113 protein-coding genes, 1 tRNA gene and 3 riboswitches (1 of these 117 cut by a window edge) are annotated in these 115343 nt (G+C 43.1%); of the genes, 102 read left to right on the top strand and 12 right to left on the bottom strand.

All coding sequences use genetic code 11. The features are described from left to right. On the top strand, positions 1 to 214 hold the end of the coding sequence (locus ACOSV2_RS15860) for a DUF6241 domain-containing protein (RefSeq protein ID WP_428975988.1). The gene continues 320 nt to the left of window position 1, outside the view; the window shows 214 of its 534 coding nt (coding positions 321-534); the start codon falls outside the window, past its left edge; the stop codon is at positions 212 to 214. 47 nt (positions 215 to 261) lie between these two features. On the opposite strand, the gene trhO is transcribed toward ACOSV2_RS15860, so the two are convergent. Next, positions 262 to 1227 carry an oxygen-dependent tRNA uridine(34) hydroxylase TrhO gene (gene trhO / locus ACOSV2_RS15865; RefSeq protein ID WP_428975989.1) on the bottom strand — a complete coding sequence of 322 codons (966 nt, stop codon included), beginning with the start codon at positions 1225 to 1227 and terminating at the stop codon, positions 262 to 264. Between the two features lie 423 nt (positions 1228 to 1650). Here trhO and ACOSV2_RS15870 point away from each other — a divergent pair, with 423 nt between their 5' ends. Then, on the top strand, positions 1651 to 3654 hold the full coding sequence (locus ACOSV2_RS15870) for a penicillin-binding transpeptidase domain-containing protein (protein WP_428975990.1): 2004 nt from the start codon (positions 1651 to 1653) through the stop codon (positions 3652 to 3654). A 204-nt stretch (positions 3655 to 3858) separates the two neighbouring features. Next, the gene (locus ACOSV2_RS15875) at positions 3859 to 4938 is read left to right on the top strand and encodes an SDR family oxidoreductase (protein WP_428975991.1); all 1080 of its coding nucleotides are present in this window, start codon (positions 3859 to 3861) and stop codon (positions 4936 to 4938) included. A gap of 50 nt (positions 4939 to 4988) precedes the next feature. Here the strand turns inward: ACOSV2_RS15875 and ACOSV2_RS15880 are convergent, their stop codons facing one another. The 6 genes from ACOSV2_RS15880 to ACOSV2_RS15905 all read right to left on the bottom strand — a co-directional run bounded on the left by ACOSV2_RS15880 (position 4989) and on the right by ACOSV2_RS15905 (position 11924). Further along, positions 4989 to 5780, bottom strand: a complete 792-nt coding sequence (locus ACOSV2_RS15880; RefSeq protein WP_428975992.1) for an SDR family oxidoreductase — start codon at positions 5778 to 5780, stop codon at positions 4989 to 4991. Between the two features lie 15 nt (positions 5781 to 5795). Continuing rightward, positions 5796 to 7961 carry a TRAP transporter permease gene (locus ACOSV2_RS15885; protein WP_428975993.1) on the bottom strand — a complete coding sequence of 722 codons (2166 nt, stop codon included), beginning with the start codon at positions 7959 to 7961 and terminating at the stop codon, positions 5796 to 5798. Positions 7962 to 7973: 12 nt separating this feature from the next. Continuing rightward, entirely contained in the window at positions 7974 to 8447 is a 474-nt protein-coding gene (locus ACOSV2_RS15890) for a DUF1850 domain-containing protein (protein ID WP_428975994.1), read from the bottom strand. Positions 8448 to 8489: 42 nt separating this feature from the next. Then, complete coding sequence (locus tag ACOSV2_RS15895) at positions 8490 to 9488, bottom strand: TAXI family TRAP transporter solute-binding subunit (protein WP_428975995.1); 999 nt, start codon at positions 9486 to 9488, stop codon at positions 8490 to 8492. Positions 9489 to 9640: 152 nt separating this feature from the next. Beyond that, complete coding sequence (locus ACOSV2_RS15900; protein WP_428975996.1) at positions 9641 to 10330, bottom strand: response regulator; 690 nt, start codon at positions 10328 to 10330, stop codon at positions 9641 to 9643. Next, positions 10314 to 11924 (bottom strand): ATP-binding protein, encoded by a 1611-nt coding sequence (locus tag ACOSV2_RS15905; RefSeq protein WP_428975997.1) that lies wholly within the window; start codon positions 11922 to 11924, stop codon positions 10314 to 10316. The genes ACOSV2_RS15900 and ACOSV2_RS15905 overlap by 17 nt, the downstream gene beginning before the upstream one ends. Before the next feature lie 75 nt (positions 11925 to 11999). Here ACOSV2_RS15905 and ACOSV2_RS15910 point away from each other — a divergent pair, with 75 nt between their 5' ends. The 7 genes from ACOSV2_RS15910 to ACOSV2_RS15940 all read left to right on the top strand — a co-directional run bounded on the left by ACOSV2_RS15910 (position 12000) and on the right by ACOSV2_RS15940 (position 17739). Next, positions 12000 to 13034, top strand: a complete 1035-nt coding sequence (locus ACOSV2_RS15910; RefSeq protein ID WP_428975998.1) for a DctP family TRAP transporter solute-binding subunit — start codon at positions 12000 to 12002, stop codon at positions 13032 to 13034. 256 nt (positions 13035 to 13290) lie between these two features. Then, positions 13291 to 14217, top strand: a complete 927-nt coding sequence (locus ACOSV2_RS15915) for a manganese-dependent inorganic pyrophosphatase (RefSeq protein WP_428975999.1) — start codon at positions 13291 to 13293, stop codon at positions 14215 to 14217. 78 nt (positions 14218 to 14295) lie between these two features. Continuing rightward, entirely contained in the window at positions 14296 to 14685 is a 390-nt protein-coding gene (gene gloA2, locus ACOSV2_RS15920; RefSeq protein WP_428976000.1) for an SMU1112c/YaeR family gloxylase I-like metalloprotein, read from the top strand. 467 nt (positions 14686 to 15152) lie between these two features. Continuing rightward, positions 15153 to 16058 carry a helix-turn-helix domain-containing protein gene (locus ACOSV2_RS15925; RefSeq protein ID WP_428976001.1) on the top strand — a complete coding sequence of 302 codons (906 nt, stop codon included), beginning with the start codon at positions 15153 to 15155 and terminating at the stop codon, positions 16056 to 16058. 41 nt (positions 16059 to 16099) lie between these two features. Further along, a complete protein-coding gene (locus ACOSV2_RS15930; protein ID WP_428976002.1) occupies positions 16100 to 16987 on the top strand; it encodes a helix-turn-helix domain-containing protein in 888 nt (295 codons plus the stop codon). A gap of 67 nt (positions 16988 to 17054) precedes the next feature. Then, positions 17055 to 17516 (top strand): hypothetical protein, encoded by a 462-nt coding sequence (locus ACOSV2_RS15935; protein WP_428976003.1) that lies wholly within the window; start codon positions 17055 to 17057, stop codon positions 17514 to 17516. Positions 17517 to 17613: 97 nt separating this feature from the next. Then, positions 17614 to 17739 (top strand): hypothetical protein, encoded by a 126-nt coding sequence (locus ACOSV2_RS15940; protein WP_258549747.1) that lies wholly within the window; start codon positions 17614 to 17616, stop codon positions 17737 to 17739. A gap of 117 nt (positions 17740 to 17856) precedes the next feature. On the opposite strand, the gene murB is transcribed toward ACOSV2_RS15940, so the two are convergent. Further along, positions 17857 to 18777 (bottom strand): UDP-N-acetylmuramate dehydrogenase, encoded by a 921-nt coding sequence (gene murB, locus ACOSV2_RS15945; RefSeq protein ID WP_428976004.1) that lies wholly within the window; start codon positions 18775 to 18777, stop codon positions 17857 to 17859. A gap of 280 nt (positions 18778 to 19057) precedes the next feature. Here murB and ACOSV2_RS15950 point away from each other — a divergent pair, with 280 nt between their 5' ends. The 48 genes from ACOSV2_RS15950 (at position 19058) to ACOSV2_RS16185 (ending at position 63649) form a co-directional block, all read left to right on the top strand. Continuing rightward, entirely contained in the window at positions 19058 to 19960 is a 903-nt protein-coding gene (locus ACOSV2_RS15950) for a DMT family transporter (protein WP_428976005.1), read from the top strand. Between the two features lie 214 nt (positions 19961 to 20174). Continuing rightward, positions 20175 to 21026, top strand: coding sequence for a DegV family protein (locus ACOSV2_RS15955; RefSeq protein ID WP_428976006.1), 852 nt, complete (start codon positions 20175 to 20177; stop codon positions 21024 to 21026). A gap of 166 nt (positions 21027 to 21192) precedes the next feature. Next, positions 21193 to 22680 (top strand): DEAD/DEAH box helicase, encoded by a 1488-nt coding sequence (locus tag ACOSV2_RS15960; RefSeq protein ID WP_428976007.1) that lies wholly within the window; start codon positions 21193 to 21195, stop codon positions 22678 to 22680. After that, the gene (locus ACOSV2_RS15965) at positions 22670 to 23371 is read left to right on the top strand and encodes a ComF family protein (protein ID WP_428976008.1); all 702 of its coding nucleotides are present in this window, start codon (positions 22670 to 22672) and stop codon (positions 23369 to 23371) included. Before ACOSV2_RS15960 ends, ACOSV2_RS15965 begins: the two co-directional genes overlap by 11 nt. Before the next feature lie 60 nt (positions 23372 to 23431). After that, positions 23432 to 23848, top strand: a complete 417-nt coding sequence (locus ACOSV2_RS15970) for a TIGR03826 family flagellar region protein (RefSeq protein WP_428976009.1) — start codon at positions 23432 to 23434, stop codon at positions 23846 to 23848. Between the two features lie 114 nt (positions 23849 to 23962). Continuing rightward, positions 23963 to 24229 (top strand): flagellar biosynthesis anti-sigma factor FlgM, encoded by a 267-nt coding sequence (flgM, locus tag ACOSV2_RS15975; RefSeq protein WP_428976010.1) that lies wholly within the window; start codon positions 23963 to 23965, stop codon positions 24227 to 24229. A gap of 17 nt (positions 24230 to 24246) precedes the next feature. Then, positions 24247 to 24741, top strand: a complete 495-nt coding sequence (locus ACOSV2_RS15980) for a flagellar protein FlgN (protein WP_428976011.1) — start codon at positions 24247 to 24249, stop codon at positions 24739 to 24741. A gap of 29 nt (positions 24742 to 24770) precedes the next feature. Then, on the top strand, positions 24771 to 26348 hold the full coding sequence (gene flgK / locus ACOSV2_RS15985; protein WP_428976012.1) for a flagellar hook-associated protein FlgK: 1578 nt from the start codon (positions 24771 to 24773) through the stop codon (positions 26346 to 26348). 14 nt (positions 26349 to 26362) lie between these two features. Then, positions 26363 to 27268: a flagellar hook-associated protein FlgL gene (gene flgL, locus ACOSV2_RS15990; RefSeq protein ID WP_428976013.1), complete on the top strand. Its 906-nt coding sequence runs from the start codon at positions 26363 to 26365 to the stop codon at positions 27266 to 27268. 74 nt (positions 27269 to 27342) lie between these two features. Next, positions 27343 to 27933, top strand: a complete 591-nt coding sequence (locus ACOSV2_RS15995; RefSeq protein ID WP_428976014.1) for a DUF6470 family protein — start codon at positions 27343 to 27345, stop codon at positions 27931 to 27933. 18 nt (positions 27934 to 27951) lie between these two features. Next, entirely contained in the window at positions 27952 to 28395 is a 444-nt protein-coding gene (fliW, locus tag ACOSV2_RS16000; protein ID WP_428976283.1) for a flagellar assembly protein FliW, read from the top strand. 4 nt (positions 28396 to 28399) lie between these two features. Further along, positions 28400 to 28621, top strand: coding sequence for a carbon storage regulator CsrA (csrA, locus tag ACOSV2_RS16005; RefSeq protein ID WP_282138611.1), 222 nt, complete (start codon positions 28400 to 28402; stop codon positions 28619 to 28621). A 156-nt stretch (positions 28622 to 28777) separates the two neighbouring features. Then, positions 28778 to 29566, top strand: a complete 789-nt coding sequence (locus tag ACOSV2_RS16010) for a flagellin N-terminal helical domain-containing protein (RefSeq protein WP_299743063.1) — start codon at positions 28778 to 28780, stop codon at positions 29564 to 29566. A gap of 355 nt (positions 29567 to 29921) precedes the next feature. Next, positions 29922 to 30023 carry a flagellin gene (locus ACOSV2_RS16015; RefSeq protein WP_374104079.1) on the top strand — a complete coding sequence of 34 codons (102 nt, stop codon included), beginning with the start codon at positions 29922 to 29924 and terminating at the stop codon, positions 30021 to 30023. 71 nt (positions 30024 to 30094) lie between these two features. After that, positions 30095 to 30487: a hypothetical protein gene (locus ACOSV2_RS16020; RefSeq protein WP_428976015.1), complete on the top strand. Its 393-nt coding sequence runs from the start codon at positions 30095 to 30097 to the stop codon at positions 30485 to 30487. After that, complete coding sequence (locus tag ACOSV2_RS16025) at positions 30447 to 31271, top strand: hypothetical protein (RefSeq protein WP_428976016.1); 825 nt, start codon at positions 30447 to 30449, stop codon at positions 31269 to 31271. The genes ACOSV2_RS16020 and ACOSV2_RS16025 overlap by 41 nt, the downstream gene beginning before the upstream one ends. Before the next feature lie 432 nt (positions 31272 to 31703). Further along, positions 31704 to 32063 (top strand): flagellar protein FlaG, encoded by a 360-nt coding sequence (gene flaG / locus ACOSV2_RS16030; RefSeq protein ID WP_428976284.1) that lies wholly within the window; start codon positions 31704 to 31706, stop codon positions 32061 to 32063. 15 nt (positions 32064 to 32078) lie between these two features. Continuing rightward, positions 32079 to 33602, top strand: a complete 1524-nt coding sequence (locus tag ACOSV2_RS16035; protein WP_428976017.1) for a flagellar hook-associated protein 2 — start codon at positions 32079 to 32081, stop codon at positions 33600 to 33602. A 22-nt stretch (positions 33603 to 33624) separates the two neighbouring features. Next, entirely contained in the window at positions 33625 to 34029 is a 405-nt protein-coding gene (gene fliS / locus ACOSV2_RS16040; RefSeq protein ID WP_428976018.1) for a flagellar export chaperone FliS, read from the top strand. Beyond that, positions 34029 to 34376 carry a flagellar protein FliT gene (locus ACOSV2_RS16045; protein ID WP_428976019.1) on the top strand — a complete coding sequence of 116 codons (348 nt, stop codon included), beginning with the start codon at positions 34029 to 34031 and terminating at the stop codon, positions 34374 to 34376. Before fliS ends, ACOSV2_RS16045 begins: the two co-directional genes overlap by 1 nt. An 8-nt stretch (positions 34377 to 34384) precedes the next feature. Next, positions 34385 to 34774: a hypothetical protein gene (locus tag ACOSV2_RS16050; protein WP_428976020.1), complete on the top strand. Its 390-nt coding sequence runs from the start codon at positions 34385 to 34387 to the stop codon at positions 34772 to 34774. Between the two features lie 79 nt (positions 34775 to 34853). After that, a complete protein-coding gene (locus ACOSV2_RS16055) occupies positions 34854 to 35213 on the top strand; it encodes an MmcQ/YjbR family DNA-binding protein (RefSeq protein WP_428976021.1) in 360 nt (119 codons plus the stop codon). Further along, positions 35210 to 35965, top strand: coding sequence for an ABC transporter permease (locus ACOSV2_RS16060; protein ID WP_428976022.1), 756 nt, complete (start codon positions 35210 to 35212; stop codon positions 35963 to 35965). Before ACOSV2_RS16055 ends, ACOSV2_RS16060 begins: the two co-directional genes overlap by 4 nt. A gap of 112 nt (positions 35966 to 36077) precedes the next feature. Continuing rightward, positions 36078 to 36641, top strand: coding sequence for an REP-associated tyrosine transposase (locus tag ACOSV2_RS16065; protein ID WP_428976023.1), 564 nt, complete (start codon positions 36078 to 36080; stop codon positions 36639 to 36641). A gap of 395 nt (positions 36642 to 37036) precedes the next feature. Continuing rightward, positions 37037 to 37615, top strand: coding sequence for a ribosome hibernation-promoting factor, HPF/YfiA family (gene hpf / locus ACOSV2_RS16070; RefSeq protein WP_113971339.1), 579 nt, complete (start codon positions 37037 to 37039; stop codon positions 37613 to 37615). A 111-nt stretch (positions 37616 to 37726) separates the two neighbouring features. After that, positions 37727 to 38836: an aminopeptidase gene (locus tag ACOSV2_RS16075; RefSeq protein ID WP_428976024.1), complete on the top strand. Its 1110-nt coding sequence runs from the start codon at positions 37727 to 37729 to the stop codon at positions 38834 to 38836. A 14-nt stretch (positions 38837 to 38850) separates the two neighbouring features. Continuing rightward, positions 38851 to 39687: a DUF1028 domain-containing protein gene (locus ACOSV2_RS16080; protein WP_324745461.1), complete on the top strand. Its 837-nt coding sequence runs from the start codon at positions 38851 to 38853 to the stop codon at positions 39685 to 39687. Positions 39688 to 39816: 129 nt separating this feature from the next. After that, positions 39817 to 40947 carry a YecA family protein gene (locus tag ACOSV2_RS16085; protein ID WP_428976025.1) on the top strand — a complete coding sequence of 377 codons (1131 nt, stop codon included), beginning with the start codon at positions 39817 to 39819 and terminating at the stop codon, positions 40945 to 40947. A gap of 492 nt (positions 40948 to 41439) precedes the next feature. Next, on the top strand, positions 41440 to 43950 hold the full coding sequence (gene secA, locus ACOSV2_RS16090) for a preprotein translocase subunit SecA (RefSeq protein WP_428976026.1): 2511 nt from the start codon (positions 41440 to 41442) through the stop codon (positions 43948 to 43950). 369 nt (positions 43951 to 44319) lie between these two features. After that, a protein-coding gene (prfB, locus tag ACOSV2_RS16095) for a peptide chain release factor 2 (RefSeq protein WP_156142358.1) occupies positions 44320 to 45421 on the top strand; the annotation gives its coding sequence in 2 pieces (ribosomal slippage) (positions 44320 to 44391 and positions 44393 to 45421; 1101 coding nt in all). Between the two features lie 556 nt (positions 45422 to 45977). Beyond that, a complete protein-coding gene (locus ACOSV2_RS16100) occupies positions 45978 to 46850 on the top strand; it encodes a YitT family protein (protein WP_428976027.1) in 873 nt (290 codons plus the stop codon). Between the two features lie 80 nt (positions 46851 to 46930). Further along, a complete protein-coding gene (gene cccB / locus ACOSV2_RS16105; protein WP_324745455.1) occupies positions 46931 to 47242 on the top strand; it encodes a cytochrome c551 in 312 nt (103 codons plus the stop codon). Between the two features lie 512 nt (positions 47243 to 47754). Beyond that, positions 47755 to 48441 carry a cell division ATP-binding protein FtsE gene (gene ftsE / locus ACOSV2_RS16110; protein WP_428976028.1) on the top strand — a complete coding sequence of 229 codons (687 nt, stop codon included), beginning with the start codon at positions 47755 to 47757 and terminating at the stop codon, positions 48439 to 48441. Further along, the gene (gene ftsX / locus ACOSV2_RS16115; RefSeq protein ID WP_397552716.1) at positions 48431 to 49315 is read left to right on the top strand and encodes a permease-like cell division protein FtsX; all 885 of its coding nucleotides are present in this window, start codon (positions 48431 to 48433) and stop codon (positions 49313 to 49315) included. The genes ftsE and ftsX overlap by 11 nt, the downstream gene beginning before the upstream one ends. A 39-nt stretch (positions 49316 to 49354) precedes the next feature. Then, positions 49355 to 50716, top strand: coding sequence for a murein hydrolase activator EnvC family protein (locus ACOSV2_RS16120; RefSeq protein ID WP_428976029.1), 1362 nt, complete (start codon positions 49355 to 49357; stop codon positions 50714 to 50716). Positions 50717 to 50895: 179 nt separating this feature from the next. Further along, positions 50896 to 50986: riboswitch (cyclic di-GMP riboswitch) on the top strand. 83 nt (positions 50987 to 51069) lie between these two features. Continuing rightward, positions 51070 to 51351: a hypothetical protein gene (locus ACOSV2_RS16125; RefSeq protein WP_397552718.1), complete on the top strand. Its 282-nt coding sequence runs from the start codon at positions 51070 to 51072 to the stop codon at positions 51349 to 51351. A gap of 260 nt (positions 51352 to 51611) precedes the next feature. Continuing rightward, positions 51612 to 52181, top strand: a complete 570-nt coding sequence (locus ACOSV2_RS16130) for a class I SAM-dependent methyltransferase (RefSeq protein ID WP_428976030.1) — start codon at positions 51612 to 51614, stop codon at positions 52179 to 52181. Between the two features lie 90 nt (positions 52182 to 52271). After that, a complete protein-coding gene (locus ACOSV2_RS16135) occupies positions 52272 to 52985 on the top strand; it encodes a cytochrome c biogenesis CcdA family protein (RefSeq protein ID WP_428976031.1) in 714 nt (237 codons plus the stop codon). 9 nt (positions 52986 to 52994) lie between these two features. Next, positions 52995 to 53681 (top strand): response regulator transcription factor, encoded by a 687-nt coding sequence (locus ACOSV2_RS16140; RefSeq protein ID WP_428976032.1) that lies wholly within the window; start codon positions 52995 to 52997, stop codon positions 53679 to 53681. Next, positions 53674 to 54663, top strand: coding sequence for a HAMP domain-containing sensor histidine kinase (locus ACOSV2_RS16145; RefSeq protein ID WP_428976033.1), 990 nt, complete (start codon positions 53674 to 53676; stop codon positions 54661 to 54663). The genes ACOSV2_RS16140 and ACOSV2_RS16145 overlap by 8 nt, the downstream gene beginning before the upstream one ends. Positions 54664 to 54754: 91 nt before the next feature. Next, entirely contained in the window at positions 54755 to 55372 is a 618-nt protein-coding gene (locus tag ACOSV2_RS16150; protein ID WP_428976034.1) for a hypothetical protein, read from the top strand. After that, a complete protein-coding gene (locus ACOSV2_RS16155) occupies positions 55365 to 55946 on the top strand; it encodes a peroxiredoxin family protein (protein WP_428976035.1) in 582 nt (193 codons plus the stop codon). The genes ACOSV2_RS16150 and ACOSV2_RS16155 overlap by 8 nt, the downstream gene beginning before the upstream one ends. A gap of 91 nt (positions 55947 to 56037) precedes the next feature. Beyond that, positions 56038 to 56421 (top strand): DUF302 domain-containing protein, encoded by a 384-nt coding sequence (locus ACOSV2_RS16160; protein ID WP_428976285.1) that lies wholly within the window; start codon positions 56038 to 56040, stop codon positions 56419 to 56421. A 125-nt stretch (positions 56422 to 56546) separates the two neighbouring features. Beyond that, entirely contained in the window at positions 56547 to 57686 is a 1140-nt protein-coding gene (locus ACOSV2_RS16165) for a trans-sulfuration enzyme family protein (RefSeq protein WP_428976036.1), read from the top strand. A gap of 95 nt (positions 57687 to 57781) precedes the next feature. Beyond that, positions 57782 to 57901: riboswitch (SAM riboswitch) on the top strand. Between the two features lie 245 nt (positions 57902 to 58146). Beyond that, complete coding sequence (locus ACOSV2_RS16170) at positions 58147 to 59442, top strand: homocysteine synthase (protein WP_428976037.1); 1296 nt, start codon at positions 58147 to 58149, stop codon at positions 59440 to 59442. Between the two features lie 83 nt (positions 59443 to 59525). Then, positions 59526 to 60599: a homoserine O-acetyltransferase MetX gene (gene metX, locus ACOSV2_RS16175; protein ID WP_428976038.1), complete on the top strand. Its 1074-nt coding sequence runs from the start codon at positions 59526 to 59528 to the stop codon at positions 60597 to 60599. Positions 60600 to 60772: 173 nt separating this feature from the next. Then, positions 60773 to 62218, top strand: coding sequence for a S41 family peptidase (locus ACOSV2_RS16180; protein WP_428976039.1), 1446 nt, complete (start codon positions 60773 to 60775; stop codon positions 62216 to 62218). 234 nt (positions 62219 to 62452) lie between these two features. Next, positions 62453 to 63649 (top strand): PDZ domain-containing protein, encoded by a 1197-nt coding sequence (locus tag ACOSV2_RS16185; RefSeq protein WP_428976040.1) that lies wholly within the window; start codon positions 62453 to 62455, stop codon positions 63647 to 63649. A 39-nt stretch (positions 63650 to 63688) separates the two neighbouring features. Here ACOSV2_RS16185 and ACOSV2_RS16190 read toward each other — a convergent pair whose 3' ends face one another. Beyond that, positions 63689 to 64924 (bottom strand): dicarboxylate/amino acid:cation symporter, encoded by a 1236-nt coding sequence (locus ACOSV2_RS16190; RefSeq protein WP_428976041.1) that lies wholly within the window; start codon positions 64922 to 64924, stop codon positions 63689 to 63691. A gap of 319 nt (positions 64925 to 65243) precedes the next feature. Further along, positions 65244 to 66098: a DUF1206 domain-containing protein gene (locus ACOSV2_RS16195; protein WP_428976042.1), complete on the bottom strand. Its 855-nt coding sequence runs from the start codon at positions 66096 to 66098 to the stop codon at positions 65244 to 65246. A 731-nt stretch (positions 66099 to 66829) separates the two neighbouring features. Beyond that, positions 66830 to 66966: riboswitch (cyclic di-AMP (ydaO/yuaA leader) on the top strand. A gap of 229 nt (positions 66967 to 67195) precedes the next feature. Between ACOSV2_RS16195 and ACOSV2_RS16200 the strand changes: the two genes are divergently transcribed. The 29 genes from ACOSV2_RS16200 (at position 67196) to trxB (ending at position 96437) form a co-directional block, all read left to right on the top strand. Next, positions 67196 to 67852: a potassium channel family protein gene (locus tag ACOSV2_RS16200; RefSeq protein WP_397552742.1), complete on the top strand. Its 657-nt coding sequence runs from the start codon at positions 67196 to 67198 to the stop codon at positions 67850 to 67852. 3 nt (positions 67853 to 67855) lie between these two features. After that, complete coding sequence (locus ACOSV2_RS16205; protein ID WP_428976043.1) at positions 67856 to 69178, top strand: TrkH family potassium uptake protein; 1323 nt, start codon at positions 67856 to 67858, stop codon at positions 69176 to 69178. Positions 69179 to 69779: 601 nt separating this feature from the next. Beyond that, the gene (gene serC, locus ACOSV2_RS16210; protein ID WP_428976044.1) at positions 69780 to 70859 is read left to right on the top strand and encodes a 3-phosphoserine/phosphohydroxythreonine transaminase; all 1080 of its coding nucleotides are present in this window, start codon (positions 69780 to 69782) and stop codon (positions 70857 to 70859) included. Positions 70860 to 70861: 2 nt separating this feature from the next. After that, on the top strand, positions 70862 to 72037 hold the full coding sequence (locus ACOSV2_RS16215; RefSeq protein WP_428976045.1) for a phosphoglycerate dehydrogenase: 1176 nt from the start codon (positions 70862 to 70864) through the stop codon (positions 72035 to 72037). A 70-nt stretch (positions 72038 to 72107) separates the two neighbouring features. Beyond that, a complete protein-coding gene (locus ACOSV2_RS16220) occupies positions 72108 to 72863 on the top strand; it encodes an alpha/beta fold hydrolase (protein WP_428976046.1) in 756 nt (251 codons plus the stop codon). Between the two features lie 73 nt (positions 72864 to 72936). After that, entirely contained in the window at positions 72937 to 73578 is a 642-nt protein-coding gene (locus tag ACOSV2_RS16225) for an HD domain-containing protein (RefSeq protein ID WP_428976047.1), read from the top strand. 72 nt (positions 73579 to 73650) lie between these two features. Beyond that, positions 73651 to 73881 (top strand): CsbA family protein, encoded by a 231-nt coding sequence (locus ACOSV2_RS16230; protein ID WP_113970831.1) that lies wholly within the window; start codon positions 73651 to 73653, stop codon positions 73879 to 73881. A 595-nt stretch (positions 73882 to 74476) separates the two neighbouring features. Then, positions 74477 to 76459: an excinuclease ABC subunit UvrB gene (uvrB, locus tag ACOSV2_RS16235; RefSeq protein WP_428976048.1), complete on the top strand. Its 1983-nt coding sequence runs from the start codon at positions 74477 to 74479 to the stop codon at positions 76457 to 76459. A 7-nt stretch (positions 76460 to 76466) separates the two neighbouring features. Beyond that, positions 76467 to 79340, top strand: a complete 2874-nt coding sequence (gene uvrA, locus ACOSV2_RS16240) for an excinuclease ABC subunit UvrA (RefSeq protein WP_428976049.1) — start codon at positions 76467 to 76469, stop codon at positions 79338 to 79340. Positions 79341 to 79920: 580 nt separating this feature from the next. Beyond that, positions 79921 to 80235, top strand: coding sequence for a DUF4870 domain-containing protein (locus ACOSV2_RS16245; RefSeq protein WP_428976050.1), 315 nt, complete (start codon positions 79921 to 79923; stop codon positions 80233 to 80235). 22 nt (positions 80236 to 80257) lie between these two features. Beyond that, on the top strand, positions 80258 to 81385 hold the full coding sequence (locus ACOSV2_RS16250; RefSeq protein WP_428976051.1) for a DUF4097 family beta strand repeat-containing protein: 1128 nt from the start codon (positions 80258 to 80260) through the stop codon (positions 81383 to 81385). Between the two features lie 21 nt (positions 81386 to 81406). Continuing rightward, positions 81407 to 81610, top strand: a complete 204-nt coding sequence (locus tag ACOSV2_RS16255; protein WP_397552752.1) for a PspC domain-containing protein — start codon at positions 81407 to 81409, stop codon at positions 81608 to 81610. Continuing rightward, the gene (locus ACOSV2_RS16260; protein ID WP_428976052.1) at positions 81610 to 81966 is read left to right on the top strand and encodes a phage holin family protein; all 357 of its coding nucleotides are present in this window, start codon (positions 81610 to 81612) and stop codon (positions 81964 to 81966) included. The genes ACOSV2_RS16255 and ACOSV2_RS16260 overlap by 1 nt, the downstream gene beginning before the upstream one ends. Positions 81967 to 82070: 104 nt before the next feature. Further along, positions 82071 to 82721, top strand: a complete 651-nt coding sequence (locus tag ACOSV2_RS16265) for an alpha/beta hydrolase (RefSeq protein WP_428976053.1) — start codon at positions 82071 to 82073, stop codon at positions 82719 to 82721. Between the two features lie 144 nt (positions 82722 to 82865). After that, positions 82866 to 83801 carry an HPr(Ser) kinase/phosphatase gene (gene hprK / locus ACOSV2_RS16270; RefSeq protein ID WP_397552755.1) on the top strand — a complete coding sequence of 312 codons (936 nt, stop codon included), beginning with the start codon at positions 82866 to 82868 and terminating at the stop codon, positions 83799 to 83801. 48 nt (positions 83802 to 83849) lie between these two features. Beyond that, positions 83850 to 84686, top strand: coding sequence for a prolipoprotein diacylglyceryl transferase (gene lgt, locus ACOSV2_RS16275; protein WP_428976054.1), 837 nt, complete (start codon positions 83850 to 83852; stop codon positions 84684 to 84686). A gap of 19 nt (positions 84687 to 84705) precedes the next feature. Next, positions 84706 to 85671: a nucleoside recognition domain-containing protein gene (locus ACOSV2_RS16280; RefSeq protein ID WP_428976055.1), complete on the top strand. Its 966-nt coding sequence runs from the start codon at positions 84706 to 84708 to the stop codon at positions 85669 to 85671. Next, positions 85643 to 86293: a pyrophosphatase PpaX gene (gene ppaX, locus ACOSV2_RS16285; RefSeq protein ID WP_428976056.1), complete on the top strand. Its 651-nt coding sequence runs from the start codon at positions 85643 to 85645 to the stop codon at positions 86291 to 86293. The genes ACOSV2_RS16280 and ppaX overlap by 29 nt, the downstream gene beginning before the upstream one ends. Next, positions 86290 to 86829, top strand: a complete 540-nt coding sequence (locus ACOSV2_RS16290; RefSeq protein WP_428976057.1) for an acyltransferase — start codon at positions 86290 to 86292, stop codon at positions 86827 to 86829. The genes ppaX and ACOSV2_RS16290 overlap by 4 nt, the downstream gene beginning before the upstream one ends. 222 nt (positions 86830 to 87051) lie before the next feature. Then, the gene (locus ACOSV2_RS16295; protein WP_428976058.1) at positions 87052 to 88239 is read left to right on the top strand and encodes an ATP phosphoribosyltransferase regulatory subunit; all 1188 of its coding nucleotides are present in this window, start codon (positions 87052 to 87054) and stop codon (positions 88237 to 88239) included. Then, on the top strand, positions 88236 to 88859 hold the full coding sequence (gene hisG, locus ACOSV2_RS16300; RefSeq protein WP_428976059.1) for an ATP phosphoribosyltransferase: 624 nt from the start codon (positions 88236 to 88238) through the stop codon (positions 88857 to 88859). The genes ACOSV2_RS16295 and hisG overlap by 4 nt, the downstream gene beginning before the upstream one ends. Positions 88860 to 89040: 181 nt before the next feature. Beyond that, positions 89041 to 90315: a histidinol dehydrogenase gene (gene hisD, locus ACOSV2_RS16305; RefSeq protein WP_428976060.1), complete on the top strand. Its 1275-nt coding sequence runs from the start codon at positions 89041 to 89043 to the stop codon at positions 90313 to 90315. Positions 90316 to 90370: 55 nt separating this feature from the next. Further along, the gene (gene hisB, locus ACOSV2_RS16310) at positions 90371 to 90955 is read left to right on the top strand and encodes an imidazoleglycerol-phosphate dehydratase HisB (protein ID WP_428976286.1); all 585 of its coding nucleotides are present in this window, start codon (positions 90371 to 90373) and stop codon (positions 90953 to 90955) included. 3 nt (positions 90956 to 90958) lie between these two features. After that, positions 90959 to 91594, top strand: a complete 636-nt coding sequence (hisH, locus tag ACOSV2_RS16315) for an imidazole glycerol phosphate synthase subunit HisH (RefSeq protein WP_428976061.1) — start codon at positions 90959 to 90961, stop codon at positions 91592 to 91594. Continuing rightward, positions 91591 to 92325, top strand: coding sequence for a 1-(5-phosphoribosyl)-5-[(5-phosphoribosylamino)methylideneamino]imidazole-4-carboxamide isomerase (gene hisA, locus ACOSV2_RS16320; protein WP_428976062.1), 735 nt, complete (start codon positions 91591 to 91593; stop codon positions 92323 to 92325). Before hisH ends, hisA begins: the two co-directional genes overlap by 4 nt. Then, positions 92319 to 93077 carry an imidazole glycerol phosphate synthase subunit HisF gene (hisF, locus tag ACOSV2_RS16325; protein WP_428976063.1) on the top strand — a complete coding sequence of 253 codons (759 nt, stop codon included), beginning with the start codon at positions 92319 to 92321 and terminating at the stop codon, positions 93075 to 93077. The genes hisA and hisF overlap by 7 nt, the downstream gene beginning before the upstream one ends. Next, positions 93074 to 93703 carry a bifunctional phosphoribosyl-AMP cyclohydrolase/phosphoribosyl-ATP diphosphatase HisIE gene (gene hisIE, locus ACOSV2_RS16330; RefSeq protein ID WP_428976064.1) on the top strand — a complete coding sequence of 210 codons (630 nt, stop codon included), beginning with the start codon at positions 93074 to 93076 and terminating at the stop codon, positions 93701 to 93703. The genes hisF and hisIE overlap by 4 nt, the downstream gene beginning before the upstream one ends. A 123-nt stretch (positions 93704 to 93826) precedes the next feature. Beyond that, positions 93827 to 95338 carry a tetratricopeptide repeat protein gene (locus tag ACOSV2_RS16335; protein WP_428976065.1) on the top strand — a complete coding sequence of 504 codons (1512 nt, stop codon included), beginning with the start codon at positions 93827 to 93829 and terminating at the stop codon, positions 95336 to 95338. A gap of 151 nt (positions 95339 to 95489) precedes the next feature. Next, positions 95490 to 96437, top strand: coding sequence for a thioredoxin-disulfide reductase (gene trxB, locus ACOSV2_RS16340; RefSeq protein ID WP_428976066.1), 948 nt, complete (start codon positions 95490 to 95492; stop codon positions 96435 to 96437). A 53-nt stretch (positions 96438 to 96490) separates the two neighbouring features. Here the strand turns inward: trxB and ACOSV2_RS16345 are convergent, their stop codons facing one another. After that, on the bottom strand, positions 96491 to 96643 hold the full coding sequence (locus ACOSV2_RS16345; RefSeq protein WP_374054897.1) for a Fur-regulated basic protein FbpA: 153 nt from the start codon (positions 96641 to 96643) through the stop codon (positions 96491 to 96493). A gap of 183 nt (positions 96644 to 96826) precedes the next feature. Between ACOSV2_RS16345 and ACOSV2_RS16350 the strand changes: the two genes are divergently transcribed. The 14 genes from ACOSV2_RS16350 to ACOSV2_RS16415 all read left to right on the top strand — a co-directional run bounded on the left by ACOSV2_RS16350 (position 96827) and on the right by ACOSV2_RS16415 (position 113747). Next, on the top strand, positions 96827 to 97141 hold the full coding sequence (locus tag ACOSV2_RS16350) for a MerR family transcriptional regulator (protein ID WP_428976067.1): 315 nt from the start codon (positions 96827 to 96829) through the stop codon (positions 97139 to 97141). A gap of 82 nt (positions 97142 to 97223) precedes the next feature. After that, positions 97224 to 97610, top strand: a complete 387-nt coding sequence (locus ACOSV2_RS16355; protein WP_428976068.1) for a hypothetical protein — start codon at positions 97224 to 97226, stop codon at positions 97608 to 97610. Between the two features lie 49 nt (positions 97611 to 97659). Beyond that, entirely contained in the window at positions 97660 to 98376 is a 717-nt protein-coding gene (locus ACOSV2_RS16360) for a GDSL-type esterase/lipase family protein (RefSeq protein WP_428976069.1), read from the top strand. A 422-nt stretch (positions 98377 to 98798) separates the two neighbouring features. Then, the gene (locus ACOSV2_RS16365) at positions 98799 to 99257 is read left to right on the top strand and encodes an 8-oxo-dGTP diphosphatase (protein WP_397552772.1); all 459 of its coding nucleotides are present in this window, start codon (positions 98799 to 98801) and stop codon (positions 99255 to 99257) included. A 47-nt stretch (positions 99258 to 99304) separates the two neighbouring features. Then, a complete protein-coding gene (gene rapZ, locus ACOSV2_RS16370) occupies positions 99305 to 100198 on the top strand; it encodes an RNase adapter RapZ (RefSeq protein ID WP_428976070.1) in 894 nt (297 codons plus the stop codon). Next, positions 100195 to 101157 (top strand): gluconeogenesis factor YvcK family protein, encoded by a 963-nt coding sequence (locus tag ACOSV2_RS16375; protein WP_428976071.1) that lies wholly within the window; start codon positions 100195 to 100197, stop codon positions 101155 to 101157. The genes rapZ and ACOSV2_RS16375 overlap by 4 nt, the downstream gene beginning before the upstream one ends. A gap of 57 nt (positions 101158 to 101214) precedes the next feature. Next, complete coding sequence (gene whiA, locus ACOSV2_RS16380; RefSeq protein ID WP_428976072.1) at positions 101215 to 102159, top strand: DNA-binding protein WhiA; 945 nt, start codon at positions 101215 to 101217, stop codon at positions 102157 to 102159. A 27-nt stretch (positions 102160 to 102186) separates the two neighbouring features. After that, positions 102187 to 102444, top strand: coding sequence for an HPr family phosphocarrier protein (locus ACOSV2_RS16385; protein ID WP_397552775.1), 258 nt, complete (start codon positions 102187 to 102189; stop codon positions 102442 to 102444). A gap of 783 nt (positions 102445 to 103227) precedes the next feature. Next, positions 103228 to 104829 carry a GGDEF domain-containing response regulator gene (locus ACOSV2_RS16390; RefSeq protein ID WP_428976073.1) on the top strand — a complete coding sequence of 534 codons (1602 nt, stop codon included), beginning with the start codon at positions 103228 to 103230 and terminating at the stop codon, positions 104827 to 104829. Between the two features lie 85 nt (positions 104830 to 104914). Further along, on the top strand, positions 104915 to 105877 hold the full coding sequence (locus tag ACOSV2_RS16395; RefSeq protein WP_428976074.1) for a HEAT repeat domain-containing protein: 963 nt from the start codon (positions 104915 to 104917) through the stop codon (positions 105875 to 105877). Positions 105878 to 105906: 29 nt separating this feature from the next. Continuing rightward, positions 105907 to 107286 carry a glycosyltransferase family 2 protein gene (locus ACOSV2_RS16400; protein ID WP_428976287.1) on the top strand — a complete coding sequence of 460 codons (1380 nt, stop codon included), beginning with the start codon at positions 105907 to 105909 and terminating at the stop codon, positions 107284 to 107286. Next, positions 107283 to 110516, top strand: coding sequence for a hypothetical protein (locus tag ACOSV2_RS16405; RefSeq protein WP_428976075.1), 3234 nt, complete (start codon positions 107283 to 107285; stop codon positions 110514 to 110516). Before ACOSV2_RS16400 ends, ACOSV2_RS16405 begins: the two co-directional genes overlap by 4 nt. A 2-nt stretch (positions 110517 to 110518) precedes the next feature. Further along, on the top strand, positions 110519 to 110890 hold the full coding sequence (locus ACOSV2_RS16410; RefSeq protein ID WP_428976076.1) for a response regulator transcription factor: 372 nt from the start codon (positions 110519 to 110521) through the stop codon (positions 110888 to 110890). After that, complete coding sequence (locus ACOSV2_RS16415) at positions 110877 to 113747, top strand: ATP-binding protein (RefSeq protein ID WP_428976077.1); 2871 nt, start codon at positions 110877 to 110879, stop codon at positions 113745 to 113747. Before ACOSV2_RS16410 ends, ACOSV2_RS16415 begins: the two co-directional genes overlap by 14 nt. A 51-nt stretch (positions 113748 to 113798) precedes the next feature. On the opposite strand, the gene clpP is transcribed toward ACOSV2_RS16415, so the two are convergent. Beyond that, positions 113799 to 114395 (bottom strand): ATP-dependent Clp endopeptidase proteolytic subunit ClpP, encoded by a 597-nt coding sequence (clpP, locus tag ACOSV2_RS16420; RefSeq protein ID WP_113969137.1) that lies wholly within the window; start codon positions 114393 to 114395, stop codon positions 113799 to 113801. Positions 114396 to 115100: 705 nt separating this feature from the next. On the opposite strand from clpP, the gene ACOSV2_RS16425 reads away from it, so the two are divergent. Next, a tRNA-Arg gene (locus tag ACOSV2_RS16425) sits at positions 115101 to 115172 on the top strand. Positions 115173 to 115343 lie beyond the last annotated feature (171 nt).

Raw genomic sequence — 115343 nt, forward strand, 5'->3', positions numbered from 1 at the left:
CTTGCTTTCACAATTAGAGATTAACAAATATAAGCATGAACATACCTACAACGAAATCTTAGTGAGCTGGAAAGAAGGAGACTTCTCAAATGCAGTCAGCGATCATAATGCTGTTTGGAAAATGAGAAACGGGAATATCGGAAGAGCAACAGGATTGTTGTCGACCAAGGAAGAGAAGAAGTATATGAAGAGTCAGAAGAGAGAGAGACGGTAAAACCAAAAAGAGAACTGGAATTAAAATCCAGTTCTCTTTTAAATCTATTAGGTTGTTGCCGTCTCTTTCTCACTTTCAATCACTGCCAAACGCTCTGCCACTTCTTCCTCCGTCAAACCATGCTCTTCAATGTAGCGGTTTTCAGGGCTCTTACGGCATTCATCCGAGCAGCTTCTCATATATTTATGCTCATTTTCTTCCGAGCAAAGGATTTTTTTGTTACAAGGCGGGTGCGCACAGTTTACGTAGCGCTCACAAGGTTCACCTGTGTAGTAGTCTTTCCCGACAATGACATGCTCTGTCTGATTGACAGGAACACCGATACGCTCATCGAATACATAAAGCTGACCGTCCCATAGCTGACCTTTCACTTCCGGGTCCTGGCCATAGGTGACGATTCCACCGTGCAATTGCGCTACATCCTCAAAGCCTTCTTTCACTAACCAGCCTGAGAATTTTTCACAACGGATACCACCTGTACAATACGTAATGATTTTCTTGCCTTCCAGCTTATCTTTATTATCGCGGACCCAGTTCGGAAGATCACGGAAGTTTTCGATATCGGGCTTCACGGCTCCTCTGAAGTGTCCCAGTTCATATTCATAGTCGTTACGTGCATCAAGAAGGATCGTATCCTCCTGCTGAATTTGTTCAAAGAAATCCTTTGGCTCAAGGTATTTACCAGTGAGTTCATTCGGATTCACATCATCTTCCAGACGAAGTGTCACTAACTCTGGACGGTGCTTCACTTTCAATTTCTTGAAGGCATGACCATCAGCTTCGTCAATTTTGAACACAGTGTCCGAGAAGTGAGAGTCCTGTCTCATCGCTTCCATATAAGCATCTGTCTGTTCGATCGTACCGGAACATGTTCCGTTGATTCCTTCAGAAGAAATCAGAATACGTCCCATTAGGCCTAGCTCCTTGCACAATTCCTTATGCTGGGCAGTAACCTCCTCAGGATTCTCAATAGCTACATAGTTGTAATACAGTAGTACTCGATAATTTTTCATGTTTATTTCCACCTATCGATTTATATTTGCAAGATATAATCTTAGGATTCTGTTCCTTATTACTCTTACGATGTACTATTATAACAAATTTTTAAAGAAATGCATTATGTATGGTGGAGAAAAGATGGGGATTGTGAGGAAAAGATGGTGGAAATTGGGTTTGGGTGGGGGAGTGGTTGACATTCCGGGCTTTTGGCGGTGGGATGTGCCGTATTTGAGATTTATCTGCAGTGTTTCGGATTTGGGTGCCATTTATGAGTTTATCTGCCACTATTCAAAATACGACAAATTTCGCTGCTCTTCTAGGATATCATCATAACCGAGAGGTAAAAGCATATAGATACATTAAATTTGAAAATATTTGTTATTTTTGAAAGAATTAGAAGTGAGATAAAAAGTCTAATTTAGGGGTTGTCGGTACATATGTTTAGAAAAGTCATGTTGGTTTGTCTCTTTGTCACTTTCAGTCTGTTGGTTGCCGGATGTCAAGAGAAGCCAAAGCCTGATGATCGCTTGCAGGAATACGTCGATCTTTGGAATAAAGAAAAATTTGAAAGCATGTTCAACGAGTATCTAAACTCGTCAACTAAAGAGTCGTTCAAGAAAGAAGATTTCGTCACGAGATACAAGGACATCTATGAAGATTTAGAAGTGAAGGATGTTAAGGTAACTTTTAAAAAGCCGGAAAAAGAAGTGGACTGGGACAAGGAAACAAAAGCGGTATTTCCATTGACTGTTTCATTCAATACTTTGGCTGGTGAGGTTTCGTACGAAAAAGAAATCACTTTAACGAAAGAAAAACAAGGTGAAGATGAAAATTGGTTTGTAGATTGGGAGCCTTCTTTCATCCTGCCGGAAATGGAAAAGGGAGATAAAGTAGGTGTGGAAAGTATATCTGCTAAACGTGGCGACATACTTGACCGGAATCAACAACCCCTTGCGATGAATGGAGAAGCATTTGAGCTGGGAATCGTACCGAAAGAGTTTAACGAGAGTGACCTAAAGAAGCTTTCATCGCTGCTTGATATGTCAGCGGAATCGATTCAGGGCAAGCTTGATCAGAGCTGGGTGAAACCGGAGTTTTTTGTGCCGATTAAAAAGATTGCCCTCAGCGCACGACCTTTAGCTCTGGAAGTTATTGAATTAGGAGGTCTGTACTCTAAACGAGTGCCTGCAAGAGAATACCCATATGGGGAAGCTGCCGCCCACCTGACCGGATATATAGGAAAGCTTACTGCAGAAAAGCTGGAGAAACTAAAAGGTGAAGGCTATACAGCTCAATCATTGATGGGGCTTAGTGGTGCTGAAGAAGTATATGAAGACCAATTAAGAGGAAAAGATGGTCAGCGGATTTATTTGAAAAAAGAAGACTCAGAAGAAGTAGTGACCGTTGCAGAACAACAAGTGGAAGATGGCAAAAACATCACCTTGACCATCGACGCCGAAATGCAAAAGAAGCTTTATGAACAAATGAAGAGTGAAGCAGGGACAGCGGCTGCCCTCAATCCTCAAACCGGTGAAGCATTGGCACTGGTCAGTACACCAGCCTATGATCCGAATGATTTTGTATTAGGCATGTCCTCTGAAAAATACAAAAAGTTGGCGGACGATCCGAAAAAGCCATTACGTAATCGTTTTCCCATTGCGTATTCACCTGGATCAACCATGAAGGGCATCACTGCTTCCGTTGGATTAAAATCTGGAAAGCTGGATCCAAATAAGGTCTATGATATTACGGGGAAGAAGTGGCAAAAGGATGATTCGTGGGGGAATTACAAGGTCGTCCGTGTCTTTGATAATGAGAGTAAGGTGGACTTGGAAAGTGCGTTGAAATTCTCGGATAACATCTATTTTGCCCGAGTGGGATTAGAGATGGGGGCAGATACCTTTATTGCCGGTTTGAAGGACTTTGGATTTGGAGAGGAAATTCCATCTTCCTATCCAATTTATAAATCACAAATTTCCAACGACGGAACCATCTCCAAAGAAGTCCAACTGGCTGATTCAGCCTTTGGTCAAGGGGAAGTTCTCATGGGCATCATTCACCTGGCCAGCGCCTATGGCGGAATCATCAACGATGGGACCATGATGAAGCCAAGACTCTTAGTGGACGAAGAACATGAAGTGTGGAAAGAAAAGTTACTGACGAAAGAGCAAGCAGATATGCTGAAAACCGATCTGCGAAAAGTAGTCACAGAAGGAATTGCAACGAAAGCCAATGTTAAAGGAAAAGCCATTGCCGGTAAAACAGGTACGGCAGAAATCAAAGCAGAACAGGGAACAACCGGGACGGAAAATGGATTATTTGTGTCCTATGATCAGAATGACCCGACGATGGTACTTGCCGTGCTTCTTGAAGACGTAGAAGAAGCGGGAGGCAGTACGCATACGGTAGAAGTGACAAAGAGATTTTATGATAGCTGGTAATCCAAAAACGGTGAGCAGGCATATGCTCACCGTTTTTTTATAAGGTCCGAAATAAGAGAGGGACGGACCTCCAGATTACGAATAGGAGGTCCGTCCCTCTGCTTCATTTTGACATCATGTTCCAACTCTCTCATTAACGACGATTCCGCTTTCAATATGTGCTATGATAGACAAAATAGCCCTAGAGGTTGAAAGTCAACAGGAGTGATCAATTTGAATTTGTTTTTAACGGGATCAACAGGTTTTCTTGGTGGGAGGCTCATCAAGAATCTTTTACAACATAAAGAGAACGAAGTCTATATTTTAGTGAGAAATGTAGAGAAGGCTGAAAGATTAAGAGATTCCTTTCAAGGGGATGAGCAAAAGAGGCTTCATATTTTTCAAGGGGATATTACCATTCCAAATGCCGGCTTGAGTAAGGATGATCTTGAATGGTTAACAGGGAAGATTGATGCGGTTTATCACCTCGCTGCTCTTGTTAAGTTTGATTTGGAATTGCGTGATGAGTTGTTTGCTGCTAATTACGATGGTACCAAGCATATCCTTGAATTAGCTTCACTCCTGCAAGTGAAGAAATTTTATTATGTGAGTACGGCTTACACAGTCGGGAAGCTTAACAAAGGGGTGGAGGAGCTCTATCCAACAGATGGAGAGTTCCATAATCCTTATGAAGAAAGTAAAGTGAAATCAGAACACCTTGTTTATTCATATAGAAACAAGATGGATGTGTCCATTTTCCGCCCGGCTATTATTGTAGGAGATTCTAAAACGGGGGAAGCGGACTCCCAATTCACACTGTATGGGTTTATGCGTGCTCTCGGGGTGTTTAAGCGTAAGACTGCAAGGCGCAAGGGAGAAGAGCGGACCTACAGACTGGTTGCAGCGAAGAACGGTACTTCCAATCTTGTTCCCGTGGATTATGTGGCGGACATTCTAAGCCTGGCTCCAGAAAAAGCCCAAGCGAACAAAATCTATCATATTACGAATCCGAATCCTCCTGAGAACATCGAGCTTTTGAAGATGTTAAAAGAAGCTCTTCAATTTGAGAACTTATCGGTCGTTGAAAACACGGGTGAGTACGAGTTAGATGAAGAGGAAGTAAAGCTTAATACCTTGATTGATGTGTTCAAGGTGTATCTGGCAGGGGCGTTGACGTTTGATGATCGCAATACTCAAGACCTGATGGAAGGTACCGGGGTGTCCCATTTGGATATGTCGAATGAGACGATTGAGATGATCATACGGACGGGTTGCGAGCCTAACGGTGGGAAAGTTACGGTATAAACAGAATAAGCAAAGCCCCAATGGTAATAGCCATTGGGGCTTTGCTTTTTTTATAGTGCGGTAACCAATCCGCCATCAACGACGAGGGATTGACCGGTTAAATAAGTGTTGGCGTCTGAAACTAAGAAGGTAATGGCCCGGGCAAATTCTTCAGGCTCGCCGTACCTTCCCATAGGAATCGCTTTTTCACTTTGCTTCTTAAATTCCTCAAGGGGAACATTTTGTTTATCTGCGTTTAATTGATCCAACTGAGCCACTCGTTCTGTTGCGATCCTACCAGGACCTACCGTGTTGATGAGAATATGATCCTGGGCCAGTTCCCTTGATAAGCTCTTCGATAAGCCGACAATTCCCGTTCTGAAGGTGTTGGATAGAATCAGACCATCAATTGCCTGCTTCGTGGAGGAAGAAGCGATATTGACGATCCGTCCGCCCTTATTCTTTTTCATATGGGGAATAACCTCTCTGATGGTACGGATATAGCTGAGCAGGTTAAGCTCAAAGGCATATTGCCAGTCTTCATCATCGAATTGCTGGAAGCCCCCTGCAGGTGGACCTCCTGTGTTGTTGACGAGAATGTCGACTCCTCCAAGTTTATTTACCGCTGTTTCAACGAGTGCTTGAATGTCTTCTGGTTTCGTCATGTCACATGTTGCAAAATAGACTTGGTGATTCCCGGACAGTTCAATGATTTCTTTTGCAGTAGATTGAAGCTCTTCTTCATTTCGGCTGGAAATAAGCACGTGAGCTCCTTCTTTTGCAAGCTCGAGTGCCGTTGCTTTTCCTAATCCTTTACTGGAAGCAGTGACAATCACTGCTTTATTTTTTAAACCAAAATCCATTAAAATCCACCTCGTTTAATTGGTAATATTGATCTCCTTATTCATCGGTTTACCCTTTCCTTGGTAATTCCAAAACAGAACAAAGACGAAGACGGTGAAGCCAATGATATCCGTCATCCAGCCAGGATAGATCAGGAGAAAAGCGGCTACTGCACTTATCAAGCGCATACTGACAGGGATTTTCTTCTTGAAAAAACCCTCGATGGAAACCGACAACAGAAACACTCCGATAACAGATGTAACGGTCAGGACAAGAATACTCGTAACAGATGCATCAACCATCAGCATTTCATGGGAAAACACAAACATAAACGGCACGATAAACCCTGCAATCGCAAGTCTCATCGCCTGGAATCCGGTCTTAGTCGGATCACCGCCACTGATGCCTGCTCCGGCAAAGGCTGCCAGGGCGACAGGCGGTGTGATATTTGCAAAGATTCCAAAGTAGAACACAAACATGTGAGCAACAAACACGGCCGTTTCCGTCGACCCGGCCAGTTCACGGAACAGTGGCAGCTGTAAAAGAATCGGTGCTGCCATGGTACTCGTAATGATATAGGTTGGGATACTTGGTAAGCCCATGCCCAGCACGATGGAAGTGATCATGGTCAGCAGTAAAGTAATAACGAGCTGAAGGAGCGGGCTGTCGATCATTTCACCAATACCGACAATACTGTTTGCGAGCTCAAGTGCAACTCCAGTCAGTGAGGCAACTCCTACGACAATTCCAACAGCACCACAGGCAACTGCAACCGGAATCGTCGTTTTCGCTCCTTCTTCCAATGCTTGTACGCAATCCTTTAAGCCAATTTCTTCTGCTTCCAGATTTTTTGTTTTTCTAACGAGATTAACCATTAATGGAAATACCACAATCAACAGGAGTTCCCACCATCCGCTTTTGAGGGGAGGGATGCCTTCTCCGGAAAGGAGGCCATTCACCTGTGGTTGGAAAATGAAAAATACTCCGAGTAGGGTAAATAGCGTTAGTACCTGCTTTGAACCGGAAATGATAATCGTTGCTAAAATCGACCAGAACGCAGCGTAGAAAGGTGTTTTTCCTGAGAATAATAGGTACAGGAGAATCACCATCGGGATGATTAAATGCCCTCTTTCGGCCAGTACCGCTTTCACGGATGGCAATTCTGACTTCGGTACTCCGTGCAATCCGCGCTTGGAAGCTCTAAAGTGCACCTGAAGCAGGATACCGATGTAGAATAGCAGGGCAGGGATGATGCCTGCCATAATCACTTTGGTATAAGGAATATTTAGATTCTCTGCCATAATGAAGGCGGCTGCCCCCATGATGGGAGGAAGGATCTGCCCGCCGACACTTGCCGCTGATTCGACCGCCCCTGCAAATTCTTTTTTATAGCCGATCTTTTTCATCAATGGAATGGTAAAAGCCCCGGTTGTCACGACATTGGCAACAGCCGAACCATTGATGGAACCAAGAAATCCACTGGCAATCACGGCAACTTTAGCAGGACCGCCTTTTGTGTGTCCTGCAACTGCCAGGGCCAGGTCATTAAATAATTTCCCCATGCCAGAGCGGCTAAGGAATGCTCCAAATAAGATAAAGAGAATGATGTAGCTTGCTGACACGCCGATCGCTGTACCAAGAATCCCCTCCGTAATATATACAAGCTGGGAAATCATTTTCTTTGTCACAGTCAATGTGATTTGAGAATTCAATTCCGGATAGATGGCCAGCTTTACATAGAGACCGTAGATTAAAAATCCAACGGCAAGAAGGGTCAGGCCCCAGCCGGTCACACGCCTTGTCAGTTCGAGAAGAAGGACAATGACGAGTATTCCGACGATGAAATCGGTATCGTTGATTTGTCCCCCCATTTTAATGATGCGCTCCGCACTGAATAACATATAAATGCCAACGAATAAGGACAAGCCGCTTAAGATATAGTCATAAAATGGAACAGGCAGGCCTTTCTTTTTACTGATAAAAGGGTAAAGGATAAATCCGATGGCCATCAATCCATATAAATGGATGCTTCGCTGCTTTACATCGACTAACGCCCCTGCATAAGACGTGTATAAATGGAAGAGAGCAATCCCGGCTGCCAATACTAAAATAAATAGACCAATCACTTTGGGAAACCCGCTTCTCGTATTTCCCTCCCGATCCAACTCTTCCACAAATGTGTTCTTTTGTTTTTTCATCATGAGTCACCTCGCTTAATCATTTACAATCATATAAATCAGTTCATACATAGGGACCGACCTGACGGATAATTGGTAGGACCGCTGAGAATCGAGTACTAGAGTTCGTTCGTTTAATGAAATACGATGATTCGTATTCTTACCTGTCTGGAAGCGCAATGTGTCTCCAATCGGTTGATGGATATTCGTCATATACACCCAGCCATCTTTAATATAGGTGTCCTCGCCTGCGTTATCCGGAACACCGGCACCAAATGTTTTAAAACGGGTGGAGGTCAAGTTGATGGTGTTATCTTTTATGTGGAAAAATTCTTCCCAATCTTCTTTTTCAACAGAATGTGTCCAGCGAATGGAAAATTCCATTTGGTTGAAAACAGGCTGCACTACTATATTTTTATTCTCATAGGATAAGACGATCGTGTTCATCGGGACAATGGCGAGAAGGGTAAGAAGGAGCAGGGCAGAGGAACCCAGGATTCTTTTTCTCATAGATAGAATGAAAAGGGCACCAGGATTGATGCCCTTTCTCTATTATTCCAGTAATCCTTTTTCTTCATAAAACTTCTTCGCTCCCGGGTGCAGGGGAGCGATGAGGCCCTTCGCCATTTCGTCCCGGTTGACTTCTTTAAGCGGTGCAACTGCAACTGCGTCTGTTCCTAAGTAGTCGTAATAACGTTTTGTTAAGTCGTACACTGTGTCTTCACTTACGTCCTTCGACACAATCAGCATATTCTGGATCCCGACGGTTTCAACTTTTGAATCCAGGTTATATTTTGCTTCGTCTCCTGACTCAATCGTAAATGTTTTATAGAATGGGTATTTCTCCATTAGCTTATCAGCAAGATCTCCTTTGATTTCAACAAACGATACATCATTTTGCTGCATAAGGTCAGTAATATTACTGTTCGGGACACCTGAAGTGAAGAATGCAGCATCAAGTGTGCCATTTTTCATTTCCTGAACTGAATCCGCGTACCCTGTGTGAGTGACTTTTTCAAGGTCATCATACGTTAAACCGGCCGCTTCCAATACTTTCTTCGCGCTTTGTTCGACGCCGGAACCAACCTGACCGACTCCTACTTTCTTACCCTTTAAATCTTCAATACTCTTAATTCCGCTATCAGACATAGCGACTACCTGTACAACGTTTTGGTACATGCCTGCAAGAGCTTGAACTTCTACTTTATTCCCTTCGAACTGCCCTTTTCCTTCAGCTGCATCATAAGCAACATCGCTCATGACGATCGCCATTTGATTTAATCCGTCCGTAATGTTCTGTATATTGGCAACAGAAGCTCCTGTCGATTCTACTGTTACATTCCCGATTGAATCACTTTCCTCGAAAATTGGTTTTAATGATCCGCCAATCGCATAATAAGCACCGGACGTTCCACCTGTCCCAAATACGATTGATTGGCTGGAAGAATCATCGCCACTGCTTGAATCGCCGCTGCTTGCGCCATCACTGCCACATGCCGCTAGTAGTAATGAAATGATGGCCACCATTGAAATCCATTTTAATTTTTTCATCTTTTCGTCCTCCTTTAAGTTACCTATTAAATATGGTAACGCTTACATATTAAAATGAGAATATTTAGAACTTAAAGGACGTTTTGGTCTTTTTGGTCCGGGAGTGCGGTTGAGGAGAATAAAAAAAGAATGAGGCGTATCCTCATTCATTCTTACTGCCATTGATATCGATTGATCGGGCGTCCAATACTGCCATACTCGATCATGATTTGAACCTGTCCTGATTTCTGTAAGTAGTCTAAATATCTTCGGGCTGTTACACGGGCAATACCGATTCCTTCAGCAGTTTCTTCTGCTGATAAGGGGCTTTTCTGGTCTTTTATAAATTGTATGATCTGCTGTAACGTTTGCTGGTTCAACCCCTTTGGTAATTCTTCCTTCACCGAGGGGGATTTAATGGTAGAGGGAACACCCTGAAGCTGATCTAAATCCTGCTGTCCCACCGATCCCTCTCCAGTCATTTGATGTTTAAACAGTCGGTATTTCTCAAGAGCTTGTTTCAATCGATCAAACTTGAAAGGCTTAATGATGTAATCGAATACCCCTAGTCTCATCATCGTCTTGATGGTTTCTTTATCTTGTGCAGCAGATATGACAATCACGTCCACGTCTGTATCCTGCTTCCGAAAGGCTTGTAAGGTTTCAAGACCATTTTGTTTAGGCATAAAGTTATCCAGAAGGACAAGGTCGGGTTGATAGGAAGCAACCTTTTCAGCTCCTTCCTGTCCATTTCCGGCAATGGCACACACTTTAAAGCCGGGTACACGTTCTATGAACATTCGATTGACTTCCTGAACCATGGGATCGTCTTCAATAAGTAATACGTTAATCGTTTCCTTCATAATCGTTCCCTCCATTCATTGGAAAAGTGAGTTGGAATAACGTCCCTTCACCCGGGGTTGACTCCACTTTAATATGACCGTCTGCTTTCTCTATAATGCTATGAATCAAGTAGAGACCGATCCCTGACCCATCGTTCCCTTTGGTGGTGTATCCTTTTTGAAATAAGTGGGGAAGCTGTTCGTCTGTCATGCCTGTTCCATTATCTTCTATTTCAATGTAAAAAGTGTCAGGGTCTTCTTTTAAATAGACAGTAATGACTTTGGAATCTTCTCCAGAAACTTTTAAGGCATAAAAGCTATTTTCAATAAGGTTACCTAAGATAATGACAAAATCATGTTCATCCAGAAGCGGGGGAAGGGTTGATAGGTAGCTATCGGGATCGATCTTTACTTCTATCCCCATTTCATTTCCTCTCCTGATCTTGCCCAATAGTAATCCTGTCAAACTATCAAGCTTGATTTGCCTCGTCAGGGAGGCGGTAAGATGTTCCTCTTCTTGAGAGGATTGAAAGATATAATCGAGAGCTTTCTCTCCTTCTTCTAATTGAATCAGACCGGCAACGGTATGTAATTTATTCTGGTGTTCGTGGTTTTGGACCCTCAATGCCTCAACGAATTCTTTCACTCCAGTCAGCTCTTCTGCCAGTTGAGTCATCTCCGTTCGATCCTGAAACACGGCGACGGCCCCGACAATGCTTCCGTTTACCAAGATGGGGACCCTGGAGCTTAGTACAATTTTGTTCTCTAATCTCATTTCTTCATGATAAATCGGTTCCTTCTTGTGTAACACGTCCGGTAATTTTGAAGAAGGAAGTACCTCTTGAATGGATTTTCCGGTTGGATCTCCATTTAACACCAATATGTCTTTGGCTTTCTCATTAAAGACGGTGATCCTATTTTGATTATCTATGGCAATGATGCCTTCATTCATGGCTTGAAAAGTAGCGGTCCTTTCCACCAGGAGTTTTCCAATTTGGTGTGGTTCCAGCTGAAAGGTATCTTTCTTTATTTGTCTTGCTAATAACCATGAACCCATGATGCCGAACAGGAGAGTGATAGCACCTATAATGATAAGTTCATTTTGAAGATTCCTTACTATATCGAGTGTAGAGGGGAGCAGGATACCTACAATGACCACACCGATTTGTTGGTGCTGTTCGTTCATGATAGGAACAAACCCCCTGACCGCCGTACCGATTTCACCCTTAGCAGTCGTCACATAACTATGCTCGGCAAAAGCAGGGCCTTCATCCTTTCCTGCAGAGATGGTTCCAAGCTGCTCATCGGACGGGTGTGAGTAACGGATCCGGTTCATATTGAGGACGACGATATAGTCAGAGCCATTTACCGTCCTGATATTTTCTACAATGGGCTGGATTTCACCCCATCCTCCGGAATCCTCGAGATGGCTTTGCACGGTTGGAAGATTAGCTACCGTCCTGGCTGTTATAAGTGCCTGGTTTCCCAACTCTTCTTTCTTCATTTCAATCGCTTTTCCTACAAATATAATAAATCCAATGATGAGCGCAAACAGGACTACACCAAAGGATAATATCGTCATTTTCCAACGAATGGGCATTTGTTTTCGATTCATTCTGAATATTCCTTCCTCTTCATTCAAAGTTATTGTACCATTTTTAGTAGAACGGAGAGAGGGGAGGTCCAATTATTGAGAACATTTTTCTTTATAGGGTTGTTCATTTTAACAGGAATTGCTACAGCCTATTTTGTTGGATTTCATTCTCAGGCCGGCTTTACCTCGGAATATGATGACGATCAAGAAAAGCTGAAAGATGCTATTGTCATTAAAGTCAGTCATGTTGTTTCCGAAAACACACCGAAAGGAAAAGCAATCAGGCGTTTTAAAGCACTGGTAGAAAAGAATACGAAGGGAAAAGTGAAGGTTGAGATCTACCCGAACGGCTCGCTCTATTCGGATATCAGTGAATGGGATGCTCTTAAAAATAATAATGTTCAAATGATTATCCCCGCCACGTCTAAAGTCTCTGCTTATGTTCCAGTGTATAGTGTGTTCGATTTACCTTTTGCGTTTGATAGCTATGAAGATGTTCAACGGGCATTTGAGGGGAACATAGGAGATATATTACTTAAAAAGGTAGAAAAACAAGAAAACGTGAAAGGTCTTACCTTTTGGTACAACGGATTTAAACAAATCACCAATAGTCAGCGACCCTTGATCAGGCCGGGTGATTTCAATCGGCTCCACTTCCGTACAATGCCGGGTGAAGTGATAAAAGATCAATATCAACGGATGGGGGCTGCCGTAAGTGACCTGCCTTTTAATAAAACCTACGAGAACTTAGAAGTAGGATTTATAGATGGACAGGAAAATACCATCTCGAATATTTACTCTAAGAAGCTTTATGACTATCAGTCTTATCTTACAGTCAGCAATCATTCTTATTTAGGTTATGTAGTTTTAATGAATGAAGATTTTTGGGGTGACTTGCCTGAAGAGTACCGGGTAAAGATTGAAGAAGCGATGAAGCAAACGACTGAGTGGATTCGCAGGCATTCAATTGAAATCAATGATGACCATATGCGCGAATTAAAGAGAAATACTGATTTGGATATTCACATTCTGTTGAATTCAGAAAAAGAAGAATGGATGAAAAAGCTGGATCCTTTGTATGAAGAATATGAAGATGAAATTGGGAAGGAATTAATGAGGGAGATTGAATGAAAGTTGGCAGGTATTTGGAAACCTTTGTTTATTTTTATATTTGGCGGATAATGATAAATGGCTTGTAAAATCTGATTCATGTTATTTGTCACCTCCTTGTCCCCATAGTTTAACACAGAATTTGGGAATGTTGCCTGCATAATCACTGGAAAAAATCTTTCCCAACGGATACGGTTTTGCTTTTAAATATGGTAATATAAGAAAATGTAAAGAGAGATATCAACGAACCCCATTACATAGAGTTAGGAGAATGAATATGAGTAAAACACTTATTTTCGGACACAAAAATCCAGATACAGATACGATCACGTCTGCACTTGTATACGCTGATTTGAAGACAAAGATCGGGATGGACGTCGAGCCTGTACGTTTAGGTGACGTGAACGGTGAAACACAATATGCCCTTGATTACTTTAACGTTGACGCACCACGATTGGTTGAGAAGGTTGCCGGTGAAACCGACACGGTTATCCTTGTGGACCATAACGAGCGCCAGCAAAGTGCGGAAGACATCGAAGAAGTACGCGTTCTTGAAGTCATCGACCACCACCGTATCGCGAACTTTGAAACGGCAGATCCTTTATACTACCGTGCAGAGCCGGTTGGTTGTACGGCAACGATCTTAAACAAGATCTACAAGGAAAAAGGAGTAGAGGTAACGAAGGAAATGGCTGGATTAATGCTTTCAGCGATCATCTCAGACTCTCTATTATTTAAATCCCCAACTTGCACGGACGAAGACGTAGCAGCAGCGAACGAACTGGCTGAAATCGCTGGTGTTGACGCAGAAGTTTACGGATTGGAAATGTTAAAAGCCGGTGCGAACATGAGCACGAAATCAGTGGCGGAGCTTGTAACCCTTGATGCGAAAGAATTCTCTATGGGTAACGCGAAGGTAGAAGTGGCTCAAATCAACGTTGTCGATGTGAATGACGTATTCGGACGTCAAGCGGAAGTTGAAGCCGCTATGGAAACGCTGATCAAAGAAAAAGGACTGGATCTTTTCCTATTAGTTGTTACAGACATCCTGGAAAACGACTCAACTGCGCTGGCACTTGGAAGCAAAGCTGCGGAAGTGGAAAAAGCATTCAATGTAACTCTTCAAAACAATACAGCGCTATTAAAAGGTGTTGTATCACGTAAGAAACAGATCGTACCTGTGTTGACGGATGCGATGAAATAATAAAGGCTTGGGAGGAGCAGTTTTGGGGGCTGCTTCTTTTTTTCGATTAATTACGGGAGGTGCCAGTGGCCCATGTCTTTGAACTTTAAAAAAATCCACCACATCGCAATCATCTGCTCAGATTATGATAAATCAAAAGACTTTTACGTTAACAAACTGGGTTTTGAAGTGAAACAGGAAATTTACAGGGAAGAAAGAGATTCATACAAACTGGATTTAGCGTTAAATGGCGAATACGTCATCGAATTATTTTCATTCCCAGACGCACCAGTCCGTTCCAGCTATCCTGAGGCACAAGGGTTACGCCATTTAGCTTTTGTTGTAGAGGACATTGAGGAGAGTGTAAGACTTCTAAATGAAAAAGGCATTGAAGCGGAAGAAATAAGAATAGACCCATATACTCATAAGCGTTTCACTTTCTTTGAGGATCCAGATGGACTTCCTTTAGAAATATATGAAAGCGAGTAGAGGTCCGTCCCTAAAAAAAGAGCACTTTCCATTAAGGAAAGTGCCGTCAAAAGGTATTGTAATTTGTCGTTAGGTATATTAAACCATAGATTGTGAGCTCATGTATTGTTAGTGTGGCACGATTTTGGTTGATATATATAGGCATTTCTTGTGAATATCTCTGTTATCTTATTATTTATTAAAATATTAATATTGTTAAATGAGGTGCCAGGCACAGAACCTCTTTTTTGTGCCTGGCACCATTTGTGTATAGTCGAGGTCCGTCCCTCAAAAAAAAGAGCACTTCCCACAAGGAGAAGTGCTATCAAAAGGTATTGTAATTTGTCGTTAATTTTATTAAAACATATATTTTAAATGGATGTATTGGCGGTTTGGCACCTTCAGAGAGGATATATGAGGATTTCCCTAAAAATTTTGCATGTTTCCTGTTAAAATATAAAAATATTAATATTTTGGGAGGTGGGTTTTTGGACTATTCTGTCATAGGTAAAAAGATCAAAGAGTTGAGAAAGGTCGTGGGTTTGACTCAGGGTGAACTGGCAGAAGGAATTTGTACTCAAGCCCTGATCAGTCGAATAGAAAAAGGGGATATTTACCCGAGTGCTACGTCTCTTTATCAAATTTCCAAGAAGCTTGGGGTTGATGTGAACTACTTTTTTGAGATTGGTACGACTCCCCGCCTGGATTATGTAAAAGAAGTTGAACGTCAACTAAAGAAGTTAAGAGTGAAATTAAAATATGATGAAATCATCGAGATTGTTCGGACAGAAGAGAAGAATCCTTTATTTCTAAAAGATGAAACAAATCTTCAGCTTCTATACTGGCATAAGGGAATATATGTGAATGAGGTCGAGCAAAACAAAGAGGAAGCATTGATCATTTTAGAGAAGGCACTCTCCCTGACCCATAATCAGAAAAAGGCCATGTCTGAACGTGAAATGAATATTTTCATCAGTATGGGGATACTGGAATTCAGTCGTCATAACTATGATCGGGCAATGGAAATTTATCAAGGTGTGAATGATGCTTTAACATATAACGACCAAATTCACGACAAGTCCATTAAAACCAGGCTCTTATATAATATCGCCAGGGTATTGACTAGGCTTGGAAACTATCATGAGTCTATCGAGTATTGCGAAGAAGGTATTCGATGGATTATTCAAGAAGAAACTTTATATGGATTCGCTCAATTAAATTATCATATTGGGTATAACCTGGAGTTGCAAGAGAGATATCAGGAAGCACTGCCTTATCTGGAGAAAGCAGCGATGCTTTTTGATATACAACACAACCCGAAATTATCCGATTTTATTAAAGGGAACATAGAAAAACTCAAAAAAATTATAGATGAAAGTGGCTTTCAAACTTAGTAATTTTCTTACTAACTATAAACCTCTAGGGAGGCAAAATCGTGGATTACTCCATCATTGGTAAAAAGATAAAGGAGCTACGTCAGATTGTTGGTATAACTCAAGGAGAATTAGGAGAAGGGATATGCACACAGGCACTTATCAGTCGAATTGAAAAGGGAGACATCTATCCCAATGCCACATCACTTTATCAAATCTCGAAAAAGCTTGGAGTGGATGTGAATTATTTCTTTGAGATCGGAACAACCCCCCGGCTGGACTACATAAAGGAAGTTGAGCGCCAATTACGTCACTTAAGAAAAAAACATAGATATAAAGAAATGATAGAAATGGTGAGAGCAGAAGAAAGCAATCCACTTTTTAAGGAAAGGGAAAACCTCCAACTCCTTTATTGGCACAAGGGAATCTATATATTTGAGATTGAAAATAATCAGGATGAAGCCTTTCAGCTGTTAAATGAAGCCTTTTCTCTTACGGGAGACAGTAAAAAAGCGCTTTCGGAAAGGGAAATGGAGATTCTCCTAACCATCGGAGGTTTTTATGTAGGGACAGAAGATTATGTCAAAGCTCTTCAATATTATGATCAAGTTAGGGAGGCTATCCATACTACTGGACAACTAAGCGATAAATCAATTAAAACCCGATTGCTTTATAATAAAGCAAGGGCGTTAACAAGATTAGGAAAATACAGAGAGTCGATTGATCATTGTATGGAAGCAATAAGGTGGTGCATCGAAGAGGAACACTTATATGGTTTAGCACAACTACATTATCATATAAGCTATAATTTCGAGCTGAAAGAGAACTACGAACAAGCATTATCGTATATAGAAAAATCCATATTGATGTTTGAGATGCTCGGAAATGATGAGCATAAGACCTTTCTAACTAATAAGAAAGAGCAATTATCCCTCAAGTTGCTGTCATAATATTTTCTGTTTCATACATTCAACATGTCCTTCATAAGAATGATTATAGATGAGGAGTGTTGGATGTATGAGAAGGAAAAGCCCGGTTCCTCTATTTATCGGAGCGGTTGTTGCCATTCTGCTTATTGTGGCTCTGTTTCTGTTAATCGGGAATACCCAGGAACCTGATACACCCGAAGAAGTGATCGAGGATTTTTATAACTTTGAAAAAGACGGTGATTTCGGTAACGCTTGGGAGCTGTTCCATTCAGAAATGCAAAATAAGTTCCCCAAATCCTCATATATCCAAACGAAAAACCATGTATTCATGGGACATATGGGGGTAGATGAATTTGAGGTGGAGGTCGGCAATATTGAAAAGGAGAATGAGTTTACGTTTAACGAAGAAGGGCTTCAATTTAAAAATGTCCGAAAAGCGGAAGTGAACTTGTATTTTGATAGTCAGTTTGGTGAATTAATGATCACCCAAACCTGTTTTGTAGCCATTGAAGAAGGAGAATGGAGGATACTATGGAACTATAACTTCTAAAGTGATGATTAAAAAGAAATTTTTCACTGAATTTGGTTTTATCTAGAATTTTTCGGGTAAAAAGAAACTAATATTTTTACAAAGGAGGGCATTAGCTGTGTCGCTACTCTATTTTAAGGCTCGTGAAGCCTATGAACTGGATGCGAAGGTATCTCAATCCCAAATCACAAGATTGAGAGAGTTTCGCAGAACCAAGCCCGCCCCTGTTGCCAAAAAGAGATAGCTAATGGTTCCTTGAAAATGGAAATTATGCCCCTGCTCAGTCTAAATTTATTTAGACTGTTTTTTTTATTTTAAATTAACGCATAAAAAAGTCAGGAATCAAATGATCCCTGACTTTTTATTCCAAATCTTCTCCGATGATGCGAACTTCCCGTTCAAGCTCCACATCAAATTTTTCTTTCACTGTTTTTTGAACGTGTTCAATGAGTGAAATATAATCCGTGGCTGTCGCATTGTCTTTATTCACGATGAAACCGGCGTGCTTGGTGGAGACTTCAGCACCACCAAAGTTCGTCCCCTGAAGCTCACTGTCCTGAATAAGTTTACCTGCGAAATATCCAGGCGGTCGTTTGAAGACACTTCCGCAAGATGGGTATTCTAGTGGCTGCTTCGATTCCCGTTTATCTGTCAGATCATCCATAACCGCCTTGATCTCTTCGTAGTCGCCAGGTTTTAAACTGAACGTTGCTTCCAATACAATATCGCCTTTTTCAGAAATATTGCTGTGACGGTAATCAAGCTCTAATTCAGCGGCTGTACGTTTTACCAGGTTTCCTTCCCGGTCGACGACATGGCAATAATCAAGCACATCTTTAACTTCTCCGCCGTAAGCCCCGGCATTCATGAATAGAGCACCACCAACGGTACCTGGAATCCCACAGGCGAATTCGAGTCCTGATAACTTTTCAGCTAACGCCCGTCTCGATACATCGATGATCGCTGCCCCACTTTGAGCGACAATCAGTTGATCCGTCGTTTTTATGTCTTTAAAGTTTTTCAGGTGAAGAACGATTCCACGTATTCCTCCATCTTTTACAATCAAATTCGAACCGTTTCCTAATAATGTGAAAGGAACATCCACTTCGTTTGACAGCTTCACGATGTTCTGAACTTCCTCATACGTGGTTGGCGTCAAGAAGAAATCTGCTCTTCCGCCTAACTTTGTATACAGATGCTCTCGTAACAATTCATCACGTTTGATATTGTCAGAGTGCATCACCTTTGATAATTCTTCAAACACTTTTTCCTTATTGTACATTCTATATCAGTCCTATAAAGTAATTTTCGTCTTCTCTAAGTTAAATCCTACTCCACCATTATATGACGAAAACCCATGAAAGTTAAATGGTTTCAGTTGGCAGAAGTGAATCCCCATCGAATGAACCTTATTAATTGGAAAAGAATGCTTTATAATAGGTCGAAAATATGAAAAAAGAATGTTCCCATCGCCAGCAAAGTAAGATAGGATAGAACTAACAAAATATGTTATAACGTCTATTTAACTATTAAATTATACAATCTAGGGAGGAGGAAGCCAATTGGCCAGATTATATGTAGCCTTAATTGGTTTAAGTCTCATTTGGGGGATGTCGTTCGTTTTTATTAAGTGGCTGGTAGATCCTGTCGGTGTGTGGGGAACGGTTTTCTTACGCTGTTTAGCCGGGGCGCTAGTGCTTCTTCCGATCTTTTTCATACAGAAGAGAAAAGGGGAGAGGAAATCGCTCCCTATGTGGAAGCTTTTTGTTGTCGGGATTGGAAATGCCGCGTTGCCCTGGACCCTGATCGCGTTAAGTGAAACACAGATTAATAGTAATACAGCCTCCATTTTGAACGCGACCACACCGATTTGGACGGGCCTGGCAGGATTTTTGTTTTTCTCTGTCATACTGACCGGGTTTCAATGGATTGGAATTGTCGTTGGGTTTATAGGGATTCTCGTCCTGATGAATTTTGAGGTGAGTGGGATCTTCACTTCTGATTTTGTAGGGGTCGGGACGATGGTGCTTGCGACAATGAGCTACGCGTTTGCTTCTCAGTTCACCAAAAAGTATCTGGCCGGAACGAGTGTGGTTGTCATTTCTACATTTCAATTATTGATTGGGGCAGCTGTAGGCTTTGTGGGTATGATGTTGACGAATCCGATCTCAATTGGAGATTTGTTTTCAGCAGAGGTGATCCTGGGGATAGTAGGGCTAGGCTGTTTAGGATCAGGAGTAGCAACCCTTCTTTATTTCTATATCATGACCAATGGAAGTCCGGAATTCGCTTCGACTGTGACGTACTTGATTCCGGGTACAGCGATGATTTGGGGATTCGTTCTTCTGAGGGAACCTGTCACGCATAATCTGATATTAGGATTACTCATTATTTTTGCAGGAGTATTCCTTTCATCAAGAAAATCGAAAAAACTGATCACCTCGCTGCCTGTTGGCACGAGGTAAGACCTTTAAACAAACGTTTGATTAGGACATGGAATCCCTTGTACCATATGGGCTCACGGTCTTAAACAAACGTTTGTTTAGTTTTGTGGAACCGAAACTCCCGAGAAATTAATGCAAACCAACTTGTTTTCATATAAAATGAAAAGGATAGATAAGGTAGACTAGACAAGCTCCAAGACGGGCTATAAAAATAAACAATAAGGATGGTAATTCTATGAAAACGGCAATTGTAACGGATAGTACCGCCTACATCCCGAAAGAATTGCGTGATCAACTGAACATACATATGATCCCTCTCAGCGTCATTTTCGGAGGAGAAACCTATCAAGAAGAAGTTGATATTACGGCAAGTGAATTTTATGAAGAGGTCAGCACCCAGGAAAAGCTTCCAACGACTTCACAGCCTCCAGTCGGGAAGTTCGTTGAGGTATTCGAAAAGCTTTCGCAGGACTACGATGCCGTCATTTCCATCCATTTATCCAGTGGAATCAGCGGAACGTATCAAGGCGCCGTTCAAGCGGGGGAAATGGTCGAGGGAATTAATGTATATCCCTATGATTCGGAAATCAGCTGCATGATCCAGGGCTTCTATGCCATCGAAGGGGCCAAGCTTGGCCGTGAAGGGAAAACGGCTGAAGAAATCGTTGCGTTATTAGATGAAATGAAACAGTCGGTACAGGCATACTTCATGGTAGATGATTTGGCTCACTTGCAGCGCGGAGGCAGGCTATCACAAGCTCAGGCGATCATCGGGAGCCTTTTGCAGGTGAAACCATTACTTCATTTTGTTGATAAAGTGATTGTTCCGTTTGAAAAAATCCGTACGAAGAAGAAAGCGTTGAAGCGGGTGGAATCTTTGCTTGAAGAAGCTGTGGCTTCCGGAGAAGAGTTTCAAGCTTCGATTATCCATGCGAATCGCGAGGAAGATGCGATTGAGTGGAAGAATGAGCTTCAGGCTAAATACCCGAACGTTGAATTCAATGTTAGTATTTTCGGTCCTGTGATCGGTACTCATTTAGGTGAGGGATCGATGGGGATGGGGTGGGCTCGGAAGATGAGTCGATAGTTTTAGTTGTACCAGGTACAATTTGGTCATCACGTACCAGGTATAATCCCGAACTCCCCGGTGCCAGGCACAAAACAACGTTTTGGTGCCTGGCACCTTTTTATTAGGCAGGATTTTCACATATTTGTGTAGAATACATCACTATCCCAAACTAGGAGTGATGTTTTTGCGTTTTGCTTTTGCAAATAATGAATTAATACCAGAACCCCTTATAGAACAGGGAACCGCCGTTCTGCAAAGAATCTCAGACTTCCCTTTCCTTTCACCTCAACCTCTCAACCCGTCATTTCGTTTTTCTCCAGAGCTTCAATCCTTTTTTAGCGGACGTTCGTTGCTACTGGACGAGATCCCATTTTCTATCGACACCCTTCAAGAGCACTATTTGAATGGCTATGTTTCTTACCAAAAAGGTGTGGAAAAATGCTGTTGCCATCGTTGCGGAAACAACAGACCTCATTTATTCGCTTCATTTTCCTGCGCCAGATGCCACTCAACTTGCACCTACTGCCGTAACTGCATCATGATGGGCAGGGTATCGGAGTGCACACCGCTCATAATCTGGAAAGGACCTGCGCCACCATTAGAAACGACGTCCACTTTCAAATGGTCGGGCACTTTATCAGAAGCGCAAAAGACAGCTTCAGAGCAGATGGTTATGGCCGTTAAAGAGAGGAATGACCTGCTCGTTTGGGCGGTATGCGGCGCTGGAAAGACCGAGGTTCTCTTTGAAGGAATCCATGAAGCTCTTAGGGAGAATAAACGGGTTTGCATTGCCGCACCTCGAACGGATGTAATCCTGGAACTATCTCCACGTATTAAAAAGGTATTCCCTGACACATCGGTGACCACTCTTTATGGGGGCTCAGAAGAACGGAACACCTATGGACAACTTGTTCTGTCCACTACACACCAGCTGTACCGATTCCAAGAAGCCTTTGATGTCATGATCATTGATGAAGTCGATGCCTTTCCATATTCCTACGATTCTTCCCTGCAATGGGCAGTGGAAAAAGCTCGTAAACCCCAGTCCTCGATGATCTACCTTACAGCTACCCCGGATAAAAAAACACAGAAGCAGTGTGCCAAGGGAAATAGAAGCTTTATTCAGATCCCGGCCCGTTTCCACCGTCATTCCATACCACTACCAAAGTTTGTGTGGTGTGGTCTATGGAAAAGAACCTTGAAGAAAAACCGAATCCCTCATCCTTTGAAAAAATGGACCATATCAAAACTCCGGAACTCCAAACAAGCCCTCCTATTCTTCCCGACCGTCGAACTTATGGAAAAAGCCCTGCCGTTATTTCAAGAAATGAATCCTCTCATTGAATCCGTCCATGCCGAAGATCCAAACCGAAAAGAGAAGGTAATGAAAATGCGAAATAATGAGATTCCCATTCTATTAACCACCACCATTTTAGAACGGGGGGTAACGATTCCGAACATCGATGTTGCCGTCCTGGGAGCAGAAGAAAAGATTTTCACGGAAAGCGCCCTCGTGCAAATTGCAGGGAGGGTAGGACGGAGTGCAGACTATCCAAAAGGAGACATTATCTATTTTCATTACGGCCGCACGGGTGAAATGATCAAGGCTCTTGTACATATCGATCACATGAATAAGGAAGCCAGAAAAAGAGGTTTGATAGATGAAAAATAATTGTTTAAATTGTGAAAGTGAATTGGTTGAGGTTATGTCCTGGAGAGAGTTCTTTTACAGGGAACCGCAATTTCTGTGTGATGAGTGCAATCAACAGCTGGAGAAAATCGAAGGGAAGCGTTGTTTGGGCTGCTCCCGGTCATTAGATGATCTGGCTACGCGATTAATTAAGGACGACGTGTGCCTGGACTGTCATCGATGGGATGTGGATCCTGAGTGGAAAGGGATTCTACATCAGAATTTCTCATTATATCATTATAATGATTCTCTTAAAGAGTATCTGGCAAAGTATAAGTATCGCGGGGACTACGTGTTGGCAAAAGTGTTCTCTCATCCTATTAAAACCTATCTCACTAAAGTGGAATATGACCTCATCATTCCCATCCCATTAAGTAATGAACGCCTCTATGAGAGAGGATTCAACCAATCTACCGCTCTACTGGAAGAAGCAGAGGTCCGTCCCTCCAATATCCTCACCCGTTCCCATTCTGAAAAACAGTCTAAGAAAACCCGTAGTGAGCGTCTTCGGCAGGAACAGGTTTTTCAGTTAGTGGAATCTGATCTGAGCGGTAAAACCATTCTGTTATTTGACGATATTTATACGACGGGAACGACCTTAAGGCAGGTGGCAAAGCTCTTGAAGGAAGCGGGGGCTGAAGAGGTATCTTCCTTAACTCTTGCCAGGGGTTAAAGCAATCTCTATTTCTGCCGATATAACGAATAAGAAAAGCTTTATCGGGAGGAACCAATTATGTCAGAAATCATCAACTGTCCACGCTGTAACTCTATTTTTATGAAAAATAAATTCCGTGATGTGTGCGATAAATGCTTTAAAGAAGAAGAAACGATGTACGAGACTGTCTATCAATTTTTAAAAAAGCGGGATAACCGAGCTGCGACAATGGAGCGAGTCATTGAAGTGACGGGTGTAGATGAGGAACTTCTATATAAATGGGTGAAAAAAGGCCGTATCCAGACGCGACAATTTCCGAATATGGGTTATCCTTGTGATAAATGCGGGAAGATTATAGGGACGGGTAGAATTTGCAGTGATTGTTCCTCTGAACTTTCCAGTGATCTGAAAAAGTTCGAATCGGAGCAGGAATGGAAGAATAAATCAAAGGAATCTGGTCAGAGAACGTATTACACTATGAGAGATAAGAACTAGAAGGCCAGCACATAAATCAGGAAAAACTAACCAGAATCTGAAACTAAACAAACCGCGTTTTTATCCGATATACTAGGTAGAAACAATGGACGTGATGAAAGCGAGGAGAAAATGATGAAGATTAACAATATCGGAAATCAGAACATCAATCCTTATAAACGCAATCTTAGCAAGATGGACCAGGTCGGCAAATCAGAGAAAACGACATCCGACAAAATCGAAATTTCTCCTGCTGCAAAAGAGATGCAGGAAGTTTCAAAACTCGGCAAAGAGCGTCAAGCCAGAGTGGAAGCTTTAAAAGATCAGGTTCAGAGCGGGAACTACACCATTGACCCGAAAGCCATTGCTATAGGATTGAAGAATTTCTATAACGGACAATAAAAAGGGAGCGAACAAACATGTCAGCAACCAATCTAACGACAACTCTTGAAAAACTATATAAGCTGCATAAAAGTTTGTTCGATCTTTCAATGGATAAAACGGACGTCATCAAAAAAGGTGATATGAGTGAACTCGATCGTGTCTTGAAGGATGAACAAAAGCACTTGGCTGCCATCAATACGGTGGAGGCTGAGCGGCAACGGGAATCCAGTCGCTATCTTCAATCCCGGGGAGTGCCTTTCAACGAGGCGCCAACAATATCTCTGTGTATCGAGCACAGTTCACCCCAAGAACAAGAAACGCTAGCCTATTGGCAACAAAAACTGGTCGGTATAATAGGAGAGTTGAAAGTTCGAAATGAGCTGAATCAAAAGCTTGTCTATCAATCTCTTCAATTCGTGAATATGAATCTATCCATGACGCAACCGCAGCCGGATCAATCAACCTATTCACGTCCTAACGGTGAGAAGAAATCACCAACTGGAAGATCAATGTTCGATTCGAAAGCATAGCACTCACTAATTGAAACGGAGGCAACACCATGCGATCCACTTTTATGGGCCTGGAAACGGCAAAACGAGGCATGTACACCCAGCAGGGCGCCCTTTATACAACCGGTCACAATATCTCCAACGCAAATACCCCTGGATATACCCGTCAACGAGTCAATTTTGAACAAACGACACCTTATCCTGCCCCCTCTATGAACCGTCCACAAATCCCAGGTCAAATCGGAACCGGAGTCGACACCGGTTCGATTCAACGCGTGCGTGATTCATTCCTGGACATGCAGTTTAGAAGTGAAAACCAAAAGCTTGGCTACTGGGAAACAAAAATGGAAGCTATGAAGAAGATGGAAGAGGTCATGAACGAACCATCGGATTCAGGCTTATCTAAAACGATGGATATGTTCTGGCAGTCCCTTCAGGATCTAGCCGTTAACCCGTCCAACTCAGGTGCACGGTCAGTCGTTGTCGAAAGAGGAAAGGCCGTTGCTGAAACATTCAACTACTTATCGTCATCCTTAACAAGTGTCCGGGGCGACCTGAAAAATGAGCTGTCTGTGAGTGAAAAGCAAATCAATTCCCTGTCGAGACAAATCGATAACATCAATAAACAAATAGCTGATGTCGAACCACATGGCTACCTCCCGAATGATCTATACGATGAACGTGACCGATTGATCGATGAACTTTCACAGCATGTTTCCATCCAAACGAGCTACCAGTCCAATGGAGGAGCGTCATCACCAATCGCAGAAGGTGCGGTCACGGTCACATTGGTCGGAAAAGACGGAAACCTGGCCGTCAACCTCGTAGGACAAGGTGGAGTCAATGAACTAAAGCTTACCTATGATGGTCCTCAAAATACAGTGGATTCCGTAACGATTGGTAACCAGACGCTCGACATTAAAGGCTTCCTATCACAAGGCGAAGGAAAACTGAGAGCCCTTGTCGATACATACGGCTTCAAAAATAAAGACGGTGAAGCAGAAGGCTCCTACATCAGCATGCTCGATGAACTTGACAGCATGGCGTATGAATTCGCCAAAGCATTCAATGAACAGCATCAAAAAGGTTTCACACCTGAACAAATGAACGATCCAAACTTTAATCCTGACAACGATACTCCCGATACACCGAAGTTCTTCCAGGATGCAAAGAATGCCGCAGTAGATTTGGACGGTGTGCCTAAAGCAGGCTTCGCTCAAAGAATGCAGGTGTCAGGTGAAATGAAAAACCTCGATAACATCGCGACAGCGGGTGCAGATAATCCCACACTTGGTGACGCATCCAATGTTCTGGCGCTTGCCGACATCATCACTACGACTAAACTGCCTTATGGTGAAAAAGAAGCCTCATTCCAGGGTCACTTTGAATCCGTGATCGGGAAAATGGCCGTAGAATCTCAAGAATCCGTCCGACTCGCAAGCAACTCAGGCGTATTAAGGGGAGCAGTGGACGAACGCCGAATGTCCGTCAGTGGTGTGTCCCTTGACGAAGAAATGACCGACATGATCAAATTCCAGCATGCCTACAACGCCTCTGCGAGAATGATTACACTACAGGACGAAATGCTCGATAAAATTATCAACGGCATGGGTACCGTTGGAAGATAGGTAGGTGAAATGAAATGCGTGTTACTCAAAGTATGTTGACGGCAAATTCGATGAGAAATTTAAGTTCTTCTTATGGACGAATGGGTCAGTTACAGGATCAATTGGCGACAGGGAAGAAGATTACAAAGCCATCGGATGATCCTGTGGTTGCGATGAAAGGGATGTTTTATCGTTCGAATCTGACTGGGATTGAGCAGTACAAGCGGAATCTATCTGAGCTTTATTTGTGGATGGAGAACTCTGAGACGGGAATCGAACAGGCGAATCAAGGTTTGCAGCGTGTTCGGGAATTGACTCTTCAGGGGAAAAATGGAACGTTAAGCCCGGAAGACCGAAAAGCGGTAGCTGTTGAAATTGAACAGATTAAAAACGACCTTGTCAGTGTTGCTGAAACGAAAGTAGCGGGAAGATATATTTTTCATGGAACGGATGTTGGGAATTCTCCGATTAAGGATGGAAATCCTGCAGATGGAAGTGCTCCACAGGTCGCTGACAATTTAGGCAGCAGTGCTATCGATGCTTATCCTGTAGAGGTTTCACAAGGTGTTTCTTTAAAAGCCAATGTTAATCCTAATAAGGTGTTTAATCAGAAACTGTTCGACACAGTGCACAACATTCAAAAAGCCTTGGAATCTGGAGATGTTTCAGCTCTTGATGGCCAGCTTGAGGATTTAGATAGCGTCATGAACAATTTATCAGCGGAACGGTCTGAACTAGGTGCCAGATACAATCGTCTTGAAATGGTAGACGACCGACTGGGTCAACAGGAAGTGACAGCAAACCGGATTCTTTCTGATAACGAAGACGCTGACATTGAACGTGTCATCACGGATTTGAAAACCCAGGAAAGTGTCCACCGAGCGGCACTCAGCGTTGGAGCCAGAATCATTCAGCCGACATTAATGGATTTTCTACGATAAAAGCAAGGGGACTGACCCTTTAAGGTGTTTTGTCACCTTAGAGTCAGTTCCTTTTTATTTGGAGGTGAGTATGTGTGAACGTTCCACAAATAAGATTGCAGTCCACGTCAGCAGCCCTGAGCATCCGGACGACTCCAGGCCGTATGGACATTGAGCAGCCACCGGCAGAATTGGATATCCAGCAGCCCCAGGCGAAGATGGAAATTGAACGTAAGCCTTCCAAACTGACTATCGACCAAACCGAGGCACGAGCTGATATGGACTTGAAATCGGTGCGCCTCAGAATAGAAGAATATTCTCAACAAGGATATGAAGACTGGCTGGCGGGACTTGCCCGTGTCGCCCAGGACGGGGATGAACTGATGATGATCGAGAATGGGGGAGGTGCGATTGCAGCCCAGGCTAAGCGGAACAGTGAGGATCCGATGTATGAGTTCAATATCGGATGGATTCCATCTGCTGGGAGTGTCAAAATCAGCTATGACCCTGGAAGTGTGAAGGTGAACATTGAACCTCAAAAAGTGGTGAATCACTCTCGTCCTCAAAAGCCCAATATACTGTATACACCTGCCCAAGTGGATGTCAGTTTGAAACGATACGCAGACTTGCAAATTGATTTTGCAAATTTGAAGCACGTCGGGATTAACTATGAACAAGAAATATAGGATGAAGGAATGAAGCGAATGAAAATTGATACGAAATATCATGGGGAAATTGAAGTGAAGTCAGAAGACATTTTGACATTTGAATACGGAATTCCAGGATTTGGAGAAGAGAAACGGTTTGTACTGTTGCCACTTCCGGAAAACGAGTGGTTTCATATATTGCAATCAGTGGTAACATCTCAGCTCGGGTTTGTAGTGACAGATCCGTTTGTATTTTATAAAGATTATGATTTTGAGTTAGATGAGGCTAGTGTGGAGTCTCTAGGGAAACCTTCTGAAAAAGATGTGCAGGTGCTTTCTATTCTTACTGTACGAGAAACGCTTAATGAATCTACAGCTAATTTACAGGCCCCTATCATTCTTAACCTGGCAAATCGCAAAGGAAAACAAGTCATCTTAACAAACTCAGACTATCAAACTAAGCACCTGATCTTTGCTCAGCCTGCAGGAAAGAAGGGGTGAGGGGATGTTAGTACTGACAAGGAAGACGGGAGAAAGCATTCAGATTGGGGATGACATTGAGCTAATGGTCATTTCTGTAAAAGGTGATCAAGTGAAACTCGGGATCAATGCCCCTAAGAACGTAGATATCCATCGGAAAGAAGTCTATCTGTCTATCCAAGAAGAAAACACTGAAGCTTCGAAGGGAATCGACAATCTGTTTAACCTTTTGCCAAAAAATGATTAATTATTTTTCTCAAACTATTAAACACTAGTTGAAACGTCCGATATTAGTATTGTAAGCAATGAGGAGAAGGGCGGCCGACCTTTTTGACTTGTTGCAAACTAAAAATTAGATAGTTCACATGGATGTGGGCTTAATTTCAAGGAGGAAATTATTGTTATGAGAATTAATCATAATATTGCGGCATTGAATACTTATCGTCAGTTGAATAGTGCTACTGGTGCACAATCTAAGTCTATGGAAAAGTTGTCTTCTGGTCTTCGAATCAACCGTGCTGGTGATGACGCTGCTGGTCTTGCTATTTCTGAGAAGATGCGTGGGCAAGTGCGTGGATTAGAACAAGCATCACGTAATGCTCAAGATGGTATCTCTTTAATCCAAACTGCAGAAGGTGCTTTAAACGAAACTCATTCAATTCTTCAACGTATGCGTGAACTTGCTGTGCAGTCTTCAAATGATACGAATACTGACACTGACCGTGGAGAACTTCAAAAAGAAGTTGATGAATTAGCTAAAGAGATTACTCGAGTTTCTAATAATACTGAGTTTAATACAAAGAAATTAATCGATGGTACACGGGATTCTGGTGGTGTTGGTGCATCGTTAACTTTCCATATCGGAGCAAATACTGGACAAAACGTAACTTTAGATATTACAGCAATGGATGCAGAAACTTTATTGGTTTCAAATGGAACGGGAACTGCAGCTACAGCAGCTGGTGGAGATGCAGCAACAACTGGGGGAATAGATATCTCTACTCAAACTGCAGCTAACTCTGCTATCGATGTCATTAATACTGCTATTGAGACTGTTTCTGGTGAGCGTTCTAAATTAGGTGCTTATCAAAATCGTCTGGAGCATACAATCAATAATCTAGGAACCTCTTCTGAAAACCTTACTGCTGCAGAATCACGTATCCGTGACGTAGATTATGCTTTAGCTGCCTAGGCAGCCACAAGCACAGTCGTCCTGGCTGGTAACGGCTAGAGATCATTATTGGGTGAATTGCTGGAAACCCCTTAGAGCTTTTCTTGCCACAACGTAGTTGGAAACGACAAGCGTGATGGCTTTAACAAAAGAAGAGATTGGGCAATCAGCAGCCAAGCTCCTGTCTTGAAAGAGTGGAGAAGGTTCAACGACTAGGATAGACCATCTAAGGCTCAAGCTATGATGATGAAATCCGTAGGTGAAACAATGGTCATCAGCATTGTGGATCCGAAGTGCCCAACCCCTACTATTTATAGAGGGTGAAGATATAGTCTGGTCATTTATGAAAGTAAATGTTCGCACGATGGCGAAAGAAATGATGAACCAAACGAAGAATTCTATTCTATCTCAAGCAGCTCAAGCTATGCTAGCGCAAGCCAACCAGCAGCCACAGGGAGTATTACAATTACTTCGTTAATAAAATTTAAAGGAATCCTATTTATGGGATTCCTTTTTTGAATTTAGTTTAAGCTATAGGCGGTGTGAAAAATGTATTTTTATTGTGAATCAAAAAATGATAGTGATTATGCAGTATTAGATGTGAATAAACTTATAAATTTAGAGAACTTGTGGGAGAGAAATAAGGTGGGTTTTTGGAATACAAGTGACAAAAGAAGCATGATATTAGTTAAAGGGTTAAAGACAATTAAATATCGTGGCTTCCGTGCAGGCAAGTGGTATGATTTGCCTGATAATCTTTGGGAAAGCTTTTCCTTTTATCCAGAGGAATTTTCGTATGAAAAGAAGAATCCTTCAATGATTTTTCGGCTGTTAATCATATATAAAGGAACTGAAGATTTAGATTTTGCACAGTTTAGAGTGGATGAGGAGACTTTGATAAATGAAACTTTTAATTCAAAAGATAGTAAACGATTTAGATAATCATTCCGGTGAGATAACACTAACTGTTAGAGATGTTGGTCATGGAAATTGGAATGAAATTAAATATGAAAATAAACGAATCCTATTCGATATTGGAGCTCAGAAAAATTATGGCGAAGACGATTTATTGAAAATAATAAGAAGGGCAAAGTTTAAAAATGAAGAAGAGATTTACATTTTTATAAGTCACTGGGACGTAGATCATTATCATGCTATTTTAAAATTATCAAAAAAAGAATTACAACTTATCAAAGCAGTATTTGGACCGCTTAACGTACCAAGAACCAATACAGCATTTAGAGTGATGAACTTAATTAGCGACGCAGGAATTATATATCATGGAATACCTTCAACAAAAAAGCGTTACCTAAATAAACAAATAGAATTAAACCTATTATTTTATGGTACAAAAATGAAAATTTATAGATCTTCAAAAACAAAGTCGAGAAATTTAGATAGTGTAGTGTTGTTACTAGAAGGAAATAACAGTAGTGTTCTTTTTACTGGAGATAATAATTATGAAAAATTATTCAACTATGTGGTAACTAATTCTTTCCCCAATAGACCTCTGAATCTAATTTTACCTCATCATGGTGGGGCGGCTGGGAAATTTAAATTAAGCTCATGGAGTACGGTGTCGCTCGAAAATATTATCATATCCTATCACCAGGATAATAGTTATGGACATCCTTCACCTGAGAATATTAATATATCTCAAAAATTATTAGCTTTTAAGCCCCACGTAGTTACAAATGGGAGTGGATGCAAATGTTTTACTATATAGTACGTTGTCGGGAAGTTTGGGGACGGACCTTTTTTTTTATTCGTTTTTTTCACCAAAAGATACATAACAAAGTGATATTCTCGTTTCTATATACTCTGATTTAATGATCTATTCCCTTTTTATATTTGGGAACATTTAAAGGTAGAAACTCCTTTAGTTCTAAATAGCTTCCTTGTACTTCTTGGAATGGATGTGAGGACTTCTTCCTTCTATTTTGTGATACAGCCATCACCTAAAAGCTTCCCGTTCATCATATCCAAATATTCGTTATTCAAATTCCCGACCCCCTCAAAAGGAATGTACGTTCTTAATTTTATTATTGTCTAGCTTTTTGATTTTGGAAACGTTCACCTACTCATTCTTTTAGAAGAAACTAAACTTTCCCCGTTGTCTTTCCGATATAACCCATATAACCCTCAGGAGGATCAAATGATGATTGATAAAGTGACAGGCGGACTATCAGGAATACAATCATTTACTAGATTAGAGAACCCAACAAGTGAAGAAGTGAAACAAATTCAAGCGCAGGAACGACACCATGAAGAAACCACAACCAGAGAACCTGTCACCAAAGAAAAAATGGAAGATATCGTTCATGGGATGAATGAGTTTATGTCCACTTCGAATACACACCTCAAATTTGAATTTCATGATAAATTAAAAGAATACTATGTGACGATTGTTGATGATCGCACACAGGAAATAGTGAAAGAAATACCAGCAAAAAAAATGCTTGATATGCATGCCGCAATGACGGAATTTGTTGGGTTATTGGTCGATAAGAAGGTTTAATGGAAGGAGATACATATGGCTGATATGCGAATTGGTGGACTTGCTAGTGGTATGGACACAGATCAAATTATAAAGGATTTAATGAAGGCGGAAAGAATTCCTTTAGATAAATTAGAACAAAAAAAACAATACCTTGAATGGCAGCGTGATGATTACCGGGATATGAATAAGATGATGTTTGATTTTAGTAATCTTATTTTTGACGGGGTGATGAAGCAGGGGACGTATACGCAGAAGACAGTTTCGGTTTCAAATCCTAATGAAGTTTCGGTTAAAAACATCAACTCGACTACCGATTTCACCGGAACATTAAAAGTTGAGAAGCTGGCTACTGCTGCTACTATGTACAGTTCAGGCATTACTCAGTCTGACGGTGGGGCATTTGACCCTAAGAAAAAATTGAGTGAATCTTTCGGTATGACTGGTGAGCAAAGTATTAAAGTAAAGGCAATCAAATCAGACGGAACGATGGCGGCTGATTTTACTGAAATTAAATTTAATGCCGAAGATGAAACATTGGACAGTTTAATATCCAAAATCAATGCGCAAACAGGTGTGACGATGTTTTATGACCAGTATACAAAGCAAATGTCAGTGATGAGTAAAAATACAGGAAGTAATGCCAGTGGGGCTGAGATTGAGTTGCAGGGTGGTCTATTTACCACACATCTGAAATTGGATGCGGATAATGATGTTGCCCTGGCTAATAATCGGGGTTCTATTGGTGAAAATGCCAAATTTACATACAACGGAATGGCAACTGAACGGTCGTCAAACACGTTTACCATCAATGGTTTTGAACTGACACTTAAGAACGCATCCAATACAAATGTAACTTTCGCTTCACAACCCGACACCGACAAAATCCTAGAAAAAATCGTCAAATTCGTCGATGAATACAACAAACTCATCGAAAAAGTTAACGGAGAAGTGAACGAAAAGAAATACCGTGATTTCCAACCACTTACGGCTGAACAAAAAGAGTCAATGGAAGAAAAAGAAATCGAATTATGGGAAGAAAAGTCACGCGGCGGTACTCTGAGAAACGATTCCGTTCTAACGTCTGGGCTCAACAAAATGAGAACGGACATGTACACACCAATCTCTGGTGGAACATCAGGTGTTGACCAATTAGCCCAGATCGGAATCAAAACATCAAGTAACTACCTTGATCGTGGGAAGCTGATTATTGATGAAAGTAAGCTGAAAGAAGCAATCTCCAAAGACCCGAATGCGGTCTATGAGATTTTTGCTAAAGATGGTGCGACGTCAAATGAACAAGGTATAGCTCGTCGATTACGCGATACGTTGAAAAATACAATGGACAGCATTGAGCAAAAAGCAGGGAAAGCTTCGAGCACCAATAATACATTTACCCTTGGCCGTTTACTAAATAATATGGACAGCCAAATGGACCGATTCGAGGATCGGTTGATCCAAGTCGAAGACCGCTACTGGCGCCAATTCACCGCCATGGAAAAAGCCATCCAGCGCTCCAACCAACAATCCATGTTCCTCATGAACCAATTCGGCGGCTAATCATAAATAAAGGAGTGTCACTATGGCCATCAACAACCCGTATGCAACATACCAGAACAACTCGGTCAACACCGCATCACCAGGTGAACTCACCCTTATGCTTTATAACGGAAGCCTGAAATTTATTCATATCGCGAAAAAAGCGATTGAAGAAAAAAATATTGAACTGAAAAATACCAATATCCAAAAGACCCAAGCTATCGTGAATGAACTGATGGTTACATTAAAAACAGATCTTCAAGTCTCACAGAACCTCATGTCCCTTTACGACTACATCAACCGTCGCTTAACAGAAGCAAATATCAAGAATGATGTGGCGATTTTAGAAGAAGTAGAGGGTCTCATCACTGACTTCCGTGACACATGGAAACAAGTCATTCAACTGAACCGTCAGAAGCAGCATACCGGACAAGGTGGACAGGCATAATGAGCTCGGTCCTTCTTTGCTATACGATCACAAAGCAATTGAAAGAAGCATTGGAAGAGGTGAATGATGAAAACAGAGAAGCTACGATTGAGGAAGTGGAATCTCTTTTAGAAAAAAGACAGAGTGTACTTGGGACAATCAAGCCGCCTTATACCCAGGATGAGCAGGAGCTCGGCAAGCAGATGATTGCCTGGAACCAGCAGATTGATCGGCAGTTGGCTCAACTGCGTTTGGAAATCAAACGAGACATGAATGGGTTGACGAAGAAAAAAACTTCAGTTCAAAAGTATTCAAATCCATACGAATCCTTACAATACGATGGAATGTTCTACGATAAAAAGAAATAGGTGATTCTTTGACAACGAAACTAGACGAAAAACCGTACGAATTGGTCAGCCAATACGTCGGAATGCTCGACACAATCGAAGAAGCACTGAACTATGTGGAAGCAAGCTTCACAAATTTAAGCAAAACAGAAGGGGACAGGGTTCTTTCAGATGTCCTCATGGCCATTGGTCAGATTTCAGAAAGCAATCGCTTGTTCAAAGAAATGTTTGATGGGCGGGAAGGCATTCAGAAAGCTCTAACCGGATTTGATACGGTGACGGATCAGGCATGGAAACTGGACGGACAGTTAGACAACAACACAGTCAAACAAAGTATCGTGCAGGAAAAACTGTCACCAGCCTTTTCTACATGGAAAGCATCGATTGAAAACGAACTTAAGCCGTATTTAACACACTAAGTCTCGTATCTTCGGGGCTTTTTTCTTTTTCCAAATAATCTCATGCTATAATAATAGAAAAATGCTGGAGGAAGACTTGATGAAAAATAGTCTGGTAGATAAAATCAGAAGTCTTTGCGCAACCTATCCTGAAGTTCATGAACATATAGACGGCTTTGGACACACTTCCTTCCGGGTGAAGGACAAGCCATTTGTGATCATTGGCGAGGAGAACAATCTCTCCTTATCTATTAAAACCCTCCCATCCACGCAAGAAATCTTACTAGAGCAGCAAGGCTATACTAAAGCCCCATATATCGGAAGGCATGGCTGGGTTTTAGTAGACACAGAGGAAGTAGGGTGGCAAGCAATTGCAACTTTGATTCACGAAGGCTATTTGAGAGTGGCTCCCAAGAAACTGGCAAAATCAAGTAAGTACGAAACGGATGAAGACGCATGATCAACCTAGTCACCAATGAACTCTTAAAACAACTATCCCGTCCCCGCATGTGGATTTCCCTCGGGGTCATTGTATTCATCAACTCCATCGCATCCCTATTGGTCTACATGCTGTTCGAAGGAATCCAATTTTCCTTCTGGGAGTATATGCGAATCAGCTCAAACCTTATCGTCGTCCTTCAAGTCTTCTGTCTCATCATAGCAGGTGACATTGTATCTAATGAGTTTTCGTCAGGTACCATCAAGCTATTGCTCATTCGTCCCGTCAACCGTGTGAAAATACTGCTCTCCAAATACTTAGCCGTTGTCGTCATAGCAACCATTCTTACGTCTGCCCATTTCTTATTTTCCGCCGTACTGGGCATTTTGTGGTTCTACGACAGCTTCTTTGAATTCAACGTAAACTTTTTCCTGGTGGCAGGAGCTTATGTCCTGAGATTTCTTGAACTGATCGTCATCTGTTCCATGGCTTTCACCTTGTCTGTACTGACGAGAAGCAGCTCCTTTGCCATCGGAACGACTCTCTTTCTGACGTTTTCTGCAGGAACGTTCTTGATTGTCATGAATGAGCGGGGAATGGAATGGGGGAGGTATTTATTGTTTGCCAACACCGATTTGCAGCAGTATTACTTCGGAACCCCGCCTTTTGAGGGGATGACGTTTTTGTTTTCGGTTGGGGTGATCGTGGTTTATTTGATTGGGTTTGGTGGTTTGGCTGGGTGGTTTTTTGGGCGGAGGGATGTGGATGTTTAGTGGACCTGGTACAAAATAAACTTCTCCTTCCAAACACACCCTTTTAGGCAGGGGAATTTCGAATTATGTCGAATAGGAATAGTTGTAACTTTATTAGAGAAAGGAAGAGTCTATGACAAGAAACCATAGAGTTTGGTATCCTGGAGCTATTTATCACATAACTGCACGCGGTAACAGAAAGAATAATCTTTTTCGAGATAGAAAAGATTTTATTCATTACTTAGGATTAGTGCAAAGAGCAAAAGAAAAAACCCCATTCACTCTCCACTCCTATTGCCTCATGCCCAATCATGTTCATCTTATTATTGGGACACTCGATAACTCTCCTTCCGACATTATCCATTACATCCATTCTATCTATGCAAGGTATTTTAACCGGAAATACAATTATGTTGGTCATGTGTTTCAGGACCGGTATTATGCCAAGTTAATTAATAACTCTAAGCAGCTAATTGATACAAGTAGTTACATTCATTTGAACCCGGTGAAATCCAAGTACTCTAAACAACCTGAAGACTATCATTGGAGCAGCTATAAGAGTTTTATTACTGCAGGTTATAAATCAATTGTTGATACTCAAAAGATTCTTTCAAATCTTGGTGATCATCCATATGAGAAATATAAATTTTATGTTGAAACAAAATTTAATATTAAGGATTGGAACCAGCGGATATAACGGTTGATTTCATTTTGTACCAGGTACATTAGGAAGTAAATGTACCTGGTACAACGAACCTTGATTGTACCAGGTACAAAAAATCTTACACATCAAAGCGTCAACTCAAACCTTCACAAATCCGCCCCAAACCATTCACAATTCTTCCAAATTCACACCGTTTAATCTCCTCAAAAAATGAGAAAATAATAATATAAAGAGTGAAAGGTGAGCACTACATACTCGCAACTTTCACCTCACTCTTTCATTCTCCAATCCCAGATCCATCAACACTCTCGACACCATATTACAAACTTTACGAAAAATTGACAAAAAATTTAGAAAGTTTAAGAAGGATTAATTAAGGGAATGGAGAATATATAAACATAGCTTTATTTTTAAAAGGAGGAGTTTACATGTTGAACTACAACATTCGAGGCGAGAACATTGAGGTAACTCCAGCGATTCGCGAACACGTGGAGAAGAAGATTGGCAAGTTAGACCGTTACTTTAATGAAACTCCTGATGCAAATGTACATGTTAATTTAAAAGTGTATCCTGATAAAAATACGAAAACTGAAGTGACTATTCCAATGCCGCAATTAGTGTTACGTGCAGAGGAACGCAACACGGATATGTATGCGGCCATTGATCTGATTGTAGATAAATTGGAGCGTCAAATTCGCAAACATAAAACAAGAGTGAACCGTAAAATGCGTGAGAAGGGCAGCCCGAAGGAGTTTTTCGCGGCTCAGGAAGATCTGAATCACGTTTCTCCAAATGGTGCAGCTGCGGTTGAACTGGAGGAAGAGGACGATACGGAAGTAGTAAGAACGAAGCAGTTCAATCTTAAACCGATGGACAGCGAAGAAGCGATCCTTCAAATGAACATGCTGGGTCACACATTCTTCATCTTCACGGACGCAGAGACTAACGCAACGAATATTGTGTACAAGCGTCGTGACGGGAAGTATGGCTTGATCGAAACAAACTGATAACCTTAAATCCTGCGGTCACTGCGACCGCAGGATTTTTAAATTTTCAAGGAGGTTTTTTTCCATTTTTTGTCGAAGTTTGAAGGTAGACAAAATTTAGGGGGATACCAAGTGAGAGATCCAAGACTAGAGAAGTTGGCAGAGGTACTGCTGACCCATTCTTTGAAATTAGTAGAAGGGGAGAAGCTCTATATAATGGGAGAGCATTCGACAAAACCGCTTGTAAAGGAGGTTCTCCAGAAAGCTTATGAGATGGGGGTGATTCCATACTATGAGCTCGGCGATCAGGAGTTACTGCGTATCATGGCCACTCATGCGAAACCGGAACAGATTATTCTGCAAAATAAATGGAATATGGAAAAATATCAGGATATCGACGCGTTTCTCAATATTTCAAGCGAAGAAAATGATGCAGAGATGAGTGAAGTGCCGGCCGAACAGTGGCAGCTCCTCATGCCTCATATGAAAGAATCCAATGACTATCTCATTCAAAATAAGAAATGGGCTCTATTAAACTATCCAAACCCGTCACTCGCCCAAAAAGCGAAGATGAGCTATGACACGTTCTTTGATTATCTTCTGGAAGTCTGTACTGTGGATTACAAGCAGATGGAAGAAGCCCAGAAGCCTCTTAAAGAGCTGATGGATCAAACCGATAAAGTACGGATTACCGGCGAAGGGACGGACCTTACGTTTTCCATCAAGGATATTCCGTCTGTCATGTGCTTTGGAGAACGGAATATTCCGGATGGGGAAGTGTATACAGCTCCGGTTAAGGATAGTGTAAATGGGACGATTACATACAATACGCCGACACTGTATCGCGGATTTTCTTTTGACAATGTTTCTTTGACGTTTGAAAACGGGAAGATCGTAAACGCAACGGCAGATAAAACGAAGGAACTGAACGATATTCTGGATACAGATGAAGGTGCCCGTTTCATTGGGGAGTTCGCCCTTGGTGTGAATCCGAAGATCAATGAGCCGATGCTGGATATTTTATTTGATGAAAAAATAAACGGAAGCTTCCATTTTACACCAGGACAGGCCTATGAAGGGGCGGATAACGGAAACCGTTCGAATGTTCATTGGGATATGGTCTGTATCCAGCGTCCGGAATATGGCGGCGGGGAAATTTACTTTGATGATGTTTTAATTCGGAAAGATGGGTTATTTGTAGTAGAAGAGCTAAAAGGATTGAATCCTGACGTTTTAATCTAAAGGAGGGCTTCACCATGACGTATTCCATAGTAGGTTATGACCCGGAAGAGAAAGAGTGGGGGATTGCGGTACAATCCAAATTCCTCGGTGTTGGTTCTGTCGTGCCTTTTGCGAAAGCGGGTGTGGGAGCCGTGGCGACACAGTCTTACGCGAATACTTCGTACGGGCCTCATGCACTTCAATTAATGGAAGAAGGAAAGACGGCAGAGGAAGCGCTGGATATCATCACAAAGGATGATCCCGAGCGTCCATTACGACAGGTGGGATTGATTGATGCAGGTGGAAATGCTGCCACTTTTACAGGGGAAGGATGCTATGACTGGGCTGGTGGACAAACTGGTAAACACTTTGCTGCTCAAGGAAATATTTTAGTAGATGGGGATACTGTAAAGGCGATGGCAGAGACATTTGAATCGACGACCGGATCTCTTGCTGAACGATTACTCCATGCACTCGATGCCGGTCAGGACGCTGGTGGTGATTCCCGGGGCATGCAGTCTGCTGCACTTCTAGTAGTGAAGGAAAACGGTGGATATGGCGGCTTCAATGATCGGTATATCGATCTCAGGGTGGATGATCACCCGTCTCCCATTAAGGAATTGAAACGAATCTACTTGATGCATCAACTCTATTTCAAAGAATCAGAGCCTGGTAGAGTCGTATTGCTGGAAGGTGAAATTCAAGATGAAGTGGAGAGGGAACTTACCCGTCTTGGCTATGCAAAAGAAAGACAGTCTCTTCATCAGAGCTTGAAAGACTATCTTCATACCGAAAACTTTGAAATGCGTGAGCAGGATGATAATTATATTGATCTTGACGTGTTGGACTATATGAAAAAACAGGGACGATAGATAATAAAAGAACCAGTCCAAAAGCGATTGGTTCTTTTTTCTTGTTCTAAAACAGTTTAACGGACGCTCTAAATGTTATATAATGAACATTTGTGTACGGGACTCAAGAAGTTGGAGGTAAATACAAACATGAGTACAGTCGGAAGAAACGAACCATGCCCATGCGGCAGTGGAAAAAAATATAAGAAATGCTGTGAAAAAGAAAATATTGTGAATATAGATACGCTGGTGACTCAGGAGCTTGATGTGCTTCAGGCGCAACTCTATGATTATATCGCTACGGCACAATCAACAGAGATGGAAGAATCCTATCATCACTACTTAGCGAAAATGGATTTGATGCAAGCGGATCCGGATATTTATGAAATGGCATTTGTCAGCTGGTACGGAGCGACTCAAAAGGATGCTGACGGTGTTCGTTTGATCGAACGCTTTGTTGATAAGCAGTTGAGCACGGTGACTCGTCCTCAGACAGCTGAAGTACTGGAGTCTTGGAAAAACGTGCGTGTGACGGCAGGTACCGTAGAGAAGCTGGATGACCATACGCTGCGAGTGGAAGAAGCCATCACCGGTGATGTGCTGATTGTAACGGAAAAGTTCGGTAAGTTAGAGGAGAATAGTTTCTTCTTGGGATTACTATTGCCGAATGGGGAGAAGTATCTTCCGTTCGCTCAGTACTTCATTTATCCTGCGATTGAGAAAGCAGCGATGGAACTGGTGAAAATCCGATTTGAACAAGGTGATTTTGAAAGTCTGCATGATTACTTATCAGGGCAGTACTTGGAAATAGCAGATGTCGGATTCGTCCTTTATAGTGCTGAAAAGAAAAAGGCAGGAAAAGCAGCAGCATCTACTAAAGTCACGGATGAAACAGATATTTCCAAGGATTCGGATGAAAAATCCGAAGATGCGATCGAAGGAGTAGAAATCTGGAAAACACCGGAATACGTTGAAGCGATCACATCCCTTCAAAGCTTCCTGACTGAAAAAGGGGAAGACAAAAAAGAAAGTGAACTGCTGGTAGCCGTGTTGGAAAAATACTTCTACACAGAGCGTCCAACGATCCGCAATCCGAAAATCTACTCGGGAGCACTGGTGGACATGGCGAAAAACATCGACGAAATCAGTATCCGCCACGTTCAAAAAGAACTGGCAGAATACTTCGATGTCTCTGCCAACAGCATCTCCAGACGAAGCAAACAAATCTGGGAAAGCTACCAGGACACCGTCTACGAACTGCTGAAAGCAACAAAAGCCTGACCAATACACAACACCTAAAAGTCGTCTGCAAAGGCGGCTTTTTTGTTTTGAGGGACGGACCTCCATTTTAACTAGTTATATGTGGAATTGCGATAAAGTCGCCAACTCTAGCCGGATTTATATAGTAGGTGAGGTCCGTCCCTCGTACCTGAATCGACGCCATTTCTAAAGGAACGGACCCCGCATTTCATGAGCAAACCAGGAATACGGTGTGATAGTGTAGCATCCACCCTTTGAAAATCTGTGATCGAGAGGTCCGTCCCTCCCTGAGTTGTAACCCATATAGGATAGTGGTAAGATTGGTAGGGAATATATCGTGTTTTTGTGGGAGGATATTTGGATTTTGTAGCGAATTTTATTTAGAGTGATTGGAAGCGGGTGAAGGCGACTTTTTACATGGATTTTTCATGACTCTCATCTGAATTTCATTTTCTTTCGTTATACTGGTGACGTTCGGCTCTCATTTAAACACAGATAAAGGAGCGTTTATACATGCTTGGTCTATTAAACAAAGTGTTCGATGCGAATAAAAGAGAATTAAAGAGGCTTGAAAAACTGGCTGATCAAATAGAAGAATTAGGCCCCGATATGGAGCGATTGACGGATGATGAAATCCGTGAAAGAACAGAACGATTCAAGGAACGCTATCAAAAGGGTGAAGACCTGGAAGATATGATGATTGAGGCTTTTGCTGTCGTACGGGAAGCGGCTCGCCGCGTACTTGATTTATACCCTTACCGCGTTCAGCTTATGGGTGGTGCCTCCTTGCATGGCGGTAATATCTCCGAGATGAAAACCGGTGAAGGTAAAACGCTGACAGCGACTATGCCTGTTTACTTGAATGCGATCACAGGAAAAGGCGTTCACGTTATCACAGTCAACGAATACCTGGCCAGCCGTGATGCTGAGGAAATGGGCAAGCTATACAATTTCTTGGGGCTCTCTGTAGGTCTGAACTTAAACTCGATGTCCAAAGACGAAAAACGTGAAGCATACAAAGCGGATATCACGTATGGTACGAATAACGAATTCGGATTCGACTACCTTCGTGACAATATGGTCCTATACAAAGATCAAATGGTGCAGCGCCCTCTTCATTTTGCCGTAATTGATGAGGTTGACTCGATCTTAATCGATGAAGCACGTACACCTCTGATCATTTCCGGTAACGCACAACGTACGCCTCAGCTTTATATTCAGGCCAATGCCGTCGTACGTACGCTGAAAAAAGATGAAGATTACACATACGATGAAAAAACAAAAGGTGTTCTATTAACGGAAGACGGGATCAGCAAAGTGGAAAGAGCTTTCCACATTGATAACCTGTTTGATATTTCACATGTAACCCTTAACCACCATATCAATCAAGCATTAAAAGCTCACGTCAGCATGCACCGTGATGTGGATTATGTGGTTCAGGAAGGCGAAATCGTCATCGTTGACTCGTTCACAGGTCGTCTGATGAAAGGCCGTCGTTACAGTGACGGACTTCACCAATCAATCGAGGCAAAAGAAGGTCTTGAAATCCAGAACGAAAGCATGACGATGGCGACGATTACGTTCCAGAACTACTTCCGTATGTACGAAAAGCTTTCCGGTATGACCGGTACGGCGAAAACGGAAGAAGAAGAGTTCCGTAATATCTACAATATGAGCGTCATCGTGATCCCGACCAACAAGCCAATTGTTCGTGATGACCGTGCCGATTTGATTTACGCTTCTATAGAAGGGAAGTTCCTTGCTGTAGTCGAGGATATCAAAGAACGTAACGAAAAAGGACAGCCTGTACTGGTTGGTACCGTTGCCGTTGAAACGTCAGAGCTCATCTCTAAACTTTTGACGAAAAAAGGCGTACGCCATAATGTGTTAAATGCGAAAAATCATGGCCGTGAAGCGGAAATCATTTTGGAAGCCGGACAGCCTGGTGCCGTAACCATCGCGACAAACATGGCCGGCCGTGGTACGGATATCAAGCTTGGAGAAGGCGTCATCGAACGTGGCGGTCTTGCCGTTATTGGTACCGAGCGTCATGAATCACGCCGTATCGATAATCAGCTTCGTGGACGTTCCGGACGTCAGGGAGATCCTGGTGTGACTCAGTTCTACCTTTCCATGGAAGATGAATTGATGCGCCGATTCGGCTCTGACAATATGAAGAGCATGATGGAACGCCTTGGAATGGATGATACTCAGCCAATCCAAAGTAAAATGGTCAGCCGTGCTGTAGAATCGGCTCAGAAACGAGTGGAAGGAAACAACTTCGACGCTCGTAAGCAGCTTCTGCAATACGATGATGTTTTACGTCAACAACGTGAAATCATCTATAACCAGCGTTATGAAGTAATCGACTCAGAAAACCTTCGTGAAATCGTTGAAGGAATGATCAAATCAGCCATCGAACGTCAGGTAGCAGCCCATACAGCAGAAGAAGACATGGAAAACTGGAACCTTCAGGGCATCGTTGATTATGTGAACGCGAATCTTCTTCCTGAAAACGACGTGACAGTTGATGATCTTCGCGGTAAAGAGCCTGAAGAAATGATGGATCTGATCTATGAAGATGTGAAACACCGTTACAGTGAAAAAGAAGAAGAACTTACGCCTGAGCAAATGCGCGAGTTTGAAAAAGTCATCCTGCTTCGCGCTGTTGATACGAAATGGATCGACCATATCGATGCGATGGATCAATTGCGTCAAGGTATCCACCTTCGTGCCTACGGTCAAACCGACCCACTGCGTGAATACCAGCATGAAGGGTTTGCCATGTTCGAAAGCATGGTACTCGCAATCGAAGAAGACGTGGCAAAATACGTCATGAAAGCTGAAATCCGCAACAATCTTGAACGTCAGGAAGTAGCCAAAGGTCAAGCGGTGAACCCGAAAGAAGAAGGCGGTAAGGCTAAGAAACAACCAGTCCGCAAGCAAGAAGACGTAGGGCGCAACGAACCATGCCCTTGCGGAAGCGGCAAAAAGTATAAACACTGCCACGGCATAACTGGATAAATAAAAGAAATGAGATGATACCTGGGACTTATTTTGCTAAAATAAGTCCCAGGTACTTTTCCGTTTTTTATGGTTCTCGTCCAATGTTTTTTATAAGGGCCAATGGCTTTCAAGAACAATTGTTGAAAATAATTTAATTTTCTCGTCGCTCTGTTCATTGTTTCTTTATATGATTGTAAGGGTATTTGCGAGACTCCTGCGGAAAAACGAGCTGGGCAAGACCCCGCAGCGAAGCGAGGAGGCTTGCCGGTTCGTCCGCGGAAAGGGAGCGAATCCCCTTACAATCAACACCCATGCTAATTGAACAGAGCAATCGATTATTTTGAAAAAATAAATGCACAACCCAAATAACTATAGAGGTGACCACACATGGAACTATCAGAAATCAGAGCAGAGTTAGAAAAATCAGCTAAAACATTAGCGGACTTCAGGGGGTCTCTTTGACTTAGAAAACAAAGAGGCGAGAATTCAAGAGCTTGACGAAATTATGGTTCAACCCGATTTCTGGGATGACCAGCAAAAAGCTCAAGGGTTGATCAATGAAGGAAACGGTTTGAAGGATCTTGTTAATGAGTACAAATCATTGCTTGAATCTCATGAAAACCTTGAACTTACCCTTGAACTGATCAAAGAAGAACCCGACGAAGAACTTCAAAAAGATCTTGAAGAAGAGCTGGGTGATTTGGTCAAACGATTAAATGACTACGAACTTCAGCTTCTTCTAAGCGAAGAACATGATAAGAATAACGCGATTCTTGAACTGCATCCCGGGGCAGGTGGAACAGAGTCTCAGGACTGGGGCTCCATGCTTCTACGTATGTACACCCGCTGGGGAGAAAAACGAGGTTTCAAAGTAGAAACCCTTGATTATCTTCCTGGAGATGAAGCAGGCATCAAGAGTGTGACCCTTGCCATAAAAGGTCACAATGCGTACGGTTACTTAAAGGCTGAAAAAGGCGTACACCGTCTTGTTCGTATTTCACCATTCGATTCTTCAGGACGTCGTCACACTTCCTTCGTTTCATGTGAAGTCATGCCTGAGTTTAATGAAGAAATCGAAATCGAAATCCGTACGGAAGACCTTAAAATCGATACGTACCGTGCAAGTGGCGCCGGTGGACAGCACATCAATACGACGGATTCGGCTGTCCGTATCACTCACTTACCGACGAATGTCGTGGTAACCTGCCAATCTGAACGTTCTCAGATCAAGAACCGTGAGTCAGCCATGAAAATGCTGAAAGCGAAGCTCTACCAAAAACGAATCGAAGAGCAGGAACAGGAGCTTGCCGAAATTCGTGGAGAACAAAAGGAGATCGGATGGGGGAGCCAGATCCGTTCCTACGTATTCCATCCATACTCCATGGTCAAAGACCACAGAACCAACACAGAATCAGGAAACGTACAAGGCGTCATGGACGGAGACATCGACCCATTCATCAACGCTTACCTTCGTTCCAAAATTCAATAATCATACCCAAGCTGGATCCTCCACCCAATTGGAGGGTTCAGCTTTTTTTTGAGGGACGGACCTCAAAAAGCGATCTGTTATTTCCATTATATGTATAAAAATATGCAGGGAATATCGTTTACATACACGAATAAGCACACGCAGACTACCGGTATTATCACTTATTGCAGAAAGCGGAATCCAATTCACTGTTGCAGAAATCCGAAATTCTGTTGTAAAGCAACTCACTATTCAAGGTCCGTCCCTCACCACCCTCACCACCATAACGCCCCAACTTATTAATGCTTTACCACGTTATTGAAGTGTTATTTACACCTCCAAGTACCCATGCTATACTCTCAAAGGTTGATACAGAGCGTGTTTGAAGGGTGGAGAAGTGAATTTTCACCTGGTTCATACATAGGCATTTCAACTATATCAAGCGAAATTTATGAGTAATCTTCGTCCGCAGAGGTTCACGGCATGACCAATTAGAGGTCCGTCCCTCTGCATACTCTGCATAAAGGAAGAGGTTGTACTCATACTATAAATACATAGGTTAAAGGAGTCGTACTGGATGGGTTTGAAAGAGAGGCGTCGTGGGCAGGCATTTAATCCGCGGAAAGAGAAGTTGTTAGAGTATTTGTTTGTTGTGGTTGGGTCAACGATTGTGGCCCTTGCGTTTAATGTGTTCTTGTTGCCGAATGAGGTGGCTTCAGGAGGGGTGAGTGGAATATCGACCATCCTGAAAGGTGTGTTTGATTGGAAACCTGCCTTTGTTCAGTGGGCATTTAATATTCCGTTATTCATTGCAGGGTTAATCTTCCTGGGCCTTCAATTCGGCGTGAAAACAGCCATCGGTACGGTTTTCCTACCGCTGGTCGTATTTTTAACAGAAGACTGGAAGCCGTGGACGGAAGATCCCCTGCTGGGCGCTTTATTCGGCGGAATTGGTGTAGGACTGGGGTTGGGAATCGTCTTTCGAGGTAAAGCGTCTACAGGAGGGACAGACCTGGCAGCACAGATTGTAAACAAATTCACCGGGTTGTCCTTGGGCACATGTGTCGCGCTGATCGATGGGATGATTGTTCTTTCTGCTGCGATTGTGTTTGACATCGAACGTGGTTTATATGCTCTAATCGGACTCTATGTGACAAGTAAAACGATTGATTTAGTACAAGTAGGCATCAGCCGTTCAAAAATGGCACTTATCATTACAAACAGACAGGAAGAAGTTCGTGAAGGAATCCTGAATAAAATTGATCGTGGTGTGACAAAACTATCTGCATACGGTGGTTATACGGACGATGAGCGCCCGATCCTGATGTGTGTGGTCGATCAAACAGAATTCACAAAACTGAAACAACTGGTCAAAACCATTGACCCATCTGCTTTCGTCGTCACCATGGACGCTTCAGAGGTGTTAGGTGAAGGTTTCAAACGGGTTTAACCTTGGTATAATTATGTAATAGAGGGACGGACCTCAATACTTCCCGTTACTCTTAAAATGTGTTCATAGGGGGAGAAAAAATGAAGAAAAAGCTACTTGGTATTGTTTTTGGCGCTTCATTGGTACTTGCAGCTTGCGGTGGCGGCGAAGAAAGTACAGAAACAAGCTCTGGCGGAGTAGACCCTGAGAAAATCGTAAACAATAAATGCACCAGCTGTCATGGTGGAAACCTTGAAGGCGGTATGGGGCCAGCCCTTAATAAAATCGGTGCTGAATTAAACAAAGATCAAATCCTGGAAGTCATTCAAAATGGTAAAGGTCAAATGCCTGCCGGACTCATCGAAGGTGAAGAAGCAGAAGCAGTGGCAGAATGGTTGGCGAATAAGAAGTAAGTGAAGAGAGGAAGAGTCCTGGACTGAGGATTCTTCTTTTTTGATTTATCCACATACTTTCTCCTTTCCCTTCTTTAAATATATGTTACAAAAGCTCATCTAATAGATTTTCTAAGGAAATTAGCAATTGAACAGCAAAAAGTTATAACCTAGTAACTTACTGAGATTAGCATCACCTAAAGGTTTAGCATCTCCTCATTATCAAACTTTTTTACTTGGTTATAGTACCAGGTTATAGATAAAAATACCTATATTTATAACGGTAAATAGGTATAATCGACAATAAAAAAGGTAAAATATACACATTATTTCAACCTTTGAAACGTAAATGTAATAATTTTTTTCCTTAACAACGGACAAAGTGATGTTATAATAATTTTCGGGAGAGCAATTCGAGGTTTTTCGCCATTTCATGTCTAATTATGGTAAAGACGTCGTTGTGTTCAAACACCGTACATATGTCGATAACAGCCAAGAGGGTAACTACATAATACAAATTAGGTGATTTTAAAATGATAGAAATGAAAGACGTGTATAAGCAATACAGCAACGGTGTGATGGCTGCCAATGGCTTTAACGTCCACATTAAGCAAGGCGAGTTTGTGTATGTTGTGGGTCCAAGTGGCGCCGGGAAGTCTACATTCATCAAGATGATGTACCGCGAAGAGAGGCCTACTAAGGGCGATATCATCGTAAACGGTATCAATCTGGCAAAATTAAAAACTAGTAGAGTTCCATACTTAAGAAGAAATGTTGGAGTCGTGTTTCAGGATTTTAAGTTGTTACCATCTCTTACAATCTATGAAAACATTGCCTTCGCACTAGAAGTAATAGAAGAACATCCAAAGCAGATAAAGAAGAGAGTCATGGACGTGCTGGAGCTGGTAGGGCTAAAGCACAAAGCAAGAATGCTTCCGAATGAATTGTCAGGCGGGGAGCAGCAACGTGTATCGATTGCACGATCCATTGTGAATACGCCGAAACTTGTGATTGCCGACGAGCCTACGGGTAACCTGGATCCGGAAACATCTTGGGATATCATGAACATCTTAGAAGATATCAGTAATCGTGGAACAACGGTGATCATGGCTACTCATAATCGGGAAATCGTAAATACCATCAAGCATCGGGTAATTGCCATCGAAAATGGCCGAATTGTTCGTGACGAACAGCGAGGTGATTACGGTTATGAAAGCTAGGACGTATGGTCGACATCTAAGAGAAAGCTTCAAAAGCATCGGACGTAATGGCTGGATGACATTCGCATCCGTGAGTGCCGTTACTGTAACCCTGCTACTTGTTGGTGTATTTATGGTACTTATGCTAAACATGAACAAGGTTGCAACCGATATTGAGAAAGACGTTGAAGTACGCGTACTACTTGAGATCGGTACTGAAAAAGCTCAAGTAGAAAAAATAGATAAGAAGATTAACCAAATAAGTGGAGTGGAATCCGTAGAGTATTCTTCTAAGGAAGAAGAACTTCAAAATCTTGTAAAGGATTTAGGAGACGATTTCCGATTATTCGAACAGGATAATCCATTATACGATGTATTTATCGTAAAAGCGGAAAATCCCCGTGAAACTGGGAAAATCGCTGCTGAAGTCAGCAAGTATGAAGGTGTGAACGAAGCACTTTATGGTGAAGCGAAGATTGAAAGATTGTTTAATGTATTGGAAATGAGTCGAAACGTTGGATTAGTGTTAATCATCGGTCTATTGTTTACCGCCATGTTCCTCATCTCAAATACAATTAAAATCACCATTGTCGCCAGAAGAAGGGAAATCGAGATAATGAAACTCGTGGGTGCAACCAACTGGTTTGTACGCTGGCCATTCATTCTAGAAGGGTTATGGCTTGGAATTTTAGGTTCTATTATCCCGATCGCTCTTGTCACAACAGGTTACTACTATGCTTATGAATTTATTAAACCAAAACTACAAAACCATTTTATTCAGATATTAGATTTTACCCCCTTTATCTATCAAGTAAACGGATTGATTCTATTAATGGGTTGCCTGATTGGCGCTTGGGGAAGCTTTATGTCTGTACGTAAATTCTTAAAAGTGTAAAATTTGATAGGTTGATAGAAGCTGAAAGGAGCATGCCGCTTGAACAAGAAGTATTTCATATCATTATCAATTGCAGCAGCATTAACAATCGGGAGTCTACCAACGTTAGGGACAACAGCTAACGCTCATTCCCATTCTGTGGAGGAATTACAAAAGCAACAAGAAGACATTTCTTCTAAAAAAGAGGAAATCAATGGAAAGATCGATGAGAAAAAATCAGAGATTAACCAAAACATCAATAAACAACAAGAAATCCAATCACAAATTGCAGAAATTAGTACAAAATTAAAAGATACTGAAACAAAGATTACTGAGAAAACAAAAGAGATTGACGAAACAACAGCAGAAATCAATAAACTTAAAGAAGAAATTGAAGTTCTAAAGCAAAAGATAGAAGAACGTAACGAACTATTAAAAGAACGTGCCCGCGCCATCCAGGAAAAAGGCGGCTCTGCAAATTATCTTGATGTACTACTTGGTGCGGACAGCTTCGGTGACTTCATCAACCGTGTAACAGCAGTTAATACAATTGTAAGTGCAGATAAGAAGATCATGGACGAACAAAAACGTGATCAGGCTGAATTAGAAAAGAAACAAGAAGAAGTAGAAGGCAAGCTTGCAGAATTAGAATCTACTAAAGCAAGTCTGGAGTCTTTGAAAAAAGATCTTGATAGTCAAAAAGCTAAAAAAGCGGATTTATTCAAGCAGCTAGAAGCGCAGCAGGCTTCTTTGGAAGTGGAAAAGAAAGATCTTCAAAAAGAATCGGATGAGCTTTCTAAAATGGAACACCAGCTTGAAGGTGAAATCCAGGCTGAACAAGCACGTCTAGCAGAACTTGCACGCCAGCGTGAAATCGAACGCAAGCGTCAAGCGGAAGCTGAAGCGGCAAAACGTGCAGCAGAACAACAACAAGCAACTGCGAGCAGCAATAGCGGTGGTGGTTCTTCTTCTGCAGCACCTGCTCCATCAGCTCCAAGTGCACCAGTAAGTGCCGGTGCCTGGACAGCTCCAGCTTATGGAACGATTACAACTAATTTTGGCTGGGACACATTGAACGGTAAACAACGTTACCATTATGGTACAGATATCGCGGCAAGAGGAAGTGTTCCGATCTCAGCAGCAGCTGATGGATATGTCATCAAGAGTCAGTACAGCTCAAGCTATGGTAACGTAGTATACATCACTCACTCAATTAATGGTCAAACGTTCACGACGGTTTATGCCCACATGGCTTCTTCATCAGTTAGCTCTGGACAAGCAGTGAACAAAGGTGACAGAATCGGTTACATGGGTAACACAGGATACTCTTTCGGTCAGCATTTACACTTTGAGCTTCACGCAGGTTCTTGGAATGCATCGAAATCCAATGCTGTAAACCCACGTCAATATATTAACTTTTAATTAGAAAACCCCGCTCATGGCGGGGTTTCTTTTATAGATATACTTCATTTGGTTTGTATTACATAAAGATGTAAGGAAATGGAATGGAATATTATTCTCATGACTGTTTTCATATCCTTTTTCTTCTAGTATAATGACAACTATATTACCTAAATATTATAACTAATGATTTGTATAGTCCTTCGAAAAGGCAAACTAATTGAAAGATTAGGACGCAAAACCACGGGTCTTCCATTTTTATTTTAAAATAATGATCGCCGGGTTACCGAAAACAATGGATTACAATGAATACTAATTAGGACGTTTTATTAGTATCATTTTGCCTGCCTTTTTGGTGGGATTTTTTTATCTATATGTCCAGTATAGTAGGATTTGAATCTGTAGTAAGGATGATGATGTTGGAATCGACTGAATTAAAAAGGCAATTAAGAAGTTTTTGTAGAAGGAATCGTACTGCATTAAAGTATACCTATGTTGGTGAATATTCAGCAGAAGAAATCACCGAGATGATTATTGAAAATCTCGGCGCAGAAGAGGTTAAGAGGATACTAAACGACATTGAAATCATCCATCGCCGTGGTGGAAATACAGTTACATACTTTATGCTTATTTTAGAAGGATTAAAAGCAGCATAAAAACCGAATGCGGATCCAATCCGGCATTCGGTTTTATTTATGTAACAGGCAGTAATTGCTCTTCAAGCCCTTGTTTCTAATATACCGTCATCTCATATGGAAGTAGTTCGTGCATATTTCAATGATTAGACACACACTCTTTCCGTAAATCTGTAATAATTCTCATATAGGATACACTATGAGTAAATAACTTGCTTGTATATGTAGAATTTAAGATACTAATACATAACGGGGTATATTTGCCGAACGGAGGAAACCAAATGACAGGAGATTTATTCGAACATCATAAAGCGTCAAAGCTCCTCGATCCAAAACGTCAGGAGCTCGTACCAGTGGTCAAAGTACTCGAACTTCTCAACCTTGATAAAGACGATATCGTTGCCGACTTAGGGTGTGGAAATGGCTATCTGACTCTTCCCATTGCCAAAACGGTTGAAACAAAGGTCCAGGCAGTAGATCTGCAGCAGGAAATGCTGGAATACCTGAAACATCGAGCAAACGAAGAAAATGTAGCCAATATCGTGTATGTGAAATCATCCCTGGAATACCTCAGCTTCAACAAAGGTACCTTGGATAAAATCGTATCCGCCTTTGTCTTGCACGAAGTTCCAGATCTGATCAAAGTATTTCAGGATCTACACGATATGCTGAAGAAAGATGGAATTTGGCTGATCCTGGATTGGGAAAAGGTAGAATCAGAAATGGGACCACCAATAGATCATCGGATTTCTTCCGGGGAACTCGATCGACAGCTCAAATCATCCGGGTTCCACACAACAGTAGGTCACTTGCATCCATCGGTTTATTATATTGTCGTGAAAAAAGGGTAGGGAACATCGATATATAGGAAATAAAGATAGCTATCTTAATCAAACATTAACATTTCCTGTTCATACTGTTCATGTAAAGGAGTGAACAGTATGACGGAAGTATCGATTTGGTTTGCATTAGCCGCCGGGGCACTATCCTTTTTTTCACCTTGTGTGTTTCCGCTTCTCCCGGCTTACGTAAGTCATTTAACAGGTGGACAGGCAAGAGAAGGACAAATGCAGGTGGAAAGATCGGTGGTCTTACTTAGGTCATTTGGTTTTATTGCAGGATTTTCCCTCATCTTCACTCTAATGGGGGCCTCTGCCAGCTTTCTTGGAGAGGTTTTCTCAGAATATCGGATTTACATTGAACAGATTGCAGGGATTTTGATTATTGTATTTGGTTTACAGATGATGGGCTGGCTTAGCTTTTCTTTCTTAATGAAAGATACGAGAAAGTTTGAAACAAGGAAAAAAGGGACAGCTGTGGGTTCTATCCTGCTGGGCATGGCCTTTGCCAGCGGATGGTCACCATGTGTTGGATTAACCCTTTCTTCCATTCTTTTATTAGCAAGTGCCAGCAGTACATTGACTCAAGGAGTCGTGCTGCTGATTGTGTATTCGCTTGGTTTGGCGGTACCATTCCTGCTGATCTCACTGATGATCACGAAGACATTTACCGTAATGAAAGTGGTCAATAAAATCTTGCCAAAGGTTTCTAAAATCAATGGAGCATTGATGATTGCATTGGGATTTCTTGTGTTCAGCGGAAAGATGCAGCAAATCAGCTCGTACTTATCCGTATTTAGTCTCTTCTCAACATAGGGGGAAAGTATGAAGGTTCAAAATAAGACGATTATGATTGTTGAAGACGATATGAAAATCCGTAAACTGATCAAGCTCTTCCTCGAAAAAGAAGGATACGAGGTATTTGAAGCAAGTGATGGTGAAGAAGGGAAACAACTGTTCAAAGAACATGACCCATGCTTTGCGATACTGGACTTGATGCTTCCGAAAACTCAAGGGGAAGAGCTTTGCCGGTGGATACGGGAAGAAGAGAAAAGTGATATCGGCATTATTTTCGTTACGGCAAAAACGAGTGAAGAAGAGCGGATCCATGGGTTGAAAGCTGGAGCGGATGATTATGTCACAAAGCCATTTAGTCCATCCGAGCTCGTTACCCGCGTGGACACTGTGCTGCGCAGAACAGGGACACGCTGCCAGAAGCTCAGTAGGAAAGGGTTGACGTTGAAGCCTTTGAAGGGTGAGGTCACCTATAAAGGAGAAGTCCTGGAATTAACGACTTTCGAATTCAGGATCCTTCACTTTTTAATGACGCATGCTGGTCAAGTGATTTCAAGACAACAGATTCTTGACTCCCTGTATGACATGAATCAAAAAGTGGTTTCGGAACGAACGATTGATGTCCATATCCGCCACCTTCGTCAAAAACTTCAAGAATTGACGCGTCAACCATTTATCCAAACCGTTAGAGGGATGGGGTATAAGTTTGATGCTTAAAAGGAAAAAAGTGTGGGGAATCTTCACCCAGTTGACTTTCCTTAACACCATTATCATTGCCATAGTCATTGTCATTGCAGGATTTACTGTGAAAAACTATGCTTGTACACTCGTAAATCAGCAAGAGATTACAGGAACTAACTTAGAAACCCTCCTAAATCAGTACTTAGTAAAAGTAAGTATTTTGGCATTCATCCTTGCAGGCGGATTTCATTTTATTTTATTAAAATGGTTGATTCATCCTCTAAAAAAATTAACCGCAGCAACTCAAGAGCTGCAAAAAGGGAAGCACCCGACAAAGCTAAAGAATCCTCTGATTTATGAGGTGAAAGAGCTGAATGATGCCTTCAATGAACTATCAGAAAGAACGGCTACCGTAAAAGCAAAGCAAAATCGTTTGCTGAGAGATCTGTCTCATGAATTAAGAACCCCCCTGACGAATTTATCAGGCTATCTCGAAGGACTTGAAAAAGGGGTTATTGAAGGTGACCAAGAGATGTATCGCTCACTTCAAGAAGAAACGGCACGAATCGAACGATTGCTGGAACAACTCGTCCGGATCAATAAATGGACCCCGGATGGAGAAATGAAGAACTTCAACCATGAAGAAATTCTCATCCACGAACTCATAAAGAGACGGATCACCATCTTTCACGTCAAATTTCTTGAGAAAGGTATAGAATTGGACTACAATATAAAGCCTTTCAATCTGGAAGGGAGTACAGATGGACTCAATCAAGTCCTTAGCAATATCCTTCAAAATATTGTGGATTATGACAATGGGAAGAAGGTAAGGATAGAAGGCTGTATAGAGAAGGAACATTATCTTATCCGTTTTTCACATAAAGGAAGAAGGATTCCCATCGAAGAAAGCGAGCTTATTTTCGAACGTTTTTATCGAGTGGATGCTTCACGTTCCCTAGTGACAGGTGGAACCGGACTGGGACTCGCAATTGCCAAAGAAATTGTGCAAGCTCATTGAGGAGACCTTTCCCTCGTTACTGATAGCTCTTCCCATACCTTTGAAATTCGACTTCCCATTCCTAAATAAAGAATGATTTAAGGAGAATATCATGACACAACAATGGTACACTATAGGCTCCTTCACATTCCCTGCTTCATGGGGATCCATTATAGCATCGTTCATACTCACATTCTTGTTCCTCTTCTTCTGGAAAAGAAAAGCGAGCGATTGGTATTCCAATAGTATATTTACCTTTTTACTCGTCTGGAAGCTGAGTGTGATTGTGGTTGACTTTCAAACGGTTATGGAGCATCCCATTACGATCCTCTATTTTCACGGAGGAACCATTGGGTACTGGTTAGGACTGATAGCGGCTCTAACTTACATATTTGTTAAAAAAGTAGATCATCCGTTTACTATAATCATTTCATGGATGGTCACGGTTCTTGTCTTTGAAGCTGTGCTTCATATGCTTCATCACCACTATCTTCTAGCTGGTATACAAGTGCTAATCAATCTATTGATCCTTGTCTTTTTTATTAAAAAAAACAGTGATCCCGGCGGCGATATTTGGGCAGGACAGTTATTGGTTATGTTTACGTTAGTCCAGCTATTTCTAAGTGCCTTCATTGGCGGATTTGAATTTACCGTCACCGCCTGGACGTATCTGATCATGATGACTTATCTCATCTTTCTTTTAAACGTAAGGAGGAAACACAATGAATAAACGAAATTTTGCGTTGGCCATCGTTGCGCTTCTGATCGGCATTTTCTTAGCGAACTTTTTTCAGGATCAGCAGGAAAAGAAGGCAAGAGAAGAGGCCGCTCAATTAGCCAATGAATCCATGGATCTGTCTAATGCAGCGCAGGGGCTAGCAAAAGGGGACCGCGCTCCGGATTTTGAATTAACCACCTTAGCTGGTGAAGACGTAAAGCTTTCAGATTATCGAGGTAAGAAAGTGATCCTGAACTTCTGGGCTACCTGGTGTCCTCCGTGTAAAGCCGAAATGCCTCATATGCAGAGCTACTACGAAGAGAATGCAGAGAAAGAAAACGTTGAAATCCTTGCCGTCAACCTGACGTCCATGGACGATGGGGAAAAGGCTGTCCAGGAATTCATCGACGGCTACGAACTCACCTTTCCCATCCCAATGGATAAAAAGGGTGAAATCGGAGACGAATACCGGGCGTTCACCATCCCGACCACCTACATGATCGACACCAAAGGCATCATCCAACACAAAATCGTCGGTCCCATGAACGAAGAAATGATGGGTAAAATGGTCGAAGGAATGGAATAATGGAGAGGGACGGACCTCTGAATATCGATGTTTGACCTTATACGCTATGAGGTATTAAATGAATGTGATCAAAAAAGGAGGAGATGTGAACATGTTTCATTACACTAAAGAAGTCTCGATGAATGTGAAAGAAGCTGTGGAAGCGGTAGAATCCAACCTTAAAGATGAAAGCTTCGGTGTACTATGGAATCTCGATCTTGCTCAGAAGCTTCAGGATAAGGGCCTTGATTTCAATGAAGAAGTAGTCGTATTAGAGGTATGTAATCCTCATGAAGCCAAAAAAGTACTGGAAGAAAGCATGCTCGTAAGCTACTTCCTCCCATGTAAAGTCACGGTATACACAGAAGGCGGTACAACCAAGATCGGTATGGCAAAACCAAGCAAGCTGATCGAAATGGTGGATAACGATGAACTGAAAAGCCTGGCATTGGATATTGAAAATCGCTTGATCGGATGTTTAGATAACGTTCAATAAACGACCAGCACCTGTTGCAAGTGGACAGGTGTTTTTTTTATGCCTTCGGTACCTCATACTCCTCACAATCTTCTGAATATGATACACTTTTAAAAATACATAGATTCAGGAAGGATGACAGAGAGATGAAGTTCACAACGAAGGTCGTACATAGTCAGTTAAAAGGGACTGAGGAAATCCGCAGTAAGACGACTCCGATTTATCAAACATCTGCATTTTCTTTTACCTCTTTAGAAGAGTTGGAGGGTTTCTATGAGGGGAAATCCCCTTATCTCTATACAAGAACGGGAAATCCAAATACAGACGAGCTTGGTAAGATGGTAGCTGACTTGGAAGGAGCCAAGGCAGGTGTCGCAACCTCTTCTGGATTATCGGCCATCCTTGTTGGAATCCTTGCTATTGTGCAATCAGGCGATCATATCATTGCCGCTGAGGATTTATACGGCGGTACGTTCCATATGTTAAAAGAAGAGCTGAAATCATTCGGTATTTCTACTTCATTCGTTGATTTTACAAGTGTGGAAGAATTAGAGGAGGCCATTACTCCACAAACCAAACTCCTCTACAGTGAGACCGTTACAAACCCGTTTATGCGAGTGGAAGATATCCCGAAAATGGTCGAATTCGCGGAAAAACACAACCTGAAAACTATGATCGACAACACATTTGCCACACCGTTTCTGCGCCAGCCTTTCTTAGAAGGAGTGGACCTGGTCGCTCACAGTGCCACGAAGTATATCGGAGGACACAGTGATATCACAGCAGGAGTCGTCGTGGGAAAAGAAGAGCTTGTCCAAAAAGCGAGAGAAAAAGTCGTCAACATCGGATCGAACCTGAGTCCATTTGAAGCGTGGCTGACATGCCGCGGAGCAAAAACATTGGCTCTTAGAATGGGAACCCAAGCAAGAAATGCCGAAGTCCTGGCGTCGGACCTTCGAACAAATGAATATGTGAAGGAAGTCTATTACCCAACGGATTTATCCGATAAAGGAAATGGAGCCATCGTAACGATCGAGCTATCCAACACATGTGATATCAGCACATTTTTCAAATCACTTGCCTGGATTAAAATCATCCCGTCCTTAGCCGGAGTGGAAACAACGGTTTCTTATCCCTTAGGAACCTCCCACCGCGCTCTACCGAAAGATGCGCAGGAAAAACTGGGCATAAACACACATGTCGTACGCATATCGTTAGGTATTGAAGACGGGGAAGACATTGTCGCTCAATTGAACGAAGCGATTGCAGCTTCTGTTAAAAATTAAATAATGGAAAAATTCTAAAAATACACTTGACGTTGAGGTCGTTTACCCCTTATAATTCATCTCAACGCAAGAATTTTCACATTGACAACTACATGCTCTTATCCAGAGAGGTGGAGGGACTAGGCCCGATGAAACCCGGCAACCTTCATGTGCGCAGTAATGCGTCGCATGAAAAGGTGCTAATTCCTGCAGGCGATTTGCCTGAAAGATAAGAGGAGGACCCTATTAAATTAGACCCTCTTCTTAGGAAGAGGGTTTTTTGTTTTTTCCTCTTCTATCTTCTTAGTAAAACACATTTCAGACATTAGGGTGTTCTGCAAGAATGTTTGGAGATATTCAGCTGCTGATTTTTTGAAAAATTTCAGCAGCTGAAAAAAACATCTTTTTTAACAGCTGAATATGTCAACCGTAGCATTTAAACAAACCCAATCCCCAAAAACCATTTTAGGAGGAATTCTCTATGACAAAATCATTCGATTTCGACACACTACTTCTTCACGGTGGCCAGGAGCCGGATCCATCAACAGGGTCAAGAGCAGTGCCGATTTATCAAACGACATCCTATGTTTTCGATAACAGTGATCATGCTGCAAAATTATTTGCCCTTGAAGAACCGGGAAACATTTATACCCGTATCATGAACCCGACAGTAGACGTGTTGGAAAAGCGCCTTGCTCTTTTAGAAGGGGGAATTGGAGCACTCGGTGTTTCATCCGGAATGGCTGCTATCTCTCTATCAATCTTGAATATCGCAGGAGCAGGTGATGAAATTGTAGCAGCTACCAATCTTTACGGTGGAACCTATAATTTATTCTCGACCACTCTTCCGAAATACGGGATCAAGGTCCATTTTGTAGATCCGACTGACCCGGAAAATTTCCGCAAAGCGATCACTACTAAAACGAAAGCTGTATTCGCAGAGACAATCGGAAATCCGAGTCTTCACGTCCTCGATATTGAAGCGGTGGCAAAGGTGGCTCATGAAAATCATATCCCGCTGATCATCGATAACACATTTGCCACTCCATATGTATGTAAGCCGATCGAGTGGGGAGCGGATATCGTCATCCACTCTGCAACAAAATGGATCGGCGGTCACGGTACAGCAATCGGGGGAGTGGTGATAGACGGTGGGAAGTTCGATTGGAATCATGATAAGTTCCCGGGCTTCACGGAAGAGGACCGGAGCTATAATGGACTTCGCTACGCACAGGATGTGGGCCCTGCAGCCTTTATTACAAAATTAAGAGTGCAGCTGCTTCGTGATTTGGGAGCGTGCTTAAGTCCTCAAAACGCATTCCTATTGCTACAGGGATTAGAAACGCTGCATCTTCGCATCGAACGTCACACAGAGAATGCCTTGAAGATTGCGGAGCATTTAGATCAGCATAATGGTGTCGCTTGGGTATCCTATCCTGGGTTGCCGCAGCATCCGTCTCATAAACTTGCTCAAAAATATTTGAAAAACGGAGCGGGATCCATCGTCGTCTTTGGTATTAAAGGTGGTAGGGATTCAGGACGGAAAGTAGTCGATAATATCTCCCTTTGGTCTCATGTTGCCAACGTAGGAGATGCGAAATCACTGATTATCCATCCGGCATCCACGACCCATCAGCAATTAAACGACCAGGAAATCCGTGCGACAGGTGTGACCGAGGATCTGGTGAGACTTTCTGTTGGATTAGAGTCTGTGAAGGACCTGATCGAGGACTTGGATCATGCCATTGAAGTGGCGTTAGAAACATCACGGGTATAATGGGAGATATTTTGAACCAGCGGGGGTATACCGGGTGAAATCCTGATCACCCCAACCATAACACCAAAAAAGGAGGTGGAGGAATGGAGAGGCCATACACCTATGAAGTTAGCTCCATTACCATCCCATCCCTAACATTAGAGTCAGGCACCACGTTGAAAAATGTAGATCTTACGTATGAACGAACAGGAAACAAAGACGGACCGACCATCCTGGTTTGCCATGCCCTCACCGGGACCCATATCGTGAAAGGGACGAGTGAAGACCGTGGCTGGTGGGACGGACTGATTGGTCCCGGGTCGTATATTGATACTGAATATTTTAATGTGATTGCCTTTAATGTATTAGGAGGATGTGAAGGAAGTACGGGACCGGCGTCCACCAATCAACATACGGGAGAACGATACGGTCCGGACTTCCCGGGTATTACGATAAGGGACATGGTCCATGCCCAATATAAAGCACTTCAACAACTTTCAATCGACCAAATCGAAGCAGTAATTGGAGGCTCCCTGGGAGGGATGCAGGCCTTGGAATGGGGAGCCCTGTATCCTGCCTATATCAATAAAGTATTCGCCCTTGCCGTCACTCCTGCCTTAAATGATTATGGTCTCGCTTATAATCACATCGGAATCACCGCGATTGAAGAGGATCCCGGGTTTCAAAAGGGGCATTATCCACCAGGCGCTATTTTAAAAGGGTTAGAGATTGCCAGAATGGTCGGTATGGTCACGTACCGGACTCAGGAGCTGTTCGATCAGCGTTTCCAACGTGAAAAGCAAAACGAACGGTTCAATGTCGAAAGCTATCTCGATTACCAAGGAAAGAAATTAGGAAAGCGGTTTGATCCAAACAGCTATCTTACCCTGCTGAAAGCGATGAATTCACATGATATCGGAAGGGGAAGAGGAGGAATAGAAGAGGTAGCGAAGAATTATCAGTGTGAACTGATTTCAATAAGTTATGAAGGAGATTTAATTTACTCACCTCACTACCTAAAGGAATTTACACATCTTGTACCAAGGAGTGAACATTACTTTATCTCCACTTCCTTTGGTCATGACGGATTCCTGGTGGAATTTGAAAAGTGGGGAGGAATCATTGCTTCTCATCTCAATAACTATCACGTTCAAAGAGTTTTTACAGGTGCAAAATAAGAGCTCCCTTATCATAACTCGTCCCCCTCCGGCATATAGTTAGATAAGCAAAGACATCGCACCGCCTTAGCGCGTTTTTGTGTGGTGTCTTTTTCGTTGGATAAGAAAGGCTGGCGTCCTTAGTCGCGCCACTCTTATCTATACAAGACCAACAACAAGCTGGAGGGGAATATATGGAGTGGACGGGCAGAAAGCTCATCATCACAATCATCATTAGCATGCTGATCGGTGCTGGAGGAATGTATGGCGGCTTGGAATGGACGGGCAAGGGTGGGGACGAGCTTGCTCAGTTTGACGGAAAAGGCGAGCTCAATGACAAGCTGCACAAAGTAGAAGTAGCATATGACTTGATTAGTGACAAGTTCTTTCAGGATGTGGATAAAGGGCAGCTCGTGGAAGGTGCGATTCAGGGAATGCTGAAGACACTGGATGACCCTTACTCCGTTTACATGAATGCCGAAACGGCATCGCAGTTTAATGACGCTTTGGATTCTTCTTTTGAAGGAATTGGAGCAGAAGTCACAATCATGGACGGAAAGCTGATCATTGTTGCACCTTTTAAAAATTCTCCTGCGGAAGAAGCGGGACTGAAACCGAATGACCGGATTATTAAAGTAGACGGAAATAGTATCGAAGGACTTGACCTATACGAAGCTACTTTGAAAATCAGAGGGAAAAAGGGTACTGAGGTTCAATTGGAAATTACGCGGGAAGGACTGACGGAACCCATCAAAGTATCTGTGAAACGTGATAAAATACCTGTCGAGACGGTCCTCTCTGATGCGAAGGAAGTAAATGGAAAGAAAACGGGATACATCCAGATTACTACTTTCTCAGAAAATACCGCCGTTGATTTTAAAAAGCAATTAGAGGAACTTGAGAAGAAAAAGGTAGAAGGATTGGTCCTTGATGTGAGAGGGAACCCAGGAGGTCTCCTTTCGAGTGTAGAAGAAATTCTTAAAGAATTTGTAACGGAGAAAAAGCCGTATGTTCAAATTCAAGAGCGAAGTGGGGAAGTGATGAAATCTTTCTCAAACAGTAAAGCAAGAAAGGTTTACCCTGTTGTAGTGTTGATAGATGAAGGAAGTGCCTCGGCCTCTGAAATTCTCGCTGGTGCACTAAAAGAGGCTGAAGGATATCCACTCATCGGAACGAAGAGCTTTGGGAAAGGCACGGTACAACAAGCCGTTCCAATGGGAGATGGCAGCAATATCAAGTTGACCATGTTCAAGTGGCTGACGCCAAATGGAAACTGGATTCATAAAAAGGGGATCAAACCGGATATCCCTGTCAGACAGCCATCCTATTTCTACGCCCACCCGCTTCAAATTGAAAAGCCCCTTCAAGAAGGGATGAACAATGAACAGATTCAAAACGCCCAGGAAATGCTTCAAGGACTTGGATTCTCCATTGACCGCGTGGATGGATACTTCAGTAAGAAAACGGAAAAGGCAGTAAAGGATTTCCAAAGTCAGGAGAGTATCGATGTTACAGGGATCATTGATTCTGTAACGGGGGAAAGATTACAGGAAGAAATCTTTGAAGCGGTAAAGAATGAGAAGAATGACCTGCAGCTGCAGGCGGCTTTAGAGTATATTGAAAGAACAGCACAGCGTTAATAAATGGGGAGCCGGCCATCATGATGGTCGGCTCTATTTTCATTTGGGAAATTATACATAATCACTTGTATTTCCTGTTTATCCGACATCATTTCCCGGGAAAATATGCAGAATACTGTCGGAATTGAAATCGAATCGTAAAACGATCAAATAAAATTGCAATAGGTTTTAGGGGAGTCTTTTGATAAAATAGTAGATAATGCAAATTTTCTTAAAAAAGGTGGTGACAGTTCATTGGTTGAGCTTTGGTTGCTTGAGGTTGTGAAGGGATTTGGAAAGTTATTTCTTCATCCTGTATTATATTTGTCTGTGTTTTTCGCTATCATGACGGGCTATTATCGTGTCAAAAGAGAACGGAGGGACTTTAATACGAGATTGCTGGACGGTTATCATGATACGCGGGTTCTATTTTCATATGGAATTGTGGTTGGATTGCTGTTTTCTGTCGTAACAGTTGGAGCAGGGGTTGTGATTCCTTTCGTCGGAATCATGTTAATAGGGTTGGTGTCCACCCTGTTTGCATTAACGAGTCGTTTTCACCTCATGTCTGCAGCCATGACGGTAGGGTTTTCGTATTTCATCCTGGTGGCGGTGGATTATTTTCAGTGGGAAATCCCTTATGTGAATACATATGTAGATAACTTGAATTTAGGGCTGCTGAGCTCCATTGTCGTGCTTCTTGGTGTGTTGACGATGATTGAAGGAAGCCTGATTCGATTGAACGGGTGGAAGCATACCTCACCCCGTCTACTTAAAAGTGCCCGTGGACTGAAAGTAGGTGCCCATCAAGGGAAGAAGCTGTGGCTTGTGCCAATGTTTGTGCCGGTTCCTACCGGGACATTGACCCTTCCGTTTGAATGGTGGCCGGTATTTACAATGGGGACGGAAACGTATTCTCTCCTTTGTGTGCCGTTTCTCCTTGGTTTTCAGCAGCTTGTGAAAAGTACCTTGCCTGAGGTTGCGATCAAGCATACAGGTTACAGGGTTTTCTGGCTTGGTGCTTTCGTATTGACGCTTGCTGTAACGGGATTCTGGGCTCCCCTATTTTCAATTGGAGCAGCTGTTGTGGCAATGGGAGGACGGGCATGGATTGCCTATCGCTACCGAAGTGCTGAGGATTCTAAGCCATACTTCTTTAAAAGACAGTCTAAGGGAGTCATGATTCTTGGAATTCTACCTGGTTCTCCTGCAAAGAAACTGACGCTTCAAGTAGGGGAAATCGTACTGAAAGTGAATGGAGTCGAAGTAAATACAGAAAGAGCGTTTTATGAAGCCCTTCAAAAAAACGGGGCGTACTGTAAGCTTGAGGTACTTGGAACAAACGGGGAAAACCGTTTTACGCAAGGAGCCCTCTATGAAGGTGATCATCACGAGCTGGGAATCCTTTTTGCCGATGAATCTTCAGGATGGGAGCATCATCAGGTTTCGTAATGAAAAAGGATAGCCGCGGCTATCCTTTTTTAAATAGATTTATGAATGGGATGAAGCCTCTTCTGCTCGCTTCTCCGTCTTATCAATAATTGACGTACCGACCAAATCTCCCGTCACATTAAGAGCCGTACAACCCATTCCAACAAGGGCATCGATCGCCGTCAGCAGGGCAACGGTCTCCATCGGTAACCCCAGCTGTGCGAATACAGTGGCAATCATGATGATGCCTGCTCCCGGAACGCCGGCAGTTCCAATCGATGCTAGTGTTCCGACGAGGACGACGACCAGCATGTCAGTCAAACTTAATGGATTGCCGACTACGTTAGCCGCGAAAACAGCGGACACTGCGATTCGAATCGCAGCACCATCCATATTAATCGTGGCCCCGAGGGGTAAGCTGAACCCATATAAGCTCTTCGGCAGACCAAGGTTTTTTGCTGCGTTTAAAGTAAGAGGCAGGGTACCAGAACTGCTTTGAGTCACAAATGCTGTAATCATCGGTGCTCTTGCTTGAGCAAAGAACCTGCCTGGGCTGATTTTAAACAAAAGTAAGGCCATAATATAAATGGAAATTTGAACAAATAAAGCAATGTAAAGGACAAGAATCATGTTTCCTAGAGACAATAGTGTATCCAATCCTTGTTTCCCGACCGTTTCCGCCATGATGGCGAAGATACCGATCGGAACATATTGAAGGATCACTTTCATTACGGCCAGCGTGGCTTCGTTCAAACCGTTTACGAACTTATACACATGTTCGCCGAGTTCATGATGTTCAGTTGCTGATCTTAAATAAGAGATGGCAATGCCGAACACGATGGCGGTAAAGATGATTCCCAATAGATTCATTTCCGTGAACGCTGTGACGATATTGTCCGGGATAATATTCAATAGAACACTGGTCACCCCCGGATTTTCCGGTACTTCAAACTTCTCCGATGTATCCAGATTCATTCCTGTTCCCGGATTAAAGATACTTGCAACGGCAATCCCGACGATAATCGCTAAAGCAGATGAGAATAAATAGTATAAGAACGTTTTTCCACCCATTCGCCCCAGTTTGTTTACATTTGTCTGATTCACCCCGACTATCAATGTAAATAGAATAAGGGGGATGATAAGGAATTTGAGCAAGCGGATCAGGATGTCACCCAATGGTGAAAGAATCGCTGCATCCTTTCCAAATAAAAGCCCTGCGGCAATTCCTAAGAGAAGGGCGACAGTTATTTTCACAATGAGCGATGTATTGAGATAGCCTCTCCAAAGAGAATTCATTTTTACGCCTCCTTTAGTTTAGTAGTAGATTTCCCTAACGATTACAAACATAACATTTATATAATTCTGATGGGTTTAGTAAGTTTTTATGGTCATAAGATACAACAGAATACTGATAGTGTCAAAATCCATGCCTAAAGGCTGTTTTCGTTAGCTTAGTTGGTGTTTTATAAGAAAAAGTGGGAGTGGAGTATAGCTTCAGGATGCTCGCTTACCGCATGGCGGAGTGAAGGTTAATAAGGGGAGAAACATGAGGAACTTGATTAGCTTTCTTCATGATGAAAAAAAGGAGCTGCCTGCTGGCTGCTCCTTTTCATTCTTAATAGATGCTCAAATGACGGTTTTTACCTTTTAAAATTTGAAAGACGCCATATAGAAATAACCCGACGGCTACAATTCCCAGCAGCCATTGTCCATAAGGTTGTTGAGCTATCTTGGAAAGAGCTCCATCCAACCCTTGTGTTTTATCTGGATCTGCTGTGATTGCGGTTTGTATAAAGAAATAGCCAATCAGTAAAAAGACGGTTCCCCGGGAATATAGTCCGAGCTTTCCTGTCTTTCTTCCCAGTTCCCATTCTTTTTCACTCATTTCATGTCGTTTAAATTTGTTCGTGTATTTTTCAGTATAAGCTTTATGAATTTCATAGAGTGCATATCCAATAATGATAAGTCCGACAATCCCGACAATCCATTGACCAAAGGGCTGGGACAATAACTTAGCAGATAAGGTTTGTTTTGATCCCGACCCCGAACCGGAGCTTTTGGCATGCATGGCAATGGCGAAAGCATTATAAGTCAAAGAACCGTAGGCAATCCCGCTGATCAGATTAGCCAGTCTTCTAAACATGGATTTCCCATCGTTTTTCACATGTTCCGGATCCTTTACCACTTGAATGAGGCGCCAAAGAACGATGCCGATCAGGCCAATACCCAATATCCAAAGAAGGACTTCCCCAAAGGGTTTGCTCGCCACTGCTGAAAAGGCACCACTCGAGTCCGAAGTGCTTCCTCCTATTCCGAGTGCGGCCATCACGGCTAATGCACCAATCAGCATATAAACAATTCCTCTTGAAATATATCCAATTCGTGCAAACCCTTTAATCCAAGGTTTTATATCATTAGATGAAACAGATGAACTTGTGCTTGATGATGTAATGGATGAAACTCCTGCCATATACAAGTCTTCCCTTCTGGTTCTATTTTCGTCATACTTATGTATGCTATTCCCCGTATACTGAAAAGAGAAACCTTTTTAACGAACAGTAAATGCTGGATGGATTGAACTAAATTTGCCTTTTTTTCTTTTGAAAAATTGCTCTTTACTCAAAGATTGTTGTTTTTTAACAAAAGGTCTGCTTTGGCTCTGTCAATCAGAATGTGCTGGATGGTGAGGGGAACTGCTTCGCTTTCCGCGGACGTTCGGCCGAGCCTCCTCAGCTTCGCTTCCGGGGTCTCGGCACGCCGTACTTCCGCAGGAGTCTACGCAGTTCCCCTCACCATCTTTAAGGGATTTTCTTGACAGAGCTAAAAGGTGTTAAAAGAAAATCTAGATAGAAAACAAAATTGGTCTTTCTTAAAAAGAAAATAATCTCTCCTCAGCTTTAATGAGGTTGTTTGCTAAAATTCTATTTTTTATTCATTTCTTTTAAGGATATATGCTCAGAAAATTGATTGGAGCGGAAGGTGCTCGACTCCTGCGGGAATAGCGGGAAAGTTGAGACCCCGCTGGGCAAAGCCTGAGGAGGCTCAACTCACGCCCCGCGGAAAGCGAGCACCTGTAGCGGAAATCAACCACTACTCGCTTTTTCAATAGCAAAAAACTTTACGAAAAGAGACTAAAAAATTTTACATAAAACCTATTTACAACGAATTAGGAGAGGAGTAATATATCTATCATCAAATGAATATTCTTTATCGCTTAATTCATTTTTGAAGCGGGGGACCCGAGTATTAAAAGGGGTGAATCCTTTCTTGGAAAGGTAGGGCTACTTCCATGACCCGAATCCGTCAGCTAACCTCGTAAGCGTAATGGGAGAGGATGATACTTGTGATCGATTATGGATGACCACAGGCTTAGTTCCTGCTGGTCTTTTTGTGTTGTTTAGAATTCTGGATCCGGAGGCCAGAGGTGATGAGTCAAACCGGCCATAAGGGCAAAGGAAGCCTTCTGCCAGGTTCGTCTTATGCTTGTCGCCTCTGTTCGAGCCGCATTGTTGTAATGAAGAAGTACTATATGGTTAAGCTATTAAAAAGGTTTTGGAGGATTTCATCATGAAAAAGCAGTTTGCTGTTATTGGATTAGGGAGATTTGGAGGAAATCTGGTTCAGGAATTGGCTGAACTGGATGTTGAAGTGTTGGCAATCGATATTCATCACGATGTTGTCCAACGATATATAGACATTGCCACGCATGCCGTGCAGGCGAATGCCATGGATGAATCTGTTTTGAAATCCCTTGGACTCAGAAACTTTGATCACGTGATCGTGTCCTTTGGAGATAATATAGAAGCAAGTATTCTTACCACCTTACTTTTAAAAGAATTAGGGGTTAAAGAAGTATGGGTGAAAGCCTCAAACGCCTATCATCAGAAGGTGTTGGACCGGATCGGTGCCGATAAAGTCATTCACCCTGAACGTGACATGGCGCGAAGAATTGCCCATCATATCACGTCAGAAAAGATCATTGATTATATCGAACTATCTAAAGAGCACAGTATTGTAGAAGTGTATGCATCTAAAAAGGTCGCGGGCAAAACCTTAAATGACCTGGACGTCCGGGCAAAATTTGGCTGTAATATCATTGCTATTCACCGCGGGGAGGAAGTCATTGTATCCCCTTCTGCCGATGAAGTCATAAAAATGGAAGATCTACTGATCGTGATTGGACATAACAGGGATATCAACCGATTTGAAAAAGAAGGTGTATAACCTATGAAGCATAAGGTGATCCGGTTAAGCCCTCCTCAACTTCTCGTTGTGACGTTTCTATTTTTTATCATCGTAGGAATGGGTTTGCTTAAGCTGCCGTTTGCCACCACAGAATCGATTACATGGCTGGATGCCTTGTTCACGACGACATCCGCCATGACGGTTACAGGACTTGCGGTCGTTGATACAGGAGATGCCTTCACCCTTTTCGGGGAAGTGATCATTATGAGTCTGATCCAAATCGGGGGACTGGGTATCATGTCCTTTGCCGTCTTGATCTTTATGATGCTTGGAAAGAAAATTGGATTTAAAGAACGACTTCTTCTTCAACAGGCATTAAATCAGACGTCTGTAGGAGGAGTCATCAAGCTTGTAAAATATTTATTTATCTTTTCCTTCCTTGTTGAAGGATTTGCCGTTCTGTTACTGGCGTCTGAGTGGGTTCCTGAATTCGGTTGGAGAAGAGGGCTGTACGTCAGTATATTTCATTCTATTTCCGCGTTTAATAATGCAGGATTCTCTTTATGGTCCGATAGTTTAATGGGTTACGTGGGAAGTCCCATCGTCAATATCACGATTTCGTTTCTATTTATTGTAGGAGGGATCGGATTCACCGTGTTAGTGGACCTATGGAAATCGAAAACGATTCGACGACTGTCCCTCCATACGAAAATCATGATAGTTGGGACATTTGTCATCAATGTATTCGCTTTTATGATGATTTTCATCCTGGAGTATAATAACCCAAATACACTGGCTCAGTTACCACTACTGGATAAACTATTCGCTTCTTATTTTCAAGCGGTCACACCCCGCACAGCCGGTTTTAACTCGATCGATTATGGCAGCATGGAACGCTCCACTTTGCTTCTCACGATTCTTTTGATGTTCATCGGGGCGGGGAGTGCTTCCACGGGTGGAGGAATCAAGCTGACCACCTTCGTTGTGATTTCATTGAGTGTGTTTGCTTTCTTGAAGGAGAAAAGAGAGATAAGGATTTTCCGTCGTACGATTGATCAAAACTATATTTTCAAGGCCTTGGCCGTGTCGATGATCAGTGTGCTCCTTGTTTTTACGGCTCTATTTTTTCTAGATATGACGGAAAGGAATGCTTCTTTCCTAGCTATTCTCTTTGAAGTGGTATCAGCCTTTGGAACGGTGGGATTGTCCATGGGGATTACCGGCTCCCTGACAGCCATAGGTAAATGGATCATTATCATCGTGATGTTTGTCGGGAAACTTGGCCCTCTCACACTGGCCTTCTCCCTATCAAGACCGGACAAAGAAAAGATCCGCTATCCAAAAGAAGATATTTTAACAGGTTAATACGCAACCAACCGGCTCTCTTCATTTTGCCCATCGCGGGTAAGTGGGGGAGCCGGTCTATTATTTTTTAAAAGGCTCTTTTTGTAAAGTTTGTTGAATAAAGTTGAATCTGCCAGGGCTCTGTCAATGAATGTGTGCTGGATGGTGAGGGGAACCGCTCAGCTTGCAGATAGCGTTCCGCCGAGCCTCCTCAGCTTAGCCGAACGGGGTCTCGGCACGCCCGTACCTCCGCAGGAGTCTACGCAGTTCCCCTCACCATCTTTAAGAGATTTTTGGTGACAGAGCTTAATATAGAAAAAAACAAAAGAAAGAAACTTGAAAAATACTGCTTTCTAAAACGTGCCAGGCATTTATTTAGTCAATATTTAAGCAAGTCATGCTTAAAGGTGATTGGAGCGGAAATCAACCACTACTCTCTGTTCCAAAGGCAACAAGTTTACGAAAAGATCCGTTTTCAAAAACGACAAAGAATCAATCCATAACCACGCATGAGCCTAAAAACGGTTGTGTTAAGCGTTTTCATCATAGGTTTTTGATATTGACTAAACCACTGGGCGCGATTATACTGTTGAAAAATTCTGAACTTTAGGCGGTGCTGTTGTTGAAGCGTGTGTATAATTTTTCTGCTGGTCCTGCGGTGTTACCTGAGCCTGTTCTGAAAAAGGTTCAGGGCGAATTATTGAACTATCAGGAAACGGGCATGTCTGTAATGGAATTGAGTCATCGATCTGCCCCTTTCCAAAATATAATAGAAGAAGCGCGGAAATTATTACGTGAACTTCTCTCGATCCCTGATGACTATCACGTGATATTTATGCAAGGCGGGGCTTCCCTGCAATTTTCCATGATTCCTCTTAACCTGCTCGATTCACATCAAGAAGCCGACTATATCCTGACAGGCAGCTGGTCAAAAAAAGCTGTCAAAGAGGCAGAAAAGGTTGGGAATGTCCGAACTTTATCACCTCAAGAGAAGTTTGAAATTCCTGCATATACACCAGAAGATTTTTCACGACAGGCAAGCTACGTACATATTACATCCAACAATACCATTGAAGGAACGCGTTACCATGAGTGGCCTGAGACCGGAGGCATTCCCCTTATAGCCGATATGTCCTCCCATATCCTTTCTGAGAAAATCGACGTTTCCTCTTTTGGACTGATCTATGCGGGTGCTCAAAAGAATCTGGGTCCTTCGGGTGTAACGGTGGCGATCATTCATGACAGCCTGGTCGGTCGAGCATCGAATACGTGTCCTACGATGCTGAATTACGAAACGTACGTAAAGCATGATTCCCTCTTTAACACGCCACCGACCTTTTCTATATACGTATTAAAGCTTGTACTGGAGTGGGTGAAGGAGAATGGTGGAGTGGAAGGGATGCAAGCTCAAAATGAGAGGAAGGCCGGTCTCTTATACAACTGTATAGATGAATCTTCTTTATTCCATAACCCTGTCCCGGAAAAAAATCGATCCTTAATGAACATTCCTTTTTCAACACGTGATGAGGAGCTGGACGCCCGATTTCTAAAAGAAGCGAAGGCTCGCGGGTTTGAATTTTTAAAAGGACATCGTTCCGTGGGCGGAATGCGAGCGAGTTTATATAATGCCATGCCGCTTGAAGGTGTGGAAGCATTGATCGGTTTCATGAAAAAATTTGAGTCTGAGCAAGGAGGAGTATGAAAATGATTTCAATCAATACGTACAATGCCATTAGTCAAAGCGGATTATCTCTTATAGAGGATGATCTGAACTACCATCTGAATGGGAATGGGGATCCCGATGGAATCCTGGTCAGATCAAAGAACTTGCATGATTACTCTTTTCCGGCTTCAGTCAAAGCCATTGCCCGTGCAGGGGCAGGAGTCAATAATATCCCGATTGATCAATGTACGGAAAAAGGGATTGTTGTCTTCAATACTCCCGGTGCCAATGCAAACGCCGTGAAAGAGCTCGTTCTGGCTAATTTGATCGCTTCTTCACGTAACCTGTATTCTGCAGTCGGCTGGACGAACACGCTAAAAGGAACGGAAGAAGACGTACCGAGTGTCGTTGAAGCAAAGAAAAAAGAATTTGTAGGCAGTGAGATTAAAGGGAAGAAGCTTGGTGTTGTAGGCTTGGGAGCGATTGGCGTCCTTGTCGCAAATGATGCCCTGGCCCTTGGGATGGATGTGGTCGCCTATGATCCATTTATATCCGTGGACGCAGCGTGGCGTTTATCCCAGGATGTGAAGCGCGCTCATCATATTGAAGAAGTATGGGCAGAGTGTGATTTTGTGACGTTACACATTCCATTAACAGACAAAACGTCCAGCTTTGTGAGTGAAGAAGGCTTCACGAAGATGAAAAAGGGTATGACGATCTTAAACTTTTCAAGAGGTGAGCTGGTAGAAGAAGGGGCTCTCGAAAAGGCCCTTGAAGCAGGAATTGTCCGTAAATATGTGACGGATTTCCCTAATAAAAAGGTATTGAACATGAAAAACGTCGTCCCTGTTCCTCATTTGGGCGCATCTACCGTTGAATCTGAAGAAAACTGTGCCATCATGGCGACAAAGCAGCTGAAAACATATCTTGAAACGGGTAATATTAAGCATGCTGTGAACCTGCCCGATGTGGAACTGCCTTATAGCGGAAAAATGCGAGTGACGGTCATGCACCAAAACATCCCGAATATGGTCAGTCAAATCGCCAATGTTCTCTCAGGCTACGCAGTCAACATTGCAGATATGATCAACCGCAGTAAACATACGTGGGCCTATACCATGATTGATTTGGATCAGAAACTCCTCGAAGAAGAACAACATCAAGTGAAAAGCAGGATGAAAGAAATACACGGTGTGGTTTCCGTCCGCCTCATTTAAATAAAGTGACTAGAACTCCCTTAACCCGAGAACAATGTGTAATAAAGCGGTTGAGGGAGGATTTATTTTTATGGCGATCATCCATTTTAACAATAGAGATCTTTATTTTGACGATTTAGGAAAAGGGAATCCCGTTGTCTTGATCCATCCCCCGGGTATGGGGAGGATGACCTTCATAAAGCAGCATGTTCTTTCCAGACACTTTCGCCTCATCATTCCGGACTTAACAGGCCATGGTGACTCCTTTACAATGGAACAGAATATTAGTATCTCTCAGTTTGTAGAGGACATAAAGGCGATTCTCGACCACCTGAACATTGCTGCATGTGTGATGCTCGGATATTCTGCAGGGGGAGTGGTGGGACAAACATTTGCGTGTACCTATGAAGACCGGGTCTCCACTCTCATTTTGGTAGGGGGATATCCGAAAGTCACGAATCCCAAGCTGAAATGGATGCACCATATGGGCATGGAAATGGTTAGTGAACATCCGGCTCGCCTATCGGAGATTATTTCCAGAGCGCATTTCAAGGATAAGCTTGAGCGGGAGAAGCTGAGGGGTCATATTGATAAGGCGAACCACCACATTTGGTATCAGTTCTACGAGCAATCCCTTCACTACGATGGGATAGAGCAGGTCAAGAAGCTTCCAATCCCGCTTCTCTTAATTTACGGGGAAAGGTCGGATTGGATCAATTCTCATCTCAAACTGTATAACGATTGTTATTCTAAGAAAATATATGTGATTCCTGGAGCCTCTCATCAAATTCCCACACGTTATCACAGTGCTCTAAATAATATACTTTTAGGTGAAATAGAAGGGTGATTATCTTTGCTCTTACTCCTTCTACTTGATACTATCTTAATAAAGTAAAGTCGATCAATGAGAGGAGAATACGATGGGAATTCATCACTATTTTAAAAGCTTATCCGACCTTGAAACCCTCATTCGCTGTCCGGGCCGATTTAAGTATCATGAGCATAACGTAGCCAGCCATTCGTTTAAGGTGACCAAAATTGCTCAGTTTTTAGGAACGGCGGAAGAACAGAGCGGGAAAAAAATTGATTGGAAAGCACTGTATGAAAAAGCCTTGAATCATGACTACGCGGAACTTTTCACAGGGGATATCAAGACCCCTGTAAAATATGCATCGGGAGAGCTGCGTGAGCTCTTCAGCCAGGTAGAAGATCAGATGGTCAATAAATTCATCACTACAGAATTCCCCCCGCAATTTCAAGAAGTGTACAGAGAACGGTTTAAAGAGGGGAAGGACGATAGCCTTGAAGGAAGAATCCTTTCTGTCGCAGACAAAATCGATCTTCTGTATGAATCCTTTGGAGAAATTCAAAAAGGGAATCCGGAGCCTCTATTTATTGAAATTTATCAGGAAGCCCTATCGACGATTGTGAAATACAAGGACCTGGAGTGTGTACAATACTTCTTGGAATACATTCTGCCTGATATGCTTTCGGAAAAATTCATCCCTCACAGTGAGTTGAAGGAACGGACCCAGAAATTAATTCAGCAGGGTGAAGAGTAGGAAAACCCTTTCCAGATAGGGGAAACTTCGGTAGAATATGTGTTATTCCCTTATCTTTAAGGAGAGTTGAACGTGTCTAAAATCATTTTAGGTTTATTTTTACCAGGATTGCTTGTCGTTCTGTTCACACGGGTGACGTATAACCATTATGTGGGATTGATCTTGACCGTTGCCCTCATTGCAGCTTCGGTTTCCAAGGGCTATACGGACTCTTGGTTACTGATTGTCGTAGACGCGGCTTCATTAACCGTTGGATTCTGGTATAGCGACCGGATGATGAAAAGAGCGAAGAGAAGTGCATGATTTTGGTGACAGGTGAATAGAAGTTTGAAAACAGGCTCTATCTTTTAAGAAGATAGAGCCTGTTTTTCTTATGCCATAGCGCTTGCCTATTCCTTTGAAAAGGTCGGGAGGGGATTCCCGTGTAAACAGATTTCTTAATTGTGGATAAATGAAGAATAGTGTGAATAAGTGAGGTTGAGGACATGTTATTCACAGTTTGAATCCGCATTCATCAACATTGTGCACAAGAAATTTGACGAATTGTGAATAAGTTTAAGGATTTTCCACAATGAATATCGACTTATACACATAGTTGTGCACAGGTTGTGTATAGAAATGCTCGTATTATGTCGAAAATCTCTAATAAGCTCCTTGCTAGCTCCCGTAAAATGTCGAAATCACGATCCTAGCCTCGAAACTGTTTCTTCATCAAAAGTTATCCACAACCCGGATAATGTGATCTCTATAATAATAAAAAAACGAACTTTTGTTCGCTTATTATTGGTTAATACTGTAGGAAATGTGGTAGAATGTGTATAGAAGAATGGACAGTGTTTAAGATGGGTATAAGTAGGTAAATACAAGGTAGCAGTCCTTTACTATAGGAGGTTTCACGGTGAAAGATCAATTCGAGCTCAAATCTAAATATAAACCAGAGGGAGATCAGCCCCTGGCGATTGAAAAATTAGTTCAAGGCATAAATGAAGGGAAACGTCATCAAACCTTACTTGGGGCTACAGGGACAGGAAAGACATTCACTGTCTCCAATGTGATCAAGCAGGTTGAGAAGCCTACCCTCATCATTGCTCATAATAAAACATTGGCGGGGCAGCTCTACAGCGAATTTAAAGAGTTTTTCCCTGATAACGCCGTTGAATATTTTGTCAGTTACTATGACTATTATCAGCCGGAGGCATACGTTCCTCAAACGGATACATTTATTGAAAAGGATGCCAGCATCAATGATGAAATCGATAAACTCAGGCACTCTGCTACATCTTCTTTGTTTGAGCGAAAAGATGTCATCATCATTGCCAGCGTGTCCTGTATTTACGGTTTAGGTAACCCGGAGGAATACCGGGAGCTCGTTCTTTCCCTGCGTACAGGAATGGAAATCGAACGAAATCAATTGCTGCGTAAGCTTGTGGATATCCAGTATGAACGAAACGACATCGACTTTCAGCGTGGAACCTTCCGTGTTCGAGGTGACGTAGTGGAAATTTTCCCGGCTTCCCGTGATGAACACTGTATGCGTGTAGAGTTTTTCGGAGATGAAATTGACAGGATTCGTGAAGTGGATGCCCTGACCGGTGAAATCATGGGAGATCGGGATCATATCGCAATCTTCCCGGCTTCCCACTTCGTAACCCGTGAAGAAAAATTGCAGGTAGCCATCAAAAATATTGAAAAAGAGCTTGAAGAGCAATTAGCTATCATGAAAGAAGAAAATAAACTGCTGGAGGCCCAACGTCTGGAACAGCGGACCCGTTATGATCTCGAAATGATGAGGGAGATGGGCTTTTGCTCGGGGATTGAAAACTACTCCCGTCACCTGACATTAAGGCCGTCAGGATCGACTCCGTATACTCTTATGGACTATTTTCCAGACGATTTCTTAATTGTGGTCGACGAGTCCCATGTGACGCTACCTCAAATCCGGGGAATGTTCAACGGGGACCAGGCCCGTAAAAAAGTGCTTGTGGATCACGGCTTCCGTCTGCCTTCCGCCATGGACAATCGTCCCTTGCGTTTTGAAGAGTTTGAGAAGAAAACACAGCAGCTCCTCTATGTCTCAGCCACGCCAGGTCCATACGAATTGGAGCATTGTCCTGAGATGGTCGAGCAGATCATCCGTCCAACAGGACTTCTGGATCCGGTCATCGAGGTACGACCCATCGAAGGACAGATCGATGACCTTCTTGGTGAAATCAACGAACGTATCGAGAAAAATGAACGTGTCCTTGTGACTACCCTTACGAAGAAAATGTCTGAGGATCTCTCGGCGTACTTGAAGGAAATGGGTATCAAAGTTCAATATTTGCATTCAGAAATCAAAACGTTGGAACGGATTGAAATCATCCGCGACCTCCGTTTAGGTAAATATGATGTATTAGTGGGAATCAATTTACTCCGTGAAGGGTTGGACATCCCCGAAGTATCACTTGTCACCATATTGGATGCTGACAAAGAAGGCTTCTTGCGTTCTGAACGTTCCCTCATTCAAACGATAGGCCGTGCAGCGCGTAATAGCAGCGGTAAAGTCATTATGTACGCGGACAGAATTACCGACTCTATGCAAAAAGCACTTGACGAAACAGAACGTCGTCGGACGATACAGGAAGAATACAATGAAAAACACGGAGTTACCCCGACGACCATACAAAAAGAAATCCGGGATGTCATCAGGGCAACCCATGCCGCAGAAGAAGCAGGGGTTTATGAAGGAGAACAGACAAAAGTTTCGAATATGTCTAAACCGGAGCGACAAAAACTTATTGCTAGCTTAGAAGTGGAAATGAAGGAAGCAGCCAAGGCATTGGACTTTGAGCGCGCTGCACAGCTTCGTGATACCATTCTTGAGCTTAAGGCGGAAGGATGAACGAAATATGGCGCGAGATCAAATAATCGTACAAGGAGCTAGAGCTCATAATTTAAAAAATATAGATATAAAAATTCCACGGGATAAACTGGTCGTTTTAACGGGGCTTTCGGGTTCAGGTAAGTCATCCCTTGCCTTTGATACCATTTATGCAGAAGGACAAAGACGTTATGTCGAGTCCCTTTCTGCTTATGCCCGTCAATTCTTAGGTCAAATGGATAAGCCCGATGTCGATGCAATCGAGGGATTGTCCCCTGCGATTTCCATCGATCAAAAAACAACGAGCCGTAATCCACGTTCGACTGTAGGGACGGTCACCGAAATTTACGACTATCTAAGACTGTTGTTTGCAAGAGTAGGGAAACCGATTTGTCCAAATCACGGGATCGAAATCTCCTCCCAAACGATTGAACAAATGGTCGACCGTATTCTTGAGTACCCGGAAAGAACTAAGCTTCAAGTACTGGCACCAGTTGTATCAGGCCGTAAAGGAACTCACGTGAAGACCCTTGAAGAAATCAAGAAACAAGGGTTTGTCCGAGTACGTATCAACGGTGAAGTCCAGGATCTTGGAGAAGAAATCTCCCTGGAAAAAAATAAAAAGCACTCCATTGAAGTGATCATTGACCGAATCGTCGTGAAAGAGGGTGTCGCAGCACGTCTGTCCGACTCACTTGAAACGGCACTAAGATTGGCAGACGGTCAGGTGATCATTGATGTAATCGGGGAAGAAGAACTTCTATTCAGTGAGCATCACGCATGTCCGTACTGTGGATTTTCCATAACGGAATTGGAGCCAAGAATGTTTTCCTTCAATAGTCCGTACGGTGCCTGCACAAGCTGTGACGGATTGGGAACAAAGCTTGAGGTCGATAAGGAGCTGGTGATTCCCAACTGGGATCGCACTCTCGACGAACATGCGATTGCTCCGTGGGAACCGACAAGCTCCCAATACTATCCGTCTCTTCTTAAGGCAGTATGTAATCATTATGAGATTCCGATGGATATGCCTGTAAAGGATATCCCGAAACATCAAATGGATAAGGTCCTATATGGATCAGGCAAGGATGAGATTTACTTCCGTTACGAGAACGATTTTGGGCAAGTTCGTGAAAACTATCTTCGTTTCGAAGGGGTCATCCCGAATGTCGAGCGACGATACCGTGAGACAAGCTCTGATTATATCCGTGAACAGATGGAGAAATACATGGCGCAGCAGGCTTGTCCGACCTGTAATGGTCACCGTTTGAAAGAAGAGAGCCTGGCAGTAAAAGTAGACTCTCTTCATATAGGGGAAGTAACGGCCTTTTCGATTGAAGAAGCAGAGCAGTTTTTCCATAAGCTCGAGCTATCGGAAAAAGATATGAAGATTGCCAATCTTATTTTGAGGGAGATTCGTGAACGACTTGGATTCCTGGTCAACGTTGGACTTGAATACCTCACATTAAGCCGGGCAGCAGGTACGTTGTCGGGGGGAGAAGCTCAACGCATTCGATTAGCGACTCAAATCGGTTCCCGTCTGACGGGGGTTCTCTACATTCTTGATGAGCCGTCCATCGGATTGCATCAGCGGGACAATGACCGACTGATCGACACCTTAAAGAACATGAGGGAAATAGGAAACACCTTGATCGTAGTCGAGCATGATGAAGATACGATGATGGCAGCTGACTATCTCATCGATATCGGACCTGGAGCGGGTGTTCATGGGGGAGAAGTGGTTTCTGCGGGAACACCGCAGGAAGTGATGGATGACTCGAACTCATTAACCGGTCAGTACCTTTCAGGGAAGAAGTTCATCCCTCTTCCACAGGAAAGACGTAAACCTGATGGACGGTACTTAGAGATTGTGGGAGCGAAAGAAAATAACCTGAACAATGTCAAAGTGAAGCTGCCATTAGGAATCTTTACAGCAGTGACTGGAGTATCGGGATCCGGTAAAAGTACGTTGATCAATGAAATCCTGCATAAGTCACTGGCTCAAAAGCTTCATAATGCAAAATCAAAACCTGGTGAGCATAAAGAAGTGAAGGGCATTGAAAACCTTGATAAGGTCATTGATATCGATCAATCACCAATCGGGCGTACCCCAAGATCCAACCCGGCTACTTATACCGGGGTATTCGATGATATCCGGGATGTATTTGCCACAACCAATGAAGCAAAAGTTCGAGGCTATAAAAAAGGCCGTTTCAGCTTTAATGTAAAAGGCGGACGTTGTGAAGCATGTCGCGGAGACGGGATCATCAAAATCGAAATGCACTTCCTCCCCGATGTGTACGTTCCATGTGAAGTTTGTCACGGGAAACGATACAACCGGGAAACACTTGAAGTGAAATACAAAGATAAAAATATATCCGATGTACTTGAGATGACAGTCGAAGACGCAGTGAAATTCTTCGAAAACATTCCGAAGATCAAACGTAAGCTGCAAACCATCTTTGATGTTGGACTTGGCTACATCACTTTAGGTCAGCCGGCCACTACGTTATCAGGGGGAGAAGCCCAGCGTGTGAAGCTTGCTTCAGAATTGCATCGTCGTTCTACGGGCCGCTCTCTCTACATTTTAGATGAGCCGACAACTGGACTTCATGTGGATGACATAGCAAGACTCTTAGTTGTTCTTCAACGACTTGTTGAAAATGGAGATACGGTTCTCGTCATCGAACACAATCTCGATGTCATTAAAGCAGCCGATTACCTTGTAGACCTTGGTCCTGAAGGTGGAGACAAAGGTGGTTCGATCGTTGCAAGCGGAACCCCTGAAAAAGTGGCTGAAGCAAAGGGTTCCTACACAGGTAAATACCTGAAACCTGTGCTTGAGCGCGACCGTGAACGAATGAATAAGAAGATTAGGGAAAAAGAAGAAGTGACCAATTAATTAAAAAGGGAGATGCTTTATGTATCTCTCTTTTTGGTTTGGAGTGAAATGCAGGCAAGGTTATTATAGGATGATTTTAAATTTATGAAGTAGCCGATGCTTAGAAAGTTGATTGTAGCGGAAGGTGCTCGACTCCTGCGGGAATAGCGGGAAAGTACGAAAAGCGTAGGCGGCTCGCACAGCCCCGACAAGCATAAGATGAATGATCCAAGAAGGCCGTTCTTTGCCTTCTTGGACCATTTAGCTTATGACCTCGAGGGGCTAGCCGCCGGAGCTAGAAAGTTGAGACCCCGCAGGGCAAAGCCCGAGGAGGCTCAACTCACGCCCCGCGGAAAGCGAGCATCTGGAGCGGAAATCAACCACTAATCACTTTTTCAAAAGCACAAAGTTTATGATTATAACAAACAATTTTAGCTTACGGGCAAGCTTCTGCAACCAAAACCACAACTCCATACCTACCTAAATTCAGCCTCTAGATGGAGTGAAGAAAAACACCACTATGTGAAAATAAGATTATAAACAAATGCATTGAAACCTTTTGCTTCACGTATCGTAAATAATAGTAGAGGAGATGATGAAGATGGAGACCAATAAGGTACTATCAGCCCTATGCTATTTCAGTATATTTTTTGCAGGCTTCCTTTTTCCGCTGATCGTTTATTTTGTATCAGATAATCCTTATGTGAAAAAGGACGCAAAAGCAGCCTTTTTATCTCACTTATTACCGGTCGTTGCGGTTCCCCTTGTGATTGCAGGCGTGTTTTTGGATATGGGGGTTTTCGCGAGTGGTGCGGGATTGCCAATATTCACCGTCATCATGATCGGTTTAGCCATATTACTTAGTGTTGTCGTTGTCATTTGGAATGTGTATAAAGGCATTAAAGTACTTTTATAATCAATAAAGGGGATGAAAGAGTATGAATGAAGAACGCAAACGCATTTTGGATATGTTGGAAAATGGGACGATTTCGGCACAGGAAGCAGTGGCATTATTGGAAGCACTCGATCAAAAGCCAAATACATCAAAGGTAAAAGAAAAGGACTTCCTTGATGAATTTGTGTCCATCTTTCAAGAAGGTAAAAAGGGTGAGCAAGAACACTCTACTCATTCGGGCAACCCGAAAGATAAGCTTCTTGATTTCATGAATACTGCGTTGAACAAGATTAAGAATTTTGACTTTGACTTTCAGTGGAATCAATCGGTGGAACTGTCTCATGTGTATCAACAGCCCAATACGGATTTTGAGAAAATTGATATAGATGTGGCCAATGGAAAGGTAGAGCTGATCCCTTGGGATGGTGAAGAAGTCCGGGTGGAATGTGAGGCCAAGGTTTATCGTACGGAAGATCATGAGGAAGCACGAAAGCAGTTCATGGAGAATACGTCCTTTGCTGTAGACGAGGATACACTGTATTACTCTACGCAATTAAAGTGGATGAAAGTGGACTCTAAACTCTACATTCCGAAGCATCAATATAAAAGGATTTCCGTCCGTTTATTTAATGGAGGATTAAAGGCAGAGCATTTAGATGTCCAGGACCTTCGTGCCAAGGCTGCTAATGGAAAGATTCATATTGATCATCTGGTAGCCAAGAAAGCCGAAGTGGAAACATCCAATGGTGCGATTTCCATTTTGAACGCGAAAGCAGAACGTGTTGAAGCTGAATCCATTAACGGCAAGGTCCATGTAGAAGGGGATATCTCGATCTCAGATATGCAATCCCTGAACGGAAACGTCGTATGTGCCTTGACGGGGGAGAAAGCCGACACGCTTCACGCAAAGACCGTAACGGGCAACATCGATTTATTCGTTCCAGAAAACATTAACATTTCCGGAGAGGCTAAATCAAACTTCGGTAGTTTTAAATTGGAGTTGCAGGGTATTGATGTACTAGAAGAAAAAAATGAAGTGGTCCAAAAGTCGATTCGCTTCAGTCGTAAAACCGTTTCAGACGATAAGCTTCATCTTTTTGCGGAAACAAAAGCGGGATCTGTCCTCATAAAAAAGTATGAAGAGAAGAATGTTAATAAGGACAACGCATAAGATGAGAAAGAAGGAATAACGATGAGAAAACAATTAGCACGATCAAGGTCTGACAGAAAGCTCGCCGGGGTGCTTGGAGGTTTGTCCCGTTATGTGGGAATCGATGCAACGATTCTTAGGGTGATATTCATCATCCTGCTCATTCCGACGGGATTCTTTCCTCTGGCCATCGTATACGGTTTATTGGGCTTCGTGCTGCCAAATGAGGAGGAAGCCATCAAATAATGAGATGGATGATTGGGATTTTAATCAATGCAGTAATTTTTATTGCATTGGCAGGGTTTTTTGAAGGATTTGAAGTATCCGGGTTCGGGGCGGCAATCGGAGCCAGCTTTATTCTTTCGATACTGAATGTTCTGGTCAAACCGATTTTGATTATCCTGACCCTGCCGGTGACGATTTTATCACTGGGGCTGTTTCTCTTCGTCATTAATGCCATTACGCTACTGCTGACGGATGGTCTGATGGGAAGCAGCTTTGAGTTATCCGGTTTTGGTATGGCTTTTCTGGCATCGATCATTTTGTCCCTTGCCAATCTGGTGATTCAAAAAACCGTGATGGATCCGATGAAGGAGAAGTAAATAAGAAAAGACTCCGGCTTGGTTATTGAGCCGGAGTTTTTTTGTGGGCTAAAAAGGGGATTTCTATATGAATATAGAAATACTTGGAAAGAGGAGGGTGACCCATGAAATTTACATCGGATGCTATTAAGGGCTATGGGGATATCGATGTACCGTATACACTAATATCCCAAGGAGAAGAGGCGGAAGGAATCGCCATCCTCCTGCCAGGATTGGGATATACCGTACAGGCACCATTGCTTCACTATTCAACGGGAATCTACTTAAATGAAGGTTATGATGTGCTCCATATTAACTATCAATATAATTCGGCCGACTATGAAGGATTTTCAATGGAAGAAGTAGATGATGCTTTAAAGCATGATGTGAAGGAAGTCATCGATCAGGTTTTACAGGAAAAAAACTATTCACGTATTCACTTGGTGGCTAAGTCATTTGGTACCATCGCATTATGTAATGAATTCACAAGAGAGTCTTTTCAGGATGCAAAGCTCATCTGGTTAACCCCGTTACTAAAAGAGGACGAGGTATTTCAAGCGATGTTGGATAGTGAGCAGGAGGGAATCTGTATTATAGGAGATGCGGACCGTCACTATGAAGAAGATCGGTTCAATGAATTAAGGTCGAATCACCGCCTGCACATGCATCTAATCAAAGGGGCCAACCACAGCCTTGAACATGATTTTCAAGTCCTCGATTCCATATCTACTCATAAAGAGATCATGTCGATTATCAAAGCATTTATTGAAGCGTAGCCAAGGCTGCGTTTTTATTCATTTGTTTCACGGCTTCATCACCAAGTAAGCTGCCTTGCGCTTTTCTCTATAATTGCTAAAATAGGTTAGAGTAAGAATCGTTTATAAATATGAAGCGAGTGTAATGTGAAGGAGGAGCTGCATGTGGCAAAGGTCCGCACAAAAGATATTGTCGAGAAGTTTAAATTAGAGCTTGTCGGTGGAGAAGAAGGTTTACATAGACCAATCACAACGAGTGACATTTCCCGTCCAGGCTTGGAGATGGCCGGTTATTTCAACTACTATCCTGCAGAGCGGATACAATTATTAGGGAAAACCGAGTTGTCTTTTCTGGAGCTATTGGATGAAGCAGAACGTAAGCGCAGAATGGAAGCGCTATGTACAGATATCACGCCTGGTATCATCATTTCCAGAGACCTGGAGATTCCGCCTGAGTTAGTGGAATCAGCGAACCGGTATGATGTTCCTGTCATGCGTTCTTCGATGAAAACAACACGATTCTCTTCGAGGCTGACAAACTATCTGGAAAGTAAGCTTGCCCCGACAACGGCGATCCATGGTGTGCTGGTGGATATTTATGGAGTCGGAGTGTTGATCACTGGGAAAAGCGGTGTTGGTAAAAGTGAAACCGCTCTTGAACTAGTGAAAAGAGGTCATCGCCTTGTAGCAGATGATTGTGTCGAGATTCGCCAGGAAGACATGGATACGCTCATCGGCAGTTCTCCTGAATTGATTGAACATCTGTTGGAAATCCGCGGTTTGGGTATCATCAATGTCATGACGTTATTTGGTGCAGGAGCGGTCCGCAGCTATAAGCGTATTACCCTTTGCATCAATCTCGAGCTATGGGATAAAACGAAACAGTACGACCGTCTTGGACTGGAAGAAGAGACGATGAAAATTATCGATACGGATATTACAAAATACACCGTGCCTGTTCGTCCTGGACGAAATCTCGCGGTTATCATTGAGGTGGCTGCCATGAACTTCCGTCTGAAACGTATGGGCGTAAATGCAGCAGAGCAATTTACAAACCGATTGTCTGATGTGATTGAAGATGGAGAGAATGAAGATATCTAATCCGATAACGATCACATACCATCTTAATGGAAAAAAAGGAGAGTCAAAATGAACGAGAACATTACGCCAATCGATCCCATTGCCATTTCACTCGGTCCGATCCAAGTACATTGGTACGGTGTCATCATCGGACTTGGGATCGCATTAGGTCTGTATTTAGTCATTCGTGAGAGCAAAAGATTGGGTCTTCATCCCGATACATTCATCGATTTGCTCGTTTGGGCGATTCCCATCGCGATCATTTGTGCCCGCGCTTATTATGTCATTTTTGAATGGGACAATTATTATGCCGATCACCCCGGGGATATCATTAAAGTATGGAATGGTGGAATCGCCATCCATGGTGCATTGATCGGTTCTGTCCTTACTACGATTGTGTTTGCCAAAATAAAAGGGCTGTCTTTCTGGAAGCTCGTTGATATTGCGGCACCGAGCATTATTTTAGGTCAGGCAATCGGTCGCTGGGGTAACTTTGTAAACCAGGAGGCCCATGGGGGAGAAGTGTCCCGTGCATTTCTTGAAAGCCTGATGCTTCCGGATTTCATTATTAATCAAATGTATATTAATGGAGCGTACTATCACCCTACATTCCTATACGAATCTTTTTGGAGTTTTGCCGGATTGATTCTTCTTCTTGTCTTGAGAAGAAAAGCAAGCAGTCTTCGTCGTGGAGAACTGTTCTTAACATATGTAATTTGGTATTCCATCGGTCGATTCTTTGTCGAAGGATTGAGAACAGACAGTCTGATGCTGGGGTCTTTACGATTCGCTCAAGTCATTTCCATTGTTCTTATCATTGGTGCGATCGGTGTATTCTTTTACAGAAGAAAAGCCGGCCTTGCGAAGAAGGCATACGATGAAAAGACGGATAGCGTAAACGCTTAACAAAAGGAGAGTAGGGAGTATGTGGATGTCATCTTTGAAAAATGGCGGCCTCACAGGTTTGAAAACAACGTGGTCACTGGGGAAGGTCATCTTTCCAATCACGCTGATCGTGTTTTTGCTTCAATATACACCTGTCCTTCCTTGGGTCATGGAGAAGATTTCTCCGTTTATGAAGCTTATCGGCCTTTCAGGTGATGCGGCCATTCCTCTTGTGTTAGGGAATTTTCTTAACTTGTACGCAGGAATAGGTGGAATCCTATCCCTTGATTTAACGGTGAAAGAAGTATTCATCATTGCCGTGATGCTCTCCTTCTCTCATAATTTATTTATTGAATCAACGGTAGCCGCAAAGGTGGGCGTGAAGATTTGGCTGATTGTCGCTGTAAGGGTCGGGTTGGCCCTGGTTTCGGCGGTTGTCATTAATCTCGTTTGGAACGGTGGATCTCAAATCGCCAAGTACGGTATGATGCCTCCACAACAAGCCGAGCCGGACGGGTGGGGGGAAATCATTCTCCTGGGACTCGAAAAAGCAGGATTTGGTGTCCTGCAGTTAGCTCTTATCGTCATTCCTCTTATGATGATTATTCAAGTGATGAAAGATCTGAAATGGATGGATGTTTTTTCACGCTGGATGTCGCCTGCCACGCGGGCGCTTGGCATGAATGCAAATACATCATCCACGATGGTAGCGGGGCTCGTCATCGGTCTGGCATACGGAGCAGGCGTCATGATTCAGGCGGTAAAAGAAGATGGAGTGAGTAAGAAAGATGTCACGATTGCCTTCATCTTTTTAGTCGCATGTCACGCCGTGGTGGAGGATACGTTAATCTTCATCCCACTCGGCATCCCAGTCCTGCCCCTCCTGATCATCAGGCTGGTCACGGCTATTTTGTTAACGATGGCGGTTTCCTACATTTGGAACAGGGTCGATTCGAAGAAAGAAAAGGAGAGACAATATGAGCAGGATTACAACAATATTATTTGACTTAGACGGAACATTGATCAACACCAATGATTTAATCATTTCATCCTTTTTGCATACATTGAATCATTATTATCCAGGTCAGTACGAGGAAAAGGACGTTCATCCTTTTATGGGACCACCATTAGAAGAGTCATTTGGAGGATTGGACCCCGACCGAATGGAAGAAATGTGTACCCACTACCGCGCTTATAATCATGAGCATCATGACACACTTGTCACTGAGTTTGAAGGGGTGTATGAAACCGTTCAAGCCCTATACGAAAATGGATATAAATTAGCGATTGTCTCAACGAAAGTCCGTGATGTTGTGATAAAGGGATTGGACCTGATGAATCTTCGTCCGTTTTTTGAAGTCATCATCACCCTGGACGAAGTGGACAACGCGAAGCCGCATCCTGAACCGATTGAGAAAGCTCTCGTGGCATTGGGATCCTCCCCTGGTGAAGCAATCATGATCGGGGACAATCACCACGACATTTTAGCGGGGAAAAATGCAGGAGTGCTATCGGCAGGTGTCGCGTGGAGTGCGAAGGGAAGAGAGCATCTGGCTCACTACGAACCGGACTTCATGCTGGATAATATGAAAGACTTATTAAAGATTGTTGGAGTTCCTACTACATGAGGCGAACGACCCGCTACCCTGTAGAAGGAGCAAATTCTCTCTGGCATGTTTACAAAACCGTTCCTTTCGGGAAGGTCGTCAAAAATTTCATCGTGATTCAACTGGCAAGGTACACACCATTTCTGGGAATGAAAAATTGGCTGTACAAAACGTTTTTGAAGATGAAGATCGGTGAACACACGTCATTTGCCCTGATGGTGATGCTTGATGTGATGTTCCCTGAGAAAATATCAGTTGGGCGTAATACAGTCATCGGGTACAATACGACGATCCTCGCCCATGAATACCTGATCAAGGAATACCGATTAGGTGAGGTGGAAATCGGATCGGAAGTGATGATCGGGGCCAACACCACGATATTACCGGGTATTCAGATTGGCGACGGGGCCATCGTATCGGCAGGAACCCTCGTACACAAAGACGTCCCGGCAGGAGCGTTCGTTGGTGGGAATCCCATGAGGATCATCTACACCAAAGACGAACTGACCGAACGCTGGCGAGAAGATGCAATCTACGGATTGAAAAGAGAAGAATAAGGGAAAAGGCAAAGATAGATTGAGTTCTATTTTTGCCTTTTTTGTTTTTCAAAAAAATCCACAAATCAAACGGTTGACGAATAAAAAAAGAAACGCTACACTACAAATAACTTTATTTTATTAGCACATTAGCGAACTAAAGGATTTCTGAGTAATCGAGAATTAGTAGCAATCCCCTAATCGGGGAAAAATAGATGAATTAATACGCCAAAGGTGGTTCTTATGACTAAGTTATTCATGTTCGAGAAGCCATTGGGAATGAGAGATACATTTCCTGATTTATACGAAATCAAAGATCAGACGAAAAAGAAAATGGAACAGGCGATGAAGCTGTGGGGTTACAAATTTATTGAAACCCCCAGCCTTGAATATTATGAAACCGTTGGTGAAGCATCGGCGATATTAGATCAGCAGCTATTCAAACTTCTGGATCAACAGGGTCACACTCTTGTGTTAAGACCGGATATGACCGCGCCGATCGCCCGGATTGCCGCGTCAAAATTATTAAAGGATGAAGCACCGCTGAGACTGGCCTACTCCAATTCAGTATTTAGAGCTCAGCAACGGGAAGGCGGACGTCCGGCAGAATTTGAGCAGGTCGGAATCGAATGCATCGGTGACGACTCAGTCAGCGCCGACGCTGAAGTAATTGCGTTAATGGTATCGGTTTTAAAAGAAGCAGGATTGGAGAACTTCAAAATTTCCATCGGCCACATCGGTTTTGTGCAGGAGCTGTTCACTCAAATCGTCGGGACTGAAGAACGGGCGGATACGTTAAGAAGATATTTATATGAGAAGAATTATGTTGGATATCGTCGGCATGTCAATGAGCTGGCTCTTTCATCCATTGATAAGCAGAGATTGTTCCGTTTCCTGGAATTAAGGGGATCAGAAAATGTGCTGGGTGAAGCTCATTCTCTATTAGAAGGGGAAAAAGGGCTGCACGCATTAGAACAGCTGAAAGATCTGTGGAGTATTTTAAAAGATTATGAAGTGGAGCAATATGTGAAGTTCGACTTGAGTCTGGTGAGCCACATGAGTTACTATTCCGGTATTTTATTTGAAGTGTACGGCGAAAATGTCGGGTTTGCCATCGGAAATGGCGGCCGCTACGATAAGCTCCTTGAAAAATTCGGTAAGAACTCCGGTGCGACAGGCTTCGGGTTACGTCTCGATTATGTGCTTGAAGCGATGCAGGTTGAGTTAACTTCCACTCTTCAGCAGTGCGTGCTGTTCAGTGATGAGCGCAGGAAAGAGGCGATTCGTTTGGCTAATGAGCTGCGAAGTGAAGGAGTCAATGTGGTACTGCAGAACTGGAAGGGCGTAGGAGATGTGGACGAGTTTACGAAGGGCTTCGGCCATGTGCACTTCGTTGTGGGACAGGACCCGAAAGGCGGTGAAACATCATGAGTTCATTAACCATTGCCATGCCTAAAGGCAGGATATTTGAAGAAGCCGTGGAACTATTAAGAAAAGCGGATTATAATCTGCCACCTGAATTCGATGATTCTAGGAAACTGATCATTGAGGTTCCTCAGGAAGATTTACGATTCATCCTGGCAAAGCCGATGGATGTTCCGACGTATGTGGAGCATGGAGTCGCTGATTTAGGGATTGCCGGGAAGGACGTTATGCTGGAAGAGGAGCGAGACGTATATGAGCTGCTTGATTTACGGATCAGTGGTTGTTACTTGGCTGTCGCAGGACTGCCGAATACAAAAATGAGTGACGTGGCACCGAAAATTGCCACAAAATATCCGAATGTTGCGTCATCCTATTTCCGGGAGCAGGGTGAGCAAGTGGAAATCATTAAACTAAACGGATCCATTGAGCTCGCTCCTTTAATCGGACTCGCTGATCGCATCGTCGATATCGTTTCAACGGGAAGAACCCTGAAGGAAAATGGGCTGGTGGAATACGAAACCATCGTCGACATCACCTCACGTCTCATCGTCAATCCCGTCAGCTACCGAATGAAAGACGAAAAAATCCAAGACCTCGTCACCCGGCTGACACGCATCATCGGGTAAGAGGGACGGACCTTGCCTGGAGCCGGTCAAATACAGGGATATCAACACTTATAATGAGACTCTGAGGTTCGGATACTTGTTTATTCAGGCAAGGTCCGTCCCTCTAAATATAGACTACATAGGGAATACGGCATCTGCTGTCGTAAGCAGGTCCGTCCCCCTCAAAAGGCGGGTGAATTGTATGAAGATTATTAAGGATATGAGCGGGGCGTCGATTAAGCGCTCGGTCGACAGTGGTACGGAGAATCAGCGAAGAGCGGTTCAGGGGATTATTGCTTCTGTGCAGGAGAATGGAGATCAGGCAGTCCGTGAGTATACCGAGAAATTTGATGGGGTTCAATTAGAGAACTACAGGGTTTCGCAGAGTGAAATCGAGGAAGCCTTCACAACTCTTGATCCCGAAATGATCTCGATCATTGAAGAAGCTGCGGATAATATCCGTGACTTTCACTCTAAGCAAAAGAGATCTTCATGGTTTACAACCAATGAGGATGGAACGATGCTCGGTCAAAAGCTGACCCCCCTTGATTCAGTCGGCGTGTACGTGCCGGGTGGGACGGCTGCGTATCCTTCCTCGGTATTAATGAATGTACTGCCTGCTAAAGTAGCGGGAGTCAAACGAATCACGATGGTTTCTCCGCCTGGAAAGGACGGAAAGCTGTCTCCAGGTGTGTTGGTAGCAGCAAAAATGGCCGGAGTGGAAGACATCTTTAAAGTGGGCGGTGCTCAAGCCGTAGCGGCACTGGCGTATGGAACAGAATCCATCACTCCCGTGGATAAAATAACTGGACCAGGTAACATTTATGTCGCCTTGGCAAAACGCGAAGTATTCGGCGATGTGGATATTGATATGATCGCCGGTCCGAGTGAAATCGTGATCTTGGCCGATGAGCATCAGCGTGCAGATGAAATTGCCGCTGACCTTCTTTCACAGGCAGAGCATGATGTGTTTGCATCTGCCGTACTCGTGACGAATTCGCCTGCATTGGCAGAATCGGTATCATCACAGGTGGAACGACAGCTGTCTTCCCTTCCGAGAGAAGACATTGCCCGTCAGTCCATCAATGATTTCGGAGCCATCTACGTGACGAGAGATATTGAAGAAGGAATCGATGTTGTGAATCAACTCGCAGCGGAGCATTTGGAAATTTTAACAGAGAAGCCGTTTGAAACGATGGCGAAAATCCGTCATGCCGGAGCCATCTTCCTTGGCCGATACAGCTCGGAGCCTGTCGGGGATTACTTTGCAGGACCGAATCACGTACTCCCGACTAACGGGACGGCACGTTTTTCAAGTCCATTAAATGTAGATGAATTCATGAAAAAGACAAGTGTGATTTCCTACAGTGAAACAGCACTGCAGCAAAATTATCAAAAAATCGCAAAGCTTGCCCGCTTAGAGGGTCTTGAAGCCCATGCAAGGGCAGTGGAGATTCGATTCGATAAAAAGAAATAGGGAAGAGGGACGGACCTCTGCAGAGGTCCGTCCCTCCAAAAAGGAGGACATCATGGTGAGAAGTGCAGAGATTGTGCGAAAGACGAATGAGACGGATATTCGTTTGAATTTTGGAATCGATGGAGAGGGGAACTCAAAAGTAGAGACCGGAGTCCCGTTCATGAGTCATATGCTGGATTTGTTCACAAAACATGGACAATTTGATTGTACGATCGAGGCAAATGGCGATATTGAAGTCGATGATCATCACACCACTGAAGATATCGGTATCTGCTTGGGACAAGCATTACTCGAGTCACTGGGAGACAAAAAAGGGATTAAGCGTTACGGCTCAGCCATGGTTCCGATGGATGAAGCCCTTGCCCAAGTCGTCGTGGACCTGAGTAATCGTCCGCACCTCGAGTTCCGTGCAGAACTTCCAAGTCAGAAAGTCGGGACCTTCGATACGGAGCTTGTTCATGAATTCCTTTGGAAGCTTGCCCTTGAAGCGCGAATGAATCTGCATGTCATCGTTCATTATGGTCACAATACACACCATATCATCGAAGCGATCTTTAAAGCACTGGGACGTGCCTTGGATGAAGCAACCACGATCGATCCCCGGGTAAAAGGGGTTCCGTCAACGAAGGGAATGTTATAATTCATGATCGGCATTGTAGATTATGGGATGGGGAATCTGTTCAGCGTCAGTAAAGCACTTGAACGGCTGAACGTTCCTTATTTTATCAGTGATCAACAAGAGGAATTACTGAACGCAGATGGGTTGATTTTACCTGGGGTGGGAGCATTTAAAGATGCCATGAGTCTTCTTGAAACCACCCATTTAAAAGAAACCATCCTTACTTTTGCCCAAAGCGGGAAGCCGCTCTTAGGCATTTGTTTGGGCATGCAGCTCCTTTTTGAAAAAAGTAAGGAGAATGGATCAACAAAAGGATTGGCTCTTCTACCAGGTGAAGTGCTTCACATCCCAAAAGAGGACAGTCAGGGAAACTCGTTCAAAGTCCCTCACATGGGATGGAATCTTCTGCGTTACCAAAAAAAATCCCCCCTTTTAGAAGGGTTATCAGAAGGCTATGTGTACTTCGTTCACTCCTATTATGTGCACGAAGGATCCAAAGAAGTGATAGCGGCAAGTGCTGATTATGCGGGAGTCGAAATCCCGGCAGTCGTGAGCCGGAAAAATATATACGGAATGCAGTTTCATCCTGAAAAAAGCGGGGAGCTTGGAATGAAGCTGTTAGAAAACTTTACAAAACGAGTGAAGGAGAGGGTCTCATGAGCTTTACGATTTATCCAGCCATCGATATGCGGGGCGGGAAGTGCGTTCGTCTCATTCAAGGTGACTATAATCAGGAAACGGTTTATGGAGACTCTCCGTTTGATATGGCGAAGAAATTCGCAGATGAAGGGGCGGAGTGGATTCACATGGTAGATCTCGATGGGGCAAAGGAAGGCTCCCGGATCAATGATGAATTCGTGATCAGTGTTGCAGAGAAGCTTGAAGCCAAGGTGCAGATCGGGGGAGGCATCCGCTCCAAAGAGGATATCGAGCACTATTTAAGCCGGGGCGTCGATCGTGTGATCATCGGCAGTATCGCAGTTTCCAACACGGAATTAGTGAAGGAATGGCTGGCGGAATATGGTGATAAGATTGCCATCGGGCTGGATGCAAAGGATGGCTATGTGGCAACCCACGGATGGTTGGAAACGTCAGGTCTCAAAGCCGTCGATCTAGGCAAAGAACTGGCTGAAGCCGGCGCAGAAACATTCATCTTCACCGATATTGCCACAGACGGAATGCTATCTGGTCCTAATGTTGAAGCAGTTGTAGAACTTGCCGAACAAACAGGGAAATCAGTGATTGCGTCTGGAGGCATTAGCTCACTTGAAGATCTGAAGACTTTAAAGCAATACGAAAATCAAGGCGTCTCCGGGGCGATTTGCGGAAAATCACTTTATACAGGAAAGTTCACGGTGAGCGAGGCAATAAACGAGGTGAAAACATGTTAACGAAACGGATTGTTCCTTGTCTGGACGTGAAGGATGGCCGGGTGGTAAAAGGCATTCAATTTGTGGAGCTGAGAGATGCGGGAGATCCCGTTGAACTTGCTAAAGTGTACGACGCACAAGGTGCCGATGAACTCGTCTTCCTGGATATTTCAGCCTCACATGAAGGACGGAAAACGATGGTGGAAGTCGTTCAGCATGTAGCGGCGGAATTGGCGATCCCTTTTACAGTAGGAGGAGGGATTAACTCAGTAGAAGATATGAAAGCCATCCTTCGCGCAGGGGCAGACAAAGTTTCTCTTAACACGGCAGCCGTCCTGCGTCCTGAGCTTGTCCGTGAAGGAGCGGATTACTTCGGATCTCAATGTATTGTCGTCGCCATCGATGCCAAATACGATGAAGAGAGCAAAGGTTGGAAAGTTTATACCCATGGAGGCAGAAAGCTGAAAGACCTGGATGCCGTTGAATGGGCGAAGGAAGTAGAGTCCCTCGGTGCGGGAGAAATCTTGTTAACGAGCATGGATAGCGATGGAGAGAAGCAGGGATTCAACCTGGCACTGACGAAGGCGGTCAGCGAAGCGGTTTCGATTCCGGTGATTGCTTCAGGCGGTGCAGGAAATGCCGGGCACTTCAAAGAAGTATTCACAGAAGGCAAAGCCGATGCGGCCCTTGCTGCCTCCATCTTTCACTATAAAGAAACGAGCGTTGAAGAAGTAAAGAGTTACTTAAGAGAGCAGGAGGTGCACGTACGATGACAAATGACGATTGGATCGCATCCGTGAAGTATGATGATAAAGGATTGGTACCTGCCATTATCCAGGATGCTACGACAAAAGAGGTTTTGACACTGGCGTATATGAATGAAACGTCTCTCAAGAAAACAGTTGAGACGGGAGAAACGTGGTTTTACTCCCGTTCACGTCAGGAGTTGTGGCATAAAGGAGAAACGAGCGGGAACACCCAAACAGTCAAGAACATCACGTGGGATTGCGATAAAGATGCCATCCTTGTCCTTGTCGATAAGGAAGGACCTGCGTGTCATAAAGGGGAAGAAAGCTGCTTCCATGAAGGAGTGTATGGTGAGGAGAAATCATCAACAGAAAATATCCTCCTCACTCTGGAGAAACTGATTGAAAATCGAGAAATCGAGCGGCCGGAAGGGGCGTACACGACCTACCTTTTTGAAGAAGGTGTAGATAAAATCCTTAAAAAAGTAGGAGAAGAAGCGTCAGAAGTGATCATTGCGGCGAAAAACAGGGATAGTGAAGAATTGAAATGGGAAGTCGCGGACCTGTTCTACCACGTACTCGTCCTTTTAAGGGAACAAAAACTTCCACTCCAAGATGTGCTGGAAGTCCTTGTGGAACGTCATAATAAATAACTCCCTGAGGGACGGACCTTCGCGCACGCGCAAAGGTCCGTCCCTCAAAATATGGTAGTTTAGTACAGGGGTATTGTATGATATACTACTGTAGTTATACTATGAACGTTTCGGAGGACTTTGATGAGAAAAGGGTCAAAATTAGGTAGTGAGCAAGCGAAAGTGTTGTCTTTTGTCCCGACTGGCGAGTATTACTACAACAAAGGGATGAAGGCTTATCAACGTCGAGAGCTTAAGAGATCGTTAAAATATTTAAATAGAGCATTTCAATTAGAACCAGTAGAACCGATGATTGCCTGTCAATTATCGATTGTGTATACAGAGCTTGGTGAATACAAGCGTTCCAATGACTTATTGCATCAAATTCTGGATGAGCTGGATCCCCGCATGACTGAGTGTCATTATTTTCTAGCCAATAATTATGCCCATTTAGGCTTGTTTAAAGAGGCGTATGAACAGGTTTCAGCTTATCTTGACAAAGAAGAATATGGTGAATTTGTTGAGGATGCTGAAGACTTATTAGAGCTTTTGGAGCTCGATTCCGATCTGATTGTGGACGATTTATACGAGCATGATGAGCTTATCGTCCAACAGGAGAAAGCAAGAGATCTTCTTGAATCAGGACATTTTCAAAAAGCCGTGGATACCTTACAGAAGGTCATTGAGGATTATCCTGAATTCTGGTCAGCTTATAATAATTTGGCACTGGCCTACTTCTATTTAGGAGAAGTCGATCAAGCAGCTGCTACGTTGGAAGAGGTGCTGGAGAAGAATCCTGGAAATCTTCATGCCCTGTGCAATACGGCTGTTTTTTATTTCTATCAAAAGCGTCATGATGAGCTGGATGAATTGATTCAGGGTCTTGAGAAGGTCCGTCCCTTACTTCATGAGCATCGTTACAAGCTGGGGGCTACGTTTGCGCTTGTGGGTCATTCGAAGCGGGGGTATGATTGGTTGAAGTCCCTTCAAAAGATTGGCTACGAGGGTGATGGGAGCTTCTATTATTGGTTGTCTTGTTCTGCTTATGAAACGGGACATGAGGATACAGCCCGTAATGCGTGGAAAAGGGTATTGGAAATCAACCCTGAAAAAGAAGGACTCGAGCCTTGGAACGATAAAAAGCAGGAAGAGGGCTTCGAAAATCACGTCACATCGATTTTGAAGAAGCTGCAAAGTGAATATACGGAAGAGAAATTATTCGGCCTGTTTCTTACATCTATTTCGGATAATCAGAGAGCCATCCTCACTCACGCTGACTTTTGTGATGTGGAAGACCTGTCAATTGTCGAAAAGGTGTATTTGGCACAAGTGTTGAACAGCAACGGAAACAGCTCGATTAAAGTGAACCAGGAGATACAGAATATGCATCAAGTGGCTCTCCACCTATATGGGGATCATCAGCCGATCACGAGCGTGAAGTCGGGATTATTCCTTACTTGGTTTACGATCGCCTACAGAGGTATAAAGGAACGGGAAACCTTCAAGAATGCCAAAGCTTTTGCAGCGGCGACCGAATTCGTTTGGAACCGACTGCGAAATGAAAAGGTCACGAAGAAGCAGCTATGTGATCGATTCAATTTATCTGCGAGTACCTTGTCAAAATACATCTCAGTCGTTGAAAGTTACCTTCCGTGAGCATATTTTTGGACGATGCAATCCTATTTTTTATAGGATAGGTGTAGGAAGTAAATACTATGTGTGGAAGGCTCAAGCACCATTACTACCTCTAACCATAGTATTTAAATAAAGAATATGCTTACGACTGTTTAGGAAGGAGAGTGTCATTATGTCTGAAGAAAAAATTTATGATGTAATCATTGTAGGTGCAGGCCCTGCAGGAATGACTGCAGCTGTTTATACGTCACGTGCAAGTCTTTCAACGCTTATGCTTGAAAGAGGAGTGCCGGGCGGACAAATGGCAAATACGGAAGAAGTGGAGAACTACCCAGGCTTCGACCATATTCTGGGACCTGATCTTTCTAATAAAATGTTTGACCATGCGAAGAAATTCGGTGCGGAATACGCATACGGAGACATTAAAGAGATCGTTGACGGAGAAGAGTTTAAAACGGTCAAAACCGGTTCGAAAGAATTTAAAGCCCGTGCCGTGATCATCACGACTGGTGCAGAGTACAAAAAGATCGGTGTACCTGGTGAAAAAGAGCTTGGCGGACGCGGAGTATCTTATTGTGCCGTATGTGACGGAGCATTCTTTAAAGGAAAAGACCTTGTTGTTGTAGGTGGGGGAGACTCCGCTGTAGAAGAAGGGGTTTACCTGACAAGATTTGCTAACAAAGTAACAATCGTTCACCGTCGTGATGAGCTTCGAGCTCAAAAGATCCTGCAACAGCGTGCCTTTGATAATGAAAAAGTGGATTTCATCTGGAACCACACGGTGAAGGAAATCAACGACAAAGAGGGCAAAGTGGGAAGTGTGACCCTTGTTTCTACAGAAAATGGAAAAGAAACGGATTTCCAAGCGGATGGTATCTTCATCTACATCGGAATGCTTCCACTGACGAAACCATTTGCTAACCTTGGGATCATTAACTCTGAAGGTTATATTGAAACAAACGAACAAATGGAAACAAAGGTTCCTGGAATCTTTGCAGCCGGAGATGTCCGCGAAAAACAACTTCGCCAAATCGTTACAGCAACAGGTGACGGAAGCATCGCCGCTCAAACGGCTCAGCATTATATCGAAGAGCTGAAAGAAAAAGTTAAAAACGGTTAATCAAGAAAGCCTTGCGCAAGGGTAACCCTTACGTAAGGCTTTTTTTGTATGAGTCAATTCTTCTTATGTTTATTAAACACATACACCAACTCCGACAGGGTCAACTTCTTCAATCCTTCATCACATGGCTTGTAAACACCAGCTTCTACTAACCGACGAATAAATTGCTGTCTTTCTCTTTCAACGGCTTCTCGTAAAAATGGCATGCGTGTTCACTCCTTTTAGATTGTTACCCATAAGTGTAGGGGGATTTTGAATATAAATCTGCTACTTTGTGAAGTTTTCTTCCAATTTAGAATTCTTTGTGAGGTTTTCTAACATAATAGTCCAAATCCGTCAGGGAGACATGTATAATCAAGGTATTCCCTGCTCAGGAGGATGAGGAGAACGTGGAGAATGAACCTTCTTATAAGGATAAAAAAGTGATATCAATCGGTGTCGTCAGTGAATTGACCGGATTGACCGAGAGGAAGATCCGTTATTACGAAGAGAAGAATCTGATCTTTCCACAGCGTTCCAATCGGGGCTATCGCAAGTACTCCTTTTCCGACGTAGAACGACTAATGGATATCGCCGACCAGCGCGAAGATGGCGTCACCACGAAAGAAATCAAACATGAACTATCCAGAAAAGAGAGAAAAGAAGCGAAGCAAAAAATGATACGGGGTCAGCTCAACGCGCGGTTCGGGATTCAGAAGAAGTAAGGGGGACGGACCTCTGGATTGGATATCGCTCGTTTTTGACGGGGGTTTGTGAATTTTTTAAAGTGTGTAATTAGGGTATTTAATGCTTTTTTGTGGTAAAAAAAGTAAAACGGCTGGATTATTCCTGATTTCGGCCGGGTTAATCCCAAAAACGGACGGATTATTGTCGATTTCGGCTCTATTATCATCAAAAACGGCCGGATTTTTTCAACTAAACCTCTATCAATACCCTGTGCCGCATGCGGGACTGCTGCCAATCAAGGGACATTCCGTGAGAACCATGCCAACAAACAACACATTCCATGTTAAGTGGAATCTGATTCATACAAAAGCAATCTATAAGACAATCTCTCCTATCCAAAAAAAGTTTACTCCCCTCAATGCTAATATGAAAGGAAATGAAGAACGATTTGATTGTCCGATAACTTCCATAAATAAACAGGATTACAACCCTCCCAAAAGGGAATAACCAATATTATGAAAGTCATCTTAGTTTATTTCGGAAGGTCGGATCATGAATGAAAATATGGAAAATCGTTTCTTTAGTCGCACTGCTTGCTCTTATCCCCGTTTTATATTTTAGTTTTTTTGCCGATGAGACCAAGTCATCATCTAAGAAGCGGGTGATCGCATTGGGAGATTCCCTCACCTATGGGTATGGGGATAAAAAAGAAGCAGGATATATCGGGCGTTTAGAAGAGAAAGTAAATAAAAAACACTCAAAGATGTCATATAACTTTCAAAATCTTGGAGTACCGGGGCAGCAATCGGATCAGCTGCTTGGGCAGATCGTCAAGCCGGAGGTAGCGGAGGATTTAAGTGAAGCAGACGTATATATCATCAACATTGGAACCAATGATTTAATAAAGAACAATGGTGGAGACCTGTTCCCTTTGCATCATGAAGAGATCGTGGAAGCGAAAAAAGACTATCTCGACAACCTGGATAAGATCTTGAATATTGTTGGAACAGCGAGTAAAGAAGCGGATATCATCGTGTTAGGTTTATACAATCCTTATCCGGATAAAAATAGCGATAAAATCGAAGCGTACGTGGACGATTGGAATAAATCCATGATGAAAGAAGCCGAAAAACATGAGAATGTAAAGTACGTTTCAACCAATCCTTTGTTTAAAGGGAAATCCAAGGAAAACTATTTCCATGATTCCCTTCATCCTAATGGTAAGGGGTACGAATTAATCGCGGATCAAATCATGAAGAATTATGACTTTTAACCCAAAAATGACAGGTTCTTACAGAGTTCGTCGTAATTCGCAAATGCCGCAACGATACATTAACAATTCCGTAATACCGTTTTAAATCTGTTGTAACACTAGTGAAACAATTTTCGGGTAATATAGATAATAAGAAATTGACCCCCTTTTAAGTAATAAATCCCGTAGACGACACAGGACTCGCCTGTGTCTATTTTTTTTGCTTTTTTTCCCTGTTATAGTGACTCATGTATATCTGTACCTATCCTCTTCTTGTAGAAATATGTCCCAATATCTTTCGATTTAAATCGACAGCCTTCAAACAACAAGCCAAGACATTGTAGCTTGTCTACAATCATAGTATAATATAAGGAATGAGAATGACTGAAAGTGGGACTAATGTATACATTGGCTCCCTAATCATCAAGATTGAGGTGAAGGTAGTGCAACGTGTCACAAATTGTTTATATCTGGATGGAGACAAGGTACTCCTTCTCCAAAAGCCAAGAAGGAATTGGTGGGTCGCTCCAGGTGGGAAAATGGAGTCCGGCGAATCAATCCGGGATGCTGTCATTCGTGAGTATCGTGAGGAAACGGGCATCTATTTGAAGAGTCCTGATTTGAAAGGTGTCTTTACGTTCATTATTAAAGAAGGCGATCAGATTAAATCAGAGTGGATGATGTTTTCTTTCTTTGCAACCGAAGCGGATGGGGTCAACCTTCAGGAATCGGAAGAGGGTAAGATTAAATGGCATCCAATTGAGGATATTAAGGACCTTCCGATGGCTGAAGGGGATTATCATATTCTGGACTACCTCTTACACGGAAAGAATACGATTTATGGAACGTTTACCTATACTCCTGATTTTAAGTTATTGTCTTATCGATTAGATCCAAGTTGATCAACGAACTTATTTATACAACATTACGATAAAAGCGGGGGAAGAGTATGAGTACAGGTTCTACAAACGATGTTCAATTAGTAATCATAACAGGGATGTCCGGAGCTGGTAAGACGGTTGCCATTCAGAGCTTCGAGGATTTGGGATTCTTCTGTGTGGACAATCTGCCGCCGACTCTTCTGCCAAAATTTTTGGAACTGATGAAAGAGTCCGGTAATAAAATGAATAAGGTCGCCCTTGTGATGGACCTTAGGGGAAGGGAATTCTTTGATCATCTATTTAAAGCATTGGATGAATTAGCGGAAACCTCCTGGGTGACACCGCAGGTTTTATATCTTGATGCAGATGATTCTTCTCTTGTCAGACGATACAAGGAAACGCGCCGTTCTCATCCGCTCGCTCCTTCAGGTCTGCCACTTGAAGGGATTCGTCAGGAAAGAGAGCTCCTTGAAGAACTAAAAGGACGTGCGCAGTTAATATATACAACTTCAACCATGAAGCCAAGAGAGCTTCGGGAAAAGATTCTAACGGAATTCTCGGTGAACAAGAAGACGATTTTCACGGTGAATGTCGTGTCTTTCGGTTTCAAGCACGGGATCCCGATCGATGCCGATTTGGTGTTTGATGTACGCTTCCTGCCAAATCCTCACTATATCGATCATATGAGACCGAAAACGGGATTGGATGAAGAAGTGTCCACCTACGTATTGAAATGGAATGAAACGAATAAATTCATCGAGAAAGTAACCGATTTACTGTCGTTCATGCTTCCTCAGTACAAGCGGGAAGGAAAGAGCCAGCTTGTGATCGCGATAGGATGCACAGGCGGGCAGCATCGATCGGTTGCATTAGCAGAATATCTTGGCCATCATTTTGAAAAAGACTATCAAACGAAAATTTCTCATCGGGATATTCAGAAGAGAAAGGGTCTAACAACATGACACATACACCCAAGGTCGTCGTGATCGGAGGAGGAACGGGCTTGCCCGTCCTTCTTCGTGGATTAAAACGACACCCTATCGATATATCGGCCATTGTCACTGTCGCTGATGACGGTGGCAGCTCAGGTCGTTTGCGGGACAGCTTGGATATTCCTCCTCCGGGAGATATACGGAATGTCCTGGCTGCCCTTTCAGAAGTGGAGCCACTGGTGGAACAAATGTTTCAGCATCGTTTTGAAACAACGAATGAACTTTCCGGTCACGCGTTAGGAAACCTGATTATTGCTGCCCTCGCTTCCATTACAGGTGATTTTGTTCATGCGATACAGGAAATGAGCAGAGTATTGAATGTGAAGGGGAAGGTCTTGCCTTCGGCGAATCAAAGTGTCATCTTAAAGGCGGAGATGGAGGATGGGACGATTGTCACTGGTGAATCGGCCATTCCGAAAGCCGGGAAGAAGATCAAACGGGTCTTCTTAAAGCCGGATAGCATCAAGCCATTGGGTGAAACCTTGCGTGCCATCAAGGAAGCCGATTTAATTGTGATGGGACCGGGAAGCCTATATACTAGTATTTTACCCAATCTCCTTGTTCCGGGGATTGGTGATGCGGTATGCGAGGCGAAAGCGAAGAAAATGTATATCTGCAACATCATGACCCAGGCAGGGGAAACACTGGACTATTCAGCAAGTGACCATGTGAAGGCTTTATACGATCACCTGGAAACACCAAGCATTGATTATATCCTGGTCAACAAAAAGCAGGTACCGAAAGAGGTGCAGGCCCGTTATAAGGAAGAACAAGCGAGGCCCGTTCACTTTGATCTAGAAAAATTAAAGTCCATGGGCTTGGAAGTGATTGCAGAAGAGATCCTCTCCTATGACAACCATCTTGTTCGTCATAACACGGAGAAGGTCGCTGATATCATATATTCTTATCTTAAAAAATCAACCAGTTAAAATACAAAAATTTCTTTTGTATAAGGTTGTGCAAGCGTTTGCTAGGAGGTGATGGGGATGTCGTTTGCGTCCGAAACAAAAAAAGAACTGACCAATATTGAAGTGAAAGATTGCTGCGCGAATGCAGAATTATCCGCATTGATCCGAATGAATGGCTCGTTGTCATTCTCAAATCAAATGCTCGTCGTCAATATTCAAACCGAAAACGCCGCCATTGCCAGAAGAATCTATACCTTGATCAAAAAGGGGTACGACACCCCTGTAGAGCTTCTGGTACGAAAAAAGATGCGGCTGAAGAAAAACAATGTCTACATTGTACGAATCAAAGAAGATACGAAGAAGATTCTTGAGGAACTGAAAATCCTGGGTGAAAATTTCACTATTATCCATAATATATCGGAAGACTTGATCAAAAAGAAATGCTGCAGACGTTCCTATTTGAGGGGAGCGTTCCTTGCAGGTGGTTCGGTTAACAATCCGGAAACCTCATCATATCATTTAGAAGTTTTTTCTCTTTATTCTGAACACAACGATGCGTTGTCCGAACTGATGAATACCTTCGGGTTGAATAGTAAAACCCTTGAACGGAAAAAAGGCTTCATTACGTATTTGAAGGAAGCAGAGAAAATCACGGAGTTCTTGAATATCATCGGGGCTCACAATGCCCTCCTGCGATTTGAGGATGTACGGATTGTCAGGGATATGAGAAATTCCGTAAACCGCCTTGTGAACTGTGAGACGGCCAACCTGAATAAAACCATAGGTGCGGCCTTAAGACAGGTCGAAAACATTAAGTTCATTGAAAGGCATGTAGGCTTACAGATATTACCCGATAAATTAAGGGAGATAGCAGAATTACGGGTGAATTATCAAGATGTCACGTTGAAAGAACTAGGGGAAATGGTGTCAGGCGGCACCATCAGTAAATCAGGGATTAATCACCGCTTACGTAAAATTGATCAGCTTGCTGAGAAACTCAGAGCGGGAGAAAAGATGCAATAAATAAGGACAAAGGGGAGAGAAATGATTATGGTGGAAAAACAAGTAGAAGTGAAATTGAAGACAGGTCTTCAAGCACGACCGGCTGCATTATTCGTACAGGAGGCAAACCGCTTCTCATCTGAAATCTTCTTGGAAAAGGATGGGAAGAAGGTCAATGCGAAAAGCATCATGGGCTTAATGAGTTTAGCTATTTCCACGGGTACTTCCATTACGCTGGTAGCGGACGGAAGCGACGAAGTAGAAGCACTCGTTGCCCTTGAAGGATTCGTTCAAAAAGAAGCATAAGATCAACTTCATACAGATGAAAAGCTGATGACCAGGGAGTGGTTATCAGCTTTTTTTGGTTCTTTTTTTTTTCAAGAATGGATCAGCTACTTCTTTAGGACCCTTTTCCATATATTTCACATTGAGGATGGATGTATCCCTGCTTTTTTGTTACATTTACTTTTCAGGATACTGTAAAGTGAAATAGCAAAAAAGACATATAATATTTCCAATCTCCACCTATTAAACTAGAGAGTGCGGGAGTATAATAAAATGAGTTTGGAATAAATCACTACCAAAAGTGAATTTCTGTTTTAGATGAGTGGTAGCGTGAAAACATAGACCGTTCTTTTCCGCTCCAGGCACAATATTCCCCGGGGAGGAAGTCGAGCCTCCTCGGGCTTTGCCCTGTGGGGTCTCAACCTTTCCTCTATTTCCCGCAGGAGTAAAGTGCCTTCCGCTACAATCCACTATGTGCTACTACATTCTGACTGATATAAGTATAGATACAAAAAAGAAAAAATGCTCCTATTGTAGGTATGTAGAGCGTTTGTTCCCAAAACAAACTATCTACAAAGGAGTAAAAGAAAATTTAATGTTACTGATAGATCGTCATTGAACTATCTTTTAAATAAATTAAAAGACGCTACCTTGGTAAATAACCTCTTGTAAAGAGAGCAGTTCCCCTCACCATCCAGCACAAACTGGTTGACAGAGCCCTGGCAGATTATATGTTAGAAAACAACAATCTCTGCGAAAAGAGCTTTTAATAAAGAAGTTTACGATAAAGGAAGACGATGCCGAATGGAAAAATACACAAAGCATTTCTTTAATAATATTCGAAAAAAGTTAGAAGAATGGGAGTCTGCCAAAGTCATGGCCCATGAGGATGTTTACCGGTTCATCCATTCCATGGCGGGCTCGGCTTCGATTCTTGGCTTACATAAAATGGGGGATCATGCCCGGGAATTGATGGGTCAGTACAATGAAAAAGAAGAGCGGACGTGGACAATCGCAGAAGTGAAGGAAGAGCTCTTCGACATTATCCAATTCTGTTATCACTATGAGGAGGAATCGGCTGAGGTATTCCCCGGCAAACAAAGTCGAACAGGGGAAGAGCCTGTCGTACTTATAATCGATGATGATACATCTTTCCTTATGTATATGAAAGAAGAGCTGGAGAAAATCGGATGGTATGTGGTCCCGATTGCCAACCCGGAAAAGGCCATCATGTCTTATTACGATGTAAGGCCGGACTGTGCCATTATCGATATTTATATGAACGGGACGAATGGATTCGAGGTGCTGGATTTCTTCAAGAAGAAGTTAAAGCAGCAGTTTATTCCGACGGTCATGGTGAGTGTGGACAATAGCAAGGAAGTCCGGATGAAAAGCTATCGGATGGGAGCAGATGATTTTATCCATAAGCCTTTCGATCTGGATGAGTTTATTGTGCGTGTGGAAAGACAGATGGAGAGAAAGAAGCAAATGGAAGAGCTCGTATTGATCGATGAATTGACCCTTGTTTATAATCGTAAATACTTGAGTCAGGCGTATGCCCAGGTTCAGGGTGACTGGTCTCGTACTGGGGATCCGTACAGTGTGGCCGTTCTCGATATTGATTATTTCAAAGGTGTGAACGACCGGTACGGACATCTTGTAGGGGATGGGGTGCTGAAGGAGTTCGCTTCACAATTAAAGTCCAAAACCAGAATTCAGGACATCGTTTTTCGCTTTGGAGGGGAAGAATTTGTCATTTTATTCCCTAATACATCCCTTAAAGAAGCCTGCTCGTTTGTAGATGAAATACGAGAAGGGTTCAGCCAATATGTGTTTCAGGCAGATCCGTCCTTTTCCTGCACATTCTCGGCGGGGGTGGCAGAAATTTCAGATCCGATGAAACCGTTTGATACTTGGCTGAAGCTTGCAGACAATGCACTTTATGAAGCGAAAAGCAGTGGCAGGAACTTGGTGAAGATTGACAATAAAGCAAGTGAGCATACTCCCCATAAACGTATGAAAATCGCCATCGTAGATGATGATCCCATCATCCGGACGGTGATGAAGGATATTGTGTCGAAGCTGCCTTCTGAACAGCATATTCAGTACGATATCCAGACATTTAAAGATGGAGCAGCGTTTATCGGGTCGGACTGGCATAGGGAAGATCCTTGTCTTGTGATTTTGGACGGGGTCATGCCGAAGATGGATGGCCTGGAAGTACTGGAGCAGCTCCGTAAGAAGAGTGATTCAGATCGTTACAAAGTGTTGATGCTTACTTCAAGGAAGAGTGAAAGGGACATCTCGAGATCACTCCAGCTTGGTGCGGATGATTATATGACGAAACCTTTTAAACTACTAGAGCTTGAGGCACGTTTAGGACAAATGCTGAAAAGGATGAGATAGATCAGTGTTCTCGCAGGAGCTTTTTTATTTTTTTATTGTGTTAGTCGGTTTACTGGTGCTGTTAACGGGTTTGTGCCTGTACTTGTTGATAAAGAAGACAATAGATAATAAGAATCGGGCACATATCGAGCAGTATAAAGAAGAATATCAGTTAGCACTCTTTCAATTTCTGCACGAAGGGGTCAAGAGTGAAAGTTTGAAAGATCGTTCCCCCTTACAGATCAGGGCATTAGTGGAATTACTGGCCGGTTTTTCAAAAATGTTTGCCTCTGATGACATTCAAGAACGATTACAAGGATTTGCAGAAGAGCACTTTCAATCGTTTATCCTTTCTCAGCTTAGACACAGGAGATGGAGTATCAGGATGAATGCCCTCTATTGGATCCAGGACTTTAAGATGAAGAGTATGGTAGAACCGCTTAGTGAGCTTCATGCTTCAAAAAGTGTAAGTAAGGCGGAAGAGATCCAACTATTAAAGCTAGCTGTGATGTTTGAGGAGGAAGATCTGCTCGCACGATTAATAGAGCCGAAGCATGAGCTGACGGAGTTTGAATACAGTCTCCTGCTTCACCAGTTAAGGAAAGAACAGTTCGGGCCATTGGTACATGTTTTTGAAGAACTGCCTGAGGTGATGAGGTTTGCCCTTATCGATTCAATCGGGACAAGGAACAGAATGGAGCATGTACCTTTCCTTCAAAGACTATTGGAAGACGGCTCCGCGGAACTAAAGATCCGGGCTTTGAAGGCAGTGGTAGGCATGGAATATTACCTTGATGTTGAGCGACTTTCAGTTCACCTGCGTGCAGATTCATGGCAGGAAAGGCTGATGGCCATTAAGGCGTGTGAGTACATCCGTTCACAGCAATTGACTCCTTACTTAACGGAGCTTATGAGTGACCCGTCCTTTTACGTTCGTTCTCAAGCGGCTCAATCCCTTTTGCGCCTGGAAAACGGAAAAGAAGTGTTAAGGGAAATTGCTGATCATGCAGAAGATGAATATGCCAGGGATATGGCAGAGCAGTGGTTGGAAAGGGGAGCGGTTTCATGAAGGTAACAGCAGAGTGGGGAAGTACCCTGATGTCGGTTGGAGGGTTTGTCCTCATTTATATGATTCTTGTCATCTCTTTTTATACGATTCTCCTCGTGATATCCCTTTTTCAATTAAGGAAAACCTATGGACTGGATGATTGGGAGCCTTACGAAGAGCTCTTACATCTCCATCAAACGAAGCCGGTTTCCATCCTGGTCCCTGCTTACAATGAATCAGTCGGCATTATGGCCACGGTAAGGTCATTGCTCAGTATTGAATACCCTGAATACGAAATCATTATCATAAACGATGGTTCAACCGATGATTCCATGGAAAAACTCGTGGAATCCTTTCAATTGGTGAAGATTAAGTGGGTGATTCGAGAGCAGCTGGATACACAGCCGGTTAAGGCTGTGTACCAATCCAGGCTGTACAATAATTTACTGGTGATCGATAAGGAGAACGGAGGCAAGGCGGATGCTTTGAATGCCGGAATCAATGTATCAAATTATCCTTATTTCTGTTCCATAGATGGAGACTCGGTTCTGGAGCGGACGGCCTTCCTGAAAGTGATGAAACCGATCATCGAGTCCGACGGTGAGGTCATTGCATCCGGGGGAAGTATTCGAATCGCCAACGGATGCGAAATCGAAAGCGGGGAAATTGTGAAGGTGGGTCTGTCCAGATCCCCTCTTGTTGTGATGCAGGTAATCGAGTACTTAAGGGCATTTCTTATGGGAAGAATCGGCTTGAGCCGGCACAATCTTCTTCTGATTGTATCAGGTGCGTTCGGGGTATTCTCGAAACGTTGGGTCGTGGACGCGGGAGGATACTCCCACACAGTGGGGGAAGATATGGAGCTCGTCGTCAGGCTCCACCGGTATGTGAAGGAACAGAAAGCAGATAAAAAAATCGTGTATGTACCGGATCCTGTGAGCTGGACGGAAGCACCGGAATCTCTGAAATACTTGCGCCGTCAGCGAAGCAGGTGGCATCGAGGCTTGTTTGAAAGCCTTTGGATTCATCGCCGCCTTCTGTTCAACCCCAAGTACGGTTCGATCGGGATGGTTTCCATGCCGTATTTTTTGATCATAGAATTTTTTGGCCCGGTTGTAGAATTGATGGGATATATAATTATGATTCTATCTCTATTTCTCGGCGGAGTTTATCTGGAATTTGCGATTCTATTATTCTTCCTCTCAATTCTGTATGGATCGATCCTGTCCATGGCCGCCGTGCTCCTGGAAGAATGGTCCGTCCGAAAGTATCCGAAAGCATCCGATATCGGAAGGCTTTTCGTCTATTCGTTAACCGAGACATTATGGTACCGTCCGCTGACCGTTTTATGGCGTTGTGAAGGAATACTTGACGTGATCCGCAAAAAAAGGGGCTGGGGAGAAATGGCGAGAAAAGGAGTTTCGAAATGACAAAGCTGAAATCTTATTCATTTGTCTTGTTCATCGCAGGCATCGTCCTGCTGGTGTCTGCCCCTTTTTGGCTCTGGCAGGTTAAGAATGAGAAGGAACTGGACCTTCTGATCATTGATAAAACGGTCCCTGATACGACGTACCGTGAGCATAAAGGGCTGATGTGGTTTCTGAATCAGCAGAAATATGTGCAAACGAATGGGCAGCATTACGATTTAAAGAAAGATTATATTGGATTTGTTCCGAAAAAGGATCAAACCTATGATATTAAGAATATCCCTTCATCCACCGACCGGTATGATGCGGTCTACCTAGCCGATACATATGGTGTGTATGAAGAGGAGTTCCATAATAAAAATGTCTCTGGCAAGCGGTCCTCCAAGCTTTACGGAGGCTTGACCGACCAGGATATGGACGCATTGAAAGACATGGCGGTGAACGATGGGAAGACATTGATCGCCGAGTTCAATTCCATGGCCCAGCCTACGGAAGAAGCAACAAGGAAGAAATTCTATTCCCTGTTCAATCTGGAGTGGTCGGGGTGGATCGGAAGGTATTTCCCTGAACTGACGAATAGCGAAGTGCCTCAATGGGTGAGGGATAACTACGAGAAGCAATATGGTGACTCGTATCAGTTCACGGGACCGGGTTATGTGCTCGTGGACGAAAGTGACCGGTTGGTGGTGTTGGATAAGGATGACATCGGGAAGAAAGGTGTCGTTTTTTCCACCACTCCTGAGGGCGAAGAGTTAATCGGCGAAGAAATCAGCACGCCTTATTCATACTGGTTTGATATCGTAGAAGCGATCAACCCTGATGAGGTCATGGCCAACTATACGCTGTCACTGTCAGAGAGCGGGAAGGACACCATGAAAGCCTTGAATCTGCCGGTTACATTCCCAGCTGTTGTTCACGGCGAGAACCGTCAATACAATACTTACTATTTCAGCGGTGATTATGCGGATCAGGCGGATGTGCCCGATCTGTACCAGACCGTGGGATTTACTTCCTGGAGAAAATGGACGGGTTCATCCAGCCCGGATGACACGTCACAATTTTACTGGAAGGCGTATACTCCTCTAATGACGGCGATCCTTAAGGATATTCAAAAGGGTGGTGACCTTAAGGAGACCCAAACCGTTGAAGTCACCAAAGAAAATGATCTGAAGCTCGCTGGGAAAACCGGCACAGACTACATTCAGGTGAAGAAGGACGGGAAATGGGAGGACCTCCTCATAAAAGGGGTGAATATGGGGATTGCAAGGCCGGGTTCTTTTCCCGGCGAAACCGCCATTTCCAAAGAGGAATATCTGAGGTGGTTCAAGCAGATCGGAGCGATGAATGCGAACTCCCTCCGGATTTACACCATCCATCCTCCCGAATTTTATGAAGCTTTTTACGAGTACAATCAAATGGCAGAAAAACCGCTGTATTTATTCCACGGCGTGTGGGTCAATGAAGAGATCTTCTTAAGGTCCGAGGATGCCTTTGCAAAGGAAAACACCGACGAACTTTCGTCAGAAATCAAGAAGACCATTGATCTCGTGCATGGGAATGCTGAAATACCGGAACGAAAAGGTCATGCGTCCGGATCTTACACCTATGACATATCCCCTTACGTCCTTGGCTGGATTTTCGGGGTGGAGTGGGATCCCGAAGTGGTCCTTGCGACAAATGAAAAGCATAAAGGACTTCAGGATTTCAAGGGAGAATACATTGAGACGGAAAAGGCACAGCCTTTTGAAATCTGGCTCACTGAAAGAATGAATGAAGGAATCGCATATGAAACGGATACGTATCAATGGCAAAGGCCTGTGAGCTTCACGAACTGGGTCACGACCGATCTGTTGGATCATCCAAGTGAACCCCTGGAGAAAGAAGACATGGTGTCTGTGAATCCGAACGTCATGAAGGGCACCGACAAATTGAAAACGGGTTTATTTGCTTCCTATCATATTTATCCGTATTATCCCGATTTTCTGAATTACGAGCCGGAGTATGTCGATTATATCGACCAACGGGGAGAAAAGAACAACTATGCAGGCTATTTGAATGATATGAAGAAAGCACACTCCATGCCGTTAGTCGTAGCGGAGTTCGGTGTCCCGGGATCACGGGGACTGACACATGAAAACGTCTACGGCATGGATCAGGGTCATCATTCGGAAAGAGAACAAGGTGAAATCGACCGGCGATTATTCGAGGATATCGTGGAAGAAAAAATGGCCGGTGGAATGGTGTTCGCCTGGCAGGATGAGTGGTTCAAACGGACGTGGAATACGATGGACTATGACAACCCCGACAGACGTCCGTTCTGGCAAAATGCCCAAACCAATGAGCAGCAGTTCGGAATGTTGAGCTTTGATCCGGGCTCGAGTAAAACCAGCATGATCCACGTGGACGGAAGGACCGACGATTGGACCTTTAATGGGATCAAACCTGCTTTTGACAAAGATGGACACAGCCTCTATGTGACGAGTGATGAACGCTTTGTCTATATACGGGTCGATTCAGAACAGATTTCTGAAGAGAAAGATACCTATCTACTCTTTGACACGATTCAAGATCAGGGTCAATCCACGATTCCGAATGTGAAGGATGTATCCACAAAAGGAGTGGACTTTGCCCTTCACATAAAGGGAGAGAAGGAGGCACGTTTGTGGGTCGACAGCTATTATGACACCCATCACTATCAGTATGGGCATGTCCTTCATATGATTGAAGAAGAGAAATATGCGAAAGTGAAAAACAACGGGGAGTATCATCCGATCCGGTTGACGTTGAACAAATCATTGGATGTAGGAGGGGAGAACATCCCGTTTCAGTCCTATGAAACAGGTGTCCTCCAGTTCGGGACCTCGAATCCTCGGGATAGAGCGTATGATTCTTTGACGGATATCAGCGTTGACTCCTCTCAAGGGCGATATGAAATCCGTATTCCTTGGCAGCTACTGAATGTGAAGGACCCAAGCCTTAAAGAAGCGATGGGGGATATATGGTCAGGTAAAGGATTGCAAAGCTCAACGACCCTGGAGTCCATCAGGGTCGGTTTATACGAAAGGGATGGAGGCAAGGTCTTCTCATATCCTGCCCGTACCGGGGATGGATTCATCAACCCCGCAAAATTTCATCCGTACTCCTGGGATACATGGGACCAGCCGACCTCCCATGAGAGATTGAAGCAATCCTACTATGAAATGAAAAAAGCATTTGAGAAAGAAGGGGAATAAAAATGGCGAGAATTCTGATTGCAGAAGATGAAGAAGTCCTCCGGATGTTGATGGTGGATACACTCGAAGACGAGGGACATGAGCTCGATGAAGCAGCCGATGGCCGGGAAGCGGTCGATCACATCATGGAGAATGACTATGATCTCATTCTCCTCGATTATATGATGCCTCTTTTGACTGGTCTGGAAGTGATTGAAAGGGTGAGGAATTCACCTGAAAAAAGTACGGTGAAAATCATGATGGTTTCTGCCAAGAGCCAGCAATCGGACAAGGACCTCGTGTTGAAATTGGGAGCCGATTATTTCATCGCCAAGCCGTACAGTCCGGCAGAACTCGTTCAGAGGATCGAGGACATATTGAATGAAGAAAATTAAAGAATTATTTCAAACAAGCTTACGCAATCAATTCATCGGAATGATGAGCGGCTTCATCGTCATTTTCTTCATCGGGGCAGCCTTCTTGTCTTTGTATGATCAATTCATTACGAACGAGTACGAGGTTCAGAGGAATCTGTTGAATCAAAAAGAAGACCTGGCTGAACAATTGGACAGAGATTTTCAAAAGGCCTTCTTTGATGCGAGGGGATATCTTGCATTTGGAAGGCAGGAGTTCAAAAAAAGTATCTTTAATCAAGAGAAAAAAGTGGATGACACGTTAAAGAAATTAAAAGGATTAGAAACAGAACAGGAAGATCTACTCTTTTTTAAAGATGTAGAGGAATTTTCCAATCTTTATTTCAAGGATTTGGCGCCGCGGATCATCAGTGATTATGAAGAGGGGGATATAGAGGCTGTGAAAGAGGCTTCGGCAGCCGGAGCCACTGCTACAATCGAAACGTTCCAAACCCAGCTCAATGGGTATGCGGACTCCATTGAACAAAGCAAGCGAAGTGCGTATGATGAGTTGAAACGGAAAGAGTCATTAAGTCAAACGGCTTTTGTGATCTTCATTTTTCTAATGCTGCTGGTTCTGATGAGATTGATGAGAATGATTGCAAAACAAATCGGTCATCCTCTCAACCAGGTGGCCTCTGCCGCTGAACAAATTGCAGAAAACGATTCATACCAAAAGTGGACGTTTGAGAATAAACGGAAAGATGAAATCGGTAAGATGTCCAGGGCATTCGAAAAGATGATTTATAAAATCCAGGAGAAGGAAGAGCATCTCCTGGCCCAAAATGAAGAACTGCAGGCCCAGCAGGATGAGCTGGAATCCCAGCAGTCCGAACTTGAGCATCTGCTGAATATGACGAAGAACAGGGAGTCGCAGCTCGAACGCCGGAACGAATTCATTCATGGAATTTCGAGTTCCCTGAACAAACAAGAGGTACTGGAAAGCATTGTGAAGAGTATGAGTCAGGTGATGGGGGCTTCACGGGGCATGATTGTTCTCATGGATGAGCAAAAGTCCAATGCGTCATTTGGGATCTCTCAAAATGGTGCTGCACAGTTCTTGACGTACATTTATAACGGGATTCATCAACGATTATTCGATTCGAGAGAACCTTTCTCCCTCAAGCGGGAAATGCTGCCTCCTGAGAAGGGGTATCATGAAGAAACCCTTTACTCGTATGACTTATTTTTACCAGTCCTTTCCGCAGATCAACAAGTGGAAGCCATCATGGTGTTCAGCCGTTTCGGAAATGATTTCAATAAGCAGGAGTTGGCTGAGTACACGAGCCTGGCAAAGCAAATTTCCATTTCCCTGCAAAAGATCAGCCTGTTTGAAGAAACAGAGGCCAACCGTCAATTAACGCAGGGTATCCTGAATAATATTCAAGAAGGAATACAACTCATCGATAAAGACGGCAACAGCTTATTAATGAATACGAAATTAACGGCCTTGATAGAAGGGGAGATCGATGAACTTCAACAGGCATGCTATCAAACATGGAAGCAGGCACTGATCGATCGGGTCGAAAACAAAGAAAAACTGGATGAATATTATGAGGCCATCGTGAAAGAAGGGAAGACAGGTAAACATCTTCTTACCTATCATCTGGTGGACAGTAAAGAAGTCTTCCAGGTATACTCCGAATCTCTTTATCGTGGGCAGGAGCAGATCGGCACCATATTCGTCCACCGGAATATCACGAAAGAATTCGAAGTCGATCAAATGAAATCAGAATTCGTCAGTACGGTCAGTCATGAGCTTCGCACCCCGCTGTCGAGCGTGCTTGGCTTTACGGAACTGATGCTGACGAAGGACTTAAAACCGGAAAGAACAAAGAAATATTTAACGACGATTTATCAAGAAGCAAAGCGGCTGACGTCCCTCATCAACGATTTCCTTGATGTCCAGCGCATGGAGTCGGGACGCCAAACCTTCGAGAGGAGATTTGAGGATGTCGTCCCGATCATGCAGCAAGTGATCGATACCCAAAAGGTCAATGCACCCCATCACTCTTTTAATATTGCAAGGGAGACGGATTGTACGATCGTCCTTGGAGATCGGGATAAATTGTCTCAGGCATTCACCAATCTGATCAGCAATGCCATCAAATATTCTCCGGATGGGGGTACCATTACGATTTATTTACGGGAAGAAGAAGATAGTATTCTCATAGATATAAGAGATGAAGGGCTAGGCATACCAAATGATGCGATTCCAAACTTATTCACCAAATTTTATCGTGTGGACAACTCCGACCGCAGAAGAATTGGAGGCACGGGCTTAGGTCTTACCATTGTGAAAGAAATCATCGAGACCCATGATGGGGAAATCACTGTCTCATCAGAGGAGGGGAAAGGAAGCGTGTTTACCATCCGCTTACCTCTCGTGACCATCCAAACCTTTAAAGAGGATGAACACTGCGGGAATGGGATGAATATCATCGTCATTGAAGACGATATCAATCTTGCATCCTTACTGAAAGCAGAGCTGTCGGATAGTGGTTTCAAGGTGCAGCACACCCCGTCAGGAAATGAGGCCTTGATGGAAATGCAGGAATCGAAGCCTGATGCCGTTGTCCTCGATATTATGCTCGAGGGCAGCATGTCGGGATGGGATGTACTTGAAAAAATGAAATCGGACCAACATCTTGCCCAAGTACCGATTATCATTTCTTCGGCGTTAGATGAAAAAGAAAAAGGACTTACGCTGGGAGCCAATGATTATTTAGTCAAACCATATCACCCTAGTAAGTTATCTAAAACGATTTTACATCAGATGTTGAAAAAAGGGATGAACGGTGAGATTTTAGTACCGGTTGAGGAAATACGATCGAAATAGAGTAAAATAAAAACCCCCTCATGGTCGAATCCATGAGGGGGTTCAGTATTCTTACTTATTATTCATATCATTACGAGTGATGATGCGATCGATCAATCCATATTCAAGCGCTCTTTCAGCTGTCATAAAGTTATCGCGATCTGTATCTTTTGAAATCACATCAAGTGGTTGACCTGTGCGATCAGCCAGGATCTGATTCAGTTTTTCACGAAGGAATAAAATTCGCTTCGCTGCGATTTCGATTTCCGTAGCTTGACCTTGAGCTCCACCAAGTGGTTGGTGTATCATCACTTCAGCGTTTGGAAGGGCTAATCGCTTACCTTTTGCACCTGCTGCAAGAAGGAACGCACCCATTGAAGCAGCCATACCGATACAGATCGTTTGTACATCAGGCTTGATGTATTGGATTGTATCGTAGATAGCCATACCTGCCGTGATGCTTCCGCCAGGAGAGTTTATGTAAATCGAAATATCCTTCTCCGGGTTTTCAGATTCAAGGAAAAGAAGTTGTGCTACAATGGAGTTTGCCACATTGTCATCAATTCCGCTTCCAAGCATGATTACACGGTCTTTCAATAAACGTGAATAAATGTCATACGCACGTTCACCGCGGTTTGTTTGTTCAATTACTGTAGGAATTAAATTCATCCTCGTTCCTCCTTAGAAATCCTTTTTATTTTTCTGAATTACTTATTCACTTTGTACTGTTATCATACACCCATGGTCAATAAAGGTCAAACTAAACGCTTCCTTTAATACCCTGTATATAAATCCTTTCTACATGATACCCATTCATTCCTTTTTTAAACGGGGGTAATGTGGTAAGTTTGTTGTTATTTAAGTTAGTAGAAGATCAATTTCAGTGAATTATGTATCTACCTTCTAAAACAGTATAGAGTGAATCATAGACCGTTCCTTTCCGCTACAGGCACAAGATTCCCCGGGGCGTGAGTTGAGCCTCCTCGGGCTTTGCCCTGTGGGGTCTCAACTTTCCAGCTCCGGCGGCTAGCCCCTCGAGGTCATAAGCTAAATGGGCCAAGAAGGCAAAGAACGCCTTCTAGGCCCATTCATCTTATGCTTGTCGGGGCTGTGCGAGCCGCCTACGCTTTTCGTACTTTCCCGCTATTCCCGCAGGAGTCAAGTGCCTTCCGCTTCAATACACTCTGTGGTTCTTTAATAGGATTGATAAAGAGTACAGGAGATCTTGAAGAGTTAACTAATTACAAAGAACTTCCCACTGCATTTTTTAAAAGATATTAATGGATAATCTAAAAAAGACATAAACGAGAATATCTATTGCAAACAAGCATTTTCTGGCTTATAATATGTATTCGTGACGGTTATTCATTTCATGCCCTCGTGGTGCAACGGATAGCACGTAAGATTCCGGTTCTTGAGATGGGGGTTCGATTCCCTCCGAGGGCGTACCAGTAATACTGATATGAAGGTGTTTCTACAAGTTATTAATTTGTGGAGGCATCTTTTTTCGTTTCTGAGATTAAGGGTGTTTTAATTCTATATATTGTATAATTATATAATATACCTATTTTGAGGAAGTGCCGGATCAGTTTTGTGTTTTATACATAGGTTACAAAA

The sequence above is a fragment of the Rossellomorea sp. DUT-2 genome (assembly GCF_052665285.1).

What these genes read in the sequence shown, in the direction of transcription:
- hisD (WP_428976060.1), top strand. Translation starts at nt 89,041, where the DNA reads ATGAAGATTATTAAGGATATGAGCGGGGCGTCGATTAAGCGCTCGGTC.
- ACOSV2_RS15870 (WP_428975990.1), top strand. Translation starts at nt 1,651, where the DNA reads ATGTTTAGAAAAGTCATGTTGGTTTGTCTCTTTGTCACTTTCAGTCTG.
- ACOSV2_RS15885 (WP_428975993.1), bottom strand. Translation starts at nt 7,961, where the DNA reads ATGATGAAAAAACAAAAGAACACATTTGTGGAAGAGTTGGATCGGGAG.
- ACOSV2_RS16280 (WP_428976055.1), top strand. Translation starts at nt 84,706, where the DNA reads ATGTGGATGTCATCTTTGAAAAATGGCGGCCTCACAGGTTTGAAAACA.
- ACOSV2_RS16290 (WP_428976057.1), top strand. Translation starts at nt 86,290, where the DNA reads ATGAGGCGAACGACCCGCTACCCTGTAGAAGGAGCAAATTCTCTCTGG.
- ACOSV2_RS16200 (WP_397552742.1), top strand. Translation starts at nt 67,196, where the DNA reads ATGAAAAAGCAGTTTGCTGTTATTGGATTAGGGAGATTTGGAGGAAAT.
- fliS (WP_428976018.1), top strand. Translation starts at nt 33,625, where the DNA reads ATGGCCATCAACAACCCGTATGCAACATACCAGAACAACTCGGTCAAC.
- ACOSV2_RS15905 (WP_428975997.1), bottom strand. Translation starts at nt 11,924, where the DNA reads ATGAATCGAAAACAAATGCCCATTCGTTGGAAAATGACGATATTATCC.
- ACOSV2_RS16180 (WP_428976039.1), top strand. Translation starts at nt 60,773, where the DNA reads ATGGAGTGGACGGGCAGAAAGCTCATCATCACAATCATCATTAGCATG.
- trxB (WP_428976066.1), top strand. Translation starts at nt 95,490, where the DNA reads ATGTCTGAAGAAAAAATTTATGATGTAATCATTGTAGGTGCAGGCCCT.
- metX (WP_428976038.1), top strand. Translation starts at nt 59,526, where the DNA reads ATGGAGAGGCCATACACCTATGAAGTTAGCTCCATTACCATCCCATCC.
- ACOSV2_RS16415 (WP_428976077.1), top strand. Translation starts at nt 110,877, where the DNA reads ATGAAGAAAATTAAAGAATTATTTCAAACAAGCTTACGCAATCAATTC.
- ACOSV2_RS16015 (WP_374104079.1), top strand. Translation starts at nt 29,922, where the DNA reads ATGATGAACCAAACGAAGAATTCTATTCTATCTCAAGCAGCTCAAGCT.
- ACOSV2_RS16025 (WP_428976016.1), top strand. Translation starts at nt 30,447, where the DNA reads ATGAAACTTTTAATTCAAAAGATAGTAAACGATTTAGATAATCATTCC.
- ACOSV2_RS16170 (WP_428976037.1), top strand. Translation starts at nt 58,147, where the DNA reads ATGACAAAATCATTCGATTTCGACACACTACTTCTTCACGGTGGCCAG.
- ACOSV2_RS16335 (WP_428976065.1), top strand. Translation starts at nt 93,827, where the DNA reads ATGAGAAAAGGGTCAAAATTAGGTAGTGAGCAAGCGAAAGTGTTGTCT.
- ACOSV2_RS15935 (WP_428976003.1), top strand. Translation starts at nt 17,055, where the DNA reads ATGAGAAGGAAAAGCCCGGTTCCTCTATTTATCGGAGCGGTTGTTGCC.
- ACOSV2_RS16020 (WP_428976015.1), top strand. Translation starts at nt 30,095, where the DNA reads ATGTATTTTTATTGTGAATCAAAAAATGATAGTGATTATGCAGTATTA.
- ACOSV2_RS16250 (WP_428976051.1), top strand. Translation starts at nt 80,258, where the DNA reads ATGAATGAAGAACGCAAACGCATTTTGGATATGTTGGAAAATGGGACG.
- fliW (WP_428976283.1), top strand. Translation starts at nt 27,952, where the DNA reads ATGAAAATTGATACGAAATATCATGGGGAAATTGAAGTGAAGTCAGAA.
- ACOSV2_RS16205 (WP_428976043.1), top strand. Translation starts at nt 67,856, where the DNA reads ATGAAGCATAAGGTGATCCGGTTAAGCCCTCCTCAACTTCTCGTTGTG.
- hisA (WP_428976062.1), top strand. Translation starts at nt 91,591, where the DNA reads ATGAGCTTTACGATTTATCCAGCCATCGATATGCGGGGCGGGAAGTGC.
- ACOSV2_RS15915 (WP_428975999.1), top strand. Translation starts at nt 13,291, where the DNA reads ATGAGTAAAACACTTATTTTCGGACACAAAAATCCAGATACAGATACG.
- flgL (WP_428976013.1), top strand. Translation starts at nt 26,363, where the DNA reads ATGCGTGTTACTCAAAGTATGTTGACGGCAAATTCGATGAGAAATTTA.
- hpf (WP_113971339.1), top strand. Translation starts at nt 37,037, where the DNA reads ATGTTGAACTACAACATTCGAGGCGAGAACATTGAGGTAACTCCAGCG.
- ACOSV2_RS16100 (WP_428976027.1), top strand. Translation starts at nt 45,978, where the DNA reads ATGGGTTTGAAAGAGAGGCGTCGTGGGCAGGCATTTAATCCGCGGAAA.
- ACOSV2_RS16035 (WP_428976017.1), top strand. Translation starts at nt 32,079, where the DNA reads ATGGCTGATATGCGAATTGGTGGACTTGCTAGTGGTATGGACACAGAT.
- ACOSV2_RS16225 (WP_428976047.1), top strand. Translation starts at nt 72,937, where the DNA reads ATGGGAATTCATCACTATTTTAAAAGCTTATCCGACCTTGAAACCCTC.
- ACOSV2_RS16345 (WP_374054897.1), bottom strand. Translation starts at nt 96,643, where the DNA reads ATGCCATTTTTACGAGAAGCCGTTGAAAGAGAAAGACAGCAATTTATT.
- ACOSV2_RS16085 (WP_428976025.1), top strand. Translation starts at nt 39,817, where the DNA reads ATGAGTACAGTCGGAAGAAACGAACCATGCCCATGCGGCAGTGGAAAA.
- ppaX (WP_428976056.1), top strand. Translation starts at nt 85,643, where the DNA reads ATGAGCAGGATTACAACAATATTATTTGACTTAGACGGAACATTGATC.
- ACOSV2_RS16165 (WP_428976036.1), top strand. Translation starts at nt 56,547, where the DNA reads ATGAAGTTCACAACGAAGGTCGTACATAGTCAGTTAAAAGGGACTGAG.
- rapZ (WP_428976070.1), top strand. Translation starts at nt 99,305, where the DNA reads ATGAGTACAGGTTCTACAAACGATGTTCAATTAGTAATCATAACAGGG.
- hisH (WP_428976061.1), top strand. Translation starts at nt 90,959, where the DNA reads ATGATCGGCATTGTAGATTATGGGATGGGGAATCTGTTCAGCGTCAGT.
- ACOSV2_RS16140 (WP_428976032.1), top strand. Translation starts at nt 52,995, where the DNA reads ATGAAGGTTCAAAATAAGACGATTATGATTGTTGAAGACGATATGAAA.
- ACOSV2_RS15965 (WP_428976008.1), top strand. Translation starts at nt 22,670, where the DNA reads ATGAAAAATAATTGTTTAAATTGTGAAAGTGAATTGGTTGAGGTTATG.
- ACOSV2_RS16045 (WP_428976019.1), top strand. Translation starts at nt 34,029, where the DNA reads ATGAGCTCGGTCCTTCTTTGCTATACGATCACAAAGCAATTGAAAGAA.
- clpP (WP_113969137.1), bottom strand. Translation starts at nt 114,395, where the DNA reads ATGAATTTAATTCCTACAGTAATTGAACAAACAAACCGCGGTGAACGT.
- hisF (WP_428976063.1), top strand. Translation starts at nt 92,319, where the DNA reads ATGTTAACGAAACGGATTGTTCCTTGTCTGGACGTGAAGGATGGCCGG.
- ACOSV2_RS16265 (WP_428976053.1), top strand. Translation starts at nt 82,071, where the DNA reads ATGAAATTTACATCGGATGCTATTAAGGGCTATGGGGATATCGATGTA.
- ACOSV2_RS15895 (WP_428975995.1), bottom strand. Translation starts at nt 9,488, where the DNA reads ATGAAAAAATTAAAATGGATTTCAATGGTGGCCATCATTTCATTACTA.
- ACOSV2_RS15970 (WP_428976009.1), top strand. Translation starts at nt 23,432, where the DNA reads ATGTCAGAAATCATCAACTGTCCACGCTGTAACTCTATTTTTATGAAA.
- ACOSV2_RS16390 (WP_428976073.1), top strand. Translation starts at nt 103,228, where the DNA reads ATGGAAAAATACACAAAGCATTTCTTTAATAATATTCGAAAAAAGTTA.
- flgK (WP_428976012.1), top strand. Translation starts at nt 24,771, where the DNA reads ATGCGATCCACTTTTATGGGCCTGGAAACGGCAAAACGAGGCATGTAC.
- ACOSV2_RS16220 (WP_428976046.1), top strand. Translation starts at nt 72,108, where the DNA reads ATGGCGATCATCCATTTTAACAATAGAGATCTTTATTTTGACGATTTA.
- ACOSV2_RS16195 (WP_428976042.1), bottom strand. Translation starts at nt 66,098, where the DNA reads ATGGCAGGAGTTTCATCCATTACATCATCAAGCACAAGTTCATCTGTT.
- ACOSV2_RS16150 (WP_428976034.1), top strand. Translation starts at nt 54,755, where the DNA reads ATGACACAACAATGGTACACTATAGGCTCCTTCACATTCCCTGCTTCA.
- ACOSV2_RS16160 (WP_428976285.1), top strand. Translation starts at nt 56,038, where the DNA reads ATGTTTCATTACACTAAAGAAGTCTCGATGAATGTGAAAGAAGCTGTG.
- murB (WP_428976004.1), bottom strand. Translation starts at nt 18,777, where the DNA reads ATGTACAATAAGGAAAAAGTGTTTGAAGAATTATCAAAGGTGATGCAC.
- trhO (WP_428975989.1), bottom strand. Translation starts at nt 1,227, where the DNA reads ATGAAAAATTATCGAGTACTACTGTATTACAACTATGTAGCTATTGAG.
- ACOSV2_RS15880 (WP_428975992.1), bottom strand. Translation starts at nt 5,780, where the DNA reads ATGGATTTTGGTTTAAAAAATAAAGCAGTGATTGTCACTGCTTCCAGT.
- whiA (WP_428976072.1), top strand. Translation starts at nt 101,215, where the DNA reads ATGTCGTTTGCGTCCGAAACAAAAAAAGAACTGACCAATATTGAAGTG.
- ACOSV2_RS15980 (WP_428976011.1), top strand. Translation starts at nt 24,247, where the DNA reads ATGTCAGCAACCAATCTAACGACAACTCTTGAAAAACTATATAAGCTG.
- ACOSV2_RS16410 (WP_428976076.1), top strand. Translation starts at nt 110,519, where the DNA reads ATGGCGAGAATTCTGATTGCAGAAGATGAAGAAGTCCTCCGGATGTTG.
- ACOSV2_RS16055 (WP_428976021.1), top strand. Translation starts at nt 34,854, where the DNA reads ATGAAAAATAGTCTGGTAGATAAAATCAGAAGTCTTTGCGCAACCTAT.
- ACOSV2_RS16245 (WP_428976050.1), top strand. Translation starts at nt 79,921, where the DNA reads ATGGAGACCAATAAGGTACTATCAGCCCTATGCTATTTCAGTATATTT.
- ACOSV2_RS16135 (WP_428976031.1), top strand. Translation starts at nt 52,272, where the DNA reads ATGACGGAAGTATCGATTTGGTTTGCATTAGCCGCCGGGGCACTATCC.
- ACOSV2_RS16360 (WP_428976069.1), top strand. Translation starts at nt 97,660, where the DNA reads ATGAAAATATGGAAAATCGTTTCTTTAGTCGCACTGCTTGCTCTTATC.
- ACOSV2_RS16155 (WP_428976035.1), top strand. Translation starts at nt 55,365, where the DNA reads ATGAATAAACGAAATTTTGCGTTGGCCATCGTTGCGCTTCTGATCGGC.
- ACOSV2_RS16060 (WP_428976022.1), top strand. Translation starts at nt 35,210, where the DNA reads ATGATCAACCTAGTCACCAATGAACTCTTAAAACAACTATCCCGTCCC.
- lgt (WP_428976054.1), top strand. Translation starts at nt 83,850, where the DNA reads ATGAACGAGAACATTACGCCAATCGATCCCATTGCCATTTCACTCGGT.
- ACOSV2_RS16125 (WP_397552718.1), top strand. Translation starts at nt 51,070, where the DNA reads ATGTCCAGTATAGTAGGATTTGAATCTGTAGTAAGGATGATGATGTTG.
- ACOSV2_RS16400 (WP_428976287.1), top strand. Translation starts at nt 105,907, where the DNA reads ATGTCGGTTGGAGGGTTTGTCCTCATTTATATGATTCTTGTCATCTCT.
- ACOSV2_RS16260 (WP_428976052.1), top strand. Translation starts at nt 81,610, where the DNA reads ATGAGATGGATGATTGGGATTTTAATCAATGCAGTAATTTTTATTGCA.
- ACOSV2_RS15890 (WP_428975994.1), bottom strand. Translation starts at nt 8,447, where the DNA reads ATGAGAAAAAGAATCCTGGGTTCCTCTGCCCTGCTCCTTCTTACCCTT.
- ACOSV2_RS16375 (WP_428976071.1), top strand. Translation starts at nt 100,195, where the DNA reads ATGACACATACACCCAAGGTCGTCGTGATCGGAGGAGGAACGGGCTTG.
- ACOSV2_RS16145 (WP_428976033.1), top strand. Translation starts at nt 53,674, where the DNA reads ATGCTTAAAAGGAAAAAAGTGTGGGGAATCTTCACCCAGTTGACTTTC.
- cccB (WP_324745455.1), top strand. Translation starts at nt 46,931, where the DNA reads ATGAAGAAAAAGCTACTTGGTATTGTTTTTGGCGCTTCATTGGTACTT.
- secA (WP_428976026.1), top strand. Translation starts at nt 41,440, where the DNA reads ATGCTTGGTCTATTAAACAAAGTGTTCGATGCGAATAAAAGAGAATTA.
- ACOSV2_RS16080 (WP_324745461.1), top strand. Translation starts at nt 38,851, where the DNA reads ATGACGTATTCCATAGTAGGTTATGACCCGGAAGAGAAAGAGTGGGGG.
- ACOSV2_RS16130 (WP_428976030.1), top strand. Translation starts at nt 51,612, where the DNA reads ATGACAGGAGATTTATTCGAACATCATAAAGCGTCAAAGCTCCTCGAT.
- hisIE (WP_428976064.1), top strand. Translation starts at nt 93,074, where the DNA reads ATGACAAATGACGATTGGATCGCATCCGTGAAGTATGATGATAAAGGA.
- ftsX (WP_397552716.1), top strand. Translation starts at nt 48,431, where the DNA reads ATGAAAGCTAGGACGTATGGTCGACATCTAAGAGAAAGCTTCAAAAGC.
- ftsE (WP_428976028.1), top strand. Translation starts at nt 47,755, where the DNA reads ATGATAGAAATGAAAGACGTGTATAAGCAATACAGCAACGGTGTGATG.
- flgM (WP_428976010.1), top strand. Translation starts at nt 23,963, where the DNA reads ATGAAGATTAACAATATCGGAAATCAGAACATCAATCCTTATAAACGC.
- ACOSV2_RS16190 (WP_428976041.1), bottom strand. Translation starts at nt 64,924, where the DNA reads ATGAATTCTCTTTGGAGAGGCTATCTCAATACATCGCTCATTGTGAAA.
- flaG (WP_428976284.1), top strand. Translation starts at nt 31,704, where the DNA reads ATGATTGATAAAGTGACAGGCGGACTATCAGGAATACAATCATTTACT.
- ACOSV2_RS16295 (WP_428976058.1), top strand. Translation starts at nt 87,052, where the DNA reads ATGACTAAGTTATTCATGTTCGAGAAGCCATTGGGAATGAGAGATACA.
- ACOSV2_RS16385 (WP_397552775.1), top strand. Translation starts at nt 102,187, where the DNA reads ATGGTGGAAAAACAAGTAGAAGTGAAATTGAAGACAGGTCTTCAAGCA.
- csrA (WP_282138611.1), top strand. Translation starts at nt 28,400, where the DNA reads ATGTTAGTACTGACAAGGAAGACGGGAGAAAGCATTCAGATTGGGGAT.
- ACOSV2_RS16405 (WP_428976075.1), top strand. Translation starts at nt 107,283, where the DNA reads ATGACAAAGCTGAAATCTTATTCATTTGTCTTGTTCATCGCAGGCATC.
- ACOSV2_RS16065 (WP_428976023.1), top strand. Translation starts at nt 36,078, where the DNA reads ATGACAAGAAACCATAGAGTTTGGTATCCTGGAGCTATTTATCACATA.
- hisG (WP_428976059.1), top strand. Translation starts at nt 88,236, where the DNA reads ATGAGTTCATTAACCATTGCCATGCCTAAAGGCAGGATATTTGAAGAA.
- ACOSV2_RS16215 (WP_428976045.1), top strand. Translation starts at nt 70,862, where the DNA reads ATGATTTCAATCAATACGTACAATGCCATTAGTCAAAGCGGATTATCT.
- uvrA (WP_428976049.1), top strand. Translation starts at nt 76,467, where the DNA reads ATGGCGCGAGATCAAATAATCGTACAAGGAGCTAGAGCTCATAATTTA.
- ACOSV2_RS16255 (WP_397552752.1), top strand. Translation starts at nt 81,407, where the DNA reads ATGAGAAAACAATTAGCACGATCAAGGTCTGACAGAAAGCTCGCCGGG.
- ACOSV2_RS15955 (WP_428976006.1), top strand. Translation starts at nt 20,175, where the DNA reads ATGAAAACGGCAATTGTAACGGATAGTACCGCCTACATCCCGAAAGAA.
- ACOSV2_RS15900 (WP_428975996.1), bottom strand. Translation starts at nt 10,330, where the DNA reads ATGAAGGAAACGATTAACGTATTACTTATTGAAGACGATCCCATGGTT.
- ACOSV2_RS16010 (WP_299743063.1), top strand. Translation starts at nt 28,778, where the DNA reads ATGAGAATTAATCATAATATTGCGGCATTGAATACTTATCGTCAGTTG.
- ACOSV2_RS16355 (WP_428976068.1), top strand. Translation starts at nt 97,224, where the DNA reads ATGCTTTTTTGTGGTAAAAAAAGTAAAACGGCTGGATTATTCCTGATT.